Origin of the sequence: Streptomyces sp. NPDC051582 (assembly GCF_040681715.1) — a bacterium.
Taxonomy (GTDB): domain Bacteria; phylum Actinomycetota; class Actinomycetes; order Streptomycetales; family Streptomycetaceae; genus Streptomyces.
Genome location: NZ_JBFAZJ010000028.1, coordinates 1 through 111848, shown reverse-complemented (window position 1 = coordinate 111848; position 111848 = coordinate 1). Strand labels below are relative to the sequence as shown.

Genomic DNA, 111848 nt, shown 5'->3' with positions numbered 1-111848 from the left:
CCGCCCTCACTTCCCTCGTGAACGCGCCCGTCGCCCAGGCCGCCCCGCCCACCCCCATCAGTGCCGCGGCCGCCCGCTCCTACCTCGCCACGGTCACGCCGAAGACGGAGGGGTCCCTCAGCGGATACAGCCGCAGCCTGTTCCCGCACTGGAGCACCGTCTCCGGCAGCTGCAACACCCGCGAGACCGTCCTGAAGCGCGACGGCGCCGGCGTCGTCACCGACTCCGCGTGCGCCGCCGTGAGCGGCAGCTGGTACTCCGAGTACGACGGCGCCACCTGGACCAACGCGGCCGACCTCGACATCGACCACGTCGTCCCGCTCGCCGAGGCCTGGCGCTCCGGGGCCGCCTCCTGGACCACCGCCCAGCGCCAGCAGTTCGCCAACGACCTCACCCGCCCGCAGCTCATCGCGGTCACGGACAACGTCAACCAGGCCAAGGGCGACCAAGACCCGGGCAAGTGGCTGCCGTCACGGACCGCCTACCGCTGCACGTACGCCCGGATGTGGGTCAACGTGAAGCAGTACTGGGGCCTGAGCATGGACTCCGGCGAGAAGTCGGCCCTGGTGGGCATCCTCAACGGCTGCTGACGGCCACCGCTTTCCCCACCCGGCCATCACCCGCCCATCCACCCGCCCATCCACCCGGCCATTCACCCGGCCTCTCCCCCGCCAGGGGGAGGCCACACTCCCCTTTCCCGTCGTACCGTGATCGAAGGGGCTACGGAGGAGGGGGAGTTGCATGGCCGGATTGCGTCTGGGGCCACTGCTTCGCTACGTCGACTGGGACACGGGTGGTTCGGCCACGATATGGGTCGAGGCCGACCGCCCGTGCACGGCCGAAGTGCGGTGCACGGGCGGGGCCGGCGGCAGCGTGCGCACCTTCCAGATCGCCGGGCACCACTACGCGCTGGTGCCGGTGACCGGCCTGACCCCGGGAAGCACCACGGCGTACGAGGTACTGCTCGACGGCGTGCGCGTCTGGCCGCTGCCGGGCACGGCCTTCCCTCCGAGCACGATCACCACGCCCGCCCTCGCCGCGGCCGGGCGGCCGGCCCCGGAGCTGCGGCTGACGTTCGGGTCGTGCCGGCAGGCCGCGCCGCCGGCGGGCCGGCACGGTCCGGACGCCCTCGACACGCTCGCGGCGCGGCTGGCCGCGGATCCGGATCAGGTGCGGCCGGATGTGCTCCTCCTGCTGGGCGACCAGGTGTACGCGGACCAGCTGTCGCAGGAAACGAGACAGTGGCTCGCGGCCCGGCGGGACCTGCGGGAGGCCCCCGGCGCCCAGGTCGCCGACTATGAGGAGTACACGCGGCTGTACTACGAGTCCTGGCTCGACCCGGAGATCCGCTGGCTGCTGTCGACCGTCCCCAGCCTGCAGATATTCGACGACCACGACGTCGTGGACGACTGGAACACGAGCGCGGCGTGGCTGGCGGAGATGCGGGCGACGCCCTGGTGGCCGGAGCGGGTGCTCAGCGGGCTGATGTCGTACTGGGTGTACCAGCACCTGGGCAATCTCTCGCCGGCCGAGCTCGCGGCCGATCCCCTGTACGAGGCCGTACGGACGGCACCGGACGGTACGGACGCCCTGCGGGCCTTCGCCGCCGCGGCCGACTCCGATCCGGGCTCGGTGCGCTGGAGCTACCGGCGGGACTTCGGCCGGTCGCGGCTGCTGATGGTGGACACGCGGGCGGCGCGGGTGCTCGCCGAGGACGGGCGGGCGATGCTCGACCCCGCCGAGCAGCAGTGGCTCCGCGAGAACGCCCTCGCCGGGCACGGCGGCTACGACCACCTCCTGATCGGGTCGTCGCTGCCGTGGCTGATGCCGCCGCTGATCCATGACGCGGAGACGTGGAACGCGGCGCTCTGCCGCGGTGAGCGGGGGCCCCGGTGGGCGCGGATCGGGGAGGATCTGCGGCGGCGCAGCGATCTGGAGCACTGGGCGGCGTTCCCGGCTTCGTTCGCGGCGTTGAGCGATCTGATCGAGGAGGTGGGGACGGGGCCGCGGGCGCCGGCGACCGTGTGCGTACTGTCCGGAGATGTCCATCATGCGTATGTGGCCGAGCCTCGAATACCCAGCACGGCGCGGGTGTTCCAGCTGACCTGTTCTCCGGTCCACAACTCGATCCACGCGGCGGTGAAGTGGGGCTTCCGGCTGGGCTGGTCGCGGACGGGCCGGTGGCTGGGGCGCGGGTTCTCGCGGCACGGGCGCACGGGCAGGCCGCCGCTGAGCTGGCGGCGTACGGGCGGGCCGTGGTTCGGGAACCAGCTGATGACGCTGGCGCTGGCGGGGCGTTCGGCCCGGCTCCGGCTGGACCAGGCGCACAAGGGCCGGAAGGGCGAGAAGACCGCTCGCCTGGTGACGGTGCTGGACCGGGAGCTGACGTCGGCGGCGGGGCCGGGCAGCGGCACGGAGGGGGCCGGCAGCGCGAGCTGACACACTGTGCACCCGGACAGCCCCCGGGCATACGGCGCACCAACGCCAGGCGTACGCTGTATGGCTGTCAAGCCGCTCCTGCCGCTCCCCGCGACGTCGCGGCGCTTCATGCCGCAGCACGTCAACCGGACTGGGGAGTCCCGCCTTGTTTGAGACTCTGGGGTCGCTGACCGCGAGCCCATGGATCTACGTCGTGGTGGCGGTGTCCGTCGTGCTCGACGTCTTCCTCCCGGTGCTGCCGAGCGGGGTTCTGGTGATCACCGCCGCGGCGGCCGCCGCGGCCGCCGGTGCGGCGGGTCCGGTGCCCGTGGCGGTTCCGGCGCAGGTGCCGGACATCCTCGCGCTGCTGGTGATCGCCACGACCTCGTCGGTGCTGGGTGACATGGCCGCGTTCCGGCTGGCCCGGCGCGGCGGGGCCCGGCTGGACCGCGCCATCGCCCGGTCCCGTCGGCTGACCCGCGCCCACGAACGCTTGGGCACGGCCCTGGCCCGGGGCGGCGGCGCCCTGGTGGTGATCGCCCGCTTCGCCCCGGCCGGCCGCTCGGTGGTGTCCCTGGGCGCCGGAAAGACCCACCGCAAGGTCATGGAGTTCCTGCCCTGGTCGGTGCTGGCGGGCATGGCCTGGGCCGGGTACAGCGTGGCCCTGGGGTACTTCGGCACCCAGTGGCTCGGCGCCACCTGGCTCGGCACGGCGGTCTCCGTGATCGCCCTCTTCGCCGCGGGCGCCCTGGCGGCGTTCGTCATCCGCCGCCCCGCCCCCACGGCCGCCCCGGCGGCGTAGCGGCCGCCCGCCCCTTCCCCCGGGTGGAGCAGCGGCTCACCCGTTCACCCGGCCCCGATCGCCGCCCCGGGCCCGGGCTCCTAGCGTCCATTGCACGGCGCGCAACCGAATCCGCGTCACATCCGTGCCCTGGCCGCGCCGTTTCGAGGAGCCCGAGGAGTTCTCTCCATGCCCGCCACGCCGCTCGCCCAGCCGCCGAACCGCCGCCTCCTGACGAGGGTGGCGGCCGCGACCCTCGTCCTCGCCGCGGCCACCCCCGTCACCGTCGCCCATGCCGGTGGCGCCTCCCCGTCCGGCAGCGTCTCCCCCACGGCCGTCGCCCCGGGGAGCCGCGTCAGCCTGAACGTCACGGGGTGCGGTACCAAGACCGGCACGGCCTCGTCCAGCGCCTTCGGCGACGTACGGCTGACCCCGGGCAACCTCGAAGCCGGCAACCTCTTCGGCAGCGCCACCGTCTTCGGCGACGCCAACTCCGGGTCGCACACCGTCACCTTCGAATGCGGCGGCTCCGGCGGCCGGCGCGTCACCGCCGCCCTCCAGGTCACCCCCGGCGCGGCCCGCGGCGGGCTGGGCGGCAGCACGGGCACGATGAGCCCCGGCCAGATCGCCCTGGGCGGCACCCTGGCCGCCGGCGCCCTGGGCACCGGCATCTGGCTCCTGCGCCGCCGCTCCCGCCTCGCCTGACCCGGGCCGGACGGGACCGGACCGGCCGCAAAAGGCGGCTAGACGGCCGCGCTCGCGGTGGCCGCGGCGGTCGCGGTGGCGCCCCTGACCTGCAAGCCGTCCAGCAGGTCCCGCGTCGCCTCGGCGATCGCCTCCACAGCGGCCTCGAAGACCTCCTGGTTGTGCGCGGCGGGCGCCCGGAACCCGGACACCTTCCGTACGTACTGCAGCGCGGCGGCGCGGATCTCCTCCTCCGTGGCCTTCTCGGGGATGGCGGGCGGGCGCAGGGTCTTAATGGAACGGCACATACACCCACTATCCCGCTACCGGGGCAGCTCGGCGCCGGACAGTTTCATGATCAGGCCCGCCTGCAACCGCGCCCGCAGCACCGGGTCCGCGACCTCCTCCAGCAGCTCGACGGCCCGCTGCATCGCCGCGGCGGCCCGCCGGTCCTCGCGCAGGGAGGCCGTCTGGCCGGCCAGGTGCCTGAGCGCGACATCGGCGCGCCGGTGGAACAGCTGCCCGACGAGCGTGATGACCAGGCCCACCGAGCTGGTGACCACCCCCAGGTACAGCTCCCCGCTGCTCTCGGCCTTCCACACGGCGAGCGCCACGCCGAGCAGCAGGATGGCGGCCCCCACCCCCGCGAACCGCTGACTGGTGAGGAAGCTGCTGCGCGCCTGCGTCAGTCCGTACGCGTAGTACTCGACGAGCACGGCCGTGAACTCGGCGTCCCCGTGCCCGTCCCGCCGCGCCGCCGGCCGCCCTCCGACATCGGCGTACTTCGGGTCCCCCGCGACCGCCGCGGGCTCGGCCATCCGTGCCAGCAGCCGCGCCCGCTCGGCGTCCCGCCGCCGCTCGAACCCCTCCCGGGCCACCCGGTCCAGCAGCACGTACGCCACGCCGCCGCCCACGACGGCCAGCAGCCCGACACCCCCCACCGCCCACTCACCCATCCCCCGACGATCCACGCCCCCTCAACACCCCGTCAACCCTGCGGCCGCGGCGAACCACCCACCCGAAACCGGCAGTTGCAACGGCACGGGCCCGACCACGCCCGCCGGGAACGCCGAAGGCCCCCGACCGTAAAACGGTCGGGGGCCTTCGGGTTGGTGGGCGCGGACGGTTTCGAACCGCCGACATCTGCTTTGTAAGAGCAGCGCTCTACCCCTGAGCTACGCACCCGTGGATGAGTGGACAGCCTACATGGCGGGCGCACCCCCCACGCAAACCCGCATCCGTGGGAGAGAATGGACCGGGGCATGGCGGAGGCGGTACGGGAGAGGGATTGTGACGACGGCATCCCGGCGGTGGTTCGGCGGGCGGGACGAGAGTCGGCGGGCGGACGCGCAGGCGGCGAAGGATGCCGCCGCGGCCGCGTTCTACGAGCTGGACACCGCGCAGCGGGACCTGCGGATCTCCATGGAGACCATCGCGGCCGCCGACGGGTCGCCCGCGGCCCGGCAGGCCGGGGAGGGGTTCGCCGCGCTCGGACAGCGGATCGACCAGGTCAGCCACGTGTACATCGAGGCCGTGGACGCCCATGACCTCGATCGCGTCGACCTCGAAGGGTCCGTCGCCGCGCGGGCGCAGGAGCAGCTGACGCGGGCGCGCGAGGAGCTCGTACGGGTCAAGGGCGAGCTGGACCGGTTCGCGCAGGGCCTTCAGCCGCTGCTGGACAAGGCCGAGACGCAGTTGGCGCGCGTGGCGCCCGCGCGGGAGCGGGCCCGGGCCGCGCTGCTCGCGGCGAGCACGGCGCTGGACGACGTACGCGGCAAGGGGATGCGGGCCGACGAGTTCGCGGCGCGGCTGGCCGCGCTCGGGCCCGAGCTGACCCGGCTGAACCAGGGCGCCGCGCAGCACGGCGTGCAGGAGACCATCCAGCGCGCGGACCGGATCCTGCGGGACGCGGAGTCGATACGGGCCGAGGTGGCGCGGCTCCCCGAGCGGGCCGCGGAGATCGACCGGCGGCTGGTGAGCCTGCGGACCCGGGCGCAGGCCCTGCGCAACCGGGCGGACCGGGTGGATCCGGTCCTGAGCGAGCTGCGCCGGCGGTTCAGTGCCGCCTGCTGGCAGGACCTCCAGCACGTGCCGGAGCAGGCGGTACGGGACGTGGCGCGCGCCGAGGAGCAGCTCGGGGAGGCCGCGCGGGCCCGCGAGGAGCAGCGCTGGGGGGACGTCGCGGCGCTGATCGAGTCGGTCCGCGGTGCGCTGGACGCTACCGACGAGGCGGTGTCGGCGGCGCAGGACCGGCTGTCGCGCCTGGAGGCGGTGGCGCGGGACCCGCAGGCGGAGGTGCAGCGGACCCGGTTCGCGATCCGGGACGCGCAGCGGCTGGCGATGGAGGGCCGCAGTGTGCCCGATCCGCGGCACGCGCGGCCCCTGGACGAGTCGGTGGCCCGGATGGAGCGGGCGCTCGCCGCACTGGAGGAGCGGCATCCCGACTACTGGCACTTCCTCCAGGAGATGGAGCAGGTGCGGCGGGACGTGGCCCGGGTCGTCTCCGACATCCGCGGCGTTCGAGGCAGCGGCTGAGCCCGCGTCCCGGCGCGCGGGGGGCGGGCCGCGGGGCCCGCGTTTGTCGCAGCGCGGCCGGGGGCGGATGCTGGAGGGGTTGGAAGAGGAGGGCGTGATGGCTGCCCATGTTTCGAACACCTCTCGTGCGCCCGACGCACGCCGTACGCCCGCACCCCCCGTGAGCGCGCCGCACGCGGCCTACGGGTGCCACGAGGCCCACGATCACTACGCTCCGTACGTGTCCCACGGGCCGATCGAGCTGCCCGCACCGCACGTGCCGTACCTGGTGCGCCGCATCGCGCGCCCCGTCAACACCCGGCTCGACGAGCACCTGCCCACCGACCACAAGCTCAGCCAGGTGTACCGGGTGGGCGCGGGCCTGATGGGGCTGCTGCTGGTCGTCTTCGGGATCCTCGGGCTGATCGACCGGATCGGGTTCTTCGACACCGGCGGCGCCACGGTGCTCGCGCTGAACACCAACGGCGCGCTGAGCGTCCTGTCGATCTGTATCGGGCTGCTGCTCTTCGTGGGGATGGTGATCGGCGGGAACTTCGCCTCCACCCTCAACATCGTGCTGGGGATCGCCTTCATCGTCAGCGGGTTCGTGAACCTGGCCCTGCTGGACACGGGCATGAACTTCCTGGCCTTCAAGATCCAGAACGTGCTGTTCAGCTTCGTCGTCGGCGTGATGCTGATGTGGTTCGGGATGTACGGGCGGGTCGGCAGCGCCCTGCCGCACGACAATCCGTACTGGCGGGCCCGCAACCCCGAGCAGGCCGCCCGCGAGGACCGGGCCGCACGGGCCGCCGCCCGGCTCAGCCACGGCGTATAGGCCACCCGCCTTCCCCGCTGTGGGTAGCCTGGGGCCATGCCTCGTTACGAATTCCGCTGCCGGACCTGCGAAGACACCTTCGAGGTCAGCCGGCCCATGGCGGAGTCCTCCGCTCCCGCCGACTGCCCGGCCGGTCACGCCGACACCGTGAAACTGCTCTCCGCCGTCGCCGTGGGCGGCACCAGCAGCGCCCCCGCCCCGTCCGGCGGGGGCTGCTGCGGTGGTGGAGGCTGCGGCTAGGTCGTACGCCTGCGCGCGGTGGTGGCGGCTGCGGCTAGCCCGCGCGCTTGCGCGACGGCTAGCCCGCGCGCTTGCGCGACAGGGTCAGGCCGTCCGAGATCGCCAGCAGGACCGACTCCATGCGGGTGTCCGCCGCGACGTGCTCGTTGTACGCGCGGACTCCGGCCGCCGAGCCCGTCGCGGCCTCGTCCAGGACGCGGCCGTGGAAGAGGGTGTTGTCCGTGACCATCAGCCCGCCCGGCCGCAGCCGCGGAACGAGCTCCTCCCAGTACGCGATCTGGCTTTCCTTGTCGGCGTCCACGTAGGCCATGTCGACGTGCGGCTCCCGCGGCATGGCGCGCAGCGTGTCCAGCGCCGGGGCGATCCGCAGATCGATGCGGTCGGCGACGCCCGCCGCCTCCCAGGCCTCGCGCCCGTACGCCGTCCACTCCTCCGAGACGTCGCAGGCGACGATCAGGCCGTCCGCCGGCAGCGCCTGGGCCATCGACAGGGTCGAGAACCCGGTGAAGGTGCCGACCTCGACGACGTGGCGGGCGCCGGTCAGGCGGACCAGGAAGGCCAGCAGCGGCCCCTGCTCCTCCGCCGACTGCATGCCGGCGACGTCCGGGAACTTCTCGTAGGTCTTCGCCACCAGCCCCCGCTGGACCTCGTCCAGCGGGGGGTTGTGGTCGAGCATGTAGCGGTACAGCTCGTCGGTGATCTTTGTGCTGTTGCCCTTGGTCATGCGCCCAGTGTGCCGACTCGGCCCGCCGGCCGCCCTGTTCCGAAAAGACGACGGAGCTAGCGACCGGACTCCCGGGCCACCGCCGCCGCGAAGGCGCGCACGATCTCCTCGCCCGCCAGCACGCCCGCCGCGGCCAGGGCCGTGACGTTCGGCGCCGTCCAGGCCGCGTCGGCCAGTTCCCCGTGACCCGGCCGCCAGGCCGCGTCCGCCGCCAGCAGCAGGTCCGCGTCCAGCAGCGAGTCGCCCGCGGCCAGCGTGGTGGTCGCGCCCGTACGCCGGGCCACCTCGCGCATCGCCGCGCTCTTGGTCAGCGGCTTCGGCACGGCGTAGATCTTGCGGCCCTGGAGGGAAACGCTCCAGCCCCGCTCCCCGGCCCACTCCGTCAGCGCCTTGACCCACTCGTCCGGGACCAGGGCGCGCTCGACGACCAGGTACGTGAACAGGTCCTCCGCGATCCGGGCCTTGCGCAGCCATGCCTCGTCCGCCGTCGCCAGCAGGTGCGCGTGCACCTCCTCCAGCGGGGCGCACTCCTGCGCCAGCCGCGTCGCCACCTGGCGCCGCCAGTCCCGGTCCGGGACCCCGTCCACCAGCAGCTGCCCGCCGTTGGCGCAGATCGCGTACGAAGCCGGCCGCCCGGGGAAGCGGATGCGCTGGTACTGCTTGCGCGTGCGGGTCGTCGTCGGGACGAAGACCACCGCGGGATCGGCCGCCAGCCCGGTCAGGAGCGCCGCCGCCGTCTCCGTCATGTACGACAGCGGCTTGCTCTCGTGCACCTCGACGCACAGCAGCCGCGGGGCCACCGGGTCGGGCATGGTCAGGCCGAGCGCGGCCGCCGAGTAGATGAGCGTGCGGTCGAGATCACTGGCTACCAGGACAGTCACTTGGAGGTCACGGCCTTTCCGTCGGCGCCGGTGGCGCCGCGCGTGAAGCGGGGGTGGATGAGTCCTACGCAGGTGTAGGGCAGGTCGTCGACCTCTTCGACCGGCACGCCCCGCTGCTCGGCGAGCAGCCGCACGTGGTCCAGGTCGGCGCCGGCGCCGCGCTGCGCGAGGATCTTCCACGGCACGCGGCGCAGCAGCACCCGCGTCGTCTCGCCGACGCCGGGCTTGACCAGGTTCACGTCGTGGATGCCGTACTCCTCGCTGATCCGCTCGACGGCCGCCCAGCCCTCCCAGGTGGGTGTGCGGTCGGCGGCGAGGAGCTCCTTGACCTCGGCGTCGACGGCCTCGGCCACCTCGTCGAAGCGGGCGGCGACGGTGTCGATGAAGCCGGTGGAGACATCGGCTCCGGCGAGCTCGCGGTAGAACTTCGCGCCGTGGAAGTCCTCAGGTCCGACCAGGTCGGACCTGAGGACCGTACGCGAGATCAGTCCGGAAACGGTGGAATTGAGGCAGGCGGAGGGGATCAGGAAGTCCTCGCGGGTGCCGTACGTGGACACGCAGGAACCGGGGTCGGCGAGGACGACGATCTCCGGGTCGAACCCCGGGAACTCGCGAAGGGCGGCCGCCAGCTCCCGCGTGATGGCCCCCTTGCCCGTCCAGCCGTCCACGAAGACGACGTCGGCGGGGTCGTGGTGGGCGGCCAGCCAGCGCAGCGCGTTGGGGTCGATGCCGCGGCCGCGCACGATGGAGACGGCGTAGTGCGGCAGGTCCAGGCCGTGCCGGGCCTGGGCCCAGCGGCGCATCAGGACGCCGACGGGGGTGCCCGCGCGGGCCAGCGAGACGAGGACCGGGGAGGGGGACCGCTCGGCGAGGACGGTCTCGGTGACGGTGCCGACGGCCCGGGCCATGCGGGCCGCGGAGGCGGTCAGCGCGCTGCGGTAGAGCTCCTGGTACTGCGGGGACGGCTGGTACTCGACGGGCAGCGACTCGGCGTAGTGCGCGCCGCCCGCCTGGATGGCCTCCTCGCGCTCCTCGGTCGGGGCCTCCAGCGCCACGCCGGAGAGGTCCTGGAGGAGCCAGCCGCAGTCCTGCGGGGCGTACGAGGAGAAGGCGGGTCCGCGCAGCGGCTCCGGCAGGAGCGACGGCTCGGGCATGATCGGCTCCTGCCGGTCGGAGGACGCGGGGGGCGTGTACGAGGGGACCGGCGCGAGCAGGACCCGGCCCGCGTGCGGGGCCAGGCGGGCGAGGAGCCCGTCGGGGGCGTGCAGCGCGGCGGTGTCCCCGTGGCTGTCGACGACGGCGACGACGGTGTCGAAGCCGGCGCCCGCGACGTTGTAGGCGTACCGGTCGCCGGGCCCGTCGGCGGGCGCGTCGTGGGCGGGGAAGACGAGCCGGGAGCGGATGGCGTAGCCGGGGTCGTCGACGGCGAGCACCGGGGAGCGCGTGGTGGTGGAGAACCGCACCTCGGCCGCGGCCCCGGACTCCTCCAGGGCCCGCGCGAGGCGCAGCGGGGCGTACATCAGCTCTTCGTTGCCGAGTACGAGGATCCGCCCGGCCCCGGCTCCGATCGCGTCGGCGAGCTGCCGGGCCAGGGCGGGCAGGGCGGCTTCGAGCCGGGCGCGGTGCTCGGGGGTGAACCCGTGCCGGCCGCCGTCCGGGACCCCGGCGGGCCAGTCCAGCTCGACCCGCGCCACGGAGGCGGGAGCCGCAGCCGGGGCGGGAGCCGCAGCCGGGCCGTCCGCGCCCTGGCGCTCGTACTCCTCGACCAGGGCCCGGCCCTTGGCCAGGACCCCCTCGGGGAGGTGCACCGTCCCGGAGGCGAGCGCGATCAGGTCGACGCGCGCGCCGATCTCGGCGGCGAAGTCGGTGAGCCGCTCGCGGTCGGCCGGGGAGCGCATGTCGACGAGGGCGACGACCACGTAGTGGCCGCGGGGGTGGCGGGCGTGCAGGTCGCGGATGGTGTTCAGGACCGTGTTGCCGGTGGAGAACTCGTCGTCGACGAGGACCAGCGGCCCGCTCCCGGCCAGCAGCTTCGGATCCTGCGGCAGCAGCAGGTGCGAGGTGGCGTGCGAGTGGGCCTCCTCGAACCCGCCGGCCGGCTCGACACCGGGCACGGGGCGGCGGGTGGAGTGCAGGTAGGGGGCGGCGCCGAGCCCGTCGGCCACGCAGTGCCCGAGTCCGGTCGCCGTCTCCGCGTACCCCAGGACCACCGCGGTGGCGGCGGCCTCCTCGCCCAGCAGGGCCCGCACCCGCTCGCCGAGCCCGTGCCCGGCCGCGTAGACGGCCTGCGGGGACCGCGGCACGTGCTTGCCCAGCACCTGCGAGACCAGCAGGTGGGCCCGCTTCGGATTGCGCCGCAGGGCGAGCCCGAGCAGTTCGTCCAGCCTCGGCGATCCGGGGCCGCCGGCCTCCTCCAGGCGCACTCCCAGTCGCTCGGCCACCCAGGTTCCCGACCACACCGCGTCGATCGTCTTGCCCTTCTCCGTGTTCGAGGGCGAGCTCACAGCTGGAGCCCGGCCGTCAGCAGGTCGACGAAGCCGACCTCCTCCTTCGCCACGCCGAAGACCTCGGCGCGCAGCACGGTGCGCTCCGCCCAGGCCCGGTGGGGCTTCACTTCGTTCATCTTGTTCGTGTAGGCGGAGCGCATGACTCCGCCGCCGCCGCGCTCGGGGCGCAGGATGTCCTGGGCGTCGCTGAACTCCTCGTGGGAGACCACCGACAGCGCGTGCACGGGCGTGACGTGGGCGGGGTGGATGCAGGTCTTGCCGAGGAGTCCGTTGGCCCGGTCGAGTTCGACCTCGCGCAGGAGCCCGTCGAGGTCGTGCTCGATGAGGGCGGTGCGCAGTTCCTCGGCGCCTTCCTGGAGGAAGGGGCTGCGGCGCAGCTGGGGCTTGAAGAGGCGCTGCTGGTGGCGGAAGTACTCCCAGACGGGTCCTGTGACGGTGAAGCCGGTGCCGTCGGCGCGGCTGAGCACGTTCACCACGTCGGCGATGACCCCGGCGACGATCTGCACGTCGTAGGCGGTCATGTCGGGGGTGCGGCGCAGTCCGTAGACCGAGCAGAAGTCGGTGACGCCCAGACGCAGGGCGAGGACCCGGTCGCGGTACCGGTTCACGGTGCGGGAGATGCCGGCGAGGGCTTCGACGCGGGTTTCGAGGTGGAGGAGGTCGGGGGTTTCCAGGACGGGCATGGCATACAGCGGCCGCTGTCCATCGGCCGCCTCTGCCTCGGCGACGGCGTCGAGGAAGGCGGTTCCGCGGCTCTCGGTGAACTTGGGGAGTACGAATCCGGCCAATCTGCGCGCGGAGCCGCCGAGGCGGTGCACGAGGTCGGGTATCTGCTCGGGGGTGCGGACCCGGATGAAGAGGAGCGGGAGCTCCCCGCCGTCGGCGTCGAGGGCGGCGAACTGCCGGACGAGGTTCTCCTCGGCGTCGGCGACCTCGGCGTCGCTGATCGAATCCTCCAGGCAAAGGACCATGGAGACGACCCCGCGGGCGGCCTGCTTGTGGACGTCCCCGGCGAGGTTGGGGCGGGTGGCGGGGCTGTAGAGGGTGGCTCCGAGGGCGGCGGCGAGAATGCGGGCGGGGGAGTCGGCGGTGAACTCGGCCGGCTCCTGGTGGAACAGGTCCTTGCGGACGGTGGGTGATATGTGCCCGAAGTGACGCATGCGCTTCCCTCGTACTGCCTCGGCGCCCCAGTGGCGTGGCCGGTAATAGTACGTACGAACGTGAGTCAAGAGTTCCTCAAGCACATGAAGTTCAGGTAACCCTCTTGCACCATGCCCAGGTCTTTCGTCCGGGACAAGGCCCTGCGGGGGGCCGCGTTGTTCCGCGCCGCCCCGGGAGGGCAGGATGACGGGCATGACGCACGCGATGCAGAAGGGCTCGAACATCCCGGTGACCGCCGCGGCGGTCCGGGCGGTGCTGCGCTGGACCGGCGGCCCCGAGGTGCCGGACGTCGACGCCTCGGCGCTGCTCGTGGGCCCGGACGGGCGCGTGCGCTCGGACGAGGACTTCGTGTTCTACAACCAGCCCCGCCACCCCTCGGGGGCCGTCTGGCGGCTCGGCAAGAAGCAGCTCGGCGACGGGATCACCGACGCCGTGCAGGCGGACCTGCGGGCGGTGCCCTCGGTGGTGGACCGGATCCTGGTGGTCGCCTCTGCCGAGGACGTGCCGTTCCAGCAGGTCAGGGACCTGCGGATTCTGCTGTACGACGCCACGGCGACCGGCGGCTCCGAGCCGCTGGCCTTCTTCGACGTGCGGCCCGAGACCGGCGCCGAGACGGCGCTGATCTGCGGGGAGCTGTACCGCCGCGGCGACGGGTGGAAGTTCCGCGCGCTGGGCGAGGGCTACTCGAACGGGCTCGTCGGCCTGGCGACCGATCACGGGATCTCCGTGGACGAGAACGCCGCCGAGGACGCGTCGGGGGCCGCTGCCGCCGCCGGGGCGACCGACGAACAGACGGCCCTGATGCGCCCGCCGGTCCCGCCGGTCTCGCCGGTCCCGCAGCAGGCGGCGCCGGCACCACTGACGCAGGCCCCGCCGGCCGCGCAGCCCGCGTACGGGTACCCGCAGCCGGTCTCCCCGGTGCCGGTCCCGGGCGGCGACCCGGCGTTCCGGCTGCCGGTGCAGGGCCCGCAGTTCATGCGGCGCTGAAGCGCCGTACCGGCCGGGGGCCTGCGCCCCCGGTCAGGCCTTGGTGCTCTTGTAGCCCCGCCCCCACTGCAGGCCCCACCCGTACAGCCGGTCCAGCTCGGCCTGGAACCCGTACACGAACTTCACCTCGCGCCGCACGATCAGCTCGCCCTTGACGTGCTCCATGGAGAGCACCGCGCAGGAGCGGGCCTGCGGCTGCCGCTCCTCCAGCGGGATCTCGATCCGCGGCCCGTTGATCGGGTAGAGGGTGACCATGGCGTGCGTCCGGTCGAAGGCGGGGGTCTGGTCGTAGATGTACACGAACACCAGCAGCCGCTTGATCTCGTCGGCGTGGTCGAGGTTGACGAAGACCGTCTCCCCCGACGGCGCCCCGAACCGGTCGTCGCCGCTGAGCTTCACGTACGGCGGGCTGTTGATGTCGCCGTGCAGGTTGCCCAGCGGCTGGACGACGCCGCGCGTCCCGTCGGCCAGCTCGTAGAGGCAGCCGAGGTCGAGGTCGACGTTGACCATGCCCTGGGTGTGCGCCTGCACCATGTCGGGCTTGAACAGCTTGAACGGGTGGCGCAGGAGCCGGCCGCCCTCGCCGCCGGCCCGGCCCCCGATGTCCGAGCTGCGCATCCGCCAGGACAGGTTGACGCGCAGGTTCCCGTGGACGGCCCCCTGTTTGCTGAGCGACACCGTCGGATGCCGCTTGGTCAGCTCGATCGCCGCCGAGGCGCTGCCCGAGTCGAACTGCAGGGCGCGGCTGCCCCTGATCCCGTCGAAGAAGCCCTCGAAGAGTCCCATTTCCCCTGTCCCCCCTCATTCTGTGTAGGCGGGGCGGCCTACGCGGACGGGGCGGCCCGGCAGTCCGCAGACCAGCCCGGCCGCCCCGCAGTTGGAGCGTTCCGCATTACCGCCGTGATCATGCCTCGGCGGTGGAACCCTCCAGTTCCAAGCGCTTGTTGCGGCGCACCGAGGACCAGAACGACCAAGCGATGAGCAGCACTCCGACGAGGCCGGTGATGACCTCGTGGATCTCGTACTGGATGGTGACGAGCAGGATCACGGCGAGCGCGCCGATGGCGTAGTGCGCGCCGTGCTCCAGGTAGACGTAGTCGTCGAGGGTGCCCTGGCGGACCAGGTAGACCGTGAGCGACCGGACGTACATGGCGCCGATGCCGAGGCCGAGGGCCATCAGCACGATGTCGTTGGTGATGGCGAAGGCGCCGATGACCCCGTCGAAGGAGAAGGAGGCGTCGAGGACTTCGAGGTAGAGGAACATGAAGAACGCGGCCTTGCCCGCCATGGCGACGGCCGAGACGGACTTGCCGCTCTTCTTGGCCGCCTCCTCGGCTTCGTGCTCGGCCTCTTCCTCTTCTTCGAGCCGGTTCTCGAAGTAGCCGGAGAGACCGCCGACGATCATGTACGTGATCAGGCCGGCGATGCCGGAGACCAGGACGGTCTGCGCCTTGTCCACGTGGGCCCCGCCGTGCTGGTGGGCGTTGGCGGCGAAGGTCATGGACGTGATCAGCAGGGCGATCAGCGCGATGCACGCCGACAGCATGTCGATCTTGCCCAGCTTGGCGAGCGGGCGTTCCAGCCACGCGAGCCACTTGATGTCCCGGTCTTCGAAGATGAAGTCAAGGAAGATCATCAGAAGGAACATGCCGCCGAAGGCCGCGATCGCCGGGTGGGCGTCCGTGACCAGCTGCTGGTACATGTCCTTGTCGTTCAGCGCCAGGTCGACGGCCTCGATGGGGCCGATGCCTGCGGTGATCGCGACGATCACGACGGGGAAGACCAGGCGCATGCCGAACACGGCGATGAGCACACCGACCGTGAGGAAGATCTTCTGCCAGAAGGCATTCATCTTCTTCAGGATTCCGGCGTTGACCACCGCGTTGTCGAAGGACAGCGAGATCTCAAGGATGGACAGGATCGCGACGATCCCGAATCCGGTCCACCCCCCGTAGAACACCGCTGCGACCAGACCGAGCGCAGTGACTGCGAACGACCAGCCGAAGGTTTTGAGAACCACTGGCACCCCATCGTCTTGTACGGCTTTACGAAACGTTGACCCCGAAGTCTAGAGCGATGCCCCGGAGCCCCGACGCGTACCCCTGCCCCACCGCCCGGAACTTCCATTCGCCCCCGTACCGGTAGACCTCGCCGACGATCATCGCGGTCTCGCTGGAGGCGTCCTCGGTGAGGTCGTAGCGGGCCAGTTCCTGGCCGTCCGAGTCGTTGACCACGCGGATGAAGGCATTGCTGACCTGGCCGAAGCTCTGCCGGCGGGCCTCCGCCTCGTGGATCGAGACCGGGAAGACGATCTTGTCGACCTCGACCGGCACCTTGGTCAGGTCGATGATGATCGACTCGTCGTCGCCCTCACCCTCGCCGGTGAGGTTGTCCCCCGTGTGTTCGACGGAGCCCTCGGGGCTCTTCAGGTTGTTGTAGAAGACGAAGTACGCGTCCCCCAGGACCCGGCCGTCGCGGCACAGCAGCGCGCTGGCGTCGAGGTCGAAATCGGCCCCCGTGGTCGAGCGCGCGTCCCATCCGAGACCGACCAGGACCCGGGTGAGGTTCGGTGCGGCCTTGGAGAGGGAGACGTTGCCCCCCTTGGCGAGTGTGACGCCCATGTTGTGGTCCTCCCCGGACGACGTGGTGATCGCGGCGCGCGCCGCGTGGCGGGCCGCCGGTGAAGCTCGGCGGTGCGCCCCCGGGGCGCACCGCCGCAAAGCACGTCCGGCGCCGTACACACAGTGCACGGCGCCGGACGGGTGACTGCTGGCAGGCTCAGACGTTGACGCCGAAGTCCTGGGCGATGCCGCGCAGGCCGGAGGCGTAACCCTGGCCGATGGCGCGGAACTTCCACTCCGCTCCGTTGCGGTACAGCTCGCCGAAGACCATGGCGGTCTCGGTCGAGGCGTCCTCGGAGAGGTCGTAGCGGGCGAGCTCACTGTTGTCCGCCTGGTTCACGACGCGGATGTACGCGTTGCGGACCTGGCCGAAGCTCTGCTGGCGGCTCTCGGCCTCGTAGATCGAGACCGGGAAGACGATCTTGGCCACATCGGCCGGGACTCCGGCCAGGTTCACCTTGATCGCCTCGTCGTCGCCCTCGCCCTCACCGGTGGTGTTGTCACCGGTGTGCTCGACCGAGCCGTCCGGGCTCTTCAGGTTGTTGAAGAACACGAAGTTCGAGTCGTTGGCGACCTTGCCCTGGTCGTTGGTCAGGATCGCGCTGGCGTCGAGGTCGAAGTCGACACCGGTGGTGGTGCGAGCGTCCCAGCCCAGACCGACGATGACCGCCGTCAGATTCGGCGCGGCCTTGGTCAGCGAGACGTTTCCGCCCTTGCTGAGGCTGACTCCCACGGGTCCTCCATTGGGTTCATGTGTGGGGCGGCGCCCCGTCGTGCGGTTTCTACCGGGATCAACGCTTCGATCCTAGTGACGGGTTCCCGCCTCTCGGCGTCTTTCCCGGTGAACAGTTCCCGGAACCCGTCCGAAGTGCGGCGATTGTGCCGCGGTCCGACGGATTCCGGGGCTCCCGGGGGCTCTCGGAGGCGTCCCGAAGACTCCTCAGAGGCTGTCGAGGGCCTTGATGTACTCGTTCAGGTCACGCGCGTCGGGCAGGCCGTTGACGACGGTCCAGCGCACGATGCCGTCCTTGTCGATGATGAAGGTGCCGCGGACCGCGCAGCCCTTCTGCTCGTCGAAGACGCCGTACGCGCGGGAGGTCTCGCCGTGCGGCCAGAAATCCGAGAGCAGCGGGTAGTCGAGGTCCTCCTGCTCGCCGAAGACGCGCAGGGTCGGGACGGAGTCGTTGGAGACGGCGAGGAGCTGGACGTCGTCGTTCTGGAACCGCGGCAGCTGGTCGCGCAGCTCGCACAGCTCGCTGGTGCAGACGCCGGTGAAGGCGAACGGGTAGAAGAGCAGCACCACGGCCTTCTCCCCGCGGAAGTCGGAGAGCCGCACGGTGGCGCCGTGGTTGTCCTTGAGCTCGAAGTCCGGGGCCTTGCTGCCGACCTCGATCGCCATCTCTCGCATCCCTTCGTTCCCGCATCCCTGCATTGGGCTGTTCGGGTGGGTCCAGCCTAGGCCGACCAGGGCCCCGGAACGCACGCACCCCGCCGACCGGAAGGGATTCCGGCGGGCGGGGTGCGTGTCCGCTTGGCTGCGGGGCGCGGCTCAGCGCTTGGTCTTGGCGGTGGCCGTCTTGGGCGTCACCAGCTTGGTGGCGGCCCATTCCTTGCCGACGCTGACGCTCCTGGTCTGCGACAGGCCGGCCGTTTCGGCGGCCTCGCTGATGTCGCTGGCCTCGACGTAGCCGTCACGGCCCGTCTTCGGGGTCAGCAGCAGGATCAAGGCGGCGTCCTCGACCAGCTCGGTGGCATCGACCAGTGCGTCCGTCAGATCGCCGTCGTCCTCCCGGAACCACAGCAGGACCGCGTCTGCGACGTCGTCGTACTCCTCGTCGACGATTTCGCCGACGTGCTCCTCGACGGCATCACGGAATTCCTGATCGACGTCGTCGTCGTAGCCGATCTCCTGGACCACCTGTTCGGACTGGAAACCCAGCCGGGCGGCCAGGCTCTCCGCGTGGTCCGCGGTCGCGCTCACGGGGTGCCTCCTGCTCATGTTCGGTGAATGTCTTCGGCGGCGCGCGTACGCGCAGCATTGGGCGTAGTCCACACGGGCGCGGCGGATCGCGCAAGTACCCGGCCGCCGAGACCGTCGAAACGGTGACGATTACGGCCGTCTCGCCGCAACTTTCAGCCTTCCCGTGGGGACGTCTGGTGATTCATCCCACACCATTCCAGCTCATTCGGCATCATCGGCGCCGCTCGGCGGCTTTCCTACCTGTTTGAGGGACGAACGACCTTACGAACCCGCTGATCTTCTTGAGCGTAAGGTGACGGATTGGCCGGACCCGCCGCCGACGGAGCCCCGAATCGCCGCGGACTCCAGTGATTACCCAGTGGTACAGGTGACGATTCGGACCGAGCGTAAGACGATGGGAGGCGGCGAAACCCCATGGCACGACTCCCCTGACAGCGAAGGAACAGCGTGGCTTCCGCATCCGATCGCAATCCGATCATCATTGGCGGCCTGCCGAGCCAGGTCCCGGACTTCGATCCGGAGGAGACGCAGGAGTGGCTCGACTCCCTGGACGCAGCCGTCGACGAGCGGGGCCGTGAGCGCGCCCGCTATCTGATGCTGCGGCTGATCGAGCGGGCCCGCGAGAAGCGCGTGGCCGTGCCCGAGATGCGCAGCACGGACTACGTCAACACGATCGCCACCAAGGACGAGCCGTTCTTCCCCGGCAACGAGGAGATCGAGCGCAAGGTCCTGAACGCCACCCGGTGGAACGCGGCCGTCATGGTCTCGCGCGCCCAGCGTCCGGGGATCGGCGTCGGCGGGCACATCGCCACGTTCGCCTCCTCCGCCTCCCTCTACGACGTGGGCTTCAACCACTTCTTCCGGGGCAAGGACGAGGGCGACGGCGGCGACCAGATCTTCTTCCAGGGCCACGCCTCCCCCGGCATCTACGCCCGCGCCTACCTCCTGGACCGGCTCTCCGAGCAGCAGCTCGACGCGTTCCGGCAGGAGAAGTCGAAGGCCCCGTACGGCCTGTCCAGCTACCCGCACCCGCGGCTGATGCCGGACTTCTGGGAGTTCCCGACGGTCTCGATGGGCCTCGGCCCGCTCGGCGCGATCTACCAGGCCCGGATGAACCGGTACATGGAGGCGCGCGGGATCGCCGACACCTCGAAGTCACACGTTTGGGCGTATCTCGGCGACGGCGAGATGGACGAGCCGGAGTCGCTCGGCCAGCTGTCGATCGCCGCCCGCGAGGGCTTGGACAACCTGACCTTCGTCGTGAACTGCAACCTCCAGCGGCTCGACGGCCCGGTGCGCGGCAACGGCAAGATCATCCAGGAGCTGGAGTCGCAGTTCCGCGGCGCCGGCTGGAACGTCATCAAGCTGATCTGGGACCGTTCCTGGGACCCGCTGCTGGCGCAGGACCGCGACGGCATCCTCGTCAACAAGATGAACTCGACGCCGGACGGGCAGTTCCAGACGTACGCCACCGAATCGGGCGCGTACATCCGTGAGCACTTCTTCGGCGGCGACCAGCGGCTGCGCTCGATGGTCGAGAACATGACCGACTACCAGATCCAGCACCTGGGACGCGGCGGCCACGACCACAAGAAGGTCTACGCGGCCTACGCGGCGGCCAAGGCCCACAAGGGCCAGCCGACGGTGATCCTGGCCCAGACGGTCAAGGGCTGGACCCTCGGCCCGAACTTCGAGGGCCGCAACGCGACGCACCAGATGAAGAAGCTGACGGTCGACGACCTCAAGCGCTTCCGCGACCGCCTGCACATCCCCATCACGGACGCGCAGCTGGAGAACGGCGCCCCGCCGTACTACCACCCGGGCCGCAACTCGCCCGAGATCCAGTACATGCACGACCAGCGCAACGCGCACGGCGGCTACGTGCCGACCCGCGTGGTGCGCGCGAAGCCGCTGCAGCTGCCGGACGACAAGGCCTACGCGACCGCCAAGAAGGGCTCGGGGCAGCAGTCGATCGCCACGACGATGGCGTTCGTGCGCATCCTGAAGGACCTGATGCGCGACAAGGAGATCGGCAAGCGCTTCGTGCTGATCGCCCCGGACGAGTACCGCACCTTCGGCATGGACGCGTTCTTCCCGAGCGCCAAGATCTACAACCCGCTGGGCCAGCAGTACGAGGCGGTCGACCGCGACCTGCTGCTCGCGTACAAGGAGTCCCCGACCGGCCAGATGCTGCACGACGGCATCTCGGAGGCGGGCTGCACGGCCTCGCTGATCGCCGCGGGCTCGGCGTACGCGACGCACGGCGAGCCGCTCATCCCGGTCTACGTCTTCTACTCGATGTTCGGTTTCCAGCGCACGGGTGACCAGTTCTGGCAGATGGCCGACCAGCTGGCGCGCGGTTTCGTCCTCGGTGCGACCGCCGGCCGGACCACCCTGACGGGTGAGGGCCTCCAGCACGCCGACGGTCACTCCCAGCTGCTGGCCTCGACGAACCCTGGCTGTGTGGCCTACGACCCGGCGTACGGGTACGAGATCGCCCACATCGTCCAGGACGGCCTGCGCCGCATGTACGGCCCCGAGGCCGAGGACGTCTTCTACTACCTGACCGTCTACAACGAGCCGATCCAGCACCCGGCCGAGCCGTCCGACGTCGACGTGGACGGCATCCTCAAGGGCATCCACCGGGTGTCCGCGGGCTCCGCGGGCTCCATCGGCGCGCAGATCATGGCCTCGGGCGTGGCGGTGCCGTGGGCGCTGGAGGCCCAGCGGATCCTGGCCGAGGAGTGGAACGTCCGGGCGGACGTCTGGTCGGCGACCTCCTGGAACGAGCTGCGCCGCGAGGCCGTCGAGGTGGAGGAGCACAACCTGCTCCACCCGGAGGAGGAGCAGCGCGTCCCGTACGTGACCCGGAAGCTGTCGGGTGCCGAGGGGCCGTTCGTGGCGGTCTCGGACTGGATGCGGTCCGTCCCGGACCAGATCTCGCGGTGGGTGCCCGGCGCGTACACCTCGCTGGGCGCGGACGGCTTCGGCTTCGCGGACACGCGCGGCGCGGCACGGCGCTTCTTCCACATCGACGCGCAGTCGGTGGTGCTGGCGGTGCTGACCGAGCTGGCCAAGGAAGGCAAGATCGACCGTTCCGCGCTGAAGCAGGCGGTGGACCGCTATCGGCTGCTGGACGTGGCGGCGGCCGACCCGGGTGCCGCGGGCGGCGACGCGTAGCGCCCCACGGGGCGGACGGGCCGATGACGGCGGGCCGGGGCGTGCGGGAGTGCGCCCCGGCCCGCTGCCGTTGCCCCGGCCGCTGCGGCACTGCGCGGGGTGCTGCGGCACTGCGCGGGCCGCTGCGGCACTGCGCCGCCCCTTTCTGCTTTACCCGTTCCTTACGATGCTCCGTATGAAGGAACCCTCCCGCCAGCTGCGGTGGGAGCGGCGGAGCCAGACCCCGCTGCTCGTGCTCGCCATCGCCTTCGCCGTCGCCTACGCCGTGCCGATCGTCGTGCCCGACGCGGACGCTTCCGTGCACCGGGCGTGCTCGGTCACCGAGTGGGTGGTGTGGGGGGCCTTCGCCGCCGATTACCTGATGCGGCTGGGCCTGTCGACGGCGAAGAAGGCGTTCGTACGCACCCACTGGCTGGACCTCGGCGCGGTGCTGCTGCCGATGTTCCAGCCGCTGCGGCTGCTGCGGCTGGTCTCCACGCTGCTGCTGGTGGGCCGGCGGGCCCGGATGGCCCCGCAGATCCGGCTGACCACGTACGTGGCGGGGGCGGTGGTCGGGCTGCTGATGTTCGGCTCCCTCGCCGTGCTGAGCGTGGAACGGGACGCTCCGAAGGGGAACATCAAGAACCTGGGCGACGCCGTGTGGTGGAGCTTCACCACGATGACGACCGTCGGGTACGGGGACCACTCCCCCACGACCGGGCTCGGCCGGGTCATCGCCGTGGGGCTGATGCTGTCGGGGATCGCGCTGCTGGGTGTGGTGACCGCCAACATCGCGGCCTGGTTCATCTCCCGGTTCGAGCGCGACGACCAGGTGGAGCGCGCGCAGACCGCCGCGATCGCCGAACTGGCCGCGGAGGTACGGGCGCTGCGCGCCGAGATCGGGCGGCTCGGCGGGGAGGCCGCCCCGGGTGCGGGGGCCGGCGTACCGGCCCCGGTGCCCGGGACGGCCCCGGTCGCCGCTAGCGCTCCCACACCTTGAAGGCCCGGACCAGGTAGGGGGATTCGGGCAGCCAGACCCCGTCTCCCGGATAGGTCTGGAACTCGCCGGTCTCCGCGCACTCGGCCGACTGGTAGGTGGTCACCGGCCGTCCGATGCGGTTGATCAGGGACTGGGCGCTGGTCCCGGCGGGCAGCGCCGTACAGCTGTTGATGTCCAGGGTGCTCAGCTCGTGGGCGTGGCGGGTGCCCTTGAACTCCGGCTTCGCCCACAGGCACAGCTGCCCGGTGGCGCAGGCGGGTGCCTTGCCCGGCGGCGGACCGGCGGCGTGTGCGGCGCTCGCCGTACTCGGGATGAGTGCGGCGAGGGCCAGGACGGTCGCGGCCAGGACGGTGGTGGACCGTGCGGGTGAACTCGTACGCATGACGGGTCAACTCCTCGTGGACGACGGCACCCCGGACGGTTCCGGAGTGCCTCGGGCACCACGCTGACCTGCGCGGACGGGTGGGCGGAAGGGGCCCGGGGCCGGTCCACCCGGATAGGCGACAGCCCCGCCGGAACCGTCCGGCGGGGCTGTCGTGCGTACGCGGTTGACGCGGGGGCGAGGGGTCCGGGCCGCGGGGACGGGCCCGGCTCAGACGTGCGCCGCGCCCGCCCCCGCGGCGGCGTTCTCGCCGCGCTTGGTGAAGCAGGCGACGATCGCGGCGAGCACCGCGACGCAGCCCGCCACGGTGAAGGCGGTGCTCATTCCGTCGACGAACGTGTCGTGCGCGACCTTGGCGATCGACTCGGCGATCGGGGCCGGGGTCCCCGGCTGGACCGGGGCGATGCCGACCTGGACCCCCTTCTCCGCGAGGTCCATCTGCTCCGGGGTGAGCGCGGGCAGCTCCGCCCGCGCCCAGTTGTCCCCGAACGAGTTGCCGACGGTGGTGGCCATGACCGCGCCGAGGACGGCGGTGCCGAGGCTGCCGCCGACCTGCATGGCGGCCTGCTGGAGCCCGCCCGCCACGCCGGAGAGCTCCAGCGGGGCGTTGCCGACGATGACCTCGGTGGCGCCGACCATGACGGGCGCGAGGCCGACACCGAGGAGGGCGAACCAGAGCGACATCTGCAGGGTGCCGGTGCCCGGGGTCAGCGAGGACATCCCGAAGCAGGCGACGGCGGTCGCGACCATGCCCGTGACCAGCGGGATCCGCGGTCCGACGGCGGTGATGGCGGCGCCGGCCAGCGGCGAGCCGATGATCATCATGCCGGTCAGCGGCAGCAGGTGCAGGCCGCTGTCGACCGGGCTCATGCCGTGCACGTTCTGCAGGTAGAAGGTGACGAAGAAGAGGCCGCCCATGAAGGCGAAGGCCATCAGCACCATGAGCACGGTGCCGGCGGACAGCGGCAGCGAGCGGAACATGCCGAGCGGGATCAGCGGCTCGGAGACATTCGACTCCCAGACGGCGAAGAGCACGAAGCAGATCACGGAGGCGGCGAGGAAGAGCAGGGTCTTGGTATCGCCCCAGCCCCACTCCGAAGCCTTGATCAGCGCCCAGATCAGCGAGAACATCGCGACCGACAGCAGCAGGATGCCGACGGCGTCGAAGGACTTCGGGGCGTTCTCGGCGCGGTGGTCGACCAGGATGAACAGGCCGAAGGCCAGCGCGACGACGCCGACGGGCACGTTGATGAAGAAGACGGACTGCCAGCTGACGTTCTCCACCAGCAGGCCGCCCACGATGGGGCCGGCGGCGGTCGAGGCGCCGATGACCATGCCCCAGATGCCGATCGCCATGTTGAGCTTCTCGGCGGGGAACGTCGCGCGCAGCAGGCCCAGCGCGGCGGGCATCAGCAGCGCGCCGAACAGGCCCTGCGCCACCCGGAAGGCGATGACGTACTGGACGCCGGACGAAAGGCCGATCGCCGCGGAGGCGGCGGCGAATCCGGCGATGCCTATGAGGAAGGTCTGGCGGTGGCCGAAGCGGTCGCCGAGCTTGCCGGCGGTGATCAGCGAGACCGCGAGGGCCAGCAGGTAGCCGTTGGTGATCCACTGCACGTCGGCGAGCGAGGCGCCGAGGTCCTTCTGGATCGCCGGGTTGGCGACGGCGACGATCGTGCCGTCGAGAGTGACCATCATGACGCCGATCGCCACGGCGAAGAGGGTCAGCCAGGGGTGGCCGCGCAAACCGGTGCGGGCCGGAGCCGGACCCGATTCCTTGGCGAGGGTGATCTGACTAGTCATGCGAACAGGCTAGTGACAGCGACTGACACTTCACAAACGGCTTAACGAGACAGTGGCTGTCAGGTCCGTCACAGGTACCCTGACCGCTCACTCAGCGTCAGATTCGGCAGGCGGAGCCTGCGGAAAGGACACCCCTCGGTGATGACCGACGAGCGGCCGGTACCGGTACCGGCGCCCGGGCTGCGCGAACGCAAGAAGCGGCGCACCCGGGACGCGCTGCTGCGCGCCGCCCTCCTCCTCTTCGTCGCGCAGGGGTACGAGCAGACCACCGTCGACGAGATCGCCGACGCCGTGGACGTCTCCCAGCGCACCTTCTTCCGGTACTTCGCCAACAAGGAGGAGGTCGCCTTCGCCGTCCAGGACCTGGTGGAGTCGCACTTCGTCGCCGCGCTGCGCGCCCGCCCGCCCGCCGAGGGCCCGCTCGAAGCCCTGCGCCGCGCGGTGCTCGACGCCTGGGACACCCTCGACGAGGCCCTCTCCGACGTGGTCCCGGTCGACCTCTACATGCGCACCTACCAGCTCATCGAGTCGACCCCGGCGCTGCTCGCCGTGCACCTGCGCCGCTCCACGGAGCTGGAGGAGCGGATCGCCCGGCTGATCGCCGAGCGCGAGGGACTGGACGTGGACGCGGACCCGCGGCCCCGGGTGGCGGTCGCCGCGGTCTCCGGAGTGATGAGGGTCACGGGGCGTCTGTGGGGCCGGGGCGAGGACGCCAGCGTGGCCTCGATCCGGCGGATGACCGAGGCCTGCCTTGACCAGATCGGCCCGGCGCTCGCCGCGCGCTGGCACTGAACACCCGTACGAGCGGCGCCCGGTCGGCCGTGAACCCCGTCACCCCGGCCGTCGTGACCGGATTCGGTCTCCTACGCTGGTCCCAGTGAACCTGCCCGGCCTCGCCCCCTCCACCGTCCTCGGCGCCGACCCGCGCCCCGCCGCCCTGCGCACCCTGCTCGCGCTTGCGGTGGTCTTCATCATGCTGGCGACCACCGGCTGGACCGCGGTGCACCGCCCCGACGCGGGGACCACGCTGCGGACCGCCGCCCTCGCCTCCTGGGCCTCGGCCCGGATCGACGGCCGCCCGGTGCCGGCCGCCGACGCCCCCGTACGGACGGTGGCCCGGTTCTTCGCCGGCCTCGACGGAGCCCAGCGGGCCCGGCTCGCCGAGGGGTACCCCCTGGTCGTCGGCAACCTCGACGGGGCGCCCGCCACCCTGCGCTACCGGGCCAACCTGCGCGGCCTGGAACTGGCGCAGCGGGCGGAGGAGGCCCGCAGCCGGGACGTCAGCCTGACCCCGGCCGACCGCACCACGGCCGGCCGGCGCGCCCACCGCTTCGAGTCCCTGGCCGAGCCGGGCCGGCAGATCCTCGCCTTCGACCCGACCGGCGGCGGGCGCGTCGCCGAGGTGTTCGGCGACCTCGACCGGGCGGACCGGATCTCGGTGGTCGTCCCCGGCGTCGACACCGACGTGCTCACCTTCGAGCGCAGCCAGCGCCGCCTCATCGCCCCCGCCGGCATGGCGCAGTCCCTGTACGAGGCCCAGCGCGCGCAGGCTCCGGGCAGCCGGACCGCGGTCATCGCCTGGGCCGGCTACACCGCGCCGACCGGGGTCGGCATGGACGCGGCCACCGGCCGGATGGCGGTGGACGGCGCCGTACGGCTGGAGTCCCTGGCGGCGGGGCTGCCCGGGGACGCGAGCGTGGCGCTGTTCTGCCACAGCTACGGCTCGGTGGTGTGCGGGGTCGCCGCGCACGCACTGCCGGAGTCGGTGACGGACGTGGTGGTGGCGGGCAGCCCGGGCATGCGCGCGGAATCCGCGGCCGACCTGCACACCTCGGCCCGGGTGTGGGCCACGCGGGACTCCGGCGACTGGATCGCGGACGTACCGCACCTGGAGGTCGGCGGGGTCGGCCACGGGGCGGACCCGGTGTCGCCGGACTTCGGGTCGCGGCTGCTGTCCTCGGCAGGGGCCAAGCTCCACACCGGCTATTTCGAGCCAGGCACCGGATCTCTGGACAACTTCGCCAAAATCGGAACCGGTGCGTTCGGTTCCGTCACGTGCGCGACCGGCGACGATGCCTGCCGACGTGGAATTTCCGGGACAGACGGGGACTGACACGTGTAGAGGCCCGGAAAACGGGCTTCGTACCGAGGGGGACGCACAGGGGTGCGTCCCTTTACCATGTGCCGCATGGGTGACGTACTGGCCGGAAATCATGCCGTCTGGGAGTTCGACTCGGACTCGGTGCTCATCCGCTACGCACGGGGGATACGAACGCCGAGGACTCCGAGGCTCCTGCACTCCCTCGGGGAGCGGCGCATCCCCTTCGAGGCGTTGTCGGGGGTGAGCGTGAGCGCGGCCGGATCCGGGGGGAAACGGGACGCGGTGGTCCTGCGCGCCGTGCCGCGGACGGGCGCGGATCCGCTGATGGAGGCCGCGGCCGGACAGCTGCGGGAGGTCTGCGATCCGTACCGGCTCGTGCTGCCGGGCGAGCGGGCGGGGCAGGCCGCCGAGTTCGCGGACGCCGTACGGTCCCGGCTGGGCCCGGAGGCCGACGAGCCGGCGCAGCGGTTCCTCGTCCGGGTTCCGGAGCCGCCGGTCCGGCTGAAGGCGTACGACGCGCGGCTCGGGTTCGACGGCTCGGCCGTCACCTTCCACTGGTCGCGCACGGGGGCCACGAGCACCAAGTGGAAGGCGGGCGACCAGCGTTACCCGCTGACCGCGCTGACCGGCGTCGAGTGGAGCTCGCCGGAGCGCCCGGGCGGCCACGTGCGGCTGCTGCTGCGGGACGCGCCCTGCGATCCGCGGCCCGACCACGACCTGGCGACCGCGGTGTTCGCCGTCGGGTACGGGCCGGTGCACGAGTCGCTGCCGTTCGCGGCGGCCGTCCTCTCCGCGCTGCGCGGCCGCGCCCCGGTGGCCTCGGTCCCGGCGGCCCGTACGGACGAACGCCTGCACCACCTGGACGAGTTGTACGGCGCGGGCCTGCTCACGGACGCGGAGTACTCCTCGCTGCGCGCCCGCTTCGCCGCCGAGGCCTGAGGCCCGGCGCCCGCGGCCCGGCGCCCGAAGCCCGACCCCCGCGGCCCGACCCCCGACGTGCGCGGCCGCCGCCGGGAGGCCCCCCGGCGGCGGCCGCTGCCCGGAGGGATCAGCCCTCGCGGCCCGCGGACGTCCAGGTCATGTCCGGGTAGCGGTCACCCGCGACCTGCCCGGCGATCGGCTCCAGCAGCGCGAGCTCCGCCTCCGTCAGCGTGATCCGGGTCGCGGCGGTGTTCTCCGCGAGCCGGTTGGTCTTGCGGGTGCCCGGGATCGGGACCACCGTCAGCCCGTGCACCTGCGCCCGCTGCTGCACCCAGGCCAGGGCGATCTGCGCCGGGGTCGCCCCGTGCGCCTGCGCGATCTCCCGCACCGGGGCCAGCAGGGCCGCGTTGGCCTTGGCGTTGTCACCGGTGAACCGGGGCTGGAAGCGGCGGAAGTCCGCCGCCGACAGGTCGGCCGACGCGTCCGCGAACGAGCCGGTCAGGAAGCCGCGCCCGAGCGGGGAGTACGGCACGAAGGCCACGCCCAGCTCCGCCGCCGCGCCCACCGCGGTGGTCTCCACGTCCCGGCTGAACAGCGACCACTCCGACTGGAGCGCCGCGATCGGGTGCACCTCGTACGCCTCGCGCAGTTCCGGACCGGTGACCTCGCTGAGCCCCAGGTGTCGCACCTTGCCCTCCTGCACCAGTTCGGCCATCGTGCCCACCGACTCGGCGAACGGCACGGCCGGGTCCCGCCGGTGCATGTAGTAGAGGTCGATCACATCGGTGCCGAGCCGGCGCAGGCTGTCCTCCACGGCCCGGCGGATGTACGCGCGGTCGTTGCGGATGCCGCGGTGCTGCGGGTCGTCGGTGCGCTCGATGCCGAACTTGGTGGCGAGGGTGATCTCGTCCCGGTGCTCGGCCACGAACGGCGCGATGAACTCCTCGTTGGCGCCGCGCCCGTAGCTGTCCGCGGTGTCGAAGAGGGTGACCCCGGTGGCGAGGGCCGCTTCCAGGGTGTCGCGGGCCCGCGCCTCGTCGGTCTCCCCGTAGAACTCGCTCATGCCCATGCAGCCGAGGCCCTGGACGCCCACCAGCGGGCCCCCCTTGCCGAGTTCGACCTGCTCGATGGTGGTGTTCTGCGTCATGGTCGTGTCGCCTTCCCCGCGGTCGTGCCCTTGGCATACATGTCGATCTTGAAGTCCAGTACGGCGAGCGCGTCGTTCAGCTCCGTGATCCGCGCACGCACCTCGCGCCGCGTCTGCTCCAGCAGCTCGCGCCGCTGCTCGACGGTGTGCTCGCCCTCGCGCACCAGTTCGGCGTAGCGGACCATGTCGGCCACCGACATCCCGGTGGCGCGCAGCTTGCCCACGAAGCCCAGCCAGTGGAGGTCCTTGTCGCTGAACCGGCGCTGTCCCGAGTGGGAGCGGTCCACGTGCGGCATCAGGCCGATCCGCTCGTACCAGCGCAGCGTGTGCTGGGTCAGACCGGTCCGGGCCTCGACTTCGCTGATCGTGTACCGCGTCTCCGTCAGGCTCATGACGACCACGCTAAAACCTTGGAGTGCACTCCAAGCAAGTAGGCTCGGCCGCATGGAGAGCGTGGAGACCCTGCAGAGCCTGCGGACCATCGAAAACTGGCCGGTACCGACCGCCGCGGCGGCCGTGGTGCGCGCCGACGGGAGCCTGGCCGGCTCCCACGGCCCGCTGGACCACCGCTTCGCGCTGGCCTCGGTGACCAAGCCGCTCGCCGCGTACGCCGCGCTCGTCGCGTACGAGGAGGGGGCGATCGAGCTGGACGAGCCGGCGGGGCCCGAGGGCTCGACGGTCCGTCACCTGCTCGCGCACACCAGCGGGCTGGCCTTCGACGAGCACCGCGCGATGGCCGCGCCCGGGACGCGCCGGCTGTACTCGAACGCCGGTTTCGAGGTGCTCGGCGACCACATCACCAAGGCGACCGGCATCCCGTTCGAGGAGTACGTGCACCAGGCGGTGTTCGAGCCGCTCGGCATGGCGTCGACCACGCTGGCGGGCTCGCCCGCCAAGGACGGGGTCTCGACGGTCTCCGACCTCGTGCGGTTCGCCGCCGAGCTCCAGGCGCCGCGGCTGCTGGACGTGCGCACGGTCGCGGAGGCCACTTCCGTCGTCCACCCGGGGCTCAAGGGGGTCCTTCCGGGGTACGGCAACCAGTCCCCGAACGACTGGGGGCTCGGCGTGGAGATCCGCGACGGCAAGGCCCCGCACTGGACGGGCTCCGCCTCCTCGCCGCGTACGTTCGGGCACTTCGGGCAGGCCGGCACCTTCCTGTGGGTGGACCCGGACGCCCGCGCCGCGTGCGTGGCGCTGGCCGACCGCGCCTTCGGCCCGTGGGCCGTGGAGGCCTGGCCCCCGTTCACCGACGCGGTCCTCGCCGAGCTCGCCGCCGCCCGCTGAGCCCGCGGGCCGCTACGGCAGCTCCCAGATCAGCAGCTCGCCCGGGGACCCGGCGACGATCTCCAGGCCCTCTTCGCCGGTGATCCGCGCCGCGTCCCCCGGGCCGAGCTCCTCCCCGTCCAGGCGCAGGTCCCCGCGCACCACGTGCAGGTAGACGCGCTCCGCCGCCGGTACGGCGATCCGCTCGCCCGCTCCGGGCCTGCGCACGTGCAGGACGGCGCCGGCCGCGGGGATCTCGTACGGGGTGCCTTCGGCGATCTGCCGGACCAGCGTGTACGAGGGCTCCCCGCCGGCGGCCAGCGGCGCGAGCCACGTCTGCACGAAGCGCAGCCCGGCCGTGCCGTCGTTGCGCTCGATGTGCCGGGCGCCGGCTCCGGCGGCCAGGTGCTGCACGTCACCGTGGCGGACCACCGTGCTCTCGCCGGTGCTGCCCTTGTGGGTGAGCTCGCCCTCGACGACCCAGGTCACGATCTCGGTGTGGCTGTGCGGATGCTCGTCGAAGCCCGCGCCCGGCGCCAGCCCCTCCTCGTTGCAGGCCAGGACCGGGCCGAAGCGCAGGTTGTCCGGATCGTAGTGGGCGCCGAAGGAGAAGGCGTGCGCGGTGGTGATCCCGGCGTCCGGATCCCCGCCTGCGTACCGGTCGGCCCCGCGGCGTACGTCAATCATGGAAGTCACCGTAGCCCCCCGGTGGAACGCCGCCGCGGGACCGGACTCCGCGCCGCCGTCCCGATAAGGCAGTCTTGTCCCGTGCCCCAACCCGAACGTGAGCATTCCCCCGCGCATCCCGCTCCCGCCCATCCGCACGCCGCGACGCTGCGCCGACTGGAGAAGTCCTCCGGCCGGCTCGCCGCGAACGCGATCGCGCGCATGGACGAGACCCTGCCGTGGTACCGGGCGATGCCCCCGGAGAACCGGTCCTGGATCGGCCTGGTCGCGCAGGCCGGCATCGCCGCGTTCACGGAGTGGTTCCGGCACCCGGAGACTCCGCAGGCGATCTCGACGGACGTGTTCGGGACGGCTCCGCGCGAGCTGACCCGGGCGATCACCCTGCGCCAGACCGTGGAGATGGTCCGCACCACGATCGAGGTCATGGAGACCGCGATCGAGGAGGTCGCGGCCCCGGGCGACGAGTCGATCCTGCGCGAGGCGCTGCTGGTGTACGCCCGGGAGATCGCGTTCGCGACGGCCCAGGTGTACGCGCAGGCCGCCGAGGCGCGCGGGGCGTGGGACGCCCGTCTGGAGTCCCTCGTCGTGAACGCGGTGCTGTCGGGCGAGGCCGACGAGGGCGCGCTGTCGCGGGCCGCCGCACTTGGCTGGAATTCGCCGGAGCACGTGTGCGTGGTGCTCGGCACCGCGCCGGAGGGCGACAGCGAGCTGACGGTGGAGGCGATCCGGCGGGCGGCCCGGCACCACAAGCTCCAGGTCCTGACGGGTGTGCTCGGGGACCGCCTCGTCGTGATCGCGGGTGGCAGCGACAACCCGATGCAGGTGGCGAAGTCGCTGATCGGGCCGTTCGCGGCGGGTCCGGTGGTGGCCGGTCCGGTGGTTCCGGATCTGCTGAACGCGACCAAGTCGGCGCAGGCGGCGGCGGCCGGGCTGAAGGCCTGTACGGCCTGGCAGGACGCCCCGCGGCCGGTGCTCGCGGACGATCTCCTGCCCGAGCGCGCGATCGCGTCGGATCCCTCCGCCCGGGAGCAGTTGGTGGAGGAGATCTACAGACCGCTGGAAGAGGCGGGGTCGGCGTTGCTGGAGACGCTGAGCGTCTATCTGGAGCAGGCGAGCAGCCTGGAGGGGGCGGCACGGATGTTGTTCGTGCACCCGAACACGGTGCGCTACCGGCTGCGACGTGTGACCGACGTCACCGGCTGGTCGCCGTCCGATGTCCGATCCGCGTTCACGCTGCGGATCGCCCTGATCCTCGGGCGTCTGGCCGACGGCGATCAGCAGTCCTAGACTTTTGTCGGACATCAACAATTACCCCGACGGTTCTTCGTCCCTGTCCCCACGGGCGGCAAGGACCGTCCGCAAGAGAGAGTGTGAGGGTGCTCGTACTCGTCGCTCCCGGCCAAGGCGCACAGACGCCCGGCTTCCTGACTCCCTGGCTCGACCTCCCCGGCGCCGCTGACCGCGTCGCCGCCTGGTCGGACGCCATCGGGCTCGACCTTGCCCACTACGGCACGAAGGCGGACGCGGACGAGATCCGCGACACGGCGGTGGCCCAGCCGCTGCTGGTGGCCGCCGGTCTCCTGTCCGCCTCCGCCCTGGGCGCCCGTACGGCCTTCGGCGCCGTCGCGGGCCACAGCGTCGGCGAGATCACCGCCGCCGCGTACGCCGGCGTGCTGTCCGACGCGGACGCCCTGTCGTTCGTACGCACCCGCGGTCTGGCGATGGCCGAGGCCGCCGCCGTCACCGAGACGGGCATGGCCGCGGTGCTCGGGGGCGACCAGGCGGTCGTCGTCGCCCACCTGGAGAAGCTGGGGCTGACCCCGGCGAACATCAACGGCGCGGGCCAGATCGTCGCCGCAGGAACGATGGAGCAGATCGAGGCCCTGGTGGCCGAGAAGCCCGAGGGCTCCATGAAGGTCGTCGCCCTCAAGGTCGCGGGCGCCTTCCACACGCACCACATGGCTCCCGCGGTCGCCGCGCTGGAGAAGGCCGCGCAGGCCCTCGCCCCGGCCGACCCGGAGCTGAAGTACGTCTCGAACAAGGACGGCCGCGTCGTCACCACGGGCGCCGACGTCGTCGCCCGCCTGGTCGGCCAGGTCGCGAACCCGGTCCGCTGGGACCTGTGCATGGAGACGTTCGGCGAGCTGGGTGCCACCGGGATCATCGAGCTCAGCCCGGGTGGCACTCTGACGGGTCTGGCCAAGCGCGCGCTCAAGGGCGTGCCGACCGTGGCCCTGAAGACACCGGACGATCTCGAAAAGGCCGCCGCGCTCCTCGCCGAGCACGCGGTCTGAGAGAAGGAGCCCACACAGCATGTCGAAGATCAAGCCTGCCAAGGGCTCCCCGTACGCCCGCATTCTCGGCGTCGGCGGCTACCGCCCGACCCGCGTGGTCTCCAACGAGGTCATCCTGGAGACGATCGACTCGTCCGACGAGTGGATCCGCTCCCGCTCCGGCATCGCGACCCGGCACTGGGCCTCGCCCCAGGAGACCGTCGCCGCTATGTCGGTCGAGGCCTCCGGCAAGGCGCTGGCCGATGCCGGCGTCTCGCCCGAGCAGATCGGCGCCGTGATCGTCTCGACGGTCTCGCACTTCAAGCAGACCCCGGCCGTCGCGACGGAGATCGCGCACCGCATCGGCGCGGTCAAGCCCGCCGCGTTCGACATCTCCGCGGGCTGCGCCGGCTTCGGCTACGGCCTGACGCTGGCCAAGGGCCTCGTCATCGAGGGCTCGGCCCGGTACGTCCTGGTGATCGGCGTGGAGCGGCTGTCGGACCTGACCGACCTGGAGGACCGCGCGACGGCCTTCCTGTTCGGCGACGGCGCCGGCGCCGTGGTCGTCGGCCCCTCGGACGAGCCCGCCATAGGCCCCACGGTGTGGGGTTCCGAGGGCGACAAGTCCGAGACGATCAAGCAGACCGTGCCGTGGGACGAGTACCGCAGCACGGACAGCGACCAGAAGTTTCCGGCCATCACGCAAGAGGGTCAGGCGGTCTTCCGCTGGGCCGTCTTCGAGATGGCCAAGGTGGCCCAGCAGGCGCTCGACGCGGCCGGGATCACCGCGGAGGACCTGGACGTCTTCATCCCGCACCAGGCAAACATGCGGATCATCGACTCGATGGTGAAGACTCTGAAACTGCCGGAGCACGTCACGGTCGCCCGTGACGTGGAAACCACCGGCAACACGTCGGCCGCCTCGATCCCGCTCGCCATGGAGCGGCTCCTGGCGACCGGAGCTGCGAAGAGCGGCGACACCGCGCTCGTCATCGGCTTCGGGGCGGGGCTCGTCTACGCCGCGACGGTCGTTACCCTCCCCTAGGGCCCGGGATCCACATCCCGCCCCGCTTCACCCCAGTTAGCTATAGAAGGAGCGCCACATGGCCGCCACGCAGGAAGAGATCATCGAGGGTCTCGCGGAGATCGTCAACGAGATCGCCGGCATCCCCGTCGAGGACGTCGAGGCCGGGAAGTCGTTCACCGACGACCTGGACGTCGACTCGCTCTCCATGGTCGAGGTCGTCGTCGCCGCCGAAGAGCGCTTCGACGTCAAGATCCCGGACGAGGACGTCAAGAACCTCAAGACGGTCGGCGACGCCGCGGACTACATCCTGAACCACCAGGCCTGAGCCTGACGAGCGTTTGTCGCCACCCGGCGGTGGCGCCGTGACAATTCAGCACCCTCTGAGACGTGGAGAAAGAATTCCTGTGAGCCCGACCAATCGCACCGTGGTCGTCACCGGTATCGGCGCAACCACTCCGCTGGGTGGCGACAGCGCTTCGACCTGGGAAGGTCTGCTCGCCGGTCGTTCCGGCGTGAAGCCCCTTGAGGGTGAGCGCTTCGCCGAACTCCCGGTTCGTATCGCCGCCCCGGCCGCTGTGGACCCCTCCGAGGTCCTGCCGCGCCCCATGGCCCGCAAGCTGGACCGCTCGGCCCAGTTCGCCGTCATCGCCGCACGTGAGGCGTGGGCCGATGCCGGCTACACCGCCCCTGCGGGCGAGGACGCCGCCATCATGCCCGAACGCCTGGGCACCGTGATCGCCTCCGGTATCGGCGGCGTCACCACCCTGCTCGACCAGTACGACGTACTGAAGGAAAAGGGTGTGCGCCGGGTCTCCCCGCACACCGTCCCCATGCTCATGCCGAACGGCCCGTCGGCCAACGTCGGCCTGGAGGTCAACGCCCAGGCGGGCGTGCACACCCCGGTCAGCGCGTGCGCCTCGGGCGCCGAGGCCATCGGCTACGCCGTCGAGATGATCCGCACCGGCCGCGCCGACGTGGTCGTCGCGGGCGGCACCGAGGCGGCGATCCACCCGCTGCCGATCGCCGCCTTCGCCAACATGATGGCGATGTCCAAGAACAACGAGAACCCGCAGCAGGCCTCCCGCCCGTACGACAAGGCCCGCGACGGCTTCGTCCTCGGCGAGGGCGCGGGCGTCGTCATCCTGGAGTCCGCCGAGCACGCCGCCGCGCGCGGCGCCCGGGTCTACTGCGAGGTGCTGGGCCAGGGCCTGTCCGCGGACAGCCACCACATCGCGCAGCCGGAGCCGACCGGCCGCGGTGTCGCGGCCGCCGTGCAGAACCTGCTGGACAACACGGGTCTGGACACGTCCGAGCTGGTCCACCTGAACGCGCACGCCACGTCGACCCCGCAGGGTGACACGGCCGAGCTGAAGGCCCTGCGCAAGGTCCTGGGCGACGACCTCGACCACATCGCGATCTCCGCGACCAAGTCGATGACCGGCCACCTGCTGGGCGGCGCCGGCGGCATCGAGACCGTCGCCACCGTGCTCGCGCTGTACCACCGGATCGCCCCGGCGACCATCAACGTCGACGAGCTCGACGAGGACATCGACGCGGACATCGTCGTCGGCGAGCCGCGCAAGCTGCCGGCCGACGGTCCGATCTCCGCGATCAACAACTCGTTCGGCTTCGGCGGCCACAACGTGACCCTCGCCTTCCGGACCGTCTAGTCCGCGGGGCCGTACGTACGGAAGGGCCCGCCCGGCACTCGCCGGGCGGGCCCTTCCGCATGCCGGGCTCCGTAGGCCCCCAGGCTCAGACGACCTGGTGCAGCCAGCGCACCGGGGCGCCCTCGCCCGCGTAGCGGAAGGGCTCCAGCTCGTCGTCCCAGGGCTTGCCGAGCAGCTTGGCGATCTCCTCCTCCAGGTCGGTCTCGCCGTGCGCGGACCGGGCGAGGGCGGCGCGCAGCCGGTCCTCGGGGATCAGGATGTCGCCGTGCATGCCGGTGACGGCATGGAAGATGCCGAGCTCCGGGGTGGAGCTGTAGCGCTCGCCCTCGGCGGTGGGGCAGGGTTCCGCGGTCACCTCGAAGCGCAGCAGGTGCCAGCCGCGCAGCGCGGACGCCAGCTTCGACGCGGTACCCGCTTCGGCCTGCCACGAGAACTCGGCTCTCCAGGTGCCTGGGGAGGCGGGCTGCCTGATCCAGTCGAGGTTCACCCGCACCCCGAGCACCCCCGCAACAGCCCATTCCACGTGCGGGCAGAGCGCGCGCGGAGCGGAGTGCACGTACAGAACTCCACGTGTCGTCACCGGGACCTCCAGTGTGGGACGAGGTCGGGAATAAACTCCAGAAAACGGACAGTATGTGACGTGATGTAATGTAACGGAAATTATTTGACAATGCGCTACGGGACCTGCGGCCGAAACGCCACGGGAAAAAGCTACCGTGCGCCAGGGGTCATGGTGTGACGTACGGTCGGTCCGAGGCTGCCAAACGCAGAGCATTCACTCAGCAGGACGCCCCCGGAGGACCTGGGGCGACGAGGAGGGAACCACCCGATGCGCACCACCGCCATGCGACGCCGAGCGCGCACGTCCCGGCGCCGGACGTTCGCGGGAGCGGGCGCGGCGGTGGCCCTCCTGGCCGGGGTGCTGACCGGGTGTCAGTCGGGCGGGTCGGACACGGAGGGTGAGCGCGGGTCGCAGGCCGGGCCGCGCTGGAACACCGCGCCCGCGTCGGTGGCCGCCGTCGGCGATTCCATCACCCGGGGCTTCGACGCCTGTTCGGTGCTGGCCGACTGCCCGGAGGTCTCCTGGGCCACCGGGAACGACCCTGCCGTCCACTCGCTCGCGGCCCGCCTGCTCGGGGAGGCCGAGGTGCCGGCGCGCAGTTGGAACTACGCCGTGACGGGGGCGCGGATGGCGGACCTGACGGGGCAGCTGGCCTCGGCCGCGGAGCACAGGCCCGACCTGGTCACGGTGATGGTGGGCTCGAACGACGCCTGCCGGCCCACGGCTTCGTCGATGACGCCGGTGGCGGAGTTCCGGGCCGGGTTCGAGAAGGCCCTCGCCGGTCTGCGCAGCGCCTCCCCCGCCACCCAGGTGTACGTCTCCAGCGTGCCGGACCTCCAGCGGCTGTGGGAGCAGGGCAAGGACACCCCCATGGTGCGGCAGATCTGGAAACTGGGGATCTGTCAGTCGATGCTCGCGGACCCGCTGTCGGTGGCCACCGGGGCGACGGCCCGGCGCGAGCAGGTGCGGGCGCGGGTGGTCGAGTACAACGAGGTGCTGCGCGAGGTCTGCGCGAAGGACGCGCTGTGCCGCTACGACGGCGGCGCGGTGTTCCAGTACCCCTTCGCCGCCGAACAGTTGAGCCGCTGGGACTGGTTCCATCCCGGCAAGGACGGGCAGGCGCGGCTCGCGGAGCTGGCGCACCGCCAGGTGACGGCGGCCGAGCCGCCGCGCTGACGCGCGAAGGACGGGGGACCGGGGGCGGGTGTCAGGGCCTGCCCCCGGTCCGGTTCGTGGGTGATTTCCGGCCACCCCTGGAGTGTCAGACCTCCAGGGTCGCGGTCAGGCGCGTGTCGCCGTGGGCGTGGCTCGCGCGGACCTCGTAGGCGCCGCCGATCCGCCGCCAGCGGCCGGCCTCCTCGTCCCAGACCTCGAAGGCCCGGGCGGGCAGGGTGATCTCGGCCTCGACGCTCTCGCCGGGGCCCGCCTCGACGCCCGCGAACGCGGCCAGCCAGCTCGCCGGGCGCTCCACGGCCGTGCTCCGCGCGCCCCCGGACGCCGTGTCGGCGGGAGCGACGTAGAGCTGGACGACCTCGCGGCCGGCCCGGGTGCCGGTGTTGGTGACGCGGACCCGGGCGGTGGCGCCGGTGACCTCCAGGGACTCGTACGCCCAGTCGGTGTAGCCGAGGCCGTGGCCGAACGGGTAGGCGGGGGCGATGCCGTGGCGCTCGTACGCCCGGTAGCCGATGAAGAGGCCCTCGCCGTACTCCAGGCGCCCCTCGGCCGGGATCACCTCGGTGACCGGCGCGTCGGCGAACCGCGCGGGCCAGGTGGTGGGCAGGCGACCGCCCGGCTCGGCGAGCCCGAGGAGTACGTCGGCCAGCGCGGCCCCGCCCTCCTGCCCGGGGAACCAGGTCAGGAGGACGGCGGCCACCTCGTCGCGCCACGGCAGCTCGACCGGGGAGCCGGCGTTGACGACGACCACGGTGTTCGGGTTGGCGGCGGCGACGGCGCGCACGAGGTCGTCCTGGCGGCCCGGCAGGCGCAGATCGGTGCGGTCGAAGCCCTCGGACTCCACGCGCTCGGTGGTCGCGACGACCACGACCGCGGTGTCGGCGGCGCGGGCGGCTTCCACGGCCTCGGCGATCAGCTCGTCGGCGTCGCGCCGCGGGCCGAGGTGGAGCAGCGAGAACATGATCGCCTTGAGCGGCAGGGTGCTCGTGTCGGGGACCTGGAAGGTCAGCGAGACCTCGACGGCCTCCCCTTCGGCGAGGGTGACGCGGCCGCGTTCGCTGGGGGCGCCGAAGAAGGCCTCGAAGGGGTCGGCCTCGTCGCCCATCGGCTGGACGCCGTCCCAGAGGGTCTCGCCGCCGACGGCGAGGGCGAACGCGCCGAGCCCGCGGGTGCCGAAGGCGTGCTCGCCGCTCTCGCGCGGCACGAACGTACCGGTGACCTCGATGCTCGCCATGGTCTCGTACGAGGCGCCCGCGGGCAGGTCGTCGCCGATCCACTGGACCTGGCCGGTCGGCAGGCTGCCCTCGCCGAGGACGGCGCCGGAGGCGTCGCGGCAGATCGCGCGGAGCGCGAAGCCCTTGTCGGCGGCGGTGAGTTCGCCGGAGGGGTCGGCTCCGACGCGGAAGGTCAGGGCCCCTTCCGGGAGGGCGGCGCCCAGCCCGTCCAGCGGGGAGACGATCCGCTCGGGGAAGACGGTGGCCGAGCCGCCGCCGAGGACACGGGCGTCGCGGGCGGCGGCGCCGAGCAGGGCGACGGTGCGGCCGGGAGCGGCGTCCAGCGGGAGGGCCCCGTTCTCGTTGCGTACGAGGACGAAGCCGCGGGCGGCGAGCTCGCGGGCCAGCGCCTGGCCGTCGATCGGGGCCGGGGCCTCGGTGACGGCGGCCGGGGCGCCCTCCAGGATCCCGACGCGGGCGGCGAGGCGCAGTACGTTGCGCACGGCCTCGTCCACGGCGGACTCCGGGACCTCGCCGGCCCGGACGGCCCCGGCGAGGGCGGGCCCGTACACGGTCTGCGGTCCGGGCATGGCGACGTCGAGGCCGCCGAGGATGTCGCCGGTGGTGGAGCGTGCGGCCATCCAGTCGGAGACGTTGTACCCGTCGAAGCCCCACTGGCCGCGCAGGACGTCGTTGACGAGGTACCGGTGCTCGGTCATCGTCGTGCCGTTGACCCGGTTGTACGCCGTCATGATGCCCCAGGGGTGGGCGTTGGCCACGATCGCCTCGAAGGGCGCCAGGTACAGCTCGCGCAGCGGGCGCGGGGCGATGACGCTGTCGACGGTGAACCGCTCGGTCTCGGCGTCGTTGCCGACGAAGTGCTTGACGGTCGTGCCGACACCGCCGTCCTGGACACCGTTCACGTAACCGGAGCCGATGGCGCCGGTCAGGTACGGGTCCTCGGAGTAGCACTCGAAGTGGCGGCCGCCGAGCGGGGAACGGTGCAGGTTGACGGTGGGGGCGAGGAGGACGTGGACGCCCTTGCGGCGGGCCTCCTGGGCGAGGAGGCGGCCGGCGCGGCGGGCGAGCCCGGGGTCCCAGGCGGCGGCGAGGGCCGTCGGGGAGGGCAGGGCGATGGACGGGTCGTCGGCGGTCCAGCGCACGCCGCGGACCCCGATGGGGCCGTCGGACATGACCAGGGACTTCAGCCCGATCTCGGGAACGGCGGGCAGGGACCACATGTCCTGGCCGGCCAGGAGGCGGGCCTTGGTGTCGAGGTCCAGTTTGCCGAGCGCCGCCTCTACGGCGTCGTGGCGGACCTGATCGGCATCGGTCACGGCCGTGCCTCCTCGTTGGGTGCGTGCGGGTGACGGCATTGCGGGTGCCGCGGGGTGTCCCCCATCGTGGACCCGTTACCGGTAGAGCGGTAGGGTTCGTAATGTTTTCGTGATGTTCAGATAACGTACGTACGGTCCCGCCGCCGAGGCGGGCACGGCGTGAGCGGAAGAGGTACGGGGCCATGGCCAGGGCGAGGAGCGAGGAGCGGCGCGGCGACATCGTCCGCGCGGCGGTCGAGGTGATCGCGGAGCGCGGCTACCGCGGTGCCTCGCTGGGCGCGGTGGCCGAGCGCGTCGGTCTGACCCAGCAGGGGCTGCTGCACTACTTCCCGACCAAGGAGGCGCTCTTGGTCGCGGTGCTGGAGGAGCGCGACCGCTGGGACACCGGAGGCGGCTCCCGCGCCTCGGCCGGCACCTGGCGCCTGGACCTGCTGGCCTCGCTGGTGGAGTACAACGCCATGCGCCCCGGCATCGTGCAGACGTTCTCGGCGCTGCTGGGCGAGAGCGTCACGGACGGGCATCCGGCGCGGGAGTTCTTCACCGAGCGCTACGCGCAGGTGCGCTCCGAGATGGCGGCGGTGCTGCGCGCCGAGTTCGGCGACCGGCTGCCGTCGGGCCTCACCCCGGAGCAGGCCGCCCCGCTGCTGACCGCGGTCATGGACGGCCTCCAGTACCAGTGGCTGCTCGCCCCGGAGTCCGTGGACATGCCGGCCGCCTTCCGCTCCTTCCTGACCCTGCTGCGCGGGCCGGAAGGCGCTCCGTAGAGCAGCCCGCGAGGGTCCGGCGGCGGGCTGGCATGCTGGGTCCGTGAAGATCGCAGCAGCACAGCTCACCTGTGTCCCGGCCGACCTGCCCGCCAACGCGGAGCGCAGCGCCGCCCTGGCCGCCGAGGCCCGGGCGCAGGGCGCCGAGCTCGTCGTGTTCCCCGAGCTGACCCTCACCGGCTACGCGTTGGACGCCCTGGCCGCCGACCCCGGGCTGTGGCTGGCCGGCGCCGAAGACCCCCGGCTGGATCCGCTGCGCTCCACCGGCATCGCCGTCGCGGTCAACGCCGCGCTGCGCACGGCGGGCCCGCGACCCGCCCTCGCGACCCTGGTCTACGGGGCGGACGGCAGCCATGTGACCACGTACGCCAAGCAGCACCTGTACGAGCACGAGCAGGGCGTGTTCGCGGCGGGCGGGAGCCCGGGCCGCTTCACGCTCGGCGGCATCCGCTTCTCGCTCGGCGTCTGCTACGACAACCACTTCCCGGAGGTCACCGACAGTGCGGCGGCAGACGGCTGCCGGGTCCACCTGGCGAGCTCCCTGTACGGAACGGGCGACGGCATCCGGGAGCTGGCCACGGTGTACCCCGGGATCGCCGACGAGCACGACCTGTACGTCGTCGTCGCCAACCACGTCGGCCCGGCGGGCCCGTGGACCGGCTGCGGCCGCTCGGCGGTGTGGGCGCCGGGCGGCCTGCCGCTGGCCGAGGCGGACGACCGTACGGCCTCGGTGGTGACGGCCGACATCGGCGCCTGATGGCCGGGCGGCCGGGAGCGCGGACGGGCCCGCCCCCGGGCGGTCCGTCAGCCGATCGCGGGCACCTTCGAGTGCCGTCCGGTGCGCGTGATGTCGTCGTCCCGCCCCGCGGGATCCTCCACCGCGGCGGGCTCCCGGTCCCGTACCAGCGCCGGCAGCACCAGCGCGAACGCCGCCGCCGTGTAGAGCACGGTCCACGGCACCCAGCCGCCGGGCGGTGCCCAGTGCGCCGAGAACGGCACCCACGGCCCGTTGACTCCGACCGCGAAGCGCCGCAGCGCCCAGAAGAACGCCGCCGCGTTCGCCAGCGCCAGCCCGGCGACGCCGAAACCGACGAGCCTGCGCCACGGGAACCCCTGCTCGGGCGCCCGGCTCGCGCAGATCAGCACCGCCATCAGCGGCAGGCCCACGGCGAACGGCAGCAGGTAGCGGCCCTGCCAGACCATGCCGAGCTGTTCCGCCTGCGACGCCTGGGCCGCGACCGGCACCACCACGATGGCCACGAGCATGCCGACCAGCGCCAGCGCCTCGCGCCCCCGGCCGTACGCCAGCGCCAGCCCGGTGACGACCGCGATCACGCCCAGCCAGACCAGCCAGGTGAAGGCGGGCGCCGGCGTGTCGAGCCAGCCGAAGTAGCCGAGCATCTGGTGGACGTACGTCTCGGTGTTGCCGAAGGTCTGCCGGGCCGCTTCCTTGGCGGTGAGGGTCTTGGGCGTGTTGATCACCGAGTTGTCGGGATGCGCCCCGGCCCAGAGCAGCGCTCCGGCCGTGGCCAGTCCGAGCAGCGCGGTCCAGGCCCACAGGGCCTTGCGGCGCAGCACGGAGCGCAGGACGCCGCGGTGGGCGAGCAGCAGGCCGAAGAAGACCGCGCCGGAGAACCAGATCAGCCCCAGCGGGCGGATGTTGATCAGTACGAGCCCGCCGATGCCGACCCTCGCCAGCCGCCGGTTCAGCAGCCGCGGATCCGGCGACATCAGGATCGACAGCAGGGCCGTCCACACGAGGACGCCGGCGGCGATCTCACCGCCGCTGGGGTTGACCATGCCGGCCATGTACAGGGCCATCGGCGTGGCCGCGGTGAACACTCCGAGCAGCGCCACCGAGCGCCGGCGCCGCCACTCGGCGGCCGTGACGACCGCACTGGCCAGCAGGGCCGAGCACAGCGCCGCCGACATCAGCCGCATCAGGTACAGCCCCTTGGGGCCGTCGACGAGCAGGCTCGGCCAGCCGGTCACGAGGTAGTACGCCGGGTGGTAGCGGCCGGCGGCCGTGGTGACCTGGACGGTCTTCTCCGAGTGCCCGATCGCGGGCGCGCAGGAGGCGGGCTCGTCCTCGTGCCAGGCGTAGCACTCGTGCTGATGGGGCAGCGGCTTGTACCACTCGGGGAGCCGTACCCCGGTCTCGGCGAACTTGCCCTCGATGCCCGCCACCATGTGCGGGACCATCACCTCGGTGCCGCCGATCTGCCCCCGGGCGACGGCGGCCGCGCGGATGAAGTGGGCGTGCTCGTCCGGGGAGCCGCCGAGCGGGGTGGCGGCGGACCAGGAGGCCGCCAGCGCGAAGAACAGTGCGAAGGCGATGGCCCAGAGCCGCTTCGGGGTCCGGGCCGACCAGTCGGCCAGGCGCGTCAGTGCGGAGATCATCGGTTCCCTCTGGTCATCGGATGTAGCTCAGCCAGCTCTGGTCGCCGTCCTTGGAGCACTCGCCCTTCGGCGCGAACTTCGGACACTTCCCGTCCTGCTGCCGGATGGTGTGCGAGACCCAGGGCAGGATCCGGTAGGTGCCGTCCTGCGCCGGCATGTAGCGGTCGGACATCGAGGAGGAGACCGTGCCGAGCAGCAGGAGCAGGGCGCACAGGGTCCCGATCACGGCGCCCTCGCGGCCGGGGAAACCGGTGCGGACCGCGTCGGGCGCGGACGCGGCGCCGTCCTCGGGTGCGGACGGGGCCCCCTCGGTGGACGCGGTGGCCCCGGACGCCGTGCGCCGCTCGGCCAGCTTCAGCGAAACCAGGTGCGCCACCAGCGCGCACAGGATCAGCCCGCAGTAGAGCAGCTGGTTGTTGGTGCGCGTGTAGAGCTGGACCGTCTGCGTCTCGTACATGTGCGAGGCGATGTACATGCGCATGACCCACGCGCTGATGAACATCGCGGCGATGGTGACGACGAGCGGCTTGCGCAGGCCCAGCCAGATCGCGGCGCCCAGGCACACGAAGGTCACCAGGGCGAACAGCCCGACCCCGCCGAACTCCCCCGGCGGCGGCCAGTCGCCCACCTTGCCGGGCATGTCGGTGCGCCACATCAGGTAGTAGGCCGGGTCGGTGAAGTTGTCGAAGCGGAAGTTGTAGTCCTTGGTGGTCTGCCCTTCCTTCAGCATGACCATCAGGTAGCGCCCGGCCACCACGAGGAACGCCGCCAGGGCGCTGCCCATGAAGGCCGCGCCCTTGAGCCGGCCGCCCTTCCACGGGAAGTAGAGCAGGGCGGCGAAGAGCACGCCGGCGGCGCTCCACAGGAACCAGCCCGAGTACGTGAGGAACAGCACGCCCAGCACCGCGCCGAACCCGGCGCCCTTGAGCAGCAGCGGGCGCCAGCCCTCCGTGCCGCTGCGGCGCAGCGCCACGACCATGGCCACCAGCACCGGGATCAGCAGGACGAGCACGGTCTGGCTGTACGGCTTGTACGAGTCGATCAGCGCGAACGCGGGCACGACGCCGAAGGCCAGCGCCCGTACGGGGCTCAGCAGCATCCGCCAGGCCAGGTACACGAGCGGGCCGAAGGCGGCGGCGCCGAGGATCTGGAGGTCCTTGAAGGCGTACGCGGTGTTGCCGCCGTGGAACCACTCGGCGTAGTAGCCGAGCGTGTAGAGCGGCATCGGCGGGTAGACCGGTGAGCCCGAGGGCAGTCCGTTCGCGACGGCGTGGGCCCATTCGACGATGCGGCCGCTGTCGCCGTTGAGGCCGAACATCGGCCACGGCGTGCCCAGCAGCGCCACGACGGCGCCCGCCGCGACGAACCCGCTGGCCAGACCCGCGAGGGCCGCGGCGGCCAGGCGCGTGGCCAGGTCGAAGTGGCGGCCGCCGCGCAGCCGCATCGCCAGCACCACGGCGCCGATGAACAGGAGCCCGACCAGCGCGAACCGCAGCTGGATCGCGGCCAGCCCGCTGACCTGCGCGATCCGGTTGAGGGGGTTGAGCTTGAAGCCGCGCGCCAGCAGCGGGAGGAGCAGCGCCGCCGCGAACGCCACGGCGGCTTCCAGCAGCAGGAGCCCGCCGCGGGTGCGCAGGGCGCGTCGCGGGGCCCGGGCCCGGTCCGCATCCGAGGACTTCGGGCTGCCGGGGGCGGGCGCGTCCGGTCCGCTCGGGGGAACAGGGCGCACGGCCGCCGACCCCTCGGTACTGACTGTCACTGACGGTGTCCCTACTGCTGGTCGGTGCTCGGCTCGACGGCCGGTCGTCGTCCTCGGCGATCCACAGCCCGGCTCCGGACCCACTGGGGGACGGTGTGGGACGGCCTCGGCGCTTGCCGCCACGCATACTATCGGGCCGCCGGCGACGGCCACCGGCCCCGGAACGGCGTAATCCGCCGCCCTGCGCGGCTCACGTCAGTCGAGGGCCCCGAGTCCGGCGAGCAGGAAGAGCAGCACCCAGCCGCCCACCGAGAGCCAGCCGAGCACCAGCCCGATCGTCGCGAGCCCGGCGCCCTCGTCGCCCCGGGCCCGGATCTGCGCCTTGGCGATGTGCCCGGTGGCCACGGCGCCCAGGCCGGCGGCCCCCAGGGTCGGCAGGCTCAGCACGCCGAGCGCGAGCGAGGTGATCGCCATCCCGTTGACCTGGCGGGCGGGCAGGGGCATGGGCGGCGGCATGGGCAGGGGCATCGGCCCGTACGCGGCGGGCAGCCCCGCCGCGCCACCGAACGGGCCCGGCATCGGCCCGGCCGGCAGGTCCGCGACCAGCTGCGCGAGCTGGCCGTACGTCTGCGCCTTGTACACGGCGTCGAAGCGCTGCCCGTACTCCTCGCGGGAGAGCCGGCCCTCGGCGTACGCGGCCTTGAGCACGTCCACCGTCCGGTCCCGGTCGGTGTGCGAGGCCCGCATCGCGGACTGCGCGGTGGGCGCGGGCTGCCACGGCTGCCCGTACGCCTGCTGCTGAGGGCGGACCGGGTACGGCTGCCCCCACGGCTGTTCGGCCATCCGGCCACCTCCCGAAGCCCCTGCGCGCGGTACGCGTCTCTCCAGGATGGAGGACGAACGGGCCGCCACGATAGTTGCGCGACCCCCGGGCCCGCACCTGTGACGAGGACGACGCGTGTGATGGGGTGGCGGGCATGACCGACTTCGAGACGATCACGGTTCCGTCCCACCTCAGCGGATATCCCGGGGTGGCCTTCGGCGGCTACGTGGCCGGAGTGCTGGCCGCGCGGGCCGCCGCGAAGACCGTGCGGGTGGACTTCCGCCGGCCGGTGCCCACGGACGCCCCGGTCCGGCTCGCCCCGACCGCCGACGGCGGCGCCCGGCTGGTGGACGGCGAGCTCCTGCTCGCCGCGGCCGTCCCCGCCGAGCCGGCGGCGGAGGCCCCCGGGCCCCCGTCATGGGAGCTCGCGTCGGCCGCGGCCGACGCCTATCGGGCGGCGCCCCCGGACGGAATGGTCGACTGCTTCGGCTGCGGCCTGCACCGCACCCCGGACACCGGGCTGCGCCTGCACTGCGGCCGGGTCTGCGGCGCCCCGCTGGTCGCGGCGGCCTGGACCCCGGGTCCCGCCCTCGGCGACTCCGACGGACTGCTGCCGCCCGAGCTGGTGTGGGGTGCGCTGGACTGCCCGGGCAACGCGGCCGGGCGGCTGCTCGACGGCCGGCGGGCCGGCGCCGTCACGGCGGCCCTGACCGTGCGGCTGCTGCGCCCGGTGGAGGTCGGCTCGGACCTCGTCTCGTACGCCTGGCTGCTGGGCAGCGAGGGCCGCAAGTACCGCGTGGGCACGGCCCTGGCCACCGCCGACGGCGACCTGTGCGCGATCGCCGAGGCCCTGTGGGTGGAGCCCCGCCCGCAGGCCTAGGGGGTGTCCGGTGTCCGGGCTACTGCGCGTACGGGTTCTGCTGCGGCGCGGGGTGTCGGTGCTGGTGCGGGTCCGCGTACGGCCGCGCGTACGGCCCGGGCTCCCCGGCCCCGTCGCCCGCCCCGTCCGCGGCGGCCCGCTCCTCGTCCTCGCCGCGCAGCTCCCGGACCATGAGCGTGGCACCGGCCACCGCCCCCGGCATCAGGAACACCGCGACCAGCGGCACCAGGAAGGCCAGCACCAGCGGAACGCCGAAACCGAGCACCATCGCGCGGCGTCCGCGCAGCATGACGAGACGTTCCTTCAGCTCCACCTCGCGGCGCTGGAGCGCCACGGCGGTGAGCTCCTCGGTGAGGAAGAACCCGGACACGCAGAACCCGATCGCGGGGACCACGGTCTGTCCTACGACGGGGATGAAGCCCAGTGCGAAGAGCAGGATCCCGTACAGCAGCACCCGGCCGAGCACCTTGAGGCTGTCGCGGGCCGAGATCCACAGCTCCTTGGCCAGCGGCAGCCCGGATTCCGGGGCGTCGCCGCCGACGCTGCGGTCGACCTGCTCCGAGAGGGACTCGTAGAACGGCTGGCCGATCAGCAGGGTCACCGCGGTGAAGGTGATCACCGCGACGAAGAGGCCGAGGCAGAAGACGAGGGCGGTCAGGAAACCGCGGAAGAGACCGAGCCAGGGAGAGCCCCAGCCGTCGGCGAAGGGCGTGGCCCACGCCGTCAGGTCGTCGGCGCCGTAGCCGAGCCCGATGAGTGCGCCGGTGTAGAGCACCAGCGCGAGCAGTCCGGGCAGCAGGCCGAACCCGAGCCACCGGCCGTTACGGAACACCCATCGCTGTCCGGCCAGCAGATGACCGAATCCCCCCGCAAGATCACGCATGGGGCACAGCTTACGGCGAAGGCCGCACCCCGTGATCGGGGTGCGGCCTCCGCTCGGTGCGAGCGCGATCAGACGGCGAGCTCGACCGTGATGTTGTCGCGGGTCGCCTTGGAGTACGGGCAGACCTGGTGGGCCTTCTCGATGAGGTCCTTGGCGGTGGCGGCGTCCACGTTCGGGATCGAGGCGGAGATCTTGACGATCAGGCCGAAGCCGTCGTCGTTCTTGCCGATGCCGACCTCGGCGGTGACGGTCGAGCCGGAGATGTCCGCGTTCTCGTTTCGGGCCACGACACCGAGCGCACCCTGGAAGCAGGCGCTGTAGCCGGCGGCGAACAGCTGCTCCGGGTTGGTGCCGGCGCCGCTGCCGCCCATTTCCTTCGGCGGGTTCACGACGACGTCGAGCTGGCCGTCGTTGGTCGCGACGCGACCGTCACGGCCGTTCTCGGCGGTGGCGACGGCGGTGTACAGGACGTCGGACTGCTGGATGGACATGTGAAGAGATCCTCCTGGTAATCGCCGTGACTCGCGCCCACGATCACGACGGTGTGGGGTGAGCCTAACCGGTGAAGGAAACGATCATCTTTCCGGTGTTCTCGCCGCGCAGCATGCCCAGGAAGGCTTCGGTCGCCTTCTCCACGCCCTCGAAGACGGTCTCGTCGGCCACGAGCTCGCCGGAGCGCAGCCAGCCGGCGACGTCCTGGACGAACTGCGGCTGGAGCCCGGCGTGGTCGCCGACGAGCACGCCCTGCAGGCGCAGCCGCTTGCCGATGACCAGGGCCAGGTTGCGCGGGCCCGGGGTGGGCTCGGTGGCGTTGTACTGGGCGATCGCCCCGCACAGGGTGGCGCGGCCGTGCACGTTCAGGGAGGAGATGGCGGCCTCCAGGTGGTCGCCGCCGACGTTGTCGAAGTAGACGTCGATGCCCTCGGGGGCGGCCTCCTTCAGCTGCTCGCCGACCGGGCCGTTCTTGTAGTTGAAGGCGGCGTCGAAGCCGTACTTCTCCGTGAGGAGCGTCACCTTCTCGTCCGAACCGGCCGAGCCGATGACCCGGGCGGCGCCCTTGATCTTCGCGAACTGGCCGACGAGGCTGCCGACCGCGCCGGCCGCGCCGGAGACGAAGACGGTGTCGCCCTCCTTGAAGGAGGCCACCTCGAAGAGGCCCGCGTAGGCGGTCAGGCCCGGCATGCCGAGCACGCCGAGGTAGGCGGAGAGCGGGGCGAGGGCGGCGTCGACCTTGGTGGCGTGCTTGGCATCCACGTCGGCGTACTCGCGCCAGCCCAGGCCGTGCAGTACGTGGTCGCCGACCGCGAACCGCTCGTCGGCGGAGGCGACGACCTCGCCGACCGCGCCGCCGTCCATCGGCTGGTCCAGCTGGAACGGCGGGACGTAGGACTTCACGTCGTTCATGCGGCCGCGCATGTACGGGTCCACCGACATGTGCAGGTTGCGCACCAGGATCCGGCCGGGGGCCGGGGCCGCTACCTCGACCTCGCGCAGGGCGAAGTCCTCGGCGACGGGCCAGCCCTGCGGACGGCGGACGAGGTGCCACTCGCGGCTGACGGCAGGGATCTCAGACATGGGTGCTCCCGATCAAGGAATCGAATCGACTGAATACTTCAGCAGGTGAAACAACCATGCTCCTGGATATTTCATGTTGTCAAGTAAATGGGTACTCTGGATCCATGCCCAGTCGCCGCACAGATCCCCTGACCCTTGAGGTTGTCGAGCTCATCGGCTCCGTCGTGGCCCGCTACCACGAGGAGTACGAGGACGCGGCAGCCAGCCACCAGCTCACCGGCGCCCAGGCGCGGGTGCTGAACCTGCTGTCCCTGGAGCCGATGCCGATGCGCCGGATCGCCCAGCAGCTGAAGTGCGAGCCCTCGAACATCACGGGCATCGTGGACCGGCTGGAATCGCGCGGCCTGGTCGAGCGCAGGCCGGACCCGGCGGACCGCCGGGTGAAGCTGGCCGCCCCGACGCAGGAGGGCCTGCAGACCGCGGACCGGCTGCGGGAATCGCTGGACTTCGCGCGGGAACCGCTGGCCGGACTGTCCACGGCGGAGCGGGCGGCGCTGCGGGACCTGCTCAAGCGGATGCTGGGCTGAAGCGCCCGGGGCACCGCTCCGTGTCCTACTCCGTGCAGAAGATCTGCCACCACTTGCACTTGGGCGGCTCCGGCGTGGGACTGGGGCTCGGCGAGGGCGGCTGCGCCGACCCGGAAGCGCTCGGCGACGGCTTCCCCGACTGACTCGGCTTTACGGACGGCCCCGACCCGGTGGCCCCTTTGGTCGGCCCCGTCCTGCCCGACGCGGAGGCGGACACCGTCGGACCCGGCTGCGCGGACCCCTCGGCGGACGCCCCGGGAGCGGCCGACTGCGGACCGCCCGCGGCGGCCTTCGCGGACCCGGAGGCCTTCACCGGCTGCAGCGGCGTGGGCGCGGCGGGGGTCCCCTTGCCGCTCGGCAGCGGACCCGGGTCCTGCGGGCCGTTCCCGTCGGTGAGCACCACCTCGGCCGCGCGGTCGGTCTTCTGCCCCTCGGTGACGATCCGGGCCAGCACGACCGTGCCCCCGGCCGCGAGCGCCAGGCCCAGCCCGAGCGTCAGGAGGGTCCGGCGGCGCCTGCGGTGCGTGGCGCGGCGCCGCGATCCGGCCCGGCCGCCCCGGTCGGCACCGGACAGCACGACGAGCGAGTCCGCGAACGGATCGGCGAACGGGTCCTCTGCCTCGGCCCGCGCGGAGCCGTACGGGCCTGCGGGCACGGCGGACACCCCGGGTGCGGCGGGCGGCAGGTACTCGATCGGGGTACCGCAGCCGGCGCACGCCAGGGCGCCGTTGAGGTGTCTCCGGCACGCGTGGCAGTAGTCCATGACGTCCGCACGCTACGTGGTCCCCTGCAACATCCGTATCGCGGGTTCGTGGAGGTCCTGTGTGGAATCGTTGCCTCCATGACTGCGTCCGCAACCCCGGGATCCTTCGGTCCGGCCGCCTTCCAACTGGTGCTGCTGCGTCGGATGGCGGACTTCCGGCCGGACCTCGCCGAGGCGGCGCGCCGCAGCCTCGGCGCCTCGCTCGCCGAGCAGCGGGAGGCGAACAAGCGCTGGCAGGCGATGGTGCGCTCGCCCCGCTCGCGCGGTGCGCTGGCCCGCTACCGCTCGGTGCTCGGGCCGCCGCAGTCCACGGCCGCCCGCACCATCGGCGATCTGGAGTGCGAGGCCCTGCTGTGGCCGGTGCCGCTCTGGCCGGACCTGCGCTTCGAGGTGCTGGCGGCGCCGGACGGGGCGGTGTGGAACGAGTGGCTGATCCGGGCCCCGGGTGCGCCGGGGCCCGTACTGCGGACCCCGGAGGACCTGTCGCCCTGGTCGGCCACCGTGGACGAGGTGGCGCGGGCCTTCGCCCCGGTGCGCCCGCTGGAGGGCACCGCGCCGACCCGGTGGCGTCTGGCGTTCGGTGCGCAGGGGCGGCCGTGCGTGGCGGAGTTCACGTACGGCCTGCTCCAGCGCGTCGCGGTCGACGGGGTCGAGGTTTAGGGGACACACCCCTACGAGGCGAGGAAGGCCCGGACCCCGGCCGAGGTGGCGTCGTCCCCCAGCAGGTCGTTGTGGCCCAGGCAGCCGACCGGCGTGTTGGCCGCCCCGGCAAGCGGGACGCTGTCGTCGGGGTTGACGACCTCGTCGCAGTTCGACCAGAACGTCGCGTACTTCACCGCGCCCGGGGTCTCGTCCCCCGCGTTCAGGTTCTTCACGACGTACGAACCGGGGGTCATGTCCCGGCAGGCCTGGTCCCACAGGGCGCAGGCCCAGGCGGTGGAGGTGCCGTGGTTGGGGCCGGCCAGCGAGACCCAGTGGTCCACGGTGGCGGTGCCGCCGCCGAACTTCACGTACCAGCGACCGACCAGCGAGCCGAGCGAGTGCGCCACGATGTCGACCTTGGCGGCGCCGGTCTGCCGGCGGACCTGGTCGACGTACGCGCCGAGCTGCCCGGCCACGACCTCGTTGACCGACCGGTGCGTGTCGTAACCCCACGAGAAGAGCTCGGAGTCCGCGTACCCGGCGGCGCGCATGTCCTCGCGCAGGCCGCCCCAGACGCCCGGGTCGGCGTTGTAGCCGTGGATGAAGACGACCGGGTTGTGCGACTGCACAGGGGTGGCGGCCCGGGCCGGGAAGGGTGCGAGGAGCGCCAGGCAGAGCGTCAGGAGCGCGAGCAGTCTCTGGCGGGGCGTCAGCATGGGGTCCCCTTTACCTTGTTACGCGCGAGTAGCGCGGTCAGTGGCGGCATCGTGCTGCCTGTCGGTACAGAAATCCACCCCCGTGCAGCACCTCGCGCCCCGTGCGACACACCCGGCCGGAGCAGCACAACGGGCGGTATGACCCGTTCGCCCGAGAAGATATGAAATGCAACCGGCAGCCGCCGGACTCTTGCGCCAGCGCTCTCGGGAGGATCTGCCGTGACCGTCAGTCTTGAGCAGTTGCGCCGCTGCCACGTCGCCGTCGACCTGGGAGCAGCCAGGACCCGCGTCTACGTCAAGGGCGCCGGCCTGGTCGTCGACGAGCCCAGCGTCGCCGCCGTCAACACCCGCACCGGTGCGCTCATCGCCGTCGGCACCTTCGCCGAACGGATGACGGGCCGCACGCCCGACTACATCCGCGTCGTCCGCCCCGTCTCCGGCGGCACCGTCGTCGACATCGAGATGGCCCAGCGCATGCTGCGCCACCTGCTCGGCGAGAAGCTGCGCCGCGCCCTGCGCCGCAAGCCCCGGCTGCGGGCCGCCGCCTGCACCCCGCACGACGCCGACCCGCTCGCGCAGCGGGCCGCCGTGGAGACGATGGTCGGGCTCGGGGCCCGGCGCGTCGAGCTCGTCGACACCCTGATCGCGGCGGCCGTCGGCTGCGGCCTGCCCGTGGAGCAGCCGACCGCGACGATGATCATGGTGTGCGGGGCCGCCGCGACCCAGATCGCCGTCCTCTCCCTCGGCTCGATCGTCACCGCCCAGCGGATCCCGGTCGGCGGCGAGGCCATCGACCACGCCGTCGTCCAGCACCTGCGCCACGCGCACGAACTGATGCTCCCGAGCCAGGCCGTCCGGCCGCTCCAGGTGGCCCTGCACGGCAACGGCATCACCGGCGGGGGTCCCTCCTCCACCCTCATCCACGGCCGCGACGTGGCCACCGGGCTCGCGCGTTCCGTCCAGGTGGACACCGCGGCCGTCCGCGACGCCATCCACACCCCGCTGACCGCCGTCCTCGACGGCATCGGCAAGGTGCTGCGGGACTGCCCGCCGGACCTGGTCGCCGACCTGACGGACCGGGGGATCATGATGGTGGGAGGCAGCGCACTGCTGCCGGGCCTGGACCAGATGCTGCGCGACGCCACCGGAATGCCCGTCGCCATCGCGGAACGTCCGGACGTGTGCGCCGTGCTCGGTCTCGGCATGATGCTCGAAGGGAAGATCGCCCCGATGGTCCTCAACCCGCTGGCCGAATGACGAACGAGGTGCCCGAGCCGGCCGATCCCGCGGAAGGGGCCCGTCTGCCCGTACTCCTGGAGGCGGTGCTCAGCGTCGGCTCCGAACTGGAGCTGCAGGCCACCCTCCAGCACATCGTGGACTCGGCGACCGAGCTGTGCTCGGCCCGGTACGGAGCGCTCGGGGTCATCGACCCCGAGCGCCTCCGGCTGACCGAGCTGTACACGGCCGGGCTGAGCGAGGCGGAGCGCGCCGCGATCCCCCGGCTGCCCGACGGGCGGGCGGGCGTGATCGGCGCGCTGATCACCGATCCGCGCCCGCTGGTGCTGGAGGACCTGTCGACGGACCCCCGCTCCTCGGGGTTCCCGCCGGGCCATCCCGTCATGCACAGCTTCCTGGGCGTCCCGATCCGGGTCCACACCGAGGTCTTCGGCAACCTCTACCTCACGGAGAAGCAGGGCGGCGGACCCTTCACGGACGAGGACCTCGCACTGGTGCGGGTCCTGGCCTCGCAGGCGGGGATAGCGATCGGCAACGCGCGGCTGTACGAGACGGCGCGCCGCCGGGAGCGCTGGATCGAGGGCGCCGCCGCGGTCACCACGACCCTGCTGGCCGGCCGCCCGGCCGCCGACGCGCTGATGTGCGTGGCCGAACGGGCCCGGCTCCTCGCGGACGCGGCGGCCGGGGTGGTCCTCCAACCGACCCCGGAGGGCGGCATGGAGATCGTGGCCGCCTCCACACAGGGGGACCCCGGGGACCTGGTCGGGACGGCGATCGCCCCCGGCTCACCGGTCCTGGTCCAACTCCTCGGCGGCGAGCCCGTCTTCATAGTGGACTCGGCGACGGACCCCCGGATGACCACGCACGTGCGGGAACGTTTCGGCCCGAGCATGATGCTGCCGCTCCAGAGCGGCGGCCAGCTGATCGGCACCCTGGCCCTGCCGCGCGCCCGCGGCGGCCGCCCGTACGACGCCGTGGACCGGCTGCTGGCCTCGCAGTTCGCCTCCCAGGCCGCGCTGGCCCTCGTACTGGCGGACGCGCAGCACGACCGCGAGCAGCTGGCCGTCTACGAGGACCGGGACCGGATCGCGCGGGACCTGCACGACCTGGTGGTCCAGCGGCTGTTCGCGACGGAGATGATGCTGGAGAGCACGAAGAAGCGCTCGGCCTCCGCGCCGGCCGGGGACACGGTCGGCGACGAACTGGGCCGGGCCGTGGATGAGCTCGACTCCACCATCCAGGAGGTCCGCACCGCCATCTTCGCCCTCCAGCAGCCGCCGAGCGACGCCCCGACGACGGTTCGCGGCCGGATCCTGCGGGAGACGGGCGGGGCGGCGGTCCTGCTGGGCTTCCAGCCGTCGGTCCACTTCGCGGGCGCGGTGGACGCCCTGCTCCCGGAGCCGGTGGCGGGCGACCTGATGTCGGCCCTGCGCGGCGCCCTGGCCGCGGCCCACCGCCGCTCGCAGGTCGCGTCGATCGAGGTCGAGGTGGACGCGAACCCGACCCGCGTCCGCCTGACGGTCACGGACGACGGCCACACGGAGTCGGGAACGCGGGGTACGACGCTCAACTGGGAGTCGGCGCTCTAGGGGGTGTCCCTCTGGGCGGTGGCGGGCCCGTGGGCGCCCTTGAGGGCGATCCGGGTACTGGACTGCGCCACGCCGGCCTCGCGCTTGAGCCGGCGCAGCAGTGCGTCGAGCGCGGCGGGGTCGGCGGCGCGGGCCCGTACGAGGTAGTCGTACTCCCCGGTCACGTGCACCACTTCGGTGATCCCGGGAAGCCTCACGACCTTCTCCTCGAACTCCTCGTTGGTGGTGTCCTGCCGCAGGCTCAGGTCGATGAAGACGACGAGCCCGCCGCGGGTGTCGGCGGCCGGATCCACGATGACGGTGAACCCGCGGATCACCCCGTCCCGCCGCATCCGGCGCACCCGGTCGGCGGTGGCGTTGGCACTGAGCCCGACGCGCACGCCGAGATCGCGGTACGAGATCCGCGCATCCTGCTGCAGGATGCCGAGGATTTCCCTGTCGAGGCGGTCCATACGGCGATTCTCGCAGCGAAGCCCGATAAGCGCCGCTGCACCCGATGCCGTTGACCCCACCCTCGTCCGCATGAACGGACTTCTCTCCCCCGCCCTGTCCGGGGCGGTCGCGGGCCTGGGCGTGGCCATGCCGATGGGCGCCATGAGCGTGCTGCTGCTCCAGGAGGCGATGCGGCACCGCCGCACGGCGATGGCCGCGGCGGCGGGCATCGCGACGGTGGACCTCGCCTATGCGGCCCTCGCCACGGCCCTCGGCCCCTGGGTGGCCTCCCACGTGACACCGGTCGAAGCCTGGATCCGCCTCCTGTCGGCGACCGTCCTCCTGTCGATCGCGGCCCACGCCCTGTACCGCAGCCGCGCCCTCCCGGTAGCGGAGCCCTCGGCGGTGACGAAGCCGCCCGCGCCGCCGGGGCCGCGGCTCAGCCCCGTCCCACCGGGCCCGCCGGCCGTCGAGGCCCGGGCCCCGGAGCCCCGCCCCGGCGTTCCGGCTCCGCCGATCGCGCATCCGGCCCCGCCGGTACGGAAGGCACAAAGGTCCGGGGACGCCCGGACGGCCTTCGGACGGTACGTCGCGCTCACCGCCGTGAACCCCACCACCGCCCTCTACTTCGCCGCCCTCACCACCGCCCAGGCCTCCACCCTCACCGCCCCCGCCACCGCCGCCGCCTTCCTGGCCGGCGTGGCCATCGCGTCCCTCCTCTGGCAGCAGGCCCTCGTCGCCATCGGAGCCGCCGCCGGCCGCCGCATCTCCCCCGCCGCCCGCGCCTGGACCTTCCGCCTGGGCTACGGCCTGGTCGCCGCCTACGCCCTCAAGCTGGCCTTCCCGCTGCCGTAGGGGGTGCCTCGTCGATCAGCCAGGGCGCCCGCCCGATCGACGAGACAACCCCTAGGTCGGCGCGAGCCGGGCCCCATAGGGTGATCCCGTGACGACGACCCGCCTCTCGGCCCGCGCGGCCATCGCCTCCGTGGCCGACCCCGGCAGCTTCGCCGAACTCCCCTCCCCCCACCGGGATTCCGCCCCCGACGGGCCGCTGGCCTGGGCCGGATACGACGACTCCCGGGCCCGCGCCACCGCCCGCACCGGCGAGCAGGAGTCCGTCGTCACCGGAACCGCCCTCATCGGCGGCCGCCCGGCCGCCGTGATCTCCTTCGAGTTCGGCTTCCTCGGCGGCTCCCTCGGCGAACGCACCGGAGACCGGCTCGAAGCCGCCTACACCTACGCTCGCGAACACCGCCTCCCCCTCGTCTCACTGATCGCCACCGGCGGCTCCCGCATGCAGGAGGGCATGCTCGCGCTGACCCAACTCCAGCGCGTGGCCCGCCAGTCCGTCCTGACCCGGGCCGCCGGGCTGCCGCAGATCGCCGTGCTCCGCGATCCCACCACCGGCGGCGGCTGGGCCACCCTCGGTGCCGGGGCGGACGTCGTGCTCGCGCTCCCGGGTGCGCAGGTCGGCTTCGCGGGCTCGCGGGTGCGGCCGGCGGACGCGGATCCGGCGGCGTACACCGCCGAGGGGCAGTACGCCTCCGGGCACGTGGACGCCGTCGTCCCGCCCGCCGAGCTGCCGGCGACCCTCACCGACTGGCTGCGGGTGCTGGCCGCGCCCCGCTCCGCCGAACCGGTCGAGCCCCCGGCCGCACTGGCCGACGTACCGCCCCCCAAGACCGGCTGGGACGCCGTCCGGCTGGCCCGCCACCCCGGCCGGCCGCACGCCGAGGCGTACCTGGACGCGTACTTCGGCCTCCGGCTGCCCCTCTCCGGCGACCGGGCGGGCGGCACGGACCCCGGGATGCTGTGCGGGTTCGGGCTGCGGGAGGGGCGGGCCGTCGCGTACGCCGCCCAGTGCGGCACCGCCACCCGCCCGGCCGGATACCGTACGGCGGCCCGCGTCATCCGCCTCGCGGACCGCCTCGGGATCCCCGTGCTCACCCTGGTCGACACCCCGGGCGCCGCCAACGACGCCGCCGCGGAGCACGCCGGCGCCGGCGCGGCCATCGCGGACGCCTTCGCGGCGCTCGCGGCGGCCGCGGTCCCGGTGACCACCCTCCTGATCGGAGAGGGCGGTTCGGGCGGAGCCCTCGCGCTGGCCGCGCCGGGGAACACCTGGGTCACCCCGGACAGCTACTTCTCCGTGATCGCCCCCGAACTGGCGGCGGCCATCCTCAAGCGCCCCGCCTCCCAGGCCCCGTCCACCGCGGGCCAGCTCCGCATCCGCCCCCAGGACCTGGTCGCCCTGGGCGTGGCGCGCGGCGTGGTCGGCCCCGCCTGACCCGACTCCCCCGCGTTGTCAGAGGCTTCGGCCAGGATGTGCGTCATGACGGACGGAATGACTTGGCTGGCGGTCCCCGAGTCGATCGCCTTCGGCGGGTACAGCGTGGTGATGGCCCGCGGGCTCACCCCGGAGGAGCTCGTCGGGCGCCTCACGGAGAACCTCCGGTACGGGCCCGAGCACACCGCCGTACCGGTGGGCGACCTCACCGGATCCGAGCTGCTCGCCCTCCTGGACGGCCACGAGGACATCGGCCTGCGCTACGGCCGCTGCGGCGACTGGTCCTACACGGTCGCGTACGGGGGCTGGACGGGCGGGTTCTGCGGCGGGCTGCCGCTCTCCCGCGGGGGCGTGGACATCTGCCACCTGGAGTTCGAGGAGGAGAACGGCAAGCCGGTCCCGCCGCAGTTCGCGCACTTCCGCGACGAGGTCGTACTCAGTGCCTTCAACCTGCACCTGGACGGCTCCTGGGGCTACGACGGGGTCGACGGCGAGCCCGGGACGGCCTCCCGGCTGCAAGCCGGACTGACCGCCGCGGGGCTCCCGGCGGACGAGGGCACGGACGACGACGCGGACGACCGGGAGGTCCACCGCACCGCCCTCGGCGTGCTGGAGCGCCACTTCGGCCTCTCGCTGCCCCGGGAGGAGATCGTGAGCGGCACGCTCCCGGCGGTACTCCTGGAACCGGCGTAGCCCGCGGGCGGGCAGGCCGCGCGCAGCGGCGGCCCGTGCCTCCCCTTCACGGCCGTCCGGATCGCGAGTACCGCGCCGGGCTGGTCCCCACGTACCGCCCGAAGTGCCGTGTCAGGTGCGCCTGGTCGTAGAACCCGGCGGCCGTGGCCGCCGCGGCCGGGCCCATTCCGGCCAGCAGCAGCCGTCGCGCCCGGGCCACCCGCCGACCGGTCAGGTACGCGTGCGGCGGCAGCCCGTACGCCCTCCGGAAGCTGCGGATCAGGTGGGTGGGGTGGACGTGTCCCAGCTCCGCCGCTGCCTCCGCCAGGGTGATCCCCTCGACCACCCGTGCGTCGAGCAGCTCGCGCAGCCGTACGGCGAGCCCCGCGCCCGGTCCGCCACCGCGGGCCGGCTCCCGGCCCGCCAGCCGGATCCACAGCCGCTCCCGGACGAAGGCCAGCCACGATTGCGCCTCGAAGCCCTCGGTCGGCGGCGAGTGCCGTGGGCCCAGGGCGAGGTGCAGCCCCTGCACGCGCTCCAGCAGCGGGCGGTCGAACAGCAGCGGCGTGTCGACGGCGGCCCCGGCCAGGCGCTCCGGGAGGACCGAGGCGTCGAGGTACAGGACCCGTTTGCGGAATCCGGCCTCGGTGACGGTCCGTCCGTCGTGCACGACCCCGGGCGGCAGCAGGATCACCGCGTCCGAGACCCCGATCCCGTGCCGCTCCCGGTCGAGCGCGAAGTCGACGCGGCCGCCGTCCAGGATCATCAGGGCCCAGGTGTCGTGGACGTGAGCCGGGTACGCGTGGTCGGTGAAACGGGCGTGGAAGACCTCGGCGATGCCGGGGACCGACGGCTGCCAGGCGGAGACGGTGCTGCGCGGACGGGTCGCGGCCATGCCAGGAACGTACAAGACGGCCCCCCGGCCGCTGCGGCAGCCTCTCCCCATGACGACGAACCCTACGCACGCGACGCAGCCGACGCACGCGGTGAACATCGCGCGGAAACTGTCCGCCTTCGACGAGCAGTGGGCCCCGCGCCGCATCGCCCGGATCAACGACTACGAGGTCAAGGCCGCCAAACTCCAGGGCGAGTTCGTGTGGCACGCCCACGAGGACACCGACGAGCTGTTCCTCGTCGTCAGCGGGACCCTCAGGATCCGCCTCCGCGACGCGGAGGTGACCGTCGGCCCCGGCGAGCTGTACGTCGTCCCGCGCGGGGTCGAGCACTGCCCGGTGGCGGACGAGGAGGTCTCGATCCTGCTGTTCGAGCCGGCCGGCACGGTCAACACGGGCGACGCGGGCGGCGAGCGCACCCGGGAGCCGGTCGACGCCTGAGCCGTCCCCGGGTCTCGCGCGTCAGGCGGCCCGGACGCGTCACGCCTGCGGCGACCTCGCGTCGTACCGGGCGAACCCGCGCCAGCGCACGGCCAGCAGGAGCAGCACCAGTACGCATCCCAGCCCACCGCCCGTGATCGCCACGGCCGGGGAGGTCAGGTCGGCGGTGGTCCCGGCGAGGAAGTCCCCGAGCCGGGGTCCGCCGGCGACCACCACGATGAACACGCCCTGCAGCCGACCCCGCATCTCGTCCGGGGTCGCGGCCTGCATCATCGTGGAGCGGAACACCATGGAAATGGTGTCGGCCCAGCCCGCCAGGGCCAGGAAGAACAGCCCGAGCCACAGGTTGCGGGTGAGCCCGAAGACGGCGATGGCCAGCCCCCAGGCGGCCACGGAGATCAGGATCGCCAGCCCGTGCCGGCGGATCCGCCCCTGCCAGCCGGAGAACAGCCCGCCCAGCAGCGCCCCGACGGCGGGGGCCGCCACCAGCAGGCCGACGGTCTTGGCGTCGCCGCCGTACCAGAGCACGGCGATGGCCGGGAACAGCGCCTTCGGCTGGGCCAGCACCATGGCGGCCATGTCGGAGAAGAAGGTCATCCGGATGTTCGGCCGGGTGCCGAGGAAGCGCAGTCCGTCCAGCACGGAGGCCCGCCCCCGCTTGCCGCCCTCCCGCTCGGGCAGCATCGCGGGCAGCCGCCACACCGCGTAGAGCGCGGCGCAGAAGGTGACGGCGTCGATCAGGTACGCGGCCTGGTAGCCCCACCAGCCGACGATGAGCCCGCCGAGCACCGGGCCGATCATCGTCCCGGAGGTCATCGTCACCGAGTTCAGCGCGTTGGCGGCGGGCAGCTGCTCGGTCGGCAGCAGCCGCGGGATCATCGCGGAGCGGGCGGGTCCGTTGAGGGCGCCGCAGACCGCCTGGAGCGCGACGACCGAGTACAGCAGCCAGACCCGGTGGTAGCCGAGGAGCGCGGCGCCGGCCAGGGCGATCGAGAGGGCGGTCAGACCGAGGGAGCTGTACAGGCCGAGCTTGCGCCGGTCGACGGTGTCGGCGATGGCGCCGCCGTAGAGGCCGAAGACGACGAGCGGGACGAGGGAGAAGAGGCCGACGAGCCCGACCGAGAAGCTGGAGCCGGTGATGTCGTACACCTGGAGCGAGATCGCGAGGGCGGTCATCGCCTGGCCCATCCAGGAGATGGTGCTGCCGACCCACAGCCGCCGGTAGTCCGGGGACGTGCGCAGCGGGGTCAGGTCCGCGAATATTCGCGTGGGGCGTCGGGCGGGGGCGGGTGTGGGGGTGCTCGTACCGGTCACAGCGGATGATAACCAGCGGCCGTTCGGCGACCCCAGGCATTAACGAGCCGGGACTCGTCCCCGCCGGTGCGCGTCCCTGCCGGTGCCCCTGCCGGTGCCCCTGCCGGTGCCCCTGCCGGTGCTCCTGCCGGTGCCCGTGCCACGGCCCCTGCCCGTGCCTCTATCCGCGCCCCTGCCCGCACGCGCACCGGCACCAGTCGCCCCACCCGGATCCACGGCATCAGACCGGGCCGGTCCTTGCCGGTAACTCGCCACTATCACACGACATTTGACTGAATCGACGTGCGCTCCTGCGCTGCCGTTCCACTCATGATGAAACGACTCGTATGTCCAGGGAGGCGTAGTGATCGAACCTGGCAACAGCACCACGAGCACCGGCAGCGCGGACAACGGAGTCCACGCGACCCCTCTCACAGCCCCGCTGACCGTGGGGGTCGAGGAGGAGTTCCTCCTCGTCGACTCCCGTACCCTGCGGGTGGTCCCGGCCGCCCCGCTCGTCCTGGCCACCGCTGCGGGCCTGCCCCACGAAGTGCACCCCGAGGGCACCCGCTACCAGGTGGAGATCTCCACCCCCGTCGCCGATTCGGCGCCCGTACTGCGCGCGGAGCTCGCCACGCTGCGGCGCACCCTCGCCCGGGCGGCCCGCGCCCACGGCTGCCGGCTGCTGGCCGCGCCCTCGCCGGTCGTTGCGGTGGAGGGGCCGCTGCACCTGACCGACGACGAGCCGCGCCAGCGCGAGCAGCACCGCCGCTTCGGCTCGCTGACCGACACCCTCGTCAGCTGCGGCCGCCACATCCACATCGGCACCTTCGACGTGGACACGGCGGTGGCGGTGTCGAACAGGGTCAGACCATGGCTGCCCACGCTGATCGCGCTGGCCGCCAATTCGCCGTTCTGGGGCGGCCGTGACACGGGTCACGCCAGCTGGCGGGCGATGGCCTGGTCGGGCTGGCCCTCGGCCGGGCTGCCCCCGCACTTCACGTCCACGGCCCACTTCCGGCGCTCGGTGCAGACCCTGCTCGGCTCGGGGGCGGCCCTGGACACGAAGATGGTCTATTGGGACCTGCGCCCGTCCGGGCACTGGCCGACGCTCGAAATCCGGGCGCCCGACATGTCCCCGGACATCGACACGGCGATCCTCCAGGCGGAGCTGGTCCGCGCCCTGGTGGCGACGGCCCTGCGGGACATCGAGGAACTGCGTCCCGAGCCGGCGCTGCGGGACGACGTACTGCGCCTCGCGCGCTGGCGGGCGGCCCACGACGGGCTGGAGGGCTTCGGCCTCGACCCGTACACGGGGGCGGAGATCCCGGCGGCCGACCTGGCGGAGGCCCTGCTGGACCTGGTCGCCCCGGAACTCGCGGCGTCGGACGAACTCGACCACGCGGCCAAAACCCTGGGAGGCCTCTTGCGCGACGGCTCGGGCGCCCACCGCCAGCGCGCGGCCTACGCCCGCCGCCAGGACCTGAACGACGTACTGCGCCACCTGGCGGACGAAACGGAGAACTTCTAGCCCGCCGCCGGCCCTGAGCCGCCGAAGCCGCAGGTGCGCTCGTTTCCGCACCTGCGGCCCCGGGGGGCGCCGGCGGGACGTACCGCGCGCATGCGGGGCCCGGGCCGGGCGCGCAGCATGGAGGTGCGGCCCCCTCGCGCCGCCGGACCGAGGCGATCACCGCGGCCGGCGCCGGTCCTGGGCGGGCCGGCGTGCCTCCGTACACCTGGAGCCCCACATGTCCCGCCTCCCGCTCCCCGGCAGGTCCCGGACCGCCTGCGCCGTCTTCGCGGCCGGGCTGGCAGCCACCCTGACCGTCCTGCCGGGCGGCGCCGCCCACGCCTTCACCGGCGACAACCACGAGGACGTCACCCGGGCGGCACTGCCCTGGGAGCCCGTCACGCTGACCGCGATGGCCGACGCCCACGACGGGGCCGTCAACGCCAACGACCGCCGCCCGTACTTCGACGTCGGCGCCCTGCACTGCGACAACGCCGACTACCTCGCCCCCCGGTACTCCGCCGGCTACCCCCGCACCAGGGACGAGGCGACCACGGAGCTCCTCGCCTGCATCCGTACGTCCGTCGCCCGCTTCCGCAACGCGGTCCGGGCCGCCGACGGCCTCGTCGACGCCCACGGCACAGTGCGCGCCGATCAGAGCGACCTGTCCACCCCCTGCGCGTGGGACGAGAAGCCCGGACGGGCCAAGTGCGCCGTGCTCGAACAGCTCGGCCGCGGCTGGCACCAGATCGAGGACTTCTACTCGCACTCCAACTGGAGCGACCGGTCCGCCGCCGGTCCGATCGGCCTCGACAACCCGCCCGGTCTGGAGCGGACGGACCACCCGCCGTTCCTCGACATCCGCCGCTACAGCGCCATGAAGGACGCCGACTGGACCCGGGACGCGCGCGGTCGGATCCCCTCGGACCTCGCCACGGGCTGCTACCCCGACTTCGACTCCACCGGCGTCAAACCCGCCGACTGCGACGGCCGCGTCGCCCACAACCGCACCCTGAACAAGGACACCGCCGCATCCGCGCGCGCGAAGACCGGCGCAAGGGCGGGCGACAACTTCCGCCGGGCGACCGCCGGGGCCACCGCCGAACTCACCCGCCAGTGGAACGACTTCAAGGCGGAGCTGCTCGCGGCGTACCCCGATCAGGGGCGCGGCGCGCAGATGGTCTGCGCCATCGTCCACGACGACCCGGCCGCCGCGTGCCCCTGACCGGCGGCCTGCCCCTGACGCTTCAGGCCGCCTGAGGGGTGAAGGAGAACAACGCGTCCGCTCCCGGCCGCACGACGCCGTAACTGCTCTCCGGCACCTCGTTCCAGGCACCGGGCAGATCGCCGAGGGGCTCGGAAACGACCAGGCGGGTCTCGTCCGAGACCTCTCGCAGGAACGCCACGTCGGGGTGGAGCCTGCGCAGACTGTCCACGCGGCTGCTGTAGAACAGCGACCTCGACTTCCCCTGGCTGGAGTAGCGGAAGGCCCAGACGCTCTCACCGTCGCTCACGGCCACCGTCATCTGCAGCGGGAACTCCACTCCGTGCTCGCGGCCGATGCGCTCCACGACTCCGGCCATCCGCGCCACGGCGCCCGGCGGGTCCTGGTCCAGGCCGAAGGTGACGGCGAGGTAGAACATCACTTCGGAGTCCGTCGTCCCCTCGATGTCGACGAACAGCGCGGGGTCGACGAGCAGGCAGAGCTCCCGGCGGATGAGGTGGAAATCGGCGATGGCCCCGTTGTGCATCCACAGCCAGCGGCCGTGCCGGAAGGGGTGGCAGTTCGTCTGCTGCACCGCCGTTCCGGTCGACGCCCGGATGTGGGCGAAGAACAGCGGGGACTCGACGTGATCGGCGATCTCCCGCAGGTTGCGGTTGTTCCAGGCGGGCCCCACGTCCCGCAGGACCGCCGGAGTACTGGCGTGATCCGTGTACCACCCGATGCCGAAGCCGTCGCCGTTCGTCGTCTCCACACCCAGTCTGGAGTGCAGGCTCTGATCGATCAGCGAGTGCGCCGGCTTGTACAGGATGGTGTCGAGCAGAAGGGGCGAACCTGAATACGCGAGCCATCGGCACATGGGGCGACCACCTGTTTCCTCGTTCTCCAACGCGGTCCGGCGGCGGTTCGAGGGCAGACTCCAGCGGTTCGGAAAGCGAAGACCGGGGGTTTCCCCGCGCCTCGGGGAGGACCGCTGCGTGTCGTCACTACGCCCGCCACCGCTCCGCGAACCCCTGATCTACCGGCAGTCCCATGGTCGGTCCATCTCCTGGTGATCGCCACGCGGGCGGAACGAGGCACGGCACCGCGAGGGCGAGACGCTGTCGGCGCAGCCGGGTGAAGGAGGACTCGACATTGACCACGCTGCGCGTGGCGGCCCGAAGGCCCCGGTCCTGAGCCGGACTTCAGGCCAAGACTCCGCGAGCGGCCCTCGTCCGTGCACCGCAGGCTCCACCGAGACCGCTTCCCGCTTCCGGTGCGGACGCGCCGACGCCGGCACGAGCCGGGAGCTCTGGACCGTGATCACGAACACGCCCGGAGCCCGCCGAGCCCCTATCCCGGCAACAAAAAACCGCAGGTCAGAACGTTTCTTCTGACCTGCGGCACGGTGGGGCGGGTGGGACTCGAACCCACGGCCGACGGATTATGAGTCCGATCGAGGACAGTCCGGAGGATGCCGCCGGATGATCCACTCTGCCGTTTTGGCTGGTCGTTGGCTACGAGCGCCGCCTTGGAGGGACGCCCCGTGCTGCCTCATTCTTGAGCGTCCGTTCCCATCGGGTTCCCAACTCTCACCCCGGTAATCGCATCGCTGAGCAGGCGCGGGTGGCGCCGACGCAGTTCCCCCGTCGGCGCCGCCCGCCAGCCACAAAGAGCGCCCTCAGGAGTCAACGATGATCAGCTTGCTACAGGTGACGACCCTGTGCGTCGGCCACGTACTTCTTAATTTCCACCAACCCCGGATAGGGGCCACCTGACGCTCGATTCTCGTCAGCATAAGAGGGCCGAAAATGCTCAAATCGAAAGAACTCATTCAGCCCGCGAGTGACGGAAACGTGCCCTTCATCGAAGCGATAGCCGGGGTCGATCTCGTCTCGAATTCGATCACAGAGCATGTTGACTGCCGCCGTGGCATGGTAGACAAGCTCATGGATCAGATCGACATTGAAGTCGAATTCGTCTCCATACTGCTTATAGAGATTTTCGTCCCAATCGATCTCTTTATGCTTCTCTCGAAGGCAAAATCGGTCACGCATATTTCGGTGGTATGCGAATTCTCGATCGATGACACCGATCAGATCCCTCCAGACATCCAGAAAGACCCTCACCGCTCGCTGAACACCTGGAAAGTGCGCTGTGGGCCACGTTCGATTACTCAACCAGATCACAGTTTCGGAGTAACGCTCGAACCTATCTCGGTTCATTACCGGGGAAGGCTCCAGGAGAGATGAGGTCCAACCATCCCACTCATCCAAGTCGACCCTGCGGCTCAACTCACTAATGAACCTGGAGAAACGCTCGACAGCTTCCTCGTTCCCCCGCGTCGACCTTTCCATGCTTCGATCGACCGCCGCTTCATGGTCTTTTTTCATGTCGAGAAGAACTTCGACAGGGAAGTACCTTCCGCCAGCCGCATCGATCACCTTATGATGCTCCTCGCAGAGCAAAATAAGATTCGAATAGCTATCCCTGACCTTTTGTGGCATTTCCAGATCGGCTCGGGGGCCATTATCCGACTCTGCGACTATGTGGGCTTCCTCTCCCAGAGTCACACTATGCGCAGCTTGCGGAGTGTCAATATATTCCCCGATCTCCCTAATTAGCTTCTTTGCGCATTCCGGGAACGCGCACCTCCCGCCTGATTGGCCCCATAGACGCTTACGGTCAGCTGTAGAAATCCCCACACCGCTCCGTCCGCAAAATAGTGTTGGCGACATAGTGCAGGATGGTGAAGCCAACTTGCACTGTTTTCGCGGGATTACAGGACCTACCACCCCACCGTGGTTGACACGCGCTGCTGCCTCTGAGATGAACGTCAACGCTCCACACGAGCCTGCCGCTGTCGGTACCTTGCTAATGAGCTGGCCCGAAGGCGCCGTCACCTCGACAGGTACGCCAGGCCGCGCAGGCACAGGGGGTGCGCTGATGTTGGAGGAAGCCGAGGAGATCGGTCGTCGCGTCCGGCGGGCACGGCTGCGGCTCGGCATGCCGCAGGCCGACCTCGCCGCCGCCCTGGGCAAGACACAGGGCTGGGTGTCCAAGATGGAACGCGGCCTGATCGAGCTGGACCGGGTCGGGCTGCTCAACCTCGTCGCCGCCGAGCTGCACGTGCACCCCAATGACCTGATCGGCCGGCCATACGCGAGTAGTCCCGCCGAGAATCAGTGGCAGGTCTCGGCGGCGTCCATCCTGCGCGAGCTGCGCCGCTACGACCTCGCGCCGATCTTCGACGGCGCTCCGCGCGCGTCCGGTGAGCTGTGGCGGGACATGACCCGCCTGCACCGTCTCCGCGACGCCGCGGCCAACACGGCGATCCTCGCGACGCTCCCCGACCTCCTGCGCGAGGCCCGCGCCCTGGCCGAGGCCGCTACCGGCCACGAGCGCGAGGAAGCGTTCGGGATCTACGCCGTGGCGTGCAAGTTCGCCCACACCGCCGCGCACGCCCTCGGGCACCCTGAGCTCGTCGCCATGGCGGCCGAGCGCGCCGCATGGGCGGCTCGCCTCTCGGCCGACCCCGTCATGCCCGCGCTCGCCGACTGGATGCGCGTCTGGGACATGTGGGCCACGGCTGATTGGGACGACTCGCTCACCCTGTCCGACAAGGCCATCGCCAGCGTGCAGCGCGAGTACGAGCTCGGTGAGCCGCTCGCCCTGCGGATGTGGGGCACGCTCCACCTGCGCGCCGCCGTCGCAGCGGCCCGTGCCGGCCGACCGTCCGAGGCCGACGAGCGGATCAACCACGCTCGCGACGCTGCCCGCCGGATGGCAGGCAACCACAACCCACCTATCTACGACCGGCACTCGGTCACCTTCTCCCCCGGCAACGTACAGATCCACGCGATTAGCGTCGCCCTGGAGACCGGCGAGCAGACCAAGGCTCTCGCCATAAACCGACGCACCGCGCCCGAGCTCGTTGCCGCGCTCCCCAACTCCCGTCAGGGCCACCACCACATGGACCTTGCCCGCGCGTGGCTGTGGGACGGCAACCGCGACCGCGCGCTCGCCGAGCTGGAGACCGCAGAGCGGATCGCCCCTCAGCTCGTACGGAACCACCCGATCGCTCGGTCGACCCTCCGCGGCATCGTCTACGCCGAGCGGATCAGCACCCGCGAGAAGCTGCGCCGCATGTCAGACCGCTTCCACCTGGACGGATGAGGGCGGGTATTCCTCCAATTCATATTGAGCCCCTGACGCGCCCCTAACTTCTGGGGCATGACAGGACGACCAACACCCCATCTGCCCTCACAGGGCGGCGAGTTAGGGACGGCCGGACCGTTCTACCCTCGACTTGGCGACCTCGCCCGCGACACCGCCAAGGACGGCCGAATCGGCGTCGTCGTGACGCTACCCAGAGTGGGCGCCAGCACGTATCACTTGCGTCCGCCGGGTGGTGGCGACGAGTGGTCGGCGCCGGCCGATGGAACTACTCTGCGCCCCGTCCCGGCACAGGCCACGTACGTGACTCCAATGCGACGCGACGCCGTGTACGACCAGCGGGCCCAGCAGGGCGCGCTGCCGGTCCTGGTCCACGACGACGACGGCGGTACGGCGGAGTCCCTGCTCGTCCTCACGCCGGACCAGGTCGAGTTGTATGTGATCCAGTTCGAGCGGCTCATCTCCCAGCGCGAGCAGGCACAGGGGAACGCAGCATGACCGCGCGCCACGCCGTGCAGCGCGGGGCCACGTCCGGCGATCCGGTGGGCCGCGTCCTGAGCTGGATATGGGTGCTCGGCACCGCCGCGGGATTCGCTGCGCTCGCCACCCTGACCACTGGCGAGCTCGGCCACCGCGACGCACCGTCGGCGCTGGCCATCCCCGACGCCGGATTCCCGGCGCTCTGATCTCCCCGCCCGCTCGGATGACCCGACAGATCCCGGGCGGGCAGGGCGCACCTCTGTCGACACCGTCCCCAGTTGCGCCGGCCGAGGCGCTTCACAGCATGTCCCATGCACCAATGACCAAGGAGGCAAGGACCGTGACCGTAATCCAGGAGCGTCCCGCGACCGACGCGCGGAATCTGATCGGCGCCAAGCTGCGCGCGACGCTCGTGTCCAACATGCAGGCCAAGTTCCCCGAGCTGACCGACGACAAGGCCGACCGCGGCGTCGGGCAGATGATCGCCTTCCTCGCGGCGGGCGCGTACAGCGACACCCCGCTCAGCCCGTCGCCGCTCGTCGATGACTTCTGGCACGCCTTCCTGCTGCACACGCAGGCGTACCAGGACTTCTGCTCGGGGACGATCGGCAAGTTCGTCCACCACCAGCCCGGGTTCCTCGACAAGGAGGCGCACGGCGGCGGCAAGGCCCTGCGCGCCCGGACGGTCGACGCGATCGTCGCGTCCGGATTCGTGATCGACATGGAGTTCTGGCCCGAGCTGGACCTCGCCGACTGCTCGCAGTGCCACGCCAACTGCCACAACAGCCCCAAGTACGCCTGACGTACCGCCTGCGGTCGGTCCTCGGCTTGTGCCACTCTGTGGCCGAGCCGGGGACCGGCTTCCGTTCTGCACGAGGAGTACGCGGGTGGACCGCACCGCATGGCTTGAGCTCCCGCCCGAGTCCCGTAGCGCCGTCGAGGCCTACACCGGCCCCGTCGAGCACGCCGAGACCGCAGAGACCGGCGTGATGGCCCGACTCGCCTGCACCCTCCACACCGCCGCCGGGCCCGTCTTCGTCAAGGGCACCCGCAGCGACGAGCCCGCAGCGTGGATGTACGACTACGAGGCGCGCGTGACCCGCGTCGCACCGCTCGCCCCCCGCGTGCTCTGGCAGGTCGACGCCGGCGGTTGGCTGCTCACCGGGTACGAGTACCTCGTCGGCACACACCCAGACCTCAGCCCCAGCTCACCCGATATCGGTCCCTTCCTCGACACACTCGCCACGATGTCCGAGGCCCCGTGGCCGGAGCAGGTGCGCAAGAAGCCGCTGCACGTCCGCTGGGCCGGGTTCTTCGCTGACGACCGCTGCCCCGATCTCGAAGGCCGTGCCCTCGTCCACTCCGACGTGTCGCCGCTGAACATGCTGGCCACCTCGAACGGAATCCGTGTACTGGACTGGGCCCTCGCCTGCCCCGGCCCAGCGTGGGCAGACACAGCTTTCGCCATCCCTCGCTTCATTCACGCCGGCCACACGGCGGAGCAAGCCGAAGCCCTCGCCCGAGCGGTGCCTGCCTACCACTCCGCCGAGCCCTCGGCCGTCGCCACTTTCGCAGCCACCCTCTATGGCGTCTGGGAGAGTCGCGCCGCTACCGACCCGGCGCCGCACCGGGCCCCCCTGATCGCTGCCGCCCGAGCCTGGACCATGCATCGCAGCAGCCAGGAGGTACACAGCGCTTAGTACCGAAACCCAGTGCGATCGTCCTGCCGGGTTTCTATCCTGATCGTATGGATGCCACACCCCCCGAGCCCCGCCTGTTCGCGAACCGATGGCCCGAAGGAATCGGGCCGGACGGTCAACCCATCCACCGGGAACGCTGCACCTGTTTCAATCAGTACAAGGTGCAGCCACGTGCCCGGGTCGGTTTTCACGGAGAGCATCAGGACACGTCTTCTGCGGGTTGGCTGCGCCTTCTCGCGCTCGTCGAAGAGGCGGCTGCGGACGGCAGGGAGGAGTTCAACCCGCTCGTCGAGCTCAGCCCGCAAGAGCGGCGCGACGTCATCACCCTGCCCGCGAGCATCGCCCGACTGACTGAGGTCAAGCACTTGAGGCTCTATGGCAGCAATCTCGTGCGGATTCCTCCGGAGATCGGCGCGATGACCAATCTGGAGGAGTTCAGCCCGTACACCTCCCACCGGCTGCACTGGTTCCCGTACGAGATCACCCGGTGCTCGAAGCTGGCAAACAGCACGGTCAGCACCCGCTCCCTGTTCGGCAACTTCAAGCTTCGTCCGCCCTTCCCCCGGCTGCGGAAGACGAGCGAGGTCCAGTCCGGCGACCGCCTCGCCGCACTGGACCCGAAGCAGTGGGGCACGACAGCAATCAGCACCTGCAGTGTCTGTGACGGGCCGGTGGAGGGACGAGAGCTTCACCAGCGGTGGATCTCGCTCGTGGTCGCCACCGACGTCCTACCGCTACTCGTCAATGCCTGCTCGACCTCCTGCGTCGCCGCGCTGCCACCCGGCGCCGCCAAGCACGCTCCTCAGCCCCACTCGGGCGGATGGGAAGCAGTCCAGCCGTCGGCTGACTGGGCCTGACGTCTTCCCTTACAAAGCACAGCTCCGCTAGTTGGCGGTGATGTGCTTTGTAAGGCGCACTCTGTCAGCTACGCATCGAGCCGTGCCGCTTCTTGATCGGCAAAGCGGGCAGCGATTGCGCTGCGCAGCCCGTCGCTGTCACTGGCTGAGCCGTCGACCTGGCGCCGCAAGCCCGCGACGGTTTCACGCAGACCGGACTCGGCCTGGTCGAGGTCGAGGCGGATGCGCAGGGCCGCACTCTGATCTTTGGGCAGGCGGTCGACGGGGGCCCGGTCGATCGTGCGCAGCACCGGGGCCGGGTCCGCTTCAGTCCAGTCGAGGCCAGCCAAGCCCTCAGGCTTGGCGCTCCGAGCAGCGAGGTACGACGGGAGCTCGACACGCAGAGCGTGCAGGGTGTCGAGGTCTGCCGAGCCGATCACATCGGCAGCGCTGCGGCCAGCGTCGAGCAAGGCGCGGGCTCGGTCCCACGCCCGCCCCTTGCGGGTGTCGGCGAGGAGTTGCTCGGTTGCGGTGCCCGCGGTCGGCGTCGAAGTGCGTCATCCCGTGGGAGCCGGCCGAGCTCGGCGCCTTCCTCGACCACATCGGCACGCACCGCCTCGGCGCACTCTTCGAGGTGATCGCCGGAACGGGCCTGCGCCGCGGTGAGGCGTGCGGGCTCCGATGGGACGACGTCGACTTCGCCCGGCGGGTGATCGTCGTGAGGCAGCAGATCGTGCAGGTGTCCGGGCTCAAGAAGCGGGACCTGCCACCCGTGGCGTGCCCGTACTGCGAAGGGGGACACATCGGTCTGATGTTCTCCCGCCCCAAGACGGCGAGCGGCGAGGATCGGATCATCGATCTCGACGAGCTGACCGTCGGTGCGCTCCTGAGTCACAAGCTGCGGCAGGAGGAGGAGCGCCGCAAGTGGAAGTCGGCGTACCAGGACCACGGGCTCGTGTTCGCCCACGACGACGGTGACGCCCTGTGCCCGGATCACGTCTCCAAGCTCTTCGGTGGCCTGATCGGCGCCGTCCGTTTCGAGAACGACGCGCACCTCCCCGACGGGGAGCGCCAGCGCCTGCGGCGGGTGCGGCTGCACGACCGCCGGCACGGGCAGGCGTCGCTGATGCTCGCCGCCGGGGGCGACATGGCGATCGAGTCGAAGCGCCTCGGGCACTCCACGGTGACGATCACCACAGACCTGTACTCACACCTGCTGGGTGGAGTCGGGCGAGACGCGGCCGAGAGGGCGGCATCCCTCGTGCCGCGCCGGCGGCGCGAGCAGGTCCAGCCGGGGGACTCTGGTTCCCAGGTCGTTCCCAGCCAAAGGCTTGAGCTCGGCTCGCCTGATGGCGCGACAGGCCCCGGAAACGTCGAAGCCGCAGGTGCGATCGTTTCTGCACCTGCGGCTTGTGGTGGGGCGGGTGGGACTCGAACCCACGGCCGACGGATTATGAGTCCGCTGCTCTAACCGGCTGAGCTACCGCCCCTTCACGGCGTGGCGCGTACATGTGTGCGCGCCGTCTGCCGCAGCATAGCCGCTCATACGATCTCCTGCCTCGGATGCCTCGCATGATCGGCTTCGCCTGCTGAGGGAGACCGTTCTGAGGGCTGCCCGGTTCCCGAACCAGGGCAAAAAGAAAGAGGACCCCGTCGTGAGGTCCTCTTCTTCCATGCTCCCCCGACTGGACTCGAACCAGTAACCTGCCGGTTAACAGCCGGCTGCTCTGCCAATTGAGCTACAGGGGACTGCGCTCCCCCGACTGGACTCGAACCAGTAACCTGCCGGTTAACAGCCGGCTGCTCTGCCAATTGAGCTACAGGGGATTGCTGCGGTGCACCGAACAGCCCACCTCCGGCCCGGCCGGAGGGGCGAGCGCCCGTTGCGAGTCATAGATTAGCGCAAGCAGGGGGGTGCTCCGCCAATCGGTATCGCCAGCCGGCCGGGCACCACACGACGAAGGGTGGCAGGCATGCGGTACAAGGTCACGTTCGTGGTCGGACTGGCCCTCGGATACGTCCTCGGAACCCGTGCGGGGCGCGAGCGTTACGAGAAGCTGAAGAAGTCCGCGCGCGAGATCGCGCAGAACCCCGCGGTGCGCAACGCCGCCGAGAGCGCCGGGCAGACGGGGCGCGAGTACGCCGGGAAGGCCTTCGCCGCCGTGGGCCACAAGGTGGGCGACGCGGTGCCCTCCTCCCTGGCCGGACGGGTACGGGGCCTGCGCGACCGGGCCGGCGGCGGCGCGGAAGACGAATGGGGCACCAGCAACACCTGAACCGCGGGAACCGGGCGGGATCCGGCGCCTCCGGGCGGCGGATCCCGCCTCGGCGTGCGGCAGAATTCTCCGCATGGGGATAGTCGCCGGGCTGGACAGCTCTTCCGCCTTCACTCGTATCGTCGTCTGTGACACCGACACGGGTGCCGTGCTGCGCCAGGGGTACGCCCCGCATCCGCAGCCCGCGGGCGATCCCGAGAGCGCCCACCCCCACGAGACCGACCCGCAGGCCTGGCTGCTCTCCCTCGGCGAGGCCGCCGGCGGCGGGCTCCTCGAAGGCGTCCAGGCGATCGGCGTCTCCGCACAGCAGCACGGGCTGCTGCCCCTGGACCAGCAGGGCGCCCTCGTACGTCCGGCCCTGATCGGCAACGACAAGCGCGGCCAGGTCGCCGCCGCCGACCTGATCGAGGCGCTGGGCGGCCGGCAGGCCTGGGCCGAGGCCGTCGGATCCGTCCCGCACTCCGCGCAGCCGGTGGCGAAGCTGGCCTGGCTGGCCCGCACCGAGCCGGATGCGGCCCGCCGGGTGGCCGTGCTGATGTCCGCGCACGACTGGCTGGTGTGGCAGTTGCTCGGCCGGCCGGCCCGGCGGACCACCGACCGGGGCGGCGCCTCGGGTACCGGGTACTGGTCGCCGGCCACCGGTTCGTACCGCCCCGACCTGGTCGAGCTGGCGCTCGGGCACATGGCGCTGCTGCCCGAGGTGCTCGGGCCGGCCGAGGCCGCCGGGATGACGCCGGAGGGGCTGCTGATCTCCGCGGGCACCGGGGAGACCATGGCCGCCGCGCTCGGGCTGGGGCTCGGCCCCGGCGACGCGGTGGTCTCGCTGGGCGCGTCCGGGTCGGTGATGGCCGTGCACCACGAGGCGCTGTCGGAGCCGGGCGGACTGATCACCTCGCTGGCCGACGCCAGCGGCATGCACCTGCCGGTGGTGAACACCTCCAACGCCGTACGGGCGCTGCGCGGCACCGCCGAGCTGCTCGGCACCGATCTGGAGGGGCTGTCCGAGCTCGCGCTGAAGTCGACGCCGGGTGCGCACGGCCTCGTACTCCTGCCCTATCTGGAAGGTGAGCGGACACCGAACCTGCCGCACACCGCCGGGACCCTGTCCGGGCTGCGCCGGGACTCGATGAAGCCGGAGCACCTGGCCCGGGCCGCGTTCGAGGGCATGCTGTGCGGGCTGGTCGACGCGCTGGACGTGCTGCGCTCGCGCGGGGTGGAGATCCGCCGGGTGTTCCTGCTGGGCGCGGCGGCCGAGCTGCCCGCCGTACAGGCCGCGGCTCCGGGGCTGTTCGGCACGCAGGTCGTCGTACCGGGGCCGGCCGACTACGCGGCGCTGGGTGCGGCGCGCCAGGCCGCGTGGGCGCTCGGGGTGCAGCAGGGCACGCTGGCCCCGCACACCCCACCGGTGTGGCCGGGCCCGGCGGCGCAGGTCTTCGAGCCGGGCGAGGAGTACCCGGCCTGGCAGGCGGTGCGCCAGCAGTACATCGCGACGCGGGAGCAGATCCACCCGGGGGCCTTCCAGGGCTGAGTTCCGGGGGCGCTCGGGCGCCGGGCCTACTGCCGCTGGAGTAGGCCCGGCGGCCGGTCTACTCCTTTTGACCGGCCTTTGCGAAAACCGGTGGGGATCGGCCTCGCGGTGGCCGAAGATGGAGTGAACCCCCTCGATCTTGCCGACCGGAGCCTGCGCGTGCTCATACGACTTCTGCGGACCCATCTGGGTCCGTACCGGAAACCGATCGCCCTGCTGGTCCTGCTCCAACTGCTGCAGACCAGTGCGAGCCTCTACCTGCCCACGCTGAACGCCGACATCATCGACAACGGTGTCGTCAGCGGCGACACCGGCTACATCCTGCGCTTCGGCGCCCTGATGCTCGGCGTCTCCTTCGTCCAGCTCGTATGCAACTGCGGCGCCGTCTACTTCGGCGCCCGTACCGCGGCCGCCGTCGGCCGCGACATCCGCGCCTCGGTCTTCGACCGGGTGCAGAGCTTCTCCGCGCGCGAGCTGGGCCAGTTCGGCGCCCCCTCGCTGATCACGCGTACGACGAACGACGTGCAGCAGATCCAGATGCTGGTCCTGATGACCTTCACGCTGATGGTCTCGGCGCCGATCATGTGCATCGGCGGCATCGGCATGGCGCTCTCGCTCGACGTGAAGCTGTCGGGCGTGCTGCTGGCCGTGGTCCCCGTCCTCGGCCTGTCGGTCGGCGCGATCGTGTTCAGGACGCGGCCGCTGTTCCGGAAGATGCAGGTCCGTCTGGACACCGTGAACCGCGTGCTGCGCGAGCAGATCACCGGCAACCGCGTGATCCGCGCCTTCATCCGCGACGACTACGAGAAGGACCGGTTCCGGGAGGCCAACGCCGACCTGACCGGGGTCTCCCTCGCGGCCGGCAAGCTGCTCGCGCTGATGTTCCCGACCGTCATCGTGGTCGTGAACATCTCCAGCGTCGCCGTCATCTGGTTCGGCGCGATGCGCATCGACAGCGGCGGCATGGAGATCGGCCAGCTGACGGCCTTCCTCGCCTACCTGATGCAGATCGTCATGGCCGTGATGATGGCCACCTTCATGTTCATGATGGTGCCGCGCGCCGAGGTCTGCGCCGAGCGCGTCCAGGAGGTCCTGGACACCGAGTCCAGCGTGGTCCCGCCCGCCGACCCCGTACGCAAGCTGCTCGCCCGCGGGCAGCTGGAGCTGCGCGGCGCCGACTTCCGCTACCCGGGCGCCGAGGCGTCGGTGCTGCGCGGAGTGGACCTGGTGGCCCGCCCCGGCGAGACCACCGCGGTCATCGGCTCCACCGGAAGCGGCAAGTCCACGCTGCTGGGCCTGGTCCCCCGGCTGTTCGACGCGACCGGCGGCGATGTGCTGGTCGACGGTGAGGACGTACGGCGCCTCGATCCGGAGCTGCTGGCCAAGACGGTCGGCATGGTCCCGCAGAAGCCTTACCTCTTCTCCGGAACCGTCGCCTCCAACCTGCGGTACGGGCGTCCCGACGCCACCGACGAGGAGCTGTGGCACGCGCTGGAGGTGGCGCAGGCCAAGGACTTCGTCTCCGAGCTGGAGGGCGGTCTGGAAGCGCCCATCACCCAGGGCGGAACCAATGTCTCCGGCGGCCAGCGCCAGCGCCTGGCCATCGCCCGCACGCTGGTGCAGCGCCCGGAGATCTACCTCTTCGACGACTCCTTCTCCGCCCTCGACTACGCGACGGACGCGGCGCTGCGCTCGGCGCTCTCCCGCGAGACGGAGGAGGCGACGGTGGTCATCGTCGCGCAGCGGGTCTCCACGATCCGCGACGCCGACCGGATCATCGTGCTGGACGAGGGCCAGGTCGTGGGCGAGGGACGCCACCACGAGCTGATGGCCGACAACGAGACCTACCGGGAGATCGTGCTCTCCCAGCTGACGGAGGCGGAGGCCGCATGAGCGGGCCCGGAGGACGGATGATGATGGGGCCGGCCGAGCGGTCCATGGACTTCAAGGGCTCGGGCAAGCGGCTGCTGAGCCAGATCGCGAAGGACCGGGGCAGGCTCTGGGGCATGGTCCTCGCCGTCGTCGGCAGCGTCGGCTGTTCGGTCGTCGGCCCGAAGATCCTCGGCGAGGCGACCGACCTGGTGTTCGCGGGGATCGTCGGCCGCCAGATGCCGGCCGGGATCACCAAGGAGCAGGCCCTGGACGGGCTGCGCGCCAAGGGTGAGGGCGGGATGGCGGACATGTTGTCCGGCACCGACTTCACCCCCGGCGAGGGCATCGACTTCGGTGCCGTCGGGGTCGTGGCGATCTGGGCGCTGGTGGTGTTCACCCTCGCCGGTCTGCTGATGCTGGTGGCGACGAGGCTGTCGAACCACATCATGAACGGCACCGTGTACCGGCTGCGCGAGGAGCTCCAGGGGAAGCTTTCGCGGCTGCCGCTGTCGTACTTCGACCGGCAGAAGCGCGGTGAGGTGCTGAGCCGGGCCACGAACGACATCGACAACATCGGGCAGACGCTCCAGCAGACGATGGGGCAGTTGCTCAACTCGCTGCTGACGATCGTCGGCGTGCTGGCGATGATGTTCTGGATCTCCCCGCTGCTGGCGCTGGTCGCGCTGGTGACGATCCCGGTGTCGGTGTTCGTCGCGGCGAAGATCGGGAAGAAGTCTCAGCCGCAGTTCGTGGCGCAGTGGAAGTCGACGGGCGCGCTGAACGCGCACGTCGAGGAGATGTACTCGGGCCACACGCTGGTCAAGGTGTTCGGCCGGCAGAAGGAGTCCGCGGCGGTCTTCGCCGAGCAGAACGAGGCCCTGTACCGGGCTTCGTTCAAGGCGCAGCTGGTCAGCGGGATCATGCAGCCGGTGATGTTCTTCGTCTCGAACATCAACTACGTGCTGGTGGCGGTCGTCGGTGGTCTGCGGGTGGCTTCGGGCAGTCTGTCGATCGGTGACGTGCAGGCCTTCATCCAGTACTCGCGCCAGTTCTCGATGCCGCTGACGCAGGTCGCGTCGATGGCGAACCTGGTGCAGTCCGGTGTGGCCTCGGCGGAGCGGGTGTACGAGCTGCTCGACGCGGAGGAGCAGGAGCCGGACGCGGAGGTTCCGGAGCGTCCGGAGCGGATCCGTGGCCAGGTCACGCTCGACAAGGTGGCCTTCCGCTACGAGCCGGACAAGCCGCTGATCGAGAACCTGTCGCTGACGGTCGAGCCGGGCCACACGGTCGCGATCGTCGGTCCGACGGGTGCGGGCAAGACCACGCTGGTGAACCTGCTGATGCGGTTCTACGAGGTCACGGGCGGCGAGATCGCCCTGGACGGGGTGGACATCGCGAAGATGACCCGCGAGGAACTGCGCGGCGGCATCGGCATGGTGCTCCAGGACACGTGGCTGTTCGGCGGGACCATCGCGCAGAACATCGCCTACGGCGCGGCGCGCGAGGTCACGCGCGCCGAGATCGAGGAGGCGGCGCGGGCCGCGCACGCGGACCGGTTCATCCGCACCCTTCCGGACGGTTACGACACCGTGCTGGACGACGAGGGCGCGGGCGTCAGCGCGGGCGAGAAGCAGCTGATCACCATCGCCCGGGCGTTCCTCTCGGATCCGGTGATCCTGGTGCTCGACGAGGCGACGAGCTCGGTGGACACCCGTACCGAGGTGCTGATCCAGAAGGCGATGGCACGCCTCGCGCACGGCCGTACGTCCTTCGTGATCGCGCACCGGCTGTCCACGATCCGCGACGCCGACGTGATCCTGGTGATGGAGAACGGCTCGATCGTGGAGCAGGGCACGCACGAGGAACTGCTGGACGCGGAGGGCGCGTACGCGCGCCTGTACGCGGCGCAGTTCGCTCAGGCGGTGGCCGAGGTCGACTAGCGTCGGGGGCTCGGTTTGGCGTGGGGGTGCCCTCCGGACGGGGGGGGCACCCCTTCTCCGTGTCAGTCTCCGTACTCAGTCCAGGTAGCCGCGGAGCTGGTCGGCGAAGGCGTGGTCGCGGAGCTTGTTGAGCGTCTTGGACTCGATCTGCCGGATGCGTTCGCGGGTCACGCCGAAGATCCGCCCGATCTCCTCCAGGGTGCGCGGCCTGCCGTCGGCCAGGCCGTAGCGCAGCTGCACGACCTTGCGCTCGCGCTCGCCGAGGGTGGACAGCACCGCTTCCAGGTGCTCGCGGAGCAGGAAGAACGCGGCGGACTCCATGGGCGAGGCGGCGTCCCCGTCCTCGATCAGATCGCCGAGGGCCACGTCGTCCTCCTCGCCGACCGGCGCGTGGAGGGAGACCGGCTCCTGGGCGAGGCGCAGCACTTCCAGGACCCGCTCGGGGGTCAGCTCCAGGTGGACGGCGACTTCTTCGGCGGTGGGCTCGTACCCGCGCTCCTGGAGCATGCGGCGCTGGACGCGGACGACCCGGTTGATCAGCTCGACGACGTGGACGGGCACGCGGATGGTGCGGGCTTGGTCGGCGAGGGCCCGCGACATCGCCTGCCGGATCCACCAGGTGGCGTAGGTGGAAAACTTGTAGCCGCGGGCGTAGTCGAATTTCTCAACGGCCCGGATGAGCCCGAGGTTCCCCTCCTGGACGAGGTCGAGCATGGTGAGCCCGCGGCCCACGTAGCGCTTGGCGACGGAGACGACGAGCCGCAGGTTCGACTCGATGAGGCGCCTCTTGGCCATCCGGCCCATCACGACCAGCTTGTCGAGGTCGAGGGCGAGGCGCAGGTCGAGGTCGGGGGTGTTGCCCAGCTTCTCCTCGGCGAACAGGCCGGCTTCGACGCGTCGCGCGAGTTCGACCTCGTCGGCGGCGGAGAGGAGCGGGATCCTGCCTATCTCGCGCAGGTACTGGCGGAACAGGTCGGCGGAGGGGCCGGCTCCGCCGGTGTCCGCACGCCGGCGCGGCTCGGGCACCTGCTCGACGAGCTCCGCTGCCTCGGGCTCTTCGAGCTCCTCGTCCACGGCGTCGACCTCGGGCTCTTCACCGGCGGTGGCCTCGGTGTCTTGGACGGGCGGGCTCGCGTTGACGGTCAGGATCTGGGTCTGCACGGGGGCGACCTCCAGGGCTCCGAGGACGGGGGCACCGCACTTCAGTGTGGGGTACGACACATCGCTGCCACGAGGGGCGTGCGAGCACTTTCTGAGTCCGGTGCGTGACCGGATGGTTACCCGCCGCCGGGAATCCCGATGCGGACCGGACGCATGTCCGAGAGGTTCGATGCCGTGCAAACGCCCCCGGGGGCCCGGGGCCGGGGGCGCTCGTGCCGGTGGACGGCGGTCGGAGGCGACCGGCGGTCAGGCCGGCTCCACGCGGACCGCGCAGACCTTGAACTCCGGCATCCGCGAGACCGGGTCGAGGGCCGGGTTGGTCAGGGTGTTGGCGCGGCCCTCGCCCGGCCAGTGGAACGGCATGAAGACCGTGTCCGCGCGGATGGTGTCCGTGATGCGGGCCGGGGCCACGGCGCGGCCGCGGCGGGAGACGACCGCGAGCGGGGCCCCCTCGACCGCGCCGATACGGGTGGCGAGGCGCGGGTGGAGTTCCACGAAGGGGCCGGGGGCGGCCGCGTTGAGCTCGTCCACGCGGCGGGTCTGGGCGCCCGACTGGTACTGGGCGACCACGCGGCCGGTGGTGAGCAGCAGCGGGTACTCGGCGTCGGGGACCTCGGCGGCCTCGCGGTGGGAGACGGGCGCGAAGCGGGCCCGGCCGTCGTCGGTGGCGAAGCGGTCGAGGAACAGGCGCGGGGTACCGGCGTGGGAGTCGTCCGGGCAGGGCCAGAAGACGCCCTGTTCGGCTTCGATGCGGGCGTAGGAGATGCCCGAGTAGTCCGCCGGTCCGCCGGCCGAGGCGCGGCGGAGCTCCCCGAAGACCTCCTCGGGGTCGGTCGGGAAGCCCTTCTCGATGCCGAGGCGGTCGGCCAGGCCATGCAGCACGTCCAGGTCGGTGCGCACCCCCGGCGGCGGGGTCAGGGCCCGGCGGCGCAGCAGGACGCGGCCCTCCAGGTTGGTGGTGGTGCCGGTCTCCTCCGCCCACTGGGCGACGGGGAGGACCACGTCCGCGAGGGCCGCCGTCTCGGAGAGGACCACGTCCGCCACGGCCAGGAAGTCCAGGGAGCGGATGCGGTCTTCGACGTGGGCGGCGCGGGGGGCCGAGACCACCGGGTTGGATCCCATGAGGAGCAGGGCCTTCACCTCCGTGCCGAGGGCGTCGAGGAGTTCGTAGGCGCTGCGGCCGGGACCGGGCAGGGTCTCGGGGTCGACCCCCCAGACCTCGGCCACGTGCGCCCGCGCTGCCGGGTCGGTGAGCTTGCGGTAGCCGGGGAGCTGGTCGGCCTTCTGGCCGTGCTCGCGGCCGCCCTGGCCGTTGCCCTGGCCGGTGAGGCAGCCGTACCCGGAGAGCGGGCGGCCGGCGCGGCCGGTGGCCAGGCAGAGGTTGATCCACGCGCTGACGGTGTCGGTGCCCTTGGACTGCTGCTCGGGACCGCGGGCGGTCAGCACCATCGCGGAGGCCGGGTCGCAGAACAGGGCGACGGCCTCGCGGAGTTTGGGCACGGGTACGCCGGTGATCCGCTCCACCAGCTCCGGCCAGTGCGCCATGGCCGCGGCGCGGGCCTGCGGCCAGCCGGTGGTGCGCCCGGCGATGAACTCCTCGTCGGTGCGCCCCTCGGCGACGACCAGGTGCAGCAGGCCGAGGGCCAGGGCGAGGTCCGTGCCGGGGCGGGGGGCGAGGTGCAGGTCGGCCTGCTCGGCGGTGCGGGTGCGGCGCGGGTCGACGACGATCAGCGTGCCGCCGTTCGCCTTGAGTTCGGTGAGGTAGCGCAGGGCGGGCGGCATGGTCTCGGCCGGGTTGGAGCCGACGAGGATGACGCAGCCGGTCCGCGGGATGTCCTCCAGGGGGAAGGGCAGTCCGCGGTCCAGGCCGAAGGCCCGCTGGTGGGCGGCGGCCGCCGAGGACATGCAGAAGCGGCCGTTGTAGTCGATCTGCGAGGTCCGCAGGGCGACGCGGGCGAACTTGCCGAGCGCGTAGGCCTTCTCGTTGGTCAGTCCGCCGCCCCCGAACACCCCGACCGCGTCGGGTCCGTGCGTACGGCCCGTGCGGGCGAGGCCCTCCGCGACGGCGTCGAGGGCCTCCTCCCAGGTGGCCGGCTCCAGCCGCCCGGTGGCGTGGGTGCGGACGAGCGGCCCGGTCAGGCGCACCCGGGAGGAGAGCACGGCGGGGGCGGTCCGCCCCTTGCCGCACAGCGCGCCCCGGTTCACGGGGAAATCGGCCCGCTCCTCCACCACCACGCCGGCGCCGCCCGGCTCAGGGCGGAGATTCATCCCGCATTGCAGCGCGCAGTACGGGCAGTGCGTGGCGGTGGCGGGATCCGGGGTGCGCATACGGCCAGCGTGCGCCGCCGGTGTTACGCCGGCCGCCGCCTCCGGTTACGCCTCCCGTACGACCACCTCAGCACGCCCGCCGCCACCCGGTGAGGACCGGTGCTACCGCCCGCCGAGGTTCGGTATCGGCGGGCCCGCCGTCCAGCCGCCGTCCACGGCCAGTTCGGCGCCCGTCATGTACGCGGCGGCGTCGGAGAGGAGGAAGGCGACGGCCGCCGCCGTCTCCTCCGGGGCGCCGACCCGGCCCAGCGGGGCGCCGGGGAAGCCGCCCTCGCCGGGCTGGATGCCGATCGGGGCGGTCATCGGGGTCAGCGTCATGCCCGGGTGCACCGAGTTGACGCGGATCCCCGCCCCGGCGAGCTCGACCGCGCCGATCTTCGACAGGCCGCGCACGCCCCACTTGGAGGCTCCGTACCCGGCGGTGAGCGCCAGGCCCATGAGCCCGGCCGCCGAGGAGATGTTGACGATGGAGCCGCCGCCGCCCGCCCGCAACAGCGGTATCGCCGTCTTGATGCCGATGAAGGTGCCGACCAGGTTGATCTCGACGACCTGCCGGAAGTGCTCGACGCTCTCGTGCTCCAGGAGCTGCCCGGTGGCTATGCCGGCGTTGTTCACCAGGCCGTCGATCCGCCCGAACTCGGCCACCGCGTGGTCGAGGGCGGCCTGCCAGTCGGCCTCGCTCGTGACGTCGTGCCGCAGGAACCGCGCCGCGCCGCCCAGCTTCTCGGCCGTCGAAGCGCCCTCCGCCTCCAGCACGTCGGTGATCAGCACGCTGCCGCCCCCGGCCACGACGGCCCGTGCGGCCGCCGCGCCCAGCCCGCGCGCTCCCCCGGTGATGACGACGGTCTTGCCGGTCAGATCCACAACAGCCACGGTCCACACCCCTGACGAAGCCATATGACTAATCGGCATACCGGGCCGACGGTGCATCAGTCTGCCAGAGCAGCCAGGACCCGCGACACCCCTTGCTCCTTCGGCCCCAGGAACCGCGGCTCCGGCTTGAAGGCGGCGTCCAGCGCGGCCTTGCCCGCCGCGAAGACCTCGCGCGTGCCGCCGTAGTACCAGGTCGCGTCGTGCTCGTCGTCCACCCCGACCCCGTACGCATCCAGGCCCGCCGCGTCGCACAGCGCGACGGCCCGGCGTATGTGGAAGCCCTGGCTGATCAGCACCGCCCGCTTCACCCCGAAGATCTCCTTGGCCCGGACGCAGGAGTCCCAGGTGTCGAACCCGGCGTAATCGCTGACGACGCGGTCGTCCGGCACCCCGTGCGCCGCCAGGTACGTCCGCATCGCGTCGGGCTCGTCGTACTCGGTGCGGCTGTTGTCCCCGGTGACGAGCACCACTTTGACCTTGCCCGTGCGGTACAGCTCCACCGCCGCGTCGAGCCGTCCGGCCAGATACGGGGTCGGCCGCCCGTTCCACAGCCCCGCCCCGAACACCACCGCCACCTCGGCGGCCGGAGCGTCGGCCGTGCTCCGCAGCCGGTCCGCGGCCGCCGCGTGCGTCCACGCCGAGGGCAGCAGGAACAGCACGCACCCGGCCACCACCGCCTGGACGGCCCGGCGCCGCCCCGTCACCGTCCTCATCCAGCCCGCCGCCGGCGTCGGCTTCCGCTTCCGCTTCCACACCGGCTTCAAGGTCCGCTTCATGGTCGATCCCCCCGTTGCGCCACACCTCGTTCGCACACATTGACGATCTACGCCCGCACCCCAGTTCCCCGCGCCCCGCCTTTCACTCGTACGAATGAGCGGGTGAGCTACCGGTAAACACCCGTCACCCCTGCGCAACGCCACCGACATCTGCGGCCCGCAGGATCGGTTCATGACGGAGTTGGTGCACCCTCCCGAGTCCCTGTCCCTCCCCTTTCCCCCCGCCACCGCCACGGAGCTGCTGACCCGGATCACCACCCAACTCGGCACGCAGCTCAGCGGTCTGCGCCCCTGGCGCCCGGCGGGGGGCCGGTCCGACGGAGCCCTCTCATGCAGCCCACCCTCGTCGCCGTCGCCCACGGCAGCCGTGACCCCCGCGCCCTCCCCGCCGCCCTGGCCCTCCTCGACCGGGTCCGCGAGCTCCGCCCCCGCCTCGACGTCCGGCTCGGCCACATCGAGCTGAACCGGCCCCTGCTCGGCGAGACCCTCCGGGAGACGACCGGTGCCGCCGTCCTCGTCCCGCTGCTCCTCGGCCGCGGGCACCACGTCAAGCGCGACCTCCCCGCGGCCGCCGCCCGCGCCGCCCACCTGGACACCCGCGTCGCCGCCCCGCTCGGCCCGCATCCGCTGCTGGTCGAGGCCCTGTACGAGCGGCTCCTGGAGGCCGGCTGGGTCCCCGGCGCGGGCACCGCCGTCGTCCTCGCCGCCGCCGGCTCCCGCGACCCCGACGCGGCGGCCGACGCCCGCCGCACCGCCGGCCTGCTCTCCGAACGCCTCGGCGGCGCGCCCGTCGTACCGGCCTACGCCTCCGCCGCCGTCCCCACCGTCCCCGACGCCCTCCGCGCCCTCGCCGCCCACGGTCACCACCGGATCGCGGTGGCCTCGTACTTCACCGCCCCCGGCCGCTTCGCCACGCAGTGCGCCGCCGCCGCGCCCGGACCCGCCTCCGCGCCGCTCGGCGACCACCCGGCCCTGGCCCGCCTCGTACTGCGGCGCTACGACGAGGCCCTGGCCCGGCAGCGCACCTCCCTGCCCGCCTCCGCCCCCCTCGAACTGGCCACCGCATAAAGACCTCGCCCGCGCGAATTGCTCAGATTGGTCGCATTGTCGGTGTTCCCGGTTACCGTCTGAGCATGGAAGGCATGGAACGCACCGCACCCGTCCCGCACCCCGACCCGGACGCCCCCGGCGCCCCGTACGCCGCGTCCGACACCGAGCGCTGGGCCGCCGAGCCCGACAAGCGGCCCGGCCGGACCGCCTTCCAGCGCGACCGCGCCCGCGTGCTGCACTCGGCCGCGCTGCGCCGCCTCGCCGGGAAGACCCAGGTGGTCACCCCCGGCAGCCGCTCGTACGACTGGGACGCCAGCCCCCGGACCCGGCTGACGCACTCCCTGGAGTGCGCCCAGGTCGGCCGCGAGCTCGGCGCGGCCCTCGGCTGCGATCCCGACCTCGTCGAGGCCGCCTGCCTCTCGCACGACATGGGCCACCCGCCGTTCGGCCACAACGGCGAGGAGGCGCTGAACGAGTTCGCCAAGGACTGCGGCGGCTTCGAGGGGAACGCCCAGTCGCTGCGCCTGCTGACCCGCCTGGAGCCGAAGCGGTTCGTGCCCGACCCGGCCACCGGCGAGCTCGTCAGCGTCGGCCTCAACCTCACCCGGGCCTGCCTGGACGCCGCCACCAAGTACCCCTGGGCCCGCGGCGGCCACCCCACCGATCCCGACTCGGTCAAGTTCGGCGCGTACGAGGACGACCTGCCGGTCTTCGAGTGGCTGCGGCGCGGCGCGCCCGCCGACCGCAAGTGCTTCGAAGCCCAGGTGATGGACTGGTCGGACGACGTCGCCTACTCCGTCCACGACTTCGAGGACGGGCTGCACGCCGGGCACCTCGACCCCAACCTCCTCTTCGCCGAGCCCGAGCGCACCGCCATCTGGCAGGTCGCGATCGGCCGCTACGTACCGGCCGACACCGGGCCCGAGGAGCTGCGCGAGGCCCTCGACCGGCTGATGGAGCAGGAGTGGTGGCCCCACGGGTACGACGGGTCGGCCGTCGCCCAGGCCCGTCTCAAGGACGCCACCAGCCAGCTGATCGGCCGGTTCTGCCTGGCCGCCGAGGGCGCCACCCGCGAGGCGTACGGCTCCGGCCGGCTGACCCGGTACGCGGCGGAGCTGGTCGTCCCGCGCGAGGCGCGCAACGAGTGCGCGGTCCTCAAGGCGGTGGCCGACCTGTACGTGATGCAGCGCGACGAGCAGGAGCGGCTCCGCGCCGACCAGCGCATCGTCCTGGCCGAACTCGCCGAGGCCCTCAGCGCCCGCGCCCCCGAGGGGCTGGACCCGCAGTTCCGGGCGATCTTCGATGCCGCGCCCGACGACAGAGCGCGCAAACGGGCGGTCATCGACCAGATCGCGGCGCTCACGGACTCCTCCGCGCGCTCCCTGCACGCCCGGCTCACACGGCGCGCGCGCCGTGCGGTCGGGTGAGCCGATCGGGCCATTCCCCCTTCACGCGGCGGGCTCAGTGCGGGACGCTCGCATGTGGTCGCATGTGGCGGAGAGGTTATGAGGAGGCATCAGGTGGTCGACGCACACCGGACATTCGTCATCGTCGGCGCAGGGCTCGCCGGGGCCAAGGCGGCGGAGACGCTGAGGTCCGAGGGGTTCACGGGGCGGGTGATCCTGGTCGGCGACGAGCGCGACCACCCCTACGAACGGCCCCCGCTGTCCAAGGGGTACCTCCAGGGCAAGGAGGAGCGCGACAGCGTCTTCGTCCACGAGCCGTCCTGGTACGCGAAGGCCGACATCGAGCTGCACCTCGGCCAGCCCGCGGTCCAGCTGGACCGGGAGGCCCGCAAGATCGTCCTCGGTGACGGCACGGCGCTGCACTACGACAAGCTGCTGCTGGCCACCGGGGCCGAGCCGCGCCGCCTCGACATCCCGGGCACGGGCCTGGTCGGGGTGCACCACCTGCGCCGGCTCGCGCACGCCGAGCGGCTGAAGGGCGTACTGGCCACCCTCGGCCGGGACAACGGTCACCTGCTGATCGCGGGCGCCGGGTGGATCGGCCTGGAGGTCGCCGCCGCGGCCCGCGCGTACGGGGCCGAGGTCACCGTGGTCGAGCCGCTGGCCACGCCGCTGCACGCGGTGCTCGGTCCGGAGATCGGCCGGCTCTTCGGTGACCTGCACGCGGAGCACGGGGTCCGCTTCCACTTCGGGGCGCGGCTCACCGAGATCGTCGGACACGACGGCATGGTGCTCGCGGCCCGCACCGACGACGGGGAGGAGCATCCGGCGCACGCCGTGCTCGCGGCGATCGGGGCGGCGCCGCGGACGGCGCTCGCCGAGACCTCCGGGCTCGCGCTGGTCGACCGCCAGCACGGCGGCGGCATCGCCGTGGACGCTTCGCTGCGCACCAGCGATCCGAACGTGTTCGCCGTCGGGGACGTGGCCGCCGCGCACCACCCGCTGCTCGGGACCCGGCTGCGGGTCGAGCACTGGGCGAACGCCCTCAACGGGGGCCCGGCCGCGGCGCGGGCGATGCTGGGCCAGGAGGTCTCGTACGACCGGGTGCCGTACTTCTTCTCCGACCAGTACGACGTGGGCCTGGAGTACTCCGGCTACGCCCCGGCGGGCGGCTACGACCAGGTGCTGATCCGCGGGGACGTGGCCAAGCGGGAGTTCATCGCGTTCTGGCTGTCGGACGGGCGGGTGCTGGCCGGGATGAACGTGAATGTGTGGGATGTCACCGAGCACATCCAGGCGCTGATCCGGTCGAAGACCCCGGTCGACCGCGAGGCGCTGGCGGACCCGTCGGTTCCGCTGGACTCCCTGGTGGAGGGGTAGGAGGTGCGGAGGGGGCCTGACGGGATTGTGGGCGCCCGGCCGTAGACTTCACGGGTGGCAGGACGGATCAACGACGACGATGTGAAGGCGGTACGGGACGCGGTCCCGATCGACGCCGTGGTCTCCGACTACCTCCAGCTGCGCAACGCGGGCGGCGGCAACCTCAAGGGCCTCTGCCCCTTCCACGACGAGAAGTCCCCGTCCTTCCAGGTCAGCCCCAGCAAGGGTCTCTACCACTGCTTCGGCTGCCAGGCGGGCGGGGACACCCTCGACTTCATCATGAAGATCGACCACCTCTCCTTCTCGGAGGCCGTCGAGCGCCTGGCCGGACAGGCCGGCATCACCCTCCGGTACGAGGAGGGCGGGTACACCGCCGGCACCAGCGGTCGCGGCGAGCGCATCCGGCTGGTCGAGGCGCACAAGGCCGCCGCCCTGTTCTACGTCGAGCAGCTGGGCGGTGCCGAGGCCGAGATCGGCCGCAGGTTCCTGGCGGAGCGCGGCTTCGACCAGGCCGCGGCCGAGCACTTCAGCGTCGGGTACAGCCCGGCCGGCTGGGACCACCTGACCCGCTTCCTGCGCGGCAAGGGCTTCAGCGACAAGGAGCTGATCACCTCCGGCCTGGCCCAGGACAGCCGCAGCGGCAAACCCATCGACCGCTTCCGCGGCCGGCTGATGTGGCCGATCCGCGACATCAGCGGCGAGGTGGTCGGCTTCGGCGCGCGCAAGCTGCGCGACGACGACAACGGGCCGAAGTACCTCAACACCCCCGAGACGGCGATCTACAAGAAGTCCCAGGTCCTGTACGGCATCGACCTGGCGAAGAAGGAGATCGCGAAGACCTCGCGGGCCGTGGTGGTCGAGGGCTACACGGACGTGATGGCCTGCCACATGGCCGGGGTCACGACCGCGATCGCGACCTGCGGCACCGCCTTCGGCGGCGACCACATCAAGATCCTGCGCCGCCTGCTGATGGACAACGCGACGGCCGAGGTGATCTTCACCTTCGACGGGGACGCGGCCGGCCAGAAGGCCGCGCTCCGCGCCTTCGAGGACGACCAGAAGTTCGCCGCCGAAACCTCCATCACCATCGCCCCCGGCGGCATGGACCCGTGCGATCTGCGCCTGGCGCAGGGGGACGCGGCGGTGTCCGGGCTGGTGGAGGCCCGTACCCCGCTGTTCGAGTTCGCGCTGCGGCACATCGTGGCCCGGCACAACCTGGAGAACCCGGCGGGCCGGGCGGCCGCGCTGGACGAGGCGGCCCCGGTCGTCGCCAACATCAAGAACATCGCGATCCAGCACGAGTCGGCGGTCCAGCTCGCCGGGATGCTCGGCATCCGCGACGAGCAGTTCGTCGTCAAGCGGGTCGCGCAGCTGGCGCGCTGGGCGCGGGAGCGGGGCGGCCAGGGCGGCGGGCAGCAGCAGGGCCGCGGCCGGCCGTCGCAGGCGTCCTCGTACGAGACGGCCCCGGCGCCGGGCACCCCCGCGGGCGGCGGACCGGCGCTGAACCTGCGCAGCCCCGCGCACCGCACCGAGCGCGAGCTGCTCAAGCTGGCGCTCCAGCGGCCGGCCCTGGTCTCTCCGGCCTTCGACGCCTACGGGGTCGACGAGTTCACCGCCCCGCCGTACGCGGCGGTCCGCGAGGCCATCCAGGCCGCGGGCGGCGCCTCCCTGGGCACGGACGACTACCTGGCCCGGGTCCGCGACGCCGCGCCGAACGACACGGTCCGCGCGCTGGTCACGGAGCTGGCGGTCGAGGCCATCCACGCCAAGACGGTGGACGAGGTGTACGCGGGCGTCCAGCTGGTCCAGGTCCGGCTGCGCGCGGTCGACCGCCGGGTCCACGAGATCCAGGGCACGATGTCGCGCCTGGGCACCCAGGCCCCGCCGGAGCAACTGGCGGCGGTCCAGGAGGAGCTCTGGGTCCTCCAGCAGTACGGGCAGCGCCTGCGCAACCGCGGGGCCGAGGGCCTGTAGCCCGCGTACTCCCGGCCACGTGCGCCCGCCCGCGTACGCCCGCCCGCGCCCGCGCACCCGGCCGCTACGTCCGGCGGAACCAGTCGCCGCCCGGTATCTCGGTGCCGGACTCGCGCAGCCTGCGGGCCAGCAGCGGGGCCGCCAGGTAGACCCAGGCGGCGGTCCGGGTGCCGTCGGGGCGGAGCGCGTCCCGGCGGACCCGGTCGTAGACGTTCAGCGGCCGGTCGGGGCCGTGGTACTCCTCCAGCCGGTCCAGTTCGGCCAGCAGCGCCGCGTACGCGCCGGGGGCCGCGGTGACCAGCTCGCCGACGATCTCCGATCCCTGGTGCGGGACGGCGTACGGGTAGCCGGGGCCGTCGTACAGCAGCGCGTCCGGCAGCCGGGCGGGCTCCTCGGCGGCCGTGCGGCCCCGCAGGAACAGGTCGTGGTTGACCTCGCCGGGGCGCAGGGTCCCGTACACGAAGAAGGGGAGTTCGGCGGTCATCCGGCCGTCATCTCGGCGGCGGCCCACCGAGTGCGACGGGTGTGGCGGCTGCGGCCGGTCGGCTGATGTCACGGAGCCCTCCCTCGGGTACGGCGGACGGCACGCGGCCCGGGACTTTGGTCCCGATTCCGCCGGTGCCCCTCCACCGTACGCACCGCTGTTACACAACCTCCCGGTGCCCGTGATCGTCGCCGACTACCGTCGGTTCGTCCTCCCCTAGAACCCATTTGGCTCCTCATGACGCGACCCACCCGCCCCCTCGCCGCCGCCCTCCTGTGCGCCCTCATCTGCGCACTCGCCGCCGGCGGCTGCTCCGCGCCCGGAGGACTGGGCGTCGGCGAGGCCGCGCCGCCCGTATCGGCCCAGCCGCGGCCCGAGTCGCTCTGGCCGCTGTGGACCGACCGGTCCGTCTCGGGGCCGGGCACGTCGGTCGGCACCCGGGAGCCCCCGCCACAGCCGTTGAAGAACGCGCCCGAGGTGGGGCCCGGCGGGCTGCCCGCGGTGAACGTGCAGGACGTCGTACGCGCCGACAAGCAGATGAAGCCGTTCGCGGCGAAGGGCTGGATCAGCGCGCCCGGCAAGGCCGGGATCCGCCCGCCCGTCTTCCGCGACCTCACGGGCGACGGGGGCCAGGACCTGATCGTCGCGGCCGACGCGGAGACGGGGCGCACCGCGCTGACTGTCTACACGGCCGAAGGGACCCGGATCGTCCCCATCCTCTTCACCGTCGGCCGCCGGCTGGCCGCCGAGACGATCGGCGGCGACCTGCTGCTGCGCACCGCCGCCGACGACGGCTCCGAACAGGCGGTCCGCTACCACTGGGACGGCGAACGGATGCGGGTCGTCAGCGACGAGCGGCGCTACAGCAAGTCCGTACCGGGCTGCGACGGCGACCCGGCCACCCCGCAGCCGAAGCGCACCGACCGGTACGGCCAGGTGTGCGAGTGAGGCCCCTCCTGGTCCGCTGCCGCGACCTCCTGCGGGCCCTCGGCCTGCGCTGGAAGATCTCGATCCTGCTCGCGGTCGGCTGCTCGCTGGTCGCCGTGACCATCGGCGTACTGATCCACGAGGCGCGGGCGCAGCAGGTGGGCGAGGCCGCCCGGGAGAGCGCGCTCGCGCAGCTGATCCGCGTACGCCAGGTGTACGAGCTCACCGGGCGGCTGGACGAGGACAAGGTGGGTGAGGCCGACGCGTGGATCGACTGCCCGCAGCTGCCGGGGCCGCTGCGCCGGGCGGCCCTGGCGGGGCAGCGCACCACCTACCTCGACCTGAACGGTCCGGATCCGGCCGTGTGGGCGGCGCGCCCGGTCGGCGGGGACCACGTGCTGTCCGTACGGCGGCCGTTGGCCGCCGAGCAGGCCGAACTGGTCGAGCTGAACCGGCAACTGGTGGCCTCGGGGGCCGGGGTCGTGACGCTCGCGGCGATCGGCGGTGCGCTGATGGCGAGCCGGCTGAGCAAGGACCTGCGGACGGCGGCCGAGACGGCCCGCCGGATCAGCGAGGGTGAACTGGACGCGCGGATCGGGGCTTCGGGCGTGCCGGGGACCCGCAACGAGGTCGCCGAGCTGGCCTCGGCGGTCGACACGATGGCGGCCAGCCTCCAGCAGCGGCTGGAAGCGGAGCAGCGGTTCACGGCGGACGTGGCGCACGAGCTGCGGACCCCGCTGACGGGGCTGCACACCGCGGCCGAGCTGCTGCCGGAGGGGCGGCCGACGGAGCTGGTGCGGGACCGGGTGGCGGCGCTGCGGACGCTCACCGAGGACCTGCTGGAGGTGGCGCGGCTGGACGCGCGCCGGGAGGAGGCGCAGCTGGGTGCGCACGCGCTGGGTCCGCTGGTCGCCAAGATCACGCAGCGGTCGGGGGTGACGGCGCGGGTGATCGGCGCGGACTGCCCGGAGGTGGTTCGCACCGATGTCCGGCGCCTGGAGCGGATCCTGACGAACCTGCTGGTCAACGCCCGTCGACATGGTGTGGAGCCGGTCACGGTGACGGTCTGCGGGAACGGGGTGACGGTACGGGACCACGGCCCGGGCTTCCCGGTGAAACTGCTGCGCGAGGGGCCGCAGCGCTTCCTGACGGGTGCGGCCGAGCGGGGGCAGGGGACGGGGCTGGGCCTGACGATCGCCTTCGGCCAGGCGCAGGTGATCGGGGCGCGGGTGACGCTGTCGAACCCGGCGCCGGCGGGTGCGGCGGCGACGGTGACGCTGCCCGCGGGGTGAGCGGCGGGCCGGGCGGGATTCGCCCCCTCGGCCCTGCCTCACCCGGACGGCGTGACACCCCCGATGACTGAGGTCGCGGCCGTGACCTGCGGAAACGGGGGCGGCACGGGTTTATCTGACGGCACGTCAGCATGCGCGTCGCGGCCGGGCCGGGTTTCCTCGGGAACACGACCCCGTGTCTCCAGGAGCCTCCATGCGTCGACGCACCGCCCACGTGCTCACCGCCACCGCGCTGACCGCCGCCGCGTTCACGGGCCCGGTCGCCGGGGCGGTCGCCGCCGCGGAACTCGGCACGGCGGGTTTCGCACCCGGCGACTTCGCGAAGCTGGAAGTCTGGCCGAAAAGCGCCGTTCCCGGGGCCAGTGTCACCGTGAACACCACCGCCTGCGGCGTCGGCGGCCACGCCGACGGAGATGCCACCACCGTCGGCGGCGGCCGCTTCAAGCTGGTACCCGGCACCCATAAAGAGGTGGTCCTCGGGCAATTCCAAATCGCCCGCGGCATTCGCCCGGGCACGTACAGCATTGGCGCGACCTGCGCCGACGGGAAATTCGCCACCGGCGATCTCGTCGTCACCGAACGCGGCCCCAAGGGCCACGTCCGCACCGGGGTGGGTGGCGGGACGACCACCACCGTCGACCCCACCAAGATCACGGCGGGAGCGGCCGTGCTGGCCGCCGCCGCCGTCGGCGGTACCTGGCTCCTGCGTCGCCGGGCGAGCGGCACGCGGAGCTGACGGACGCCCACCGCGGCTGCGGCCGTGGTCCGACCGGTACCGTCCCCCGTCGCCCGCCCCGCGAGGTCCCCCCGTTCGCGGGGCCGGGCGACGGCCTGTCAGCCGGAAGGCCGCCGCGCGGAGAACCGCCGCGCCGGGCCCGCCACACGGAACACGGACCGGAACTCAACGCCAGGGGGCACCCATGGGCAGAGGCCAGGCCGGCAGCGGCGGACTCGTCGCGCTCGCCGCCTGCGTCGGCATCTGGCTCGTCGGCAGCGGCTCCAGCCAGTCGATCGGGCCCCCGCTGCCCTCCCCCGCCGACGCGCTGGGCGCACAGGCGCACTACCCCGGCAGCATCGACCCGCTCCCCGGATCCCCGCCGAGCCGGATCCGGATCCCGTCCATCCGGGTGGACGCCCCGCTGACCGGACTGGGCCTCGGCCCCGACGGGAGCATCGAGGTACCGCCGCCCGCCCGCCGCGACCTGGCGGGCTGGTACCGGGACGGCACCACCCCCGGAGCGGTCGGCACCGCAGTCATCGTGGGTCACGTCGACCAATCGACCGGCCCCGCGGTCTTCTACCACCTGGGCGCGCTGCACCGCGGAGCCGCGATCGAGGTGCCGCGCGCGGACGGACGTACGGCCGTGTTCACCGTCCACGCGGTCGAGGTGTACGAAGCGGACCGGTTCCCCGACTCCCGCGTGTACGGGCCCTCGCCGCGCGCCGAGCTCCGAGTGATCACCTGCGGCGGGGGCTTCTCACCCCGAACCGGCTACCAGGGCAACGTGGTCGTCTTCGCCCACCTCACCGGCACGTATTGAGAGGCGTCGCAAGAGCCCGCCCGGTCGGTCAGCCCCACTGCTCCAGACCGAGCTTGATCACCAGTGCACCGACCACCGTCAGCAGCACGCCGCGCACGAACCCGCTGCCCTTCTTCAGCGCCATCCGGGCTCCGACCATGCCGCCCGCCAGGTTGAACACCGCCATCAGCGCGGCCAGCTGCCACAGCACCATGCCCTGGTAGGCGAACATCGCGAGCGCCCCGGCGTTCGTGCAGCAGTTGACGATCTTGGCGGTCGCGGAGGCGCTCACCAGGTCGAGGTGGAGCAGGGCGGTGAGGGCGAGCACCAGGAAGGTGCCGGTGCCGGGCCCGATGAGACCGTCGTAGAACCCGATGCCGAGACCGGCGAGCCCGATGGCGAGCAGCACCCGCTGCCGGCTGACGGGCGCGGTCGAGGGCGCGGTGCCGAAGCCGGGCTTGAAGATCACGATGCCCGCGACGACCACGAGTACGCCCATGATGAGCGGGCGCATGGTGTCCTTGCTGATCCCGCCGGCCAGCGCGGCGCCGCCCATGGAACCGGCGAGCGCGGCGACGCCGATCCGGACGGCGAGCTTCACGTCCACCGGCGCCTTGCGTACGTACGTCACCGCCGCGCCCGCGGTGCCGACGATGGCCACGGCCTTGTTCGTGCCGAGCACGGCGGCGGGCTGGGCGTTCGGCAGGCCGAGGAGCAGGGCGGGCAGGAGCAGCAGTCCGCCGCCGCCCACCACGGCGTCGATCCAGCCGGCCGCGGCGGCGGCCACGCACAGCACGATGATCATGGTCGTTGATATGTCAGGCACGGGCACGACCCTATGGAGCCGATGGGTGCACAGCCCATCAATCCCCGGAAACTTGCGCAAAGGTTGAGCTTTGCCGGGCCGGCACCCGGTCCGGAGCCGCCGGGGCGGCCGGATTCACCGTCGCCGTCAGCGCCGTCGCGGCCAGCACACTGACCAGCCCCAGCCCGGCCGCGAGCCGCCGCGCGGGCGGTACGGCGGCCAGCGCGGCCGCGCCCGCCCGCAGGGCGGAGGGCCGGCGGTGGCCCCGGTGCCGGGCCGCGGGCACGGCTGCGGGGGCGGCGGGAGCAGGGGCAGGGCCAGGGGCAGCGGCACCGGGGGCCCCGACCGGTACGGACAGCGGGACGTGGAGCGGATGGCGCATGGCGCGGCGGCCTCTCGGGATCGGAGGAGAACGGAAAGCAAGGCGGAAGGCGGAGGGCGGAGGGCGGAGGGCGGAAGGCGGAAGGGATCAGAAGCTGAAGCACTCGGAATGGATGCGCCCGGCCGGCACCCCGGCCCGCAGCAGCGCACTCCGCGTCGCCCCTGCCATCCCCGGCGGCCCGCACAGGTAGACGTCGTGCCCGGTCAGGTCCGGTACGAGGGCGAGCAGCGCCCGCGGGGCCAGCGGATCGTAGGCGTCGTCGCAGGACCCGAGCAGGTAGTGCAGCCCGGCCCGCCGCTCGGCGGCGATGGCCTCCAGCTCGGAGCGCAGCACCAAGTGCTCCGCGGCCCCGGCCCGGTAGAGGAGGGTGATGTCCCCCGGCCCGCCGGGCAGCGTCTCGAACAGCGCCCGCATCGGGGTGATGCCGACGCCGCCCGCGATCAGCAGCACCTTGGGCCTGGTCCGCCGGGCGGCGGTCAGCGCCCCGAACGGCCCGGTGGCGATCACCCTGGTCCCGGGACGCAGCCGGCGGATCCGCCGCGAGTGCCCGCCGAGCGCCTTCACCGTGATCCGCAGGGCGTGGCCCTGGACCGGCGCGGACAGCGAGAACGGCAGGGCGGTGTGCCACAGGCGGCGTTGCAGGAACCGCCAGCGCAGGAACTGGCCCGGCTCCGCGCGCAGTTCCGCCAGGTGCTGCCCGTACACGACGACGGAGACCACCCCGGGCCCCTCGATGCGCACCTCGGCCACCCGCAGCGCGTGCCGCAGGGCCTGCCGTACGGGGACCACGGCCCGGTACCAGAGGAGCAGGACGGCGACGGTGGCGTGGGCGAGGGCCCAGAACCAGCCGAGCAGGGCGAGATCGGGCCCGGCCAGCTGGTGGCCGAAGGCCAGGGAGGCGGCGAGGTAGACGAGGAGGTGGACCCCGCGCCAGGTTTCGTGGCTGACCCGGCGGCGTACGGCCCGGGCGGAACTCACGCCGACGGCGGCCAGCAGGGCCGTCCCGGCGCAGGCGGCGGTCAGCGCGGGGTAGCCGAACAGCTCCCGGACGGCGGAGACCACGTCGACGCCCTGGTGGACGGCATATCCGAACAGGGCGAAGAGGGCGTGCCCGAAGCAGAGCAGGAGCACGTGCCGGCCGCCCCGGGCGTGCCAGCGGGCGAGCCGGTCGGCGCCCACGCCGTGCTCGACGGCGGGCACCCGGGCCATCAGGAAGAGCAGGACGAGCACCCCGTACCCGGCGAGCAGGCCGGTCAGGTGGGCGGCGGTCGCGAAGAGCGCGTCGAGCCGCGCGGAGGGCCGCACCTGGGCCGCCCACACCAGCGCCACCAGTCCCGCCCCGCCGAACATCCCGCTCTTGACCCGCATCGCCGCATCTCGCACACGGATCACGCTAAGGGCGCTCCGCACGCCTCTGAGCTGCCCGAACCGATCCTTAAGCCGCCCTTGAGCGACGCCTCACCGACCCTTAACCCGGACGCTGAGGTGCGCGTTCCGTCCGGGTAACAGCGGCGATGCGGCGGGGAAACAGCGAGCGCGCACGCTCATCCCATGACCTCGGAACAGCAGCGTGTGGTGGTGATCGGCGGCGGCCTCGCGGGCCTGCGGCTCGCCGCGCGGCTGGGCGCGGGTACGGGTACGGGTACGGGTACGGACACGGGTACGAAGGTGACCGTCCTCGGCGAGGAGTCGCACGTTCCGTACAACCGGGTCCTGCTGGCGGAGGTCCTGGCCGGCCGGTACGCACCGGAGGTGACCGCCCTCCCGGATCCCGGCCCGGTGCTGCGCCGGGGCGTGCGGGCGGTCCGCGTCGACCGCGCCGACCGGACGGTCCACTGCGACGACGGCAGCACCGAGCGGTACGACACGCTGGTCCTGGCCACGGGCTCGAACGCGGTCCTCCCGCCGCTGCGCGGGCTGTTCGAGCCGCACGGGCGGGAACTGCCCGACGGGGTCCACGCGTTCCGCACCATGGACGACTGCCTCGCGCTGTCGGCCGCGGTGGCCGTACGGTCCGGGGTGCGCGCGGTGGTGATCGGCGGCGGCCTCCTCGGCGTCTCCGCGGCCCGAGCCCTGGCCGAGCGCGGCGCCCAGGTGGTCCTCGCCCAGCAGGGCGAGCGCCTGATGGAGCGCCAGCTGGACGCGGAGGCCTCGGCGCTGCTGCACGCCCACCTGACCGCACTCGGCATCGAGATCCACACCCAGTGCCGGGTGCGCGGTCTGGCGACCACGCGCGGCCCCGCGGGCGGGCGGCGCGTCAGCGGCGTCGAGTTCGCCGACGGGTACCGGCTCGATGCCGAGGTCGTCGTGCTCGCCTGCGGCGTGCGCCCGCGCACCGGTCTCGCGCTCGCCGCCGGGCTCGACGTACGCACCGGGATCGTCGTGGACGACCGGCTGCGCACCAACGACCCCCGGATCCACGCCATCGGCGACTGCGCCGAGCACGCCGGCCGGGTGTACGGCCTCGCGGGCCCGGCGCTGGACCAGGCCGACGCCCTGGCCCAGCACCTGGGCGGAGCCACCGCCCCCGGATACACCGGAACCCGCGCCCTCACCCGCCTCACCCTCGCCACCCCCGCCGCAGGCACTCCCGTCGCGGCCACCGGTGCCGGCACCACCACCGGCACCGCCACCACCACCGGCACGCTCGACCTCGCCGCCTTCGGCGAGACCACCCCGCTCCCCGGCGACGACGTGGTCCGCCTCGCCGACGCCACCCGCCGGACCTACCGGAAGGTCGTCGTGCGCGGCGACCGCCTCGTCGGCGGGGTCCTGCTCGGCGAGCTCTCCACCGTGGGCGCCCTCGCCCGCAGCTGGCAGGACGCCGAGACCCTGACCGACCTGTTCCACCTGCTCACCGACGACGGAGGCTCCTGATCATGGCCGCAGCCACGCCCACGCCCACCCCCGCCATCGTGCTCATCGGCCACGGCATGGTCGGCCAGCGCTACTTGGAGGCCCTCGCCGAGCGCGGGGCCACCGCCACGCACGGGATCACCGTGCTCTGCGAGGAGCCCCGGCCCGCGTACGACCGCGTCCACCTCACCTCGTACTTCTCCGGCAGCACCCCCGAGGAGCTCTCCCTCACCCCGGCCGGCTTCATGGAGCAGCACGGGATCGAGCTGCACCTCGGCGACCCCGCCGAGTCCATCGACCGCGACGCCCGCACCGTCACCTCCCGCTCCGGGCAGGTGTTCCCGTACGACGTGCTGGTCCTCGCGACCGGCAGCTACCCCTTCGTGCCGCCCGTCCCCGGCAAGGACGCCCCCGGCTGCTTCGTCTACCGCACCATCGAGGACCTGTTCGCGATCGAGGAGTACGCCAAGACCCGCACCAGCGGTGCGGTCGTCGGCGGCGGGCTCCTCGGGCTCGAAGCGGCCGGCGCCCTCAACGGTCTCGGCCTCGCCACCCGAGTCGTCGAGTTCGCCCCGCGTCTGATGCCCGTCCAGGTCGACGACGGCGGCGGCGCGGCGCTGCTGCGCACCATCGAGTCGATGGGGCTGACCGTCCACACCGGGGTCGGCACCCAGGAGGTGCTCACCGGAGCGGACGGCTCCGTCACCGGCATGCGGCTCTCCGACGGCTCCACCGTCGACACCGACCTCGTCGTCTTCTCCGCCGGGGTCCGCCCCCGCGACCAGCTCGCCCGCAACTCGGGCCTGACCGTCGGCGAGCGCGGCGGCATCGGCGTCGACGCCCGCTGCCGCACCTCCGACCCGCGCGTCTATGCGATCGGCGAATGCGCGCTGGCCGCGGACGGCCGGGTGTACGGGCTGGTCGGCCCCGGGTACGAGATGGCCGAGACGGCCGCCGAGGACCTGCTGGGCCGGGACAAGGAGTTCACCGGAGCCGACCTCTCCACCAAGCTCAAGCTGCTCGGCGTGGACGTGGCCTCCTTCGGCGACGCCCACGGCACGGCCCCCGACAGCCTCGACGTCGTCTACTCCGACTCCCGCTCCGGGGTCTACAAGAAGCTGGTCGTCTCCCCCGACGGGGTCCTGCTCGGCGGGGTGCTGGTGGGCGACGCCGAGGCGTACGGCCTGCTGCGCCCGCTCACCGGCAGCGTCCCTCCGGTCAGCCCCGACCAGCTGGTCCTGCCCGCCGGCCTCGGCGCGCCCGTGGCGCTCGGCCCGTCGGCGCTGCCCGACTCCGCGGTGATCTGCTCCTGCCACAACGTCACCAAGAAGGCGATCACCGCCTGCGCGACCCTCCCCGAGGTCAAGCAGTGCACCAAGGCGGGCACCGGCTGCGGCAGCTGCATCAAGACCATCGGCCAGCTGCTGCCCGCGGCCGCCGACAAGGGGCTGTGCGGCTGCTTCCCGTTCACCCGGGCCGAGCTCTACGAGATCGTCCGGACCCGCCGGCTGACCTCGTTCGAGCAGCTCCTCGACGGCCACGGCCGGGAGAAGGCCCGCGGCGGCAACGGCTGCGAGGTCTGCAAGCCGACCGTCGGATCGATCATCGCCTCGCTCGCCCCCACCCTCGGGGCGAGCGGCTACGTCCTCGACGGGGAACAGGCCGCCCTCCAGGACACCAACGACCACTTCCTGGCGAACCTCCAGCGCAACGGCTCGTACTCGGTGGTCCCGCGCATCCCCGGCGGCGAGATCACCCCCGACAAGCTCATCGTGATCGGCGAGGTGGCCCGCGACTTCGGGCTCTACACGAAGATCACCGGCGGCCAGCGCATCGACCTCTTCGGGGCCAGCGTGGACCAGCTCCCGCGGATCTGGGCCCGGCTCGTGGAGGCCGGGTTCGAGTCCGGACACGCGTACGGGAAGGCGCTGCGCACGGTGAAGTCCTGCGTGGGCCAGACCTGGTGCCGGTACGGGGTCCAGGACTCCGTGCGCATGGCCATCGACCTGGAGCTGCGCTACCGGGGCCTGCGCGCCCCGCACAAGCTCAAGTCGGCGGTCTCCGGCTGCGCGCGCGAGTGCGCGGAGGCGCAGAGCAAGGACTTCGGGGTGATCGCGACGGCCAACGGCTGGAACCTCTACGTCGGCGGGAACGGCGGGGCCACCCCGCGCCACGCGGACCTGCTGGCCCAGGACCTGTCGGACGCCGAACTGGTCCGGCTCATCGACCGGTTCCTGATGTTCTACATCCGCACGGCCGACCGGCTGGAGCGCACCTCCACCTGGCTGGACCGGCTGGAGGGCGGCCTGGACCACCTGCGGGACGTGGTCGTACACGATTCGCTCGGGCTGTGCGCGGAGCTGGAGGCGCTGATGTCCGACCACGTGGCGCACTACCGCGACGAATGGGCCGAGACCCTCCAGGACCCGGAGCGGCTGCGCCGGTTCGTGTCCTTCGTGAACGCGCCCGGCGCCCCCGACCCGACCGTGAAGTTCGTCCCCGAACGCGACCAGGTCAAGCCCGACCTGACCATTCTCGACATCCGGCCGCTGGAGGCCGTGGGAGGCACCCGATGACCGTGGAACTGCAGGCGACCGAAGGCTGGCTGACGGTGTGCGAACTGTCCGACCTGATCCCCGGGCGGGGGGTGGCGGTCCTACTGCCCGACGGCAGCCAGGCCGCGGTGTTCATCACCCGGTCGGGAAGCACGTACGCCATCGACAACCGGGATCCGTTCACCGGGGCCGCCGTGCTCTCGCGGGGGCTGATCGGGTGCGCGGAGGGCCGGCCCTTCGTGGCCTCTCCGCTGCTCAAGCAGCGCTTCGACCTCGTGTCGGGGCGCTGCCTGGACGACGAGGCGGCGGCGGTCCGGACCTACCCGGTGCGGACCGCCGTGACCTCGGCGGCGGTGGCGTAGCGGCGTAGCGGGGGCATCAGCCCTGGACGGCCGCCGGGTCCATCCAGACGTACTCCCAGACGTGGCCGTCCAGGTCCTCGAAGGCGCGGCCGTACATGAAGCCGAGGTCCTGGGCCGGACGGGGTTCGGTGGCGCCCGCCGCGAGGGCGGCGCCGAGCACCTCGTCGACCTGCTCCCGGCTGTCGGCGCTCAGGGCGAGCATGACCTCGGTGGTCTTGGTGGCGTCCGCGACCTCCTTGGTCGCGAAGTCCCCGAAGCGGGCCTCCGTCATCAGCATCGCGAAGATCGTGTCGCTGATGACGAGGCAGCCGGTCTTGTCATCGCTGAACTGGGGGTTGAAGGAGTAGCCGAGCTCGACCCAGAACGCCTTGGCGGCCTCGATGTCCTTGACCGGCAGGTTGACGAAGATCATGGTGGGCATCTGGGTGCCTCTTCTCTCGTGTGCGCGTCTCGTGTGTGCTTTCGAGAGATAGACCGGGGGCCCCGAAAGAACTCATCGCTCCCGCGGAAACTTTTTCCACGAGTCGTACGCCGAGGGGCATCCGCCCAGGTCAGGCCGTGGAGCGGAGCTCCAGGGCGGCCAGCGGGACAAAGCCGCGGGAGTCCTGGCGCCGGAGCAGCGCCGGGTCGGGGCCGGCCAGCCGCTTGTGCAGGGCCAGGGCGATCCGCTCGCCCGTCGCCTTGGCCCGCTCCGCGTTCGGCCCGCGGTGCAGGCCGTCGACGGCGGCGTGCCACAACTGCACCCAGCGCCCGAAGTCCTCGGCGGTCAGCGCCCGCGCCGCGTGCAGGGCGGCGTGCGGGCCGAAGGCGTCGCGCCCGTAATCGGCCGTACGGAACAGGGCCCGCTCCCAGAAATCCGTGATGCGCGGCAAGTGGACCTCCAGGTCCGTGCCGGCGATCTCGGTGAAGAACGGCCCGATCCGCCGGTCGGCGAAAGCGGCGGTGTAGAAGCGGCGCAGCACGACGGTGAGGTCGGCGCGGCCGGAGATGTCGTTGTCCGCGGCGAACTGGTTCATGGCTCCACCATCTTGGCGTACGCGGGGGCGTGCCAGGGCGCAAAGTCCCGCCGTTCGTCACTTCGTGCGGATCGCGGGCGAACCGCTCGCCCGCGCGGGCCCCCGCCCGTATGACGGGGCAGGGGCCCGCGGCAGGGCCGGGAGCCCCCCGGCAGCGCCAGGGGTGTCCGCAAAGTCCCGCCTGCCCCGCGGCGCCCGGCACGGCCCGCCCTACGGGCGGACGCCGCCGCTTCGCGGACACCCCCTAGGAGGCCACCGCTCCGCCCTTCAGCAGCGCGGCCCCCAGCGGGGTCACCGTGTGCAGGACGGCGTTACCCCGGCGCAGGGTGGTGACCAGGCCCGCCTCGCGCATCACGCAGGCGTGCTGGCTCGCGGAGGCCAGCGAGACCCCGGCGCGGCGGGCCAGCTCACTGGTGGTGGCGCCGTCGCCGATGGCCCGCAGCACCACCGAGCGGGTGTGCCCGACGAGTTTGCCCAGCGTGCGCTGGCGCTGCTCCTCCAGGGGCCGAATCGATTCGCCCGAGCCGGACGCCGAGGCCAGCTGCGCCGCGGCCGGGTAGACCAGCACCGGCGGCAGCTCCGGGTCGTGCAGGGTCACGGCGGTGCGCCGGCAGAAGAACGACGGCTGGAGCAGCAACCCGCGCCCCCGCAGCCGTACGTCCCGGTCCACCGGGTAGTCGCACTCCAGGACCGGTGCCCGCCAGCGCAGCATCGGCGGCAGCGAGGCCAGCAGCTCGTCCGCGCCCCCGTCCAGCAGGGCGCGGCCGCGCGCGGCCCGCTCGGCCTCGATCTGGGCCTGGATGTGCGTCCAGTACGGCTCCACGGCCGCCCGGTGGTAGCCGCGCAGCTCGCCCAGCAGCCTGGGCAGGTGCTTGGTGCCGCCCTCCATGAAGTCCCGCAGCCGCCGCGGGACCGACACGTCGGCACCCCCGCTGACCGCCGAGGGCATGCCGAACGCGGCCCCGACCCCGGTGCCCGCGCCCAGCAGCGCCAGCTCGCGCCGCATCCGCTCGGGACGGATCCCGCGCAGGGCGTCGAGCCCCACGTCCCACCCGTACTGCCCCTCCACAGGGGTCAGGAAATCGGGAAAATAACCACGACTCGGTATGAGCGCACCGAGCAAACGTGTTTCACTATTCAACCTGCTCCGGGTTTCCGTACGCCATTCACCGAAGAGCCGCGCATCACGCCGGTCTCTTAAACGGTGAAAACTCAGAATCGTTTCCCACAACGCATCGGGACGCCCTGCCATCCGTACGCGTGCCAGGTCCACTCCAGTGAAATGGATACGCAGCACCGAACCCCCACCTGTGCAACCGCAATCCCCCCGCCTCATGAGTATGCATGCCGTCACACGACGTCACCACGCCCTTTCGGCCACAGTTGAAACCCCTTTCGGCGGGGGCGTGACAACCGAAATCCTGTACTCCGCCAGGCACACTCCGATGCGACCGAAACGCTCCGTGAAGGCCGTGGGGGGCTTTGCGGGGCCTGGCGGTCGGTCGCACCGGGAAGCGCCGACGTGCCTGGCAGATTGCCGGCAGGCGGTGGACGGGTGGGGATCCGTCCACCGCCTGCTGGCGTAAAGATTTGTCGAACAACAAAAAGATGCGCGTCCGCCCTCGGGGGTCAGGGAACCCGGGGGCGGACGCGCAGTCAGCGGGCCGTGTCAGGCCTGGAGGGGCTCAGCGGCTGTCGCTGCCCTTCGACTCGGCGGCGGCACGGCCGGCCTCCAGGCGCGCCACCGGGATCCGGAACGGCGAGCAGGAGACGTAGTCGAGACCCACCTCGTGGAAGAAGTGGACGGACTCGGGGTCACCGCCGTGCTCGCCGCAGACGCCGAGCTTGAGGTCGGGGCGGGTCTCCCGGCCGGCCTGGGCCGCGCTGCGGACCAGCGCGCCGACGCCGTCCTTGTCGATGGTCTCGAAGGGCGAGACCCCGAAGATGCCCTTCTCCAGGTACGCGGTGAAGAAGCTGGCCTCGACGTCGTCGCGGGAGAAGCCCCACACCGTCTGGGTCAGGTCGTTCGTGCCGAAGGAGAAGAACTGCGCGGCCTCGGCGATCTGCCCGGCCGTGAGCGCGGCGCGCGGCAGCTCGATCATCGTGCCGATGGTCAGCTTGAGGCTGGTGCCGGTGGCGGCCTCGACCTCGGCGATGACCGCGTCGGCCTCCTCGCGGACGATCTCCAGCTCCTGGACGGTGCCCACGAGCGGGACCATGATCTCGGCGCGCGGGTCGCCCTTGGCGTTCTTGCGCTCGGCCGCGGCCTCGGCGATCGCCCGGACCTGCATGGCGAACAGGCCGGGGATGACCAGACCGAGGCGGACGCCGCGCAGACCCAGCATCGGGTTCTGCTCGTGCAGCTTGTGCACGGCCTGGAGCAGGCGCAGGTCGTTCTCGTTGGCGTCCTTGCGGGCCTCGGCGAGGGCCACGCGCACCGACAGCTCGGTGATGTCGGGAAGGAACTCGTGCAGCGGCGGGTCGAGGAGACGGACGGTGACGGGCAGCCCGTCCATCGCCTCGAACAGCTCGACGAAGTCCTTCTTCTGGAGCGGCAGGAGGGCACTCAGTGCCTCCTCGCGCTCCTTGTCGGTGTCGGCGAGGATCAGGTGCTCGACCAGCTCGCGGCGCTCACCGAGGAACATGTGCTCGGTGCGGCACAGGCCGATGCCCTGGGCGCCGAAGCGGCGGGCGCGCAGCGCGTCCTCGGCGTTGTCGGCGTTGGCGCGCACCCGCAGCCGGCGGACGCGGTCCGCGTAGGCCATGATCCGGTGGACGGCCTGGACCAGCTCGTCGGCGTCGTCGGCGCCGGCGTGCATGCGGCCCTCGAAGTACTCGACGACCGGGGACGGTACGACGGGTACCTCACCGCGGTAGACCTTGCCGGTGGAGCCGTCGATCGAGACGACGTCGCCCTCCTCGATCACCACTCCGCCGACCGTCATCCGGCGGCGCTTGGTGTCGACTTCGAGGTCCTCGGCGCCGCAGACGCAGGTCTTGCCCATGCCGCGGGCCACGACGGCGGCGTGCGAGGTCTTGCCGCCGCGCGAGGTCAGGATGCCCTCGGCGGCGATCATGCCGTCCAGGTCGTCCGGGTTGGTCTCGCGGCGGATCAGGATGACCTTCTCGCCGGAGCGCGACCACTTGACGGCCGTGTACGAGTCGAAGACGGCCTTGCCGACGGCCGCGCCCGGGGAGGCGGCGATGCCACGGCCGAGCAGCTCGGTCGCCGCGCCCTCGTCGAAGCGCGGGAACATCAGCTGCGCGAGCTGGGCGCCGTTGACGCGCTGGAGCGCCTCGGCCTCGTCGATGAGGCCCTGGTCGACGAGCTGGGTGGCGATGCGGAAGGCGGCGCCGGCGGTGCGCTTGCCGACGCGGGTCTGCAGCATCCACAGCTGGCCGCGCTCGATCGTGAACTCGATGTCGCAGAGATCCTTGTAGTGGGTCTCCAGCGTCGTCATGATCGTCATGAGCTGGTCGTAGGAGGCCTTGTCGATGGTCTCCAGGTCCGCCAGCGGGACGGTGTTGCGGATGCCCGCGACGACGTCCTCGCCCTGGGCGTTCTGCAGGTAGTCGCCGTAGACGCCCGCGTGGCCGCTGGCCGGGTCGCGGGTGAAGGCGACGCCGGTGCCGGAGTCGGGGCCGAGGTTGCCGAAGACCATGGAGCAGATGTTGACCGCGGTGCCCAGGTCGCTCGGGATGCGCTCCTGGCGGCGGTAGAGCTTGGCGCGGTCGGTGTTCCAGGAGTTGAAGACCGCCTCGACGGCGAGGTCGAGCTGCTCGCGGGCGTCCTGCGGGAACTCGCGGCCGGCCTGCTTGGCGACGATCTTCTTGAAGCGGGTGACCAGCTTCTTGAGGTCGGCGGCGTCGAGGTCGGTGTCGACGGTGACCTTCTTGGCGGCCTTGGCCTCGTCGAGGGCCTCCTCGAAGAGCTCGCCGTCCACGTCCAGGACGGTCTTGCCGAACATCTGGATGAGGCGGCGGTACGAGTCCCACGCGAAGCGCTCGTTGCCGGCCTGGGAGGCGAGGCCGGCCACGGACTCGTCGGAGAGGCCGATGTTGAGGACCGTGTCCATCATGCCCGGCATCGAGAACTTGGCGCCGGAGCGCACGGAGACCAGCAGCGGGTCGTCCGACTGGCCGAGCTTCTTGCCCATCTTCGCTTCGAGGGCCGCCAGGTGGGCGCTGACCTCGTCGCGCAGCGCGGCCGGGGCCTCACCGCTGGCGAGGTAGACCTTGCAGGCCTCGGTGGTGATGGTGAAGCCGGGAGGGACCGGCAGACCCAGGTTGGTCATCTCGGCGAGGTTGGCCCCCTTGCCGCCGAGAAGGTCCTTGAGGTCGCGGTTTCCCTCGGTGAAGTCGTAGACGAACTTCTGATCTTTGTTTTCCGACACGGGTCTCGACTCCTCGAGGACTCGGTGGCTGCCCTGACGGCCAGGAACATACCCAGATCGAAGGCTTCTGGGTACGTCCACTTGGTCGTCATGTGGCTGTAACCACCCGTGCGCCACCAGATCGAAAGTAACCGATGAGTAGCCAGAATCTACGAAGAGCGTTCACCTCCCGAAGGGAGAAGGGCCTCCTGAGGCCTGTTCTCGCTCGGATGAGCGATCATCGATACATTTGCGTTCAAGTCTTGAACAGACAAAGGGTGGCACCCAGTGCCACCCTTTGAAAGTCTTACCCGTGATTTTCGCGCTCATGTGAGCGCAACCCCACCCATGCGTGGCGTATGTCACGCCGCCGGTGGCAGAGTTTGTCAGCTGATTCTCAGCCCCCGGACGTGTCCAGTTCCGCATCCTCGCTCACGCCCGCACAGTCGTACGGATCCTTCAGCCAGCCATCCGGCAGGACAACCCGGTTGTTTCCGGACGTCCGGCCGCGCGGGCCGTCCGCGCTCTCGGGCCACGACTGGTCCAGGTCGAGCTCGCTCAGATGAGCGTTCAGCTCGGCCAGCGACGAGGTGACCGCCAGCTTCTTCCGCATCTCGGAACCCACCGAGAAGCCCTTGAGGTACCAGGCCACGTGCTTACGGAAGTCGATCACCCCGCGCGTCTCGTCGCCGATCCACTCCCCCAGCAGCTGGGCGTGCCGGTGCATGGTGTCGGCGACCTCGCGCAGCGTGGGCTTGTGGAAGTCTTCGGGGCGCCCCTCGAAGGCCGCGACCAGGTCGTTGAACAGCCACGGGCGGCCCAGGCAGCCGCGCCCGACGACCACGCCGTCGCAGCCGGTCTCGCGGACCATGCGCAGCGCGTCCTCGGCGCACCAGATGTCGCCGTTGCCGAGCACGGGGATCTCCGGCACGTGCTCCTTGAGCCGCGCGATGGCGTCCCAGTCGGCGGTGCCGCCGTAGTGCTGGGCGGTGGTGCGCCCGTGCAGGGCGATGGCGGTGACGCCTTCCTCGACGGCGATGCGGCCGGCGTCCAGGTAGGTGAGGTGGTCGTCGTTGATGCCCTTGCGCATCTTCATCGTGACCGGCAGGTCGCCGGCGCCCGCGACGGCCTCGCGCAGGATCGCGCGCAACAGGTTCCGCTTGTACGGGAGGGCCGAGCCGCCGCCCTTGCGGGTCACCTTGGGGACGGGGCAGCCGAAGTTGAGGTCGATGTGGTCGGCGCGGTCCTCTTCGACGATCATGCGGACCGCCTTGCCGACCGTCGCCGGGTCCACTCCGTACAGCTGGATCGAGCGGGGCTTCTCAGTCTCGTCGAAGTGGATCAGCTGCATGGTCTTCTCGTTGCGCTCGACCAGGGCGCGGGTCGTGATCATCTCGCTCACGAACAGACCCTTGCCGCCGCTGAACTCCCGGCAGAGGGTGCGGAACGGGGCATTGGTGATACCGGCCATGGGGGCGAGCACCACGGGGGGCTGCACGGTGTGCGGGCCGATCGCGAGCGGCGGAGGGAGCGTGGTCATCCCCCCATTGTCGCTCAGCCGGACCGGGGCACGCATCTCTTTAGTTAGGCGTACTATCGGAAACATGCCGGAGTTGAGCCGCCGACGGAGAATGCTGGTCCTGGCGATCTGCTGCATGAGCCTGCTCATCGTCAGCCTCGACGTGACCGTCCTGAACGTCGCGCTGCCCTCGATGCGCCGTGAGCTGGGCGCCTCGGTCTCCGGCATGCAGTGGACGCTCGACGCGTACACGCTGGTCCTGGCCTCGCTGCTGATGCTGGCGGGCTCCACGGCGGACCGGATCGGGCGCCGCAGGGTCTTCACCGTGGGACTGCTGTTCTTCACGGCGGGCTCGCTGCTCTGCTCGCTGGCGCCGACCCTGGAGTGGCTGATCGCCTTCCGTATGGTCCAGGCGGTGGGCGGCTCGATGCTCAACCCGGTCGCCATGTCGATCATCACCAACACCTTCACGGATCCGCGCGAGCGGGCCCGCGCCATCGGCGCCTGGGGCGCGGTGGTCGGCATCTCCATGGCCGTGGGCCCGCTGATCGGCGGGCTGTTGGTGGAGTCCGTCGGCTGGCGCTCCATTTTCTGGATCAACCTCCCGATCGGTCTGCTGGCCCTGGTACTGACCCTGCGGTTCGTCCCCGAGTCGCGGGCCGCGCGACCGCGCCGCCCCGACCCGGTGGGCCAGGTGCTGGTCATGGCCCTGCTCGGTTCCGTGACGTACGGGATCATCGAGGCCCCGAGCGCGGGCTGGAACGCTCCGGTCATCCTCGGCTGCGCGGCCCTGGCCGTGGCCTCGCTGGTGGGGCTGCTGGTGTACGAGCCGCGGCGGGCGGAGCCGCTGATCGACCCCCGGTTCTTCCGCAGCGCCCCCTTCAGCGGCGCGACGGTGATCGCGATCGGCGCCTTCGCCGCGCTGTCCGGGTTCCTGTTCCTGAACACGCTGTACTTGCAGGACGTACGGGGGCTCAGCGCGCTCGACGCCGGGCTCTACATGCTGCCGATGGCCCTGATGACCTTCCTGTGCGCCCCGCTGTCGGGCCGGCTGGTCGGCAACCGGGGGCCGCGGCCGTCACTGCTGATCGCGGGGACGGCGATGGCGGCGAGCGGGGTGCTGTTCGCCGCGTTCTCGGCGGAGACCTCGACGCCGCTGCTGTTCACCGCGTACGTGCTGTTCGGGCTCGGCTTCGGCATGGTGAACGCACCCATCACCAACACGGCGGTCTCCGGGATGCCCCGGGCCCAGGCGGGGGTGGCGGCCGCGGTCGCCTCGACCAGCAGGCAGACCGGCGGCACGCTGGGCGTGGCGGTGATCGGCGCGGTCCTGGCGGCGGGGACGGCGGGCGGCGCCGATTTCGTCGAGGCGGCGCGGCCGGCCTGGTGGATAATCGCGGGCTGCGGACTGCTCGCGCTCGTGGTGGGCGCCGCGACCAGCGGCCGGTGGGCCATGGGGACGGCGGAGCGGACGGCCCGCACGCTGGAACAGGCGGCGGCGGGGCCCTCGCCGGCGACGGCACCGCCGCGCGGCTGAGGCCCGCAGGCCGGGCAGGGCAGGGCGGGGCGGGAGCGCCCCTACTCCCCGCAGTCGAAGTGCTCGGGGTTCGAGTCGATCCGGCCCAGCAGTGCGCGCAGCGCGTCCTTGTCGGCGTGCGAGAACGCGGAGAACAGGGAGAGCTCGACCTCGTCGAGGGCCGCGTTCGTCTTGGCGAGGGCCGTCGATCCGGCCTCGGTGATGGCCACGTTGTGGCGGCGGCGGTCGGCCGGGTCCCGGCGGCGGACGACCAGACCCTCCCCCTCCAGGCCGTTGAGGATGCCGACCAGAACGCTCGGATCCACCTCCAGCCGCTCGGCGAGGGCCCGCTGGCCGACGGGGCCGTCCTCCAGGTGCATCAGCGCCATCGCGTGCCGCGGGGTGAGACCGGCCGTACTGAGCGCCTGCTTCATGAGGGACTCGGTGATCGAGCCGTGCCAGGCCTGGCCCCGGCGGTCGCCCTCACCCTGGTCGCGGCGGCGGCCCTGGTCCTCCGGGTGGCGGCGTAGCCGTCCTGACGAGTGACAGATATTGAAATCTGTCACTCGTCATGCCATGGTTGTTCCATGACCACGAACGAGAACACCCGCACCCTCGGCTCCGCCGGCCCCTCCGTCTTCCCGCTGGGGCTGGGCTGCATGGGCATGTCCGCCTTGTACGGGGAGGCCGACCGCGCCGAGTCGATCGCGACCGTCCACGCCTATCTGGACGCCGTTCCCGAGGGCGCGAGCGCGCTGCTCGACACCGGCGACTTCTACGGCATGGGGCACAACGAGATGCTGATCGGCGAAGCCCTGCGTTCCGCGCCGGCCGCGGCCGCGGAGCAGGCGTTGATCAGCGTGAAGTTCGGCGCCCTGCGCACCGTCGAGGGCGGCTTCACCGGCTATGACGGCCGCCCCGAGGCCGTCAAGAACTTCCTGGCCTACTCGCTCCAGCGCCTGGGCCGCGACCACGTCGACGTCTACCGGATCGCCCGTGTCGATCCGGACGTCCCGATCGAGGAGACCGTCGGCGCCATCGCCGAGGCCGTCGAGGCCGGGCACGTGCGGCACATCGGCCTCTCCGAGGTCGGCGCGGACACCCTGCGCCGGGCCGCCGCCGTGGCGCCGATCTCGGACCTCCAGATCGAGTACTCGCTCATCTCCCGCGGCATCGAGGCGGAGATCCTCCCGGTCGCCCGGGAGCTGGGCATCGGGGTCACGGCGTACGGGGTGCTGAGCCGCGGTCTGATCAGCGGGCACTTCAGCCGCGACCGGGAGCTGGCGCCGGGCGACTTCCGCGGGATGAGCCCGCGCTTCCAGGGCGAGAACCTGCAGCGCAATCTCGACCTGGTCGACGCCCTGCGCAAGGTCGCGCAGGAGAAGGGGGTCAGCGTCGCGCAGACCGCCATCGCCTGGGTGCTCTCGCGCGGCGAGGACATCGTGCCTCTGGTGGGCGCCCGCCGCCGGGACAGACTGTCCGAGGCACTGGGTGCCATGACCGTGGAGCTGACGGCCGCGGACCTGGCGGCCATCGAGGAGGCGGTCCCGGCGGGAGCCGCGGCCGGCGAGCGGTACCCGGAAGCGCAGATGGCCCACCTCGACAGTGAGCACTGAGCGGGCGGTACGGTCGTACTCATGCCCCCCGCTGCTGCCGAGCCCCTGACACCCGAGCGCATCCTCGAAACCACCGAGGAGGTGCTGCGCCGCTTCGGCCCCACCAAGGCGACCGTGGTGGACGTGGCCCGCGCCCTGGGCGTCAGCCACGGCAGCGTCTACCGCCACTTCCCGTCGAAGGCGGCGCTGCGCGAGGCCGTCACGGACCGCTGGCTCGCCAAGAGCGTCGTCCGCCTGGACGAGATCGCCTCGGCCCCCGAGGGGTCCGCGCCCTCCAAGCTGGAGGCGTGGCTGGAGGCGCTGTTCGAAGCCAAACGCCACAAGGCGGGTGACGATCCGGAGCTGTTCGCGACGTACACGGTGCTGCTCGCGGAGAACAGCGACGTGGTGGACCAGCACCTGAACCAGCTGATGGACCAGCTGGGCCGGATCATCGGGGAGGGGGTCGAGGCGGGCTCGCTCAGTGCGCCCGACGTACCGGCCGCCGCCCGGGCCGTGTTCGACGCCACCGGCCGCTTCCATGATCCGCAGTACGCGGCGGAGTGGCGGAGGCCCACGATCATCACGGAGTTCGAGGCGGTCACCGCACTCGTGGTCCGGGGCCTGCGCGCCTGACGGCGGAGAACACGTCCGGAACAAGCCATTCCGGACGACTTGATGATCATTTGGTACGAGCCCACCTTGTCCGTGCCCCGTCAAACTCCATACGTTCCCTTTAGCACCCTTCACCAGGCACGTTCCAGGGGGAACCTTGTCCGCTCAACCAATTCAGGCGACGCAGCCCAAACCTCCGGCCCGTTCGGGCGGCGCCGCTGCCGTCGGCTGGATCCTGACCATCAGCCTCAACGTGGTCGCGCCGATCATCACGTACAACCAGCTGCACGACCACGGCTGGAGCGACTTCAGCGCGCTGCTGATCAGCGGCGTGTGGCCGGTGCTCGACAGCGTCATCAGCGTGGCCTGGCGCCGCAAGCTGGACGAATTCGCCATCATCGCCCTGGTGTTCATGGTGATCACGGCCGTCGTCTCGCTCGTCGGCGCGCACTCGGCGCGCGCGCTGCTGATCAAGGACTCGGGAGTGACCGGGCTGTTCGGGCTGCTCTGCCTCGCCACCCTGCTCGCGCCGCGTCCGCTGATGTTCTACTTCAGCCGCAAGTTCGCCACCGACGGCACCCCCGAGAGCACCGCCTGGTGGAACGGCCTGTGGCAGTACGACGGCTTCCGCCGCACGATGACCGTCATGACCACGGTGTGGGGCGTGGTCTACCTCGCCGAGGCCGCGGTGCGGATCGCCCTGGCGTACCTGCTGCCCACCGACACCATGGTGATCGTCAGCCCGATCCTGATCTACGCGACGCTGGGTCTGCTGGCCCTGTGGACCGCGCGCTACGCGAAGCGCTCGCAGGCGGCCGGTGAGCGGCGCGCCGCCGAGGCGGCCGCGGCCGAGGCACGCGCCGGGGCCCCGGCCCAGGCCTGAGCCGAGGCGGAAACGCCGGTGGCCCGGGGGGCGGCCCGCCGCCCCGGGCCCCGGCCGGGTTCAGCCCCGCCGGGGGGGGGGCGAGGCGCCGGGGGGCGGGGGGGAGCCCACCC

The 111848-nt window shown here is 72.2% G+C and carries 103 protein-coding genes, 4 tRNA genes and 2 pseudogenes (1 of these 109 running past the window's edge); 59 read left to right on the top strand and 50 right to left on the bottom strand.

The genetic code is table 11. The features are described from left to right. The 4 genes from AB0M92_RS30270 to AB0M92_RS30255 all read left to right on the top strand — a co-directional run. Nucleotides 1-590 carry the 3' portion of an HNH endonuclease family protein gene (locus AB0M92_RS30270; RefSeq protein ID WP_366105498.1) on the top strand. The gene continues 55 nt to the left of window position 1, outside the view, so only the last 590 of its 645 coding nucleotides appear in the window; its start codon lies off the left edge, out of view; its stop codon occupies nucleotides 588-590. Nucleotides 591-741: 151 nt separating this feature from the next. After that, on the top strand, nucleotides 742-2439 hold the full coding sequence (locus AB0M92_RS30265) for an alkaline phosphatase D family protein (RefSeq protein WP_366105491.1): 1698 nt from the start codon (nucleotides 742-744) through the stop codon (nucleotides 2437-2439). Nucleotides 2440-2584: 145 nt separating this feature from the next. Then, nucleotides 2585-3220: a VTT domain-containing protein gene (locus AB0M92_RS30260; RefSeq protein WP_366105490.1), complete on the top strand. Its 636-nt coding sequence runs from the start codon at nucleotides 2585-2587 to the stop codon at nucleotides 3218-3220. 168 nt (nucleotides 3221-3388) lie between these two features. Further along, on the top strand, nucleotides 3389-3904 hold the full coding sequence (locus AB0M92_RS30255; protein WP_366105489.1) for a hypothetical protein: 516 nt from the start codon (nucleotides 3389-3391) through the stop codon (nucleotides 3902-3904). Nucleotides 3905-3942: 38 nt separating this feature from the next. Here AB0M92_RS30255 and AB0M92_RS30250 read toward each other — a convergent pair whose 3' ends face one another. The 3 genes from AB0M92_RS30250 to AB0M92_RS30240 form a co-directional block, all read right to left on the bottom strand. Further along, entirely contained in the window at nucleotides 3943-4191 is a 249-nt protein-coding gene (locus tag AB0M92_RS30250; RefSeq protein WP_366105488.1) for a DUF2277 domain-containing protein, read from the bottom strand. Between the two features lie 15 nt (nucleotides 4192-4206). Further along, nucleotides 4207-4839 carry a hypothetical protein gene (locus AB0M92_RS30245; protein WP_366105487.1) on the bottom strand — a complete coding sequence of 211 codons (633 nt, stop codon included), beginning with the start codon at nucleotides 4837-4839 and terminating at the stop codon, nucleotides 4207-4209. 154 nt (nucleotides 4840-4993) lie between these two features. Next, nucleotides 4994-5068 (bottom strand) — tRNA-Val (locus AB0M92_RS30240). Nucleotides 5069-5173: 105 nt separating this feature from the next. Between AB0M92_RS30240 and AB0M92_RS30235 the strand changes: the two genes are divergently transcribed. From AB0M92_RS30235 to AB0M92_RS30225, 3 genes are all read left to right on the top strand, one after another. Then, nucleotides 5174-6418 carry a hypothetical protein gene (locus tag AB0M92_RS30235; RefSeq protein WP_366105486.1) on the top strand — a complete coding sequence of 415 codons (1245 nt, stop codon included), beginning with the start codon at nucleotides 5174-5176 and terminating at the stop codon, nucleotides 6416-6418. 220 nt (nucleotides 6419-6638) lie between these two features. Next, nucleotides 6639-7232 (top strand): DUF4383 domain-containing protein, encoded by a 594-nt coding sequence (locus tag AB0M92_RS30230; protein ID WP_366105485.1) that lies wholly within the window; start codon nucleotides 6639-6641, stop codon nucleotides 7230-7232. 36 nt (nucleotides 7233-7268) lie between these two features. Next, nucleotides 7269-7472 carry a zinc ribbon domain-containing protein gene (locus tag AB0M92_RS30225; RefSeq protein ID WP_132755580.1) on the top strand — a complete coding sequence of 68 codons (204 nt, stop codon included), beginning with the start codon at nucleotides 7269-7271 and terminating at the stop codon, nucleotides 7470-7472. Between the two features lie 58 nt (nucleotides 7473-7530). Here the strand turns inward: AB0M92_RS30225 and AB0M92_RS30220 are convergent, their stop codons facing one another. From AB0M92_RS30220 to AB0M92_RS30205, 4 genes are read right to left on the bottom strand one after another with little or no spacing between them, the layout of a single operon-like run. After that, complete coding sequence (locus AB0M92_RS30220) at nucleotides 7531-8196, bottom strand: O-methyltransferase (protein WP_366105484.1); 666 nt, start codon at nucleotides 8194-8196, stop codon at nucleotides 7531-7533. A gap of 56 nt (nucleotides 8197-8252) precedes the next feature. Next, entirely contained in the window at nucleotides 8253-9077 is an 825-nt protein-coding gene (locus AB0M92_RS30215; RefSeq protein ID WP_366105483.1) for an HAD family hydrolase, read from the bottom strand. After that, nucleotides 9074-11581, bottom strand: a complete 2508-nt coding sequence (locus AB0M92_RS30210; RefSeq protein WP_366105482.1) for a phosphoribosyltransferase — start codon at nucleotides 11579-11581, stop codon at nucleotides 9074-9076. Before AB0M92_RS30210 ends, AB0M92_RS30215 begins: the two co-directional genes overlap by 4 nt. Continuing rightward, complete coding sequence (locus tag AB0M92_RS30205) at nucleotides 11578-12744, bottom strand: HpcH/HpaI aldolase/citrate lyase family protein (RefSeq protein ID WP_366105481.1); 1167 nt, start codon at nucleotides 12742-12744, stop codon at nucleotides 11578-11580. Before AB0M92_RS30205 ends, AB0M92_RS30210 begins: the two co-directional genes overlap by 4 nt. A gap of 193 nt (nucleotides 12745-12937) precedes the next feature. On the opposite strand from AB0M92_RS30205, the gene AB0M92_RS30200 reads away from it, so the two are divergent. Further along, a complete protein-coding gene (locus tag AB0M92_RS30200; RefSeq protein WP_366105497.1) occupies nucleotides 12938-13732 on the top strand; it encodes a TerD family protein in 795 nt (264 codons plus the stop codon). Between the two features lie 33 nt (nucleotides 13733-13765). Here the strand turns inward: AB0M92_RS30200 and AB0M92_RS30195 are convergent, their stop codons facing one another. From AB0M92_RS30195 to AB0M92_RS30170, 6 genes are all read right to left on the bottom strand, one after another. Next, nucleotides 13766-14518, bottom strand: a complete 753-nt coding sequence (locus tag AB0M92_RS30195) for a Tellurium resistance (protein ID WP_366105480.1) — start codon at nucleotides 14516-14518, stop codon at nucleotides 13766-13768. A gap of 118 nt (nucleotides 14519-14636) precedes the next feature. Further along, on the bottom strand, nucleotides 14637-15752 hold the full coding sequence (locus AB0M92_RS30190) for a DUF475 domain-containing protein (RefSeq protein WP_366105479.1): 1116 nt from the start codon (nucleotides 15750-15752) through the stop codon (nucleotides 14637-14639). A gap of 25 nt (nucleotides 15753-15777) precedes the next feature. Further along, complete coding sequence (locus AB0M92_RS30185) at nucleotides 15778-16353, bottom strand: TerD family protein (RefSeq protein ID WP_366105478.1); 576 nt, start codon at nucleotides 16351-16353, stop codon at nucleotides 15778-15780. A gap of 157 nt (nucleotides 16354-16510) precedes the next feature. Further along, nucleotides 16511-17086, bottom strand: coding sequence for a TerD family protein (locus AB0M92_RS30180; protein WP_030160471.1), 576 nt, complete (start codon nucleotides 17084-17086; stop codon nucleotides 16511-16513). 207 nt (nucleotides 17087-17293) lie between these two features. After that, complete coding sequence (locus AB0M92_RS30175) at nucleotides 17294-17752, bottom strand: peroxiredoxin (protein ID WP_366105477.1); 459 nt, start codon at nucleotides 17750-17752, stop codon at nucleotides 17294-17296. A gap of 150 nt (nucleotides 17753-17902) precedes the next feature. Continuing rightward, nucleotides 17903-18334, bottom strand: a complete 432-nt coding sequence (locus tag AB0M92_RS30170) for a DUF3052 domain-containing protein (RefSeq protein WP_053688416.1) — start codon at nucleotides 18332-18334, stop codon at nucleotides 17903-17905. 447 nt (nucleotides 18335-18781) lie between these two features. On the opposite strand from AB0M92_RS30170, the gene aceE reads away from it, so the two are divergent. Both aceE and AB0M92_RS30160 read left to right on the top strand, forming a co-directional pair. Further along, nucleotides 18782-21514, top strand: a complete 2733-nt coding sequence (aceE, locus tag AB0M92_RS30165; protein ID WP_366105476.1) for a pyruvate dehydrogenase (acetyl-transferring), homodimeric type — start codon at nucleotides 18782-18784, stop codon at nucleotides 21512-21514. 175 nt (nucleotides 21515-21689) lie between these two features. Further along, complete coding sequence (locus AB0M92_RS30160; protein ID WP_366105475.1) at nucleotides 21690-22493, top strand: potassium channel family protein; 804 nt, start codon at nucleotides 21690-21692, stop codon at nucleotides 22491-22493. On the opposite strand, the gene AB0M92_RS30155 is transcribed toward AB0M92_RS30160, so the two are convergent. Further along, nucleotides 22474-22875, bottom strand: coding sequence for a peptidase inhibitor family I36 protein (locus tag AB0M92_RS30155; RefSeq protein WP_366105474.1), 402 nt, complete (start codon nucleotides 22873-22875; stop codon nucleotides 22474-22476). The two genes, AB0M92_RS30160 and AB0M92_RS30155, sit on opposite strands and share 20 nt — an antisense overlap. A gap of 210 nt (nucleotides 22876-23085) precedes the next feature. Then, a complete protein-coding gene (locus AB0M92_RS30150; protein ID WP_366105473.1) occupies nucleotides 23086-24678 on the bottom strand; it encodes a DHA2 family efflux MFS transporter permease subunit in 1593 nt (530 codons plus the stop codon). A 141-nt stretch (nucleotides 24679-24819) separates the two neighbouring features. On the opposite strand from AB0M92_RS30150, the gene AB0M92_RS30145 reads away from it, so the two are divergent. From AB0M92_RS30145 to AB0M92_RS30135, 3 genes are all read left to right on the top strand, one after another. Continuing rightward, nucleotides 24820-25470, top strand: coding sequence for a TetR family transcriptional regulator (locus AB0M92_RS30145; protein ID WP_366105472.1), 651 nt, complete (start codon nucleotides 24820-24822; stop codon nucleotides 25468-25470). 181 nt (nucleotides 25471-25651) lie between these two features. Continuing rightward, nucleotides 25652-26791 (top strand): alpha/beta hydrolase, encoded by a 1140-nt coding sequence (locus tag AB0M92_RS30140; RefSeq protein WP_366105496.1) that lies wholly within the window; start codon nucleotides 25652-25654, stop codon nucleotides 26789-26791. 66 nt (nucleotides 26792-26857) lie between these two features. After that, nucleotides 26858-27718, top strand: a complete 861-nt coding sequence (locus tag AB0M92_RS30135) for a DUF4429 domain-containing protein (protein ID WP_366105471.1) — start codon at nucleotides 26858-26860, stop codon at nucleotides 27716-27718. 109 nt (nucleotides 27719-27827) lie between these two features. On the opposite strand, the gene AB0M92_RS30130 is transcribed toward AB0M92_RS30135, so the two are convergent. Both AB0M92_RS30130 and AB0M92_RS30125 read right to left on the bottom strand, forming a co-directional pair. Further along, nucleotides 27828-28847 (bottom strand): aldo/keto reductase, encoded by a 1020-nt coding sequence (locus AB0M92_RS30130; RefSeq protein WP_366105470.1) that lies wholly within the window; start codon nucleotides 28845-28847, stop codon nucleotides 27828-27830. Beyond that, the gene (locus tag AB0M92_RS30125; RefSeq protein WP_366105469.1) at nucleotides 28844-29239 is read right to left on the bottom strand and encodes a MerR family transcriptional regulator; all 396 of its coding nucleotides are present in this window, start codon (nucleotides 29237-29239) and stop codon (nucleotides 28844-28846) included. Before AB0M92_RS30125 ends, AB0M92_RS30130 begins: the two co-directional genes overlap by 4 nt. Nucleotides 29240-29309: 70 nt before the next feature. Here AB0M92_RS30125 and AB0M92_RS30120 point away from each other — a divergent pair, with 70 nt between their 5' ends. Further along, nucleotides 29310-30131, top strand: coding sequence for a serine hydrolase domain-containing protein (locus AB0M92_RS30120; protein WP_366105495.1), 822 nt, complete (start codon nucleotides 29310-29312; stop codon nucleotides 30129-30131). A 12-nt stretch (nucleotides 30132-30143) separates the two neighbouring features. On the opposite strand, the gene AB0M92_RS30115 is transcribed toward AB0M92_RS30120, so the two are convergent. After that, entirely contained in the window at nucleotides 30144-30797 is a 654-nt protein-coding gene (locus AB0M92_RS30115; RefSeq protein WP_366105468.1) for a pirin family protein, read from the bottom strand. Nucleotides 30798-30878: 81 nt separating this feature from the next. Between AB0M92_RS30115 and AB0M92_RS30110 the strand changes: the two genes are divergently transcribed. The 5 genes from AB0M92_RS30110 (at nucleotide 30879) to AB0M92_RS30090 (ending at nucleotide 35767) form a co-directional block, all read left to right on the top strand. Further along, nucleotides 30879-32084 (top strand): helix-turn-helix domain-containing protein, encoded by a 1206-nt coding sequence (locus tag AB0M92_RS30110; RefSeq protein WP_366105467.1) that lies wholly within the window; start codon nucleotides 30879-30881, stop codon nucleotides 32082-32084. Nucleotides 32085-32173: 89 nt separating this feature from the next. After that, complete coding sequence (locus AB0M92_RS30105; RefSeq protein ID WP_366105466.1) at nucleotides 32174-33091, top strand: ACP S-malonyltransferase; 918 nt, start codon at nucleotides 32174-32176, stop codon at nucleotides 33089-33091. Between the two features lie 19 nt (nucleotides 33092-33110). Continuing rightward, nucleotides 33111-34115 carry a ketoacyl-ACP synthase III gene (locus AB0M92_RS30100; RefSeq protein ID WP_366105465.1) on the top strand — a complete coding sequence of 335 codons (1005 nt, stop codon included), beginning with the start codon at nucleotides 33111-33113 and terminating at the stop codon, nucleotides 34113-34115. A gap of 58 nt (nucleotides 34116-34173) precedes the next feature. Next, nucleotides 34174-34422: an acyl carrier protein gene (locus tag AB0M92_RS30095; RefSeq protein ID WP_048480674.1), complete on the top strand. Its 249-nt coding sequence runs from the start codon at nucleotides 34174-34176 to the stop codon at nucleotides 34420-34422. A 79-nt stretch (nucleotides 34423-34501) separates the two neighbouring features. Beyond that, nucleotides 34502-35767, top strand: a complete 1266-nt coding sequence (locus AB0M92_RS30090; protein WP_366105464.1) for a beta-ketoacyl-[acyl-carrier-protein] synthase family protein — start codon at nucleotides 34502-34504, stop codon at nucleotides 35765-35767. An 85-nt stretch (nucleotides 35768-35852) separates the two neighbouring features. Here the strand turns inward: AB0M92_RS30090 and AB0M92_RS30085 are convergent, their stop codons facing one another. Then, entirely contained in the window at nucleotides 35853-36347 is a 495-nt protein-coding gene (locus tag AB0M92_RS30085) for a DUF3145 domain-containing protein (RefSeq protein ID WP_048480672.1), read from the bottom strand. Nucleotides 36348-36596: 249 nt separating this feature from the next. On the opposite strand from AB0M92_RS30085, the gene AB0M92_RS30080 reads away from it, so the two are divergent. Next, on the top strand, nucleotides 36597-37505 hold the full coding sequence (locus AB0M92_RS30080) for an SGNH/GDSL hydrolase family protein (protein WP_366105463.1): 909 nt from the start codon (nucleotides 36597-36599) through the stop codon (nucleotides 37503-37505). A gap of 85 nt (nucleotides 37506-37590) precedes the next feature. On the opposite strand, the gene AB0M92_RS30075 is transcribed toward AB0M92_RS30080, so the two are convergent. Then, the gene (locus AB0M92_RS30075; protein WP_366105462.1) at nucleotides 37591-40092 is read right to left on the bottom strand and encodes a glycoside hydrolase family 3 C-terminal domain-containing protein; all 2502 of its coding nucleotides are present in this window, start codon (nucleotides 40090-40092) and stop codon (nucleotides 37591-37593) included. Nucleotides 40093-40235: 143 nt separating this feature from the next. Here AB0M92_RS30075 and AB0M92_RS30070 point away from each other — a divergent pair, with 143 nt between their 5' ends. Continuing rightward, a complete protein-coding gene (locus tag AB0M92_RS30070; protein WP_366105461.1) occupies nucleotides 40236-40817 on the top strand; it encodes a TetR/AcrR family transcriptional regulator in 582 nt (193 codons plus the stop codon). 43 nt (nucleotides 40818-40860) lie between these two features. Further along, a complete protein-coding gene (locus AB0M92_RS30065) occupies nucleotides 40861-41574 on the top strand; it encodes a carbon-nitrogen hydrolase family protein (protein WP_366105460.1) in 714 nt (237 codons plus the stop codon). Between the two features lie 47 nt (nucleotides 41575-41621). On the opposite strand, the gene AB0M92_RS30060 is transcribed toward AB0M92_RS30065, so the two are convergent. The 3 genes from AB0M92_RS30060 to AB0M92_RS30050 all read right to left on the bottom strand — a co-directional run bounded on the left by AB0M92_RS30060 (nucleotide 41622) and on the right by AB0M92_RS30050 (nucleotide 45759). Next, nucleotides 41622-43217, bottom strand: coding sequence for a DUF2142 domain-containing protein (locus AB0M92_RS30060; RefSeq protein ID WP_366105459.1), 1596 nt, complete (start codon nucleotides 43215-43217; stop codon nucleotides 41622-41624). 13 nt (nucleotides 43218-43230) lie between these two features. Next, a complete protein-coding gene (locus AB0M92_RS30055; RefSeq protein ID WP_366105458.1) occupies nucleotides 43231-44946 on the bottom strand; it encodes a hypothetical protein in 1716 nt (571 codons plus the stop codon). 225 nt (nucleotides 44947-45171) lie between these two features. Beyond that, nucleotides 45172-45759, bottom strand: a complete 588-nt coding sequence (locus AB0M92_RS30050; RefSeq protein ID WP_366105457.1) for a DUF1707 and DUF4190 domain-containing protein — start codon at nucleotides 45757-45759, stop codon at nucleotides 45172-45174. Nucleotides 45760-45893: 134 nt separating this feature from the next. Here AB0M92_RS30050 and AB0M92_RS30045 point away from each other — a divergent pair, with 134 nt between their 5' ends. Further along, complete coding sequence (locus AB0M92_RS30045) at nucleotides 45894-46619, top strand: hotdog fold domain-containing protein (protein ID WP_366105456.1); 726 nt, start codon at nucleotides 45894-45896, stop codon at nucleotides 46617-46619. Nucleotides 46620-46638: 19 nt separating this feature from the next. On the opposite strand, the gene AB0M92_RS30040 is transcribed toward AB0M92_RS30045, so the two are convergent. The 3 genes from AB0M92_RS30040 to AB0M92_RS30030 all read right to left on the bottom strand — a co-directional run bounded on the left by AB0M92_RS30040 (nucleotide 46639) and on the right by AB0M92_RS30030 (nucleotide 49077). Further along, complete coding sequence (locus AB0M92_RS30040) at nucleotides 46639-47502, bottom strand: EI24 domain-containing protein (protein WP_366105455.1); 864 nt, start codon at nucleotides 47500-47502, stop codon at nucleotides 46639-46641. A 68-nt stretch (nucleotides 47503-47570) separates the two neighbouring features. Beyond that, nucleotides 47571-47993 carry an organic hydroperoxide resistance protein gene (locus tag AB0M92_RS30035; protein ID WP_366105454.1) on the bottom strand — a complete coding sequence of 141 codons (423 nt, stop codon included), beginning with the start codon at nucleotides 47991-47993 and terminating at the stop codon, nucleotides 47571-47573. Between the two features lie 64 nt (nucleotides 47994-48057). Further along, on the bottom strand, nucleotides 48058-49077 hold the full coding sequence (locus tag AB0M92_RS30030) for an NADP-dependent oxidoreductase (protein WP_366105453.1): 1020 nt from the start codon (nucleotides 49075-49077) through the stop codon (nucleotides 48058-48060). A 104-nt stretch (nucleotides 49078-49181) separates the two neighbouring features. Here AB0M92_RS30030 and AB0M92_RS30025 point away from each other — a divergent pair, with 104 nt between their 5' ends. Beyond that, on the top strand, nucleotides 49182-49604 hold the full coding sequence (locus AB0M92_RS30025; RefSeq protein ID WP_366105452.1) for a MarR family transcriptional regulator: 423 nt from the start codon (nucleotides 49182-49184) through the stop codon (nucleotides 49602-49604). A 25-nt stretch (nucleotides 49605-49629) separates the two neighbouring features. Here AB0M92_RS30025 and AB0M92_RS30020 read toward each other — a convergent pair whose 3' ends face one another. Further along, nucleotides 49630-50367, bottom strand: a complete 738-nt coding sequence (locus AB0M92_RS30020; protein WP_366105451.1) for a hypothetical protein — start codon at nucleotides 50365-50367, stop codon at nucleotides 49630-49632. 78 nt (nucleotides 50368-50445) lie between these two features. Between AB0M92_RS30020 and AB0M92_RS30015 the strand changes: the two genes are divergently transcribed. Next, nucleotides 50446-51027: a hypothetical protein gene (locus tag AB0M92_RS30015; protein ID WP_366105450.1), complete on the top strand. Its 582-nt coding sequence runs from the start codon at nucleotides 50446-50448 to the stop codon at nucleotides 51025-51027. 11 nt (nucleotides 51028-51038) lie between these two features. Here AB0M92_RS30015 and AB0M92_RS30010 read toward each other — a convergent pair whose 3' ends face one another. Beyond that, nucleotides 51039-51725: a triacylglycerol lipase gene (locus AB0M92_RS30010; RefSeq protein WP_366105449.1), complete on the bottom strand. Its 687-nt coding sequence runs from the start codon at nucleotides 51723-51725 to the stop codon at nucleotides 51039-51041. Between the two features lie 219 nt (nucleotides 51726-51944). Here AB0M92_RS30010 and AB0M92_RS30005 point away from each other — a divergent pair, with 219 nt between their 5' ends. Beyond that, entirely contained in the window at nucleotides 51945-52982 is a 1038-nt protein-coding gene (locus tag AB0M92_RS30005) for a rod shape-determining protein (protein WP_366105448.1), read from the top strand. Then, on the top strand, nucleotides 52979-54550 hold the full coding sequence (locus AB0M92_RS30000) for a GAF domain-containing protein (RefSeq protein WP_366105447.1): 1572 nt from the start codon (nucleotides 52979-52981) through the stop codon (nucleotides 54548-54550). Before AB0M92_RS30005 ends, AB0M92_RS30000 begins: the two co-directional genes overlap by 4 nt. Here the strand turns inward: AB0M92_RS30000 and AB0M92_RS29995 are convergent. Next, on the bottom strand, nucleotides 54547-55002 hold the full coding sequence (locus AB0M92_RS29995; RefSeq protein WP_366105446.1) for an Lrp/AsnC family transcriptional regulator: 456 nt from the start codon (nucleotides 55000-55002) through the stop codon (nucleotides 54547-54549). The two genes, AB0M92_RS30000 and AB0M92_RS29995, sit on opposite strands and share 4 nt — an antisense overlap. A 70-nt stretch (nucleotides 55003-55072) precedes the next feature. Here AB0M92_RS29995 and AB0M92_RS29990 point away from each other — a divergent pair, with 70 nt between their 5' ends. The 3 genes from AB0M92_RS29990 (at nucleotide 55073) to AB0M92_RS29980 (ending at nucleotide 57962) form a co-directional block, all read left to right on the top strand. Next, nucleotides 55073-55837 (top strand): LysE family transporter, encoded by a 765-nt coding sequence (locus tag AB0M92_RS29990; RefSeq protein WP_366105445.1) that lies wholly within the window; start codon nucleotides 55073-55075, stop codon nucleotides 55835-55837. 88 nt (nucleotides 55838-55925) lie between these two features. Then, nucleotides 55926-57269: a carboxyl transferase domain-containing protein gene (locus AB0M92_RS29985; protein WP_366105444.1), complete on the top strand. Its 1344-nt coding sequence runs from the start codon at nucleotides 55926-55928 to the stop codon at nucleotides 57267-57269. Between the two features lie 45 nt (nucleotides 57270-57314). Then, nucleotides 57315-57962, top strand: a complete 648-nt coding sequence (locus tag AB0M92_RS29980) for a hypothetical protein (protein WP_366105443.1) — start codon at nucleotides 57315-57317, stop codon at nucleotides 57960-57962. 46 nt (nucleotides 57963-58008) lie between these two features. Here the strand turns inward: AB0M92_RS29980 and AB0M92_RS29975 are convergent, their stop codons facing one another. Continuing rightward, a complete protein-coding gene (locus AB0M92_RS29975; RefSeq protein WP_366105442.1) occupies nucleotides 58009-58836 on the bottom strand; it encodes a helix-turn-helix domain-containing protein in 828 nt (275 codons plus the stop codon). Between the two features lie 49 nt (nucleotides 58837-58885). Here AB0M92_RS29975 and AB0M92_RS29970 point away from each other — a divergent pair, with 49 nt between their 5' ends. After that, the gene (locus AB0M92_RS29970) at nucleotides 58886-59275 is read left to right on the top strand and encodes a cupin domain-containing protein (protein WP_366105441.1); all 390 of its coding nucleotides are present in this window, start codon (nucleotides 58886-58888) and stop codon (nucleotides 59273-59275) included. Between the two features lie 39 nt (nucleotides 59276-59314). On the opposite strand, the gene AB0M92_RS29965 is transcribed toward AB0M92_RS29970, so the two are convergent. Then, nucleotides 59315-60589 (bottom strand): MFS transporter, encoded by a 1275-nt coding sequence (locus AB0M92_RS29965; RefSeq protein ID WP_366105440.1) that lies wholly within the window; start codon nucleotides 60587-60589, stop codon nucleotides 59315-59317. A 343-nt stretch (nucleotides 60590-60932) separates the two neighbouring features. Between AB0M92_RS29965 and AB0M92_RS29960 the strand changes: the two genes are divergently transcribed. Together AB0M92_RS29960 and AB0M92_RS29955 are read left to right on the top strand one after the other, a co-directional pair. Continuing rightward, nucleotides 60933-62099: a glutamate--cysteine ligase gene (locus tag AB0M92_RS29960; RefSeq protein WP_366105439.1), complete on the top strand. Its 1167-nt coding sequence runs from the start codon at nucleotides 60933-60935 to the stop codon at nucleotides 62097-62099. A 217-nt stretch (nucleotides 62100-62316) separates the two neighbouring features. Further along, nucleotides 62317-63303: a hypothetical protein gene (locus AB0M92_RS29955; protein WP_366105438.1), complete on the top strand. Its 987-nt coding sequence runs from the start codon at nucleotides 62317-62319 to the stop codon at nucleotides 63301-63303. Nucleotides 63304-63325: 22 nt separating this feature from the next. Here the strand turns inward: AB0M92_RS29955 and AB0M92_RS29950 are convergent, their stop codons facing one another. Together AB0M92_RS29950 and AB0M92_RS29945 are read right to left on the bottom strand one after the other, a co-directional pair. Next, nucleotides 63326-64159 carry a class II glutamine amidotransferase gene (locus tag AB0M92_RS29950; RefSeq protein WP_366105437.1) on the bottom strand — a complete coding sequence of 278 codons (834 nt, stop codon included), beginning with the start codon at nucleotides 64157-64159 and terminating at the stop codon, nucleotides 63326-63328. An 826-nt stretch (nucleotides 64160-64985) separates the two neighbouring features. Next, entirely contained in the window at nucleotides 64986-65852 is an 867-nt protein-coding gene (locus tag AB0M92_RS29945; protein WP_366105436.1) for a hypothetical protein, read from the bottom strand. Between the two features lie 373 nt (nucleotides 65853-66225). On the opposite strand from AB0M92_RS29945, the gene AB0M92_RS29940 reads away from it, so the two are divergent. The 6 genes from AB0M92_RS29940 (at nucleotide 66226) to AB0M92_RS29915 (ending at nucleotide 70492) form a co-directional block, all read left to right on the top strand. Then, nucleotides 66226-67455 (top strand): helix-turn-helix domain-containing protein, encoded by a 1230-nt coding sequence (locus tag AB0M92_RS29940; protein ID WP_366105435.1) that lies wholly within the window; start codon nucleotides 66226-66228, stop codon nucleotides 67453-67455. Nucleotides 67456-67767: 312 nt separating this feature from the next. Then, nucleotides 67768-67953 (top strand): hypothetical protein, encoded by a 186-nt coding sequence (locus tag AB0M92_RS29935; RefSeq protein WP_366105434.1) that lies wholly within the window; start codon nucleotides 67768-67770, stop codon nucleotides 67951-67953. Beyond that, on the top strand, nucleotides 67950-68141 hold the full coding sequence (locus AB0M92_RS29930; RefSeq protein ID WP_366105433.1) for a hypothetical protein: 192 nt from the start codon (nucleotides 67950-67952) through the stop codon (nucleotides 68139-68141). Before AB0M92_RS29935 ends, AB0M92_RS29930 begins: the two co-directional genes overlap by 4 nt. A gap of 134 nt (nucleotides 68142-68275) precedes the next feature. Continuing rightward, nucleotides 68276-68737 (top strand): hypothetical protein, encoded by a 462-nt coding sequence (locus AB0M92_RS29925; RefSeq protein WP_366105432.1) that lies wholly within the window; start codon nucleotides 68276-68278, stop codon nucleotides 68735-68737. An 85-nt stretch (nucleotides 68738-68822) separates the two neighbouring features. Beyond that, on the top strand, nucleotides 68823-69635 hold the full coding sequence (locus AB0M92_RS29920) for a phosphotransferase (protein ID WP_366105431.1): 813 nt from the start codon (nucleotides 68823-68825) through the stop codon (nucleotides 69633-69635). Between the two features lie 47 nt (nucleotides 69636-69682). After that, nucleotides 69683-70492, top strand: a complete 810-nt coding sequence (locus tag AB0M92_RS29915) for a leucine-rich repeat domain-containing protein (RefSeq protein ID WP_366105430.1) — start codon at nucleotides 69683-69685, stop codon at nucleotides 70490-70492. 68 nt (nucleotides 70493-70560) lie between these two features. Here AB0M92_RS29915 and AB0M92_RS29910 read toward each other — a convergent pair whose 3' ends face one another. Further along, on the bottom strand, nucleotides 70561-70821 hold the full coding sequence (locus tag AB0M92_RS29910) for a hypothetical protein (RefSeq protein ID WP_366105429.1): 261 nt from the start codon (nucleotides 70819-70821) through the stop codon (nucleotides 70561-70563). Between the two features lie 284 nt (nucleotides 70822-71105). Between AB0M92_RS29910 and AB0M92_RS29905 the strand changes: the two are divergent. Continuing rightward, nucleotides 71106-71627 (top strand): annotated as a pseudogene (locus AB0M92_RS29905) (tyrosine-type recombinase/integrase); the annotation flags it as partial. A 257-nt stretch (nucleotides 71628-71884) separates the two neighbouring features. Here the strand turns inward: AB0M92_RS29905 and AB0M92_RS29900 are convergent. The 3 genes from AB0M92_RS29900 to AB0M92_RS29890 form a co-directional block, all read right to left on the bottom strand. Next, nucleotides 71885-71961: transfer RNA gene (locus AB0M92_RS29900), tRNA-Ile, on the bottom strand. Between the two features lie 186 nt (nucleotides 71962-72147). Next, nucleotides 72148-72220, bottom strand: a tRNA-Asn gene (locus tag AB0M92_RS29895). 5 nt (nucleotides 72221-72225) lie between these two features. After that, a tRNA-Asn gene (locus AB0M92_RS29890) sits at nucleotides 72226-72298 on the bottom strand. Between the two features lie 146 nt (nucleotides 72299-72444). Here AB0M92_RS29890 and AB0M92_RS29885 point away from each other — a divergent pair. From AB0M92_RS29885 to AB0M92_RS29870, 4 genes are all read left to right on the top strand, one after another. Next, complete coding sequence (locus tag AB0M92_RS29885) at nucleotides 72445-72747, top strand: YtxH domain-containing protein (protein WP_366105428.1); 303 nt, start codon at nucleotides 72445-72447, stop codon at nucleotides 72745-72747. A gap of 73 nt (nucleotides 72748-72820) precedes the next feature. Beyond that, entirely contained in the window at nucleotides 72821-74275 is a 1455-nt protein-coding gene (locus tag AB0M92_RS29880) for an FGGY family carbohydrate kinase (protein WP_366105427.1), read from the top strand. A gap of 159 nt (nucleotides 74276-74434) precedes the next feature. After that, nucleotides 74435-76168, top strand: coding sequence for an ABC transporter ATP-binding protein (locus tag AB0M92_RS29875; protein ID WP_366105426.1), 1734 nt, complete (start codon nucleotides 74435-74437; stop codon nucleotides 76166-76168). Next, nucleotides 76165-78087, top strand: coding sequence for an ABC transporter ATP-binding protein (locus AB0M92_RS29870; protein WP_366105425.1), 1923 nt, complete (start codon nucleotides 76165-76167; stop codon nucleotides 78085-78087). The genes AB0M92_RS29875 and AB0M92_RS29870 overlap by 4 nt, the downstream gene beginning before the upstream one ends. 75 nt (nucleotides 78088-78162) lie before the next feature. Here AB0M92_RS29870 and AB0M92_RS29865 read toward each other — a convergent pair whose 3' ends face one another. From AB0M92_RS29865 to AB0M92_RS29850, 4 genes are all read right to left on the bottom strand, one after another. After that, nucleotides 78163-79248 (bottom strand): RNA polymerase sigma factor, encoded by a 1086-nt coding sequence (locus AB0M92_RS29865; protein WP_366105494.1) that lies wholly within the window; start codon nucleotides 79246-79248, stop codon nucleotides 78163-78165. A 246-nt stretch (nucleotides 79249-79494) separates the two neighbouring features. Further along, on the bottom strand, nucleotides 79495-81576 hold the full coding sequence (locus tag AB0M92_RS29860; RefSeq protein WP_366105424.1) for a molybdopterin oxidoreductase family protein: 2082 nt from the start codon (nucleotides 81574-81576) through the stop codon (nucleotides 79495-79497). Between the two features lie 102 nt (nucleotides 81577-81678). Next, nucleotides 81679-82473 (bottom strand): SDR family oxidoreductase, encoded by a 795-nt coding sequence (locus AB0M92_RS29855; protein ID WP_366105423.1) that lies wholly within the window; start codon nucleotides 82471-82473, stop codon nucleotides 81679-81681. A gap of 32 nt (nucleotides 82474-82505) precedes the next feature. Next, nucleotides 82506-83162: an ElyC/SanA/YdcF family protein gene (locus tag AB0M92_RS29850; RefSeq protein ID WP_366105493.1), complete on the bottom strand. Its 657-nt coding sequence runs from the start codon at nucleotides 83160-83162 to the stop codon at nucleotides 82506-82508. A gap of 235 nt (nucleotides 83163-83397) precedes the next feature. Between AB0M92_RS29850 and AB0M92_RS29845 the strand changes: the two are divergent. The 4 genes and pseudogenes from AB0M92_RS29845 (at nucleotide 83398) to dnaG (ending at nucleotide 89035) form a co-directional block, all read left to right on the top strand. Further along, nucleotides 83398-84293: pseudogene (locus AB0M92_RS29845) on the top strand (CbiX/SirB N-terminal domain-containing protein). A gap of 65 nt (nucleotides 84294-84358) precedes the next feature. Further along, entirely contained in the window at nucleotides 84359-85702 is a 1344-nt protein-coding gene (locus AB0M92_RS29840; protein WP_366105422.1) for a deoxyguanosinetriphosphate triphosphohydrolase, read from the top strand. A gap of 93 nt (nucleotides 85703-85795) precedes the next feature. Further along, nucleotides 85796-87061 (top strand): FAD-dependent oxidoreductase, encoded by a 1266-nt coding sequence (locus tag AB0M92_RS29835; protein WP_366105421.1) that lies wholly within the window; start codon nucleotides 85796-85798, stop codon nucleotides 87059-87061. A 54-nt stretch (nucleotides 87062-87115) separates the two neighbouring features. Beyond that, nucleotides 87116-89035: a DNA primase gene (gene dnaG, locus AB0M92_RS29830; RefSeq protein WP_366105420.1), complete on the top strand. Its 1920-nt coding sequence runs from the start codon at nucleotides 87116-87118 to the stop codon at nucleotides 89033-89035. Between the two features lie 64 nt (nucleotides 89036-89099). Here the strand turns inward: dnaG and AB0M92_RS29825 are convergent, their stop codons facing one another. Next, nucleotides 89100-89519, bottom strand: coding sequence for a gamma-glutamylcyclotransferase family protein (locus AB0M92_RS29825; RefSeq protein ID WP_366105419.1), 420 nt, complete (start codon nucleotides 89517-89519; stop codon nucleotides 89100-89102). Nucleotides 89520-89756: 237 nt separating this feature from the next. Here AB0M92_RS29825 and AB0M92_RS29820 point away from each other — a divergent pair, with 237 nt between their 5' ends. The 4 genes from AB0M92_RS29820 (at nucleotide 89757) to AB0M92_RS29805 (ending at nucleotide 93279) form a co-directional block, all read left to right on the top strand. Continuing rightward, the gene (locus AB0M92_RS29820; RefSeq protein ID WP_366105418.1) at nucleotides 89757-90467 is read left to right on the top strand and encodes a hypothetical protein; all 711 of its coding nucleotides are present in this window, start codon (nucleotides 89757-89759) and stop codon (nucleotides 90465-90467) included. Beyond that, nucleotides 90464-91738, top strand: a complete 1275-nt coding sequence (locus AB0M92_RS29815; RefSeq protein WP_366105417.1) for a HAMP domain-containing sensor histidine kinase — start codon at nucleotides 90464-90466, stop codon at nucleotides 91736-91738. The genes AB0M92_RS29820 and AB0M92_RS29815 overlap by 4 nt, the downstream gene beginning before the upstream one ends. Before the next feature lie 193 nt (nucleotides 91739-91931). Then, the gene (locus tag AB0M92_RS29810) at nucleotides 91932-92474 is read left to right on the top strand and encodes a hypothetical protein (protein WP_366105416.1); all 543 of its coding nucleotides are present in this window, start codon (nucleotides 91932-91934) and stop codon (nucleotides 92472-92474) included. A gap of 184 nt (nucleotides 92475-92658) precedes the next feature. Beyond that, the gene (locus tag AB0M92_RS29805) at nucleotides 92659-93279 is read left to right on the top strand and encodes a class F sortase (protein WP_366105415.1); all 621 of its coding nucleotides are present in this window, start codon (nucleotides 92659-92661) and stop codon (nucleotides 93277-93279) included. Between the two features lie 28 nt (nucleotides 93280-93307). Here the strand turns inward: AB0M92_RS29805 and AB0M92_RS29800 are convergent, their stop codons facing one another. Next, a complete protein-coding gene (locus tag AB0M92_RS29800) occupies nucleotides 93308-94084 on the bottom strand; it encodes a TSUP family transporter (RefSeq protein WP_366105414.1) in 777 nt (258 codons plus the stop codon). 448 nt (nucleotides 94085-94532) lie between these two features. Beyond that, entirely contained in the window at nucleotides 94533-95837 is a 1305-nt protein-coding gene (locus AB0M92_RS29795; protein ID WP_366105413.1) for a ferredoxin reductase family protein, read from the bottom strand. Nucleotides 95838-95996: 159 nt separating this feature from the next. On the opposite strand from AB0M92_RS29795, the gene AB0M92_RS29790 reads away from it, so the two are divergent. The 3 genes from AB0M92_RS29790 to nirD are packed head-to-tail and all read left to right on the top strand — an operon-like array spanning nucleotide 95997 to nucleotide 100218. Next, nucleotides 95997-97322 carry an FAD-dependent oxidoreductase gene (locus AB0M92_RS29790; RefSeq protein ID WP_366105412.1) on the top strand — a complete coding sequence of 442 codons (1326 nt, stop codon included), beginning with the start codon at nucleotides 95997-95999 and terminating at the stop codon, nucleotides 97320-97322. Between the two features lie 2 nt (nucleotides 97323-97324). After that, on the top strand, nucleotides 97325-99877 hold the full coding sequence (gene nirB, locus AB0M92_RS29785) for a nitrite reductase large subunit NirB (RefSeq protein WP_366105411.1): 2553 nt from the start codon (nucleotides 97325-97327) through the stop codon (nucleotides 99875-99877). Further along, nucleotides 99874-100218: a nitrite reductase small subunit NirD gene (nirD, locus tag AB0M92_RS29780; RefSeq protein ID WP_366105410.1), complete on the top strand. Its 345-nt coding sequence runs from the start codon at nucleotides 99874-99876 to the stop codon at nucleotides 100216-100218. The genes nirB and nirD overlap by 4 nt, the downstream gene beginning before the upstream one ends. Nucleotides 100219-100234: 16 nt before the next feature. Here the strand turns inward: nirD and AB0M92_RS29775 are convergent, their stop codons facing one another. The 5 genes from AB0M92_RS29775 to dusB all read right to left on the bottom strand — a co-directional run bounded on the left by AB0M92_RS29775 (nucleotide 100235) and on the right by dusB (nucleotide 107147). Then, on the bottom strand, nucleotides 100235-100639 hold the full coding sequence (locus tag AB0M92_RS29775) for a VOC family protein (protein ID WP_366105409.1): 405 nt from the start codon (nucleotides 100637-100639) through the stop codon (nucleotides 100235-100237). Between the two features lie 130 nt (nucleotides 100640-100769). Further along, complete coding sequence (locus tag AB0M92_RS29770) at nucleotides 100770-101234, bottom strand: group III truncated hemoglobin (protein ID WP_366105408.1); 465 nt, start codon at nucleotides 101232-101234, stop codon at nucleotides 100770-100772. Nucleotides 101235-101478: 244 nt separating this feature from the next. Then, on the bottom strand, nucleotides 101479-102531 hold the full coding sequence (locus AB0M92_RS29765; RefSeq protein WP_366105407.1) for a helix-turn-helix domain-containing protein: 1053 nt from the start codon (nucleotides 102529-102531) through the stop codon (nucleotides 101479-101481). A 388-nt stretch (nucleotides 102532-102919) separates the two neighbouring features. Continuing rightward, on the bottom strand, nucleotides 102920-105628 hold the full coding sequence (ppdK, locus tag AB0M92_RS29760; RefSeq protein WP_366105406.1) for a pyruvate, phosphate dikinase: 2709 nt from the start codon (nucleotides 105626-105628) through the stop codon (nucleotides 102920-102922). 376 nt (nucleotides 105629-106004) lie between these two features. Continuing rightward, nucleotides 106005-107147, bottom strand: a complete 1143-nt coding sequence (gene dusB, locus AB0M92_RS29755; RefSeq protein WP_366105405.1) for a tRNA dihydrouridine synthase DusB — start codon at nucleotides 107145-107147, stop codon at nucleotides 106005-106007. A gap of 64 nt (nucleotides 107148-107211) precedes the next feature. On the opposite strand from dusB, the gene AB0M92_RS29750 reads away from it, so the two are divergent. Continuing rightward, the gene (locus AB0M92_RS29750; protein ID WP_366105404.1) at nucleotides 107212-108663 is read left to right on the top strand and encodes an MFS transporter; all 1452 of its coding nucleotides are present in this window, start codon (nucleotides 107212-107214) and stop codon (nucleotides 108661-108663) included. A gap of 41 nt (nucleotides 108664-108704) precedes the next feature. Here the strand turns inward: AB0M92_RS29750 and AB0M92_RS29745 are convergent, their stop codons facing one another. Beyond that, complete coding sequence (locus AB0M92_RS29745) at nucleotides 108705-109208, bottom strand: MarR family winged helix-turn-helix transcriptional regulator (RefSeq protein WP_366105403.1); 504 nt, start codon at nucleotides 109206-109208, stop codon at nucleotides 108705-108707. Between the two features lie 21 nt (nucleotides 109209-109229). Between AB0M92_RS29745 and AB0M92_RS29740 the strand changes: the two genes are divergently transcribed. The 3 genes from AB0M92_RS29740 (at nucleotide 109230) to AB0M92_RS29730 (ending at nucleotide 111735) form a co-directional block, all read left to right on the top strand. Continuing rightward, a complete protein-coding gene (locus AB0M92_RS29740; protein ID WP_366105402.1) occupies nucleotides 109230-110258 on the top strand; it encodes an aldo/keto reductase in 1029 nt (342 codons plus the stop codon). 21 nt (nucleotides 110259-110279) lie between these two features. After that, a complete protein-coding gene (locus AB0M92_RS29735) occupies nucleotides 110280-110873 on the top strand; it encodes a TetR family transcriptional regulator (protein WP_366105401.1) in 594 nt (197 codons plus the stop codon). Between the two features lie 136 nt (nucleotides 110874-111009). After that, on the top strand, nucleotides 111010-111735 hold the full coding sequence (locus AB0M92_RS29730) for a VC0807 family protein (RefSeq protein ID WP_366105400.1): 726 nt from the start codon (nucleotides 111010-111012) through the stop codon (nucleotides 111733-111735). Nucleotides 111736-111848 lie beyond the last annotated feature (113 nt).

What these genes read in the sequence shown, in the direction of transcription:
- AB0M92_RS30265 (WP_366105491.1), top strand. Translation starts at nt 742, where the DNA reads ATGGCCGGATTGCGTCTGGGGCCACTGCTTCGCTACGTCGACTGGGAC.
- AB0M92_RS30255 (WP_366105489.1), top strand. Translation starts at nt 3,389, where the DNA reads ATGCCCGCCACGCCGCTCGCCCAGCCGCCGAACCGCCGCCTCCTGACG.
- AB0M92_RS30250 (WP_366105488.1), bottom strand. Translation starts at nt 4,191, where the DNA reads ATGTGCCGTTCCATTAAGACCCTGCGCCCGCCCGCCATCCCCGAGAAG.
- AB0M92_RS30245 (WP_366105487.1), bottom strand. Translation starts at nt 4,839, where the DNA reads ATGGGTGAGTGGGCGGTGGGGGGTGTCGGGCTGCTGGCCGTCGTGGGC.
- AB0M92_RS30225 (WP_132755580.1), top strand. Translation starts at nt 7,269, where the DNA reads ATGCCTCGTTACGAATTCCGCTGCCGGACCTGCGAAGACACCTTCGAG.
- AB0M92_RS30220 (WP_366105484.1), bottom strand. Translation starts at nt 8,196, where the DNA reads ATGACCAAGGGCAACAGCACAAAGATCACCGACGAGCTGTACCGCTAC.
- AB0M92_RS30205 (WP_366105481.1), bottom strand. Translation starts at nt 12,744, where the DNA reads ATGCGTCACTTCGGGCACATATCACCCACCGTCCGCAAGGACCTGTTC.
- AB0M92_RS30200 (WP_366105497.1), top strand. Translation starts at nt 12,938, where the DNA reads ATGACGCACGCGATGCAGAAGGGCTCGAACATCCCGGTGACCGCCGCG.
- AB0M92_RS30195 (WP_366105480.1), bottom strand. Translation starts at nt 14,518, where the DNA reads ATGGGACTCTTCGAGGGCTTCTTCGACGGGATCAGGGGCAGCCGCGCC.
- AB0M92_RS30185 (WP_366105478.1), bottom strand. Translation starts at nt 16,353, where the DNA reads ATGGGCGTCACACTCGCCAAGGGGGGCAACGTCTCCCTCTCCAAGGCC.
- AB0M92_RS30175 (WP_366105477.1), bottom strand. Translation starts at nt 17,752, where the DNA reads ATGGCGATCGAGGTCGGCAGCAAGGCCCCGGACTTCGAGCTCAAGGAC.
- AB0M92_RS30160 (WP_366105475.1), top strand. Translation starts at nt 21,690, where the DNA reads ATGAAGGAACCCTCCCGCCAGCTGCGGTGGGAGCGGCGGAGCCAGACC.
- AB0M92_RS30155 (WP_366105474.1), bottom strand. Translation starts at nt 22,875, where the DNA reads ATGCGTACGAGTTCACCCGCACGGTCCACCACCGTCCTGGCCGCGACC.
- AB0M92_RS30150 (WP_366105473.1), bottom strand. Translation starts at nt 24,678, where the DNA reads ATGACTAGTCAGATCACCCTCGCCAAGGAATCGGGTCCGGCTCCGGCC.
- AB0M92_RS30145 (WP_366105472.1), top strand. Translation starts at nt 24,820, where the DNA reads ATGACCGACGAGCGGCCGGTACCGGTACCGGCGCCCGGGCTGCGCGAA.
- AB0M92_RS30140 (WP_366105496.1), top strand. Translation starts at nt 25,652, where the DNA reads ATGCTGGCGACCACCGGCTGGACCGCGGTGCACCGCCCCGACGCGGGG.
- AB0M92_RS30135 (WP_366105471.1), top strand. Translation starts at nt 26,858, where the DNA reads ATGTGCCGCATGGGTGACGTACTGGCCGGAAATCATGCCGTCTGGGAG.
- AB0M92_RS30130 (WP_366105470.1), bottom strand. Translation starts at nt 28,847, where the DNA reads ATGACGCAGAACACCACCATCGAGCAGGTCGAACTCGGCAAGGGGGGC.
- AB0M92_RS30125 (WP_366105469.1), bottom strand. Translation starts at nt 29,239, where the DNA reads ATGAGCCTGACGGAGACGCGGTACACGATCAGCGAAGTCGAGGCCCGG.
- AB0M92_RS30115 (WP_366105468.1), bottom strand. Translation starts at nt 30,797, where the DNA reads ATGATTGACGTACGCCGCGGGGCCGACCGGTACGCAGGCGGGGATCCG.
- AB0M92_RS30100 (WP_366105465.1), top strand. Translation starts at nt 33,111, where the DNA reads ATGTCGAAGATCAAGCCTGCCAAGGGCTCCCCGTACGCCCGCATTCTC.
- AB0M92_RS30095 (WP_048480674.1), top strand. Translation starts at nt 34,174, where the DNA reads ATGGCCGCCACGCAGGAAGAGATCATCGAGGGTCTCGCGGAGATCGTC.
- AB0M92_RS30080 (WP_366105463.1), top strand. Translation starts at nt 36,597, where the DNA reads ATGCGCACCACCGCCATGCGACGCCGAGCGCGCACGTCCCGGCGCCGG.
- AB0M92_RS30075 (WP_366105462.1), bottom strand. Translation starts at nt 40,092, where the DNA reads ATGCCGTCACCCGCACGCACCCAACGAGGAGGCACGGCCGTGACCGAT.
- AB0M92_RS30070 (WP_366105461.1), top strand. Translation starts at nt 40,236, where the DNA reads ATGGCCAGGGCGAGGAGCGAGGAGCGGCGCGGCGACATCGTCCGCGCG.
- AB0M92_RS30060 (WP_366105459.1), bottom strand. Translation starts at nt 43,217, where the DNA reads ATGATCTCCGCACTGACGCGCCTGGCCGACTGGTCGGCCCGGACCCCG.
- AB0M92_RS30050 (WP_366105457.1), bottom strand. Translation starts at nt 45,759, where the DNA reads ATGGCCGAACAGCCGTGGGGGCAGCCGTACCCGGTCCGCCCTCAGCAG.
- AB0M92_RS30045 (WP_366105456.1), top strand. Translation starts at nt 45,894, where the DNA reads ATGACCGACTTCGAGACGATCACGGTTCCGTCCCACCTCAGCGGATAT.
- AB0M92_RS30040 (WP_366105455.1), bottom strand. Translation starts at nt 47,502, where the DNA reads ATGCGTGATCTTGCGGGGGGATTCGGTCATCTGCTGGCCGGACAGCGA.
- AB0M92_RS30035 (WP_366105454.1), bottom strand. Translation starts at nt 47,993, where the DNA reads ATGTCCATCCAGCAGTCCGACGTCCTGTACACCGCCGTCGCCACCGCC.
- AB0M92_RS30030 (WP_366105453.1), bottom strand. Translation starts at nt 49,077, where the DNA reads ATGTCTGAGATCCCTGCCGTCAGCCGCGAGTGGCACCTCGTCCGCCGT.
- AB0M92_RS30025 (WP_366105452.1), top strand. Translation starts at nt 49,182, where the DNA reads ATGCCCAGTCGCCGCACAGATCCCCTGACCCTTGAGGTTGTCGAGCTC.
- AB0M92_RS30020 (WP_366105451.1), bottom strand. Translation starts at nt 50,367, where the DNA reads ATGGACTACTGCCACGCGTGCCGGAGACACCTCAACGGCGCCCTGGCG.
- AB0M92_RS30015 (WP_366105450.1), top strand. Translation starts at nt 50,446, where the DNA reads ATGACTGCGTCCGCAACCCCGGGATCCTTCGGTCCGGCCGCCTTCCAA.
- AB0M92_RS30010 (WP_366105449.1), bottom strand. Translation starts at nt 51,725, where the DNA reads ATGCTGACGCCCCGCCAGAGACTGCTCGCGCTCCTGACGCTCTGCCTG.
- AB0M92_RS30000 (WP_366105447.1), top strand. Translation starts at nt 52,979, where the DNA reads ATGACGAACGAGGTGCCCGAGCCGGCCGATCCCGCGGAAGGGGCCCGT.
- AB0M92_RS29995 (WP_366105446.1), bottom strand. Translation starts at nt 55,002, where the DNA reads ATGGACCGCCTCGACAGGGAAATCCTCGGCATCCTGCAGCAGGATGCG.
- AB0M92_RS29990 (WP_366105445.1), top strand. Translation starts at nt 55,073, where the DNA reads ATGAACGGACTTCTCTCCCCCGCCCTGTCCGGGGCGGTCGCGGGCCTG.
- AB0M92_RS29980 (WP_366105443.1), top strand. Translation starts at nt 57,315, where the DNA reads ATGACGGACGGAATGACTTGGCTGGCGGTCCCCGAGTCGATCGCCTTC.
- AB0M92_RS29975 (WP_366105442.1), bottom strand. Translation starts at nt 58,836, where the DNA reads ATGGCCGCGACCCGTCCGCGCAGCACCGTCTCCGCCTGGCAGCCGTCG.
- AB0M92_RS29970 (WP_366105441.1), top strand. Translation starts at nt 58,886, where the DNA reads ATGACGACGAACCCTACGCACGCGACGCAGCCGACGCACGCGGTGAAC.
- AB0M92_RS29955 (WP_366105438.1), top strand. Translation starts at nt 62,317, where the DNA reads ATGTCCCGCCTCCCGCTCCCCGGCAGGTCCCGGACCGCCTGCGCCGTC.
- AB0M92_RS29950 (WP_366105437.1), bottom strand. Translation starts at nt 64,159, where the DNA reads ATGTGCCGATGGCTCGCGTATTCAGGTTCGCCCCTTCTGCTCGACACC.
- AB0M92_RS29940 (WP_366105435.1), top strand. Translation starts at nt 66,226, where the DNA reads ATGTTGGAGGAAGCCGAGGAGATCGGTCGTCGCGTCCGGCGGGCACGG.
- AB0M92_RS29935 (WP_366105434.1), top strand. Translation starts at nt 67,768, where the DNA reads ATGCGACGCGACGCCGTGTACGACCAGCGGGCCCAGCAGGGCGCGCTG.
- AB0M92_RS29930 (WP_366105433.1), top strand. Translation starts at nt 67,950, where the DNA reads ATGACCGCGCGCCACGCCGTGCAGCGCGGGGCCACGTCCGGCGATCCG.
- AB0M92_RS29915 (WP_366105430.1), top strand. Translation starts at nt 69,683, where the DNA reads ATGGATGCCACACCCCCCGAGCCCCGCCTGTTCGCGAACCGATGGCCC.
- AB0M92_RS29885 (WP_366105428.1), top strand. Translation starts at nt 72,445, where the DNA reads ATGCGGTACAAGGTCACGTTCGTGGTCGGACTGGCCCTCGGATACGTC.
- AB0M92_RS29880 (WP_366105427.1), top strand. Translation starts at nt 72,821, where the DNA reads ATGGGGATAGTCGCCGGGCTGGACAGCTCTTCCGCCTTCACTCGTATC.
- AB0M92_RS29870 (WP_366105425.1), top strand. Translation starts at nt 76,165, where the DNA reads ATGAGCGGGCCCGGAGGACGGATGATGATGGGGCCGGCCGAGCGGTCC.
- AB0M92_RS29860 (WP_366105424.1), bottom strand. Translation starts at nt 81,576, where the DNA reads ATGCGCACCCCGGATCCCGCCACCGCCACGCACTGCCCGTACTGCGCG.
- AB0M92_RS29855 (WP_366105423.1), bottom strand. Translation starts at nt 82,473, where the DNA reads ATGGCTTCGTCAGGGGTGTGGACCGTGGCTGTTGTGGATCTGACCGGC.
- AB0M92_RS29850 (WP_366105493.1), bottom strand. Translation starts at nt 83,162, where the DNA reads ATGAGGACGGTGACGGGGCGGCGCCGGGCCGTCCAGGCGGTGGTGGCC.
- AB0M92_RS29840 (WP_366105422.1), top strand. Translation starts at nt 84,359, where the DNA reads ATGGAAGGCATGGAACGCACCGCACCCGTCCCGCACCCCGACCCGGAC.
- AB0M92_RS29825 (WP_366105419.1), bottom strand. Translation starts at nt 89,519, where the DNA reads ATGACCGCCGAACTCCCCTTCTTCGTGTACGGGACCCTGCGCCCCGGC.
- AB0M92_RS29820 (WP_366105418.1), top strand. Translation starts at nt 89,757, where the DNA reads ATGACGCGACCCACCCGCCCCCTCGCCGCCGCCCTCCTGTGCGCCCTC.
- AB0M92_RS29810 (WP_366105416.1), top strand. Translation starts at nt 91,932, where the DNA reads ATGCGTCGACGCACCGCCCACGTGCTCACCGCCACCGCGCTGACCGCC.
- AB0M92_RS29805 (WP_366105415.1), top strand. Translation starts at nt 92,659, where the DNA reads ATGGGCAGAGGCCAGGCCGGCAGCGGCGGACTCGTCGCGCTCGCCGCC.
- AB0M92_RS29790 (WP_366105412.1), top strand. Translation starts at nt 95,997, where the DNA reads ATGACCTCGGAACAGCAGCGTGTGGTGGTGATCGGCGGCGGCCTCGCG.
- nirB (WP_366105411.1), top strand. Translation starts at nt 97,325, where the DNA reads ATGGCCGCAGCCACGCCCACGCCCACCCCCGCCATCGTGCTCATCGGC.
- nirD (WP_366105410.1), top strand. Translation starts at nt 99,874, where the DNA reads ATGACCGTGGAACTGCAGGCGACCGAAGGCTGGCTGACGGTGTGCGAA.
- AB0M92_RS29775 (WP_366105409.1), bottom strand. Translation starts at nt 100,639, where the DNA reads ATGCCCACCATGATCTTCGTCAACCTGCCGGTCAAGGACATCGAGGCC.
- AB0M92_RS29770 (WP_366105408.1), bottom strand. Translation starts at nt 101,234, where the DNA reads ATGAACCAGTTCGCCGCGGACAACGACATCTCCGGCCGCGCCGACCTC.
- dusB (WP_366105405.1), bottom strand. Translation starts at nt 107,147, where the DNA reads ATGACCACGCTCCCTCCGCCGCTCGCGATCGGCCCGCACACCGTGCAG.
- AB0M92_RS29750 (WP_366105404.1), top strand. Translation starts at nt 107,212, where the DNA reads ATGCCGGAGTTGAGCCGCCGACGGAGAATGCTGGTCCTGGCGATCTGC.
- AB0M92_RS29740 (WP_366105402.1), top strand. Translation starts at nt 109,230, where the DNA reads ATGACCACGAACGAGAACACCCGCACCCTCGGCTCCGCCGGCCCCTCC.
- AB0M92_RS29735 (WP_366105401.1), top strand. Translation starts at nt 110,280, where the DNA reads ATGCCCCCCGCTGCTGCCGAGCCCCTGACACCCGAGCGCATCCTCGAA.